Source organism: Micromonospora psammae (assembly GCF_036902725.1).
In the GTDB taxonomy this organism is placed as follows: Bacteria; Actinomycetota; Actinomycetes; order Mycobacteriales; family Micromonosporaceae; genus Micromonospora.
Genome location: NZ_JBAKHM010000002.1, coordinates 1 through 115,343 on the forward strand (window position 1 = coordinate 1; position 115,343 = coordinate 115,343).

At 72.6% G+C, this 115,343-nt stretch carries 100 protein-coding genes, 1 tRNA gene and 2 pseudogenes (1 of these 103 running past the window's edge); 54 read left to right on the forward strand and 49 right to left on the reverse strand.

Translation table 11 applies throughout. The annotated features are described in order from the left end of the window. The first annotated feature begins 352 nt into the window (after positions 1 to 352). A complete protein-coding gene (locus V6U79_RS03260) occupies positions 353 to 1,360 on the forward strand; it encodes a tetratricopeptide repeat protein (protein ID WP_334613824.1) in 1,008 nt (335 codons plus the stop codon). Then, entirely contained in the window at positions 1,357 to 2,373 is a 1,017-nt protein-coding gene (locus V6U79_RS03265) for an HAD-IIA family hydrolase (protein WP_334613402.1), read from the forward strand. The genes V6U79_RS03260 and V6U79_RS03265 overlap by 4 nt, the downstream gene beginning before the upstream one ends. 28 nt (positions 2,374 to 2,401) lie before the next feature. Here the strand turns inward: V6U79_RS03265 and V6U79_RS03270 are convergent, their stop codons facing one another. After that, complete coding sequence (locus V6U79_RS03270; RefSeq protein WP_334613404.1) at positions 2,402 to 2,737, reverse strand: SCP2 sterol-binding domain-containing protein; 336 nt, start codon at positions 2,735 to 2,737, stop codon at positions 2,402 to 2,404. A 111-nt stretch (positions 2,738 to 2,848) separates the two neighbouring features. On the opposite strand from V6U79_RS03270, the gene V6U79_RS03275 reads away from it, so the two are divergent. From V6U79_RS03275 to V6U79_RS03295, 4 genes are all read left to right on the forward strand, one after another. After that, positions 2,849 to 3,448, forward strand: a complete 600-nt coding sequence (locus V6U79_RS03275) for a phasin family protein (RefSeq protein WP_334613406.1) — start codon at positions 2,849 to 2,851, stop codon at positions 3,446 to 3,448. A gap of 354 nt (positions 3,449 to 3,802) precedes the next feature. Then, positions 3,803 to 4,744, forward strand: coding sequence for a TlyA family RNA methyltransferase (locus V6U79_RS03285; RefSeq protein WP_334613409.1), 942 nt, complete (start codon positions 3,803 to 3,805; stop codon positions 4,742 to 4,744). Beyond that, entirely contained in the window at positions 4,741 to 5,625 is an 885-nt protein-coding gene (locus tag V6U79_RS03290; protein WP_334534298.1) for an NAD kinase, read from the forward strand. The genes V6U79_RS03285 and V6U79_RS03290 overlap by 4 nt, the downstream gene beginning before the upstream one ends. A gap of 224 nt (positions 5,626 to 5,849) precedes the next feature. Beyond that, positions 5,850 to 9,581, forward strand: coding sequence for a S8 family peptidase (locus V6U79_RS03295; protein WP_334613410.1), 3,732 nt, complete (start codon positions 5,850 to 5,852; stop codon positions 9,579 to 9,581). A 45-nt stretch (positions 9,582 to 9,626) separates the two neighbouring features. On the opposite strand, the gene V6U79_RS03300 is transcribed toward V6U79_RS03295, so the two are convergent. Next, positions 9,627 to 10,628 (reverse strand): helix-turn-helix domain-containing protein, encoded by a 1,002-nt coding sequence (locus V6U79_RS03300; RefSeq protein ID WP_334534303.1) that lies wholly within the window; start codon positions 10,626 to 10,628, stop codon positions 9,627 to 9,629. Positions 10,629 to 10,709: 81 nt separating this feature from the next. Here V6U79_RS03300 and recN point away from each other — a divergent pair, with 81 nt between their 5' ends. The 17 genes from recN to der all read left to right on the forward strand — a co-directional run bounded on the left by recN (position 10,710) and on the right by der (position 32,685). After that, positions 10,710 to 12,473: a DNA repair protein RecN gene (gene recN / locus V6U79_RS03305; protein WP_334613412.1), complete on the forward strand. Its 1,764-nt coding sequence runs from the start codon at positions 10,710 to 10,712 to the stop codon at positions 12,471 to 12,473. Between the two features lie 113 nt (positions 12,474 to 12,586). Further along, complete coding sequence (gene steA / locus V6U79_RS03310) at positions 12,587 to 13,765, forward strand: putative cytokinetic ring protein SteA (protein WP_334534308.1); 1,179 nt, start codon at positions 12,587 to 12,589, stop codon at positions 13,763 to 13,765. A 28-nt stretch (positions 13,766 to 13,793) separates the two neighbouring features. Next, positions 13,794 to 14,729, forward strand: a complete 936-nt coding sequence (locus tag V6U79_RS03315; protein WP_334534309.1) for a copper transporter — start codon at positions 13,794 to 13,796, stop codon at positions 14,727 to 14,729. A 58-nt stretch (positions 14,730 to 14,787) separates the two neighbouring features. Continuing rightward, a complete protein-coding gene (locus V6U79_RS03320; protein WP_334613413.1) occupies positions 14,788 to 15,654 on the forward strand; it encodes a hypothetical protein in 867 nt (288 codons plus the stop codon). A gap of 1 nt (position 15,655) precedes the next feature. Then, positions 15,656 to 17,341: a murein biosynthesis integral membrane protein MurJ gene (gene murJ, locus V6U79_RS03325; RefSeq protein WP_334613415.1), complete on the forward strand. Its 1,686-nt coding sequence runs from the start codon at positions 15,656 to 15,658 to the stop codon at positions 17,339 to 17,341. A 118-nt stretch (positions 17,342 to 17,459) separates the two neighbouring features. After that, positions 17,460 to 18,626, forward strand: a complete 1,167-nt coding sequence (locus V6U79_RS03330) for a glycosyltransferase family 4 protein (RefSeq protein WP_334613417.1) — start codon at positions 17,460 to 17,462, stop codon at positions 18,624 to 18,626. Further along, entirely contained in the window at positions 18,626 to 21,109 is a 2,484-nt protein-coding gene (locus tag V6U79_RS03335; RefSeq protein WP_334613418.1) for a hypothetical protein, read from the forward strand. Before V6U79_RS03330 ends, V6U79_RS03335 begins: the two co-directional genes overlap by 1 nt. Before the next feature lie 150 nt (positions 21,110 to 21,259). Continuing rightward, a complete protein-coding gene (pyrG, locus tag V6U79_RS03340) occupies positions 21,260 to 23,014 on the forward strand; it encodes a CTP synthase (RefSeq protein WP_334534446.1) in 1,755 nt (584 codons plus the stop codon). After that, positions 23,011 to 23,616, forward strand: coding sequence for an NUDIX domain-containing protein (locus tag V6U79_RS03345; RefSeq protein WP_334534448.1), 606 nt, complete (start codon positions 23,011 to 23,013; stop codon positions 23,614 to 23,616). Before pyrG ends, V6U79_RS03345 begins: the two co-directional genes overlap by 4 nt. A gap of 565 nt (positions 23,617 to 24,181) precedes the next feature. Next, positions 24,182 to 25,297, forward strand: a complete 1,116-nt coding sequence (gene ald / locus V6U79_RS03350; protein WP_334534451.1) for an alanine dehydrogenase — start codon at positions 24,182 to 24,184, stop codon at positions 25,295 to 25,297. Beyond that, positions 25,294 to 26,286 carry a site-specific tyrosine recombinase XerD gene (locus tag V6U79_RS03355; RefSeq protein WP_334613825.1) on the forward strand — a complete coding sequence of 331 codons (993 nt, stop codon included), beginning with the start codon at positions 25,294 to 25,296 and terminating at the stop codon, positions 26,284 to 26,286. Before ald ends, V6U79_RS03355 begins: the two co-directional genes overlap by 4 nt. Positions 26,287 to 26,462: 176 nt before the next feature. Continuing rightward, on the forward strand, positions 26,463 to 27,386 hold the full coding sequence (locus V6U79_RS03360; protein WP_154937924.1) for a ParA family protein: 924 nt from the start codon (positions 26,463 to 26,465) through the stop codon (positions 27,384 to 27,386). 53 nt (positions 27,387 to 27,439) lie between these two features. After that, on the forward strand, positions 27,440 to 28,555 hold the full coding sequence (locus tag V6U79_RS03365) for a segregation and condensation protein A (RefSeq protein WP_334613420.1): 1,116 nt from the start codon (positions 27,440 to 27,442) through the stop codon (positions 28,553 to 28,555). Positions 28,556 to 28,817: 262 nt separating this feature from the next. After that, the gene (gene scpB, locus V6U79_RS03370) at positions 28,818 to 29,657 is read left to right on the forward strand and encodes an SMC-Scp complex subunit ScpB (RefSeq protein WP_442933745.1); all 840 of its coding nucleotides are present in this window, start codon (positions 28,818 to 28,820) and stop codon (positions 29,655 to 29,657) included. Continuing rightward, positions 29,644 to 30,414, forward strand: a complete 771-nt coding sequence (locus V6U79_RS03375; RefSeq protein WP_334530115.1) for a pseudouridine synthase — start codon at positions 29,644 to 29,646, stop codon at positions 30,412 to 30,414. Before scpB ends, V6U79_RS03375 begins: the two co-directional genes overlap by 14 nt. A 190-nt stretch (positions 30,415 to 30,604) precedes the next feature. Beyond that, the gene (gene cmk / locus V6U79_RS03380; protein ID WP_334613423.1) at positions 30,605 to 31,285 is read left to right on the forward strand and encodes a (d)CMP kinase; all 681 of its coding nucleotides are present in this window, start codon (positions 30,605 to 30,607) and stop codon (positions 31,283 to 31,285) included. Further along, on the forward strand, positions 31,282 to 32,685 hold the full coding sequence (der, locus tag V6U79_RS03385) for a ribosome biogenesis GTPase Der (protein WP_334530110.1): 1,404 nt from the start codon (positions 31,282 to 31,284) through the stop codon (positions 32,683 to 32,685). The genes cmk and der overlap by 4 nt, the downstream gene beginning before the upstream one ends. Before the next feature lie 183 nt (positions 32,686 to 32,868). On the opposite strand, the gene V6U79_RS03390 is transcribed toward der, so the two are convergent. After that, positions 32,869 to 34,506: an ABC-F family ATP-binding cassette domain-containing protein gene (locus V6U79_RS03390; RefSeq protein ID WP_334613424.1), complete on the reverse strand. Its 1,638-nt coding sequence runs from the start codon at positions 34,504 to 34,506 to the stop codon at positions 32,869 to 32,871. 302 nt (positions 34,507 to 34,808) lie between these two features. Here V6U79_RS03390 and V6U79_RS03395 point away from each other — a divergent pair, with 302 nt between their 5' ends. Beyond that, a complete protein-coding gene (locus V6U79_RS03395; RefSeq protein WP_334613425.1) occupies positions 34,809 to 35,027 on the forward strand; it encodes a hypothetical protein in 219 nt (72 codons plus the stop codon). 20 nt (positions 35,028 to 35,047) lie between these two features. Here the strand turns inward: V6U79_RS03395 and V6U79_RS03400 are convergent, their stop codons facing one another. From V6U79_RS03400 to V6U79_RS03420, 5 genes are all read right to left on the reverse strand, one after another. Then, positions 35,048 to 36,682 carry an MFS transporter gene (locus tag V6U79_RS03400; protein ID WP_334613427.1) on the reverse strand — a complete coding sequence of 545 codons (1,635 nt, stop codon included), beginning with the start codon at positions 36,680 to 36,682 and terminating at the stop codon, positions 35,048 to 35,050. Continuing rightward, positions 36,676 to 37,371, reverse strand: a complete 696-nt coding sequence (locus V6U79_RS03405) for an SDR family NAD(P)-dependent oxidoreductase (protein ID WP_334530101.1) — start codon at positions 37,369 to 37,371, stop codon at positions 36,676 to 36,678. Before V6U79_RS03405 ends, V6U79_RS03400 begins: the two co-directional genes overlap by 7 nt. Before the next feature lie 123 nt (positions 37,372 to 37,494). Next, complete coding sequence (locus V6U79_RS03410; RefSeq protein WP_334613428.1) at positions 37,495 to 37,965, reverse strand: hypothetical protein; 471 nt, start codon at positions 37,963 to 37,965, stop codon at positions 37,495 to 37,497. A 287-nt stretch (positions 37,966 to 38,252) separates the two neighbouring features. Continuing rightward, positions 38,253 to 39,272 (reverse strand): alcohol dehydrogenase catalytic domain-containing protein, encoded by a 1,020-nt coding sequence (locus V6U79_RS03415; RefSeq protein WP_334613429.1) that lies wholly within the window; start codon positions 39,270 to 39,272, stop codon positions 38,253 to 38,255. 132 nt (positions 39,273 to 39,404) lie between these two features. Continuing rightward, positions 39,405 to 39,995 (reverse strand): TetR/AcrR family transcriptional regulator, encoded by a 591-nt coding sequence (locus V6U79_RS03420; RefSeq protein WP_334530092.1) that lies wholly within the window; start codon positions 39,993 to 39,995, stop codon positions 39,405 to 39,407. A gap of 311 nt (positions 39,996 to 40,306) precedes the next feature. Here V6U79_RS03420 and V6U79_RS03425 point away from each other — a divergent pair, with 311 nt between their 5' ends. Beyond that, on the forward strand, positions 40,307 to 42,496 hold the full coding sequence (locus tag V6U79_RS03425; protein ID WP_334613430.1) for a hypothetical protein: 2,190 nt from the start codon (positions 40,307 to 40,309) through the stop codon (positions 42,494 to 42,496). 19 nt (positions 42,497 to 42,515) lie between these two features. Further along, positions 42,516 to 43,109, forward strand: a complete 594-nt coding sequence (locus V6U79_RS03430) for a hypothetical protein (RefSeq protein WP_334613431.1) — start codon at positions 42,516 to 42,518, stop codon at positions 43,107 to 43,109. A 103-nt stretch (positions 43,110 to 43,212) separates the two neighbouring features. Here the strand turns inward: V6U79_RS03430 and V6U79_RS03435 are convergent, their stop codons facing one another. Next, positions 43,213 to 43,824: a phage holin family protein gene (locus tag V6U79_RS03435; RefSeq protein WP_334613432.1), complete on the reverse strand. Its 612-nt coding sequence runs from the start codon at positions 43,822 to 43,824 to the stop codon at positions 43,213 to 43,215. 60 nt (positions 43,825 to 43,884) lie between these two features. Then, positions 43,885 to 44,430 (reverse strand): TetR family transcriptional regulator, encoded by a 546-nt coding sequence (locus V6U79_RS03440; RefSeq protein ID WP_334613434.1) that lies wholly within the window; start codon positions 44,428 to 44,430, stop codon positions 43,885 to 43,887. Positions 44,431 to 44,581: 151 nt separating this feature from the next. On the opposite strand from V6U79_RS03440, the gene V6U79_RS03445 reads away from it, so the two are divergent. Next, complete coding sequence (locus tag V6U79_RS03445; protein ID WP_334530077.1) at positions 44,582 to 45,739, forward strand: FAD-dependent oxidoreductase; 1,158 nt, start codon at positions 44,582 to 44,584, stop codon at positions 45,737 to 45,739. 272 nt (positions 45,740 to 46,011) lie between these two features. On the opposite strand, the gene V6U79_RS03450 is transcribed toward V6U79_RS03445, so the two are convergent. After that, a complete protein-coding gene (locus V6U79_RS03450) occupies positions 46,012 to 46,425 on the reverse strand; it encodes a nuclear transport factor 2 family protein (RefSeq protein WP_334613436.1) in 414 nt (137 codons plus the stop codon). Between the two features lie 700 nt (positions 46,426 to 47,125). Here V6U79_RS03450 and V6U79_RS03455 point away from each other — a divergent pair. Together V6U79_RS03455 and V6U79_RS03460 are read left to right on the forward strand one after the other, a co-directional pair. Further along, positions 47,126 to 47,830, forward strand: a complete 705-nt coding sequence (locus tag V6U79_RS03455) for an MFS transporter (RefSeq protein WP_334613437.1) — start codon at positions 47,126 to 47,128, stop codon at positions 47,828 to 47,830. After that, positions 47,827 to 48,237, forward strand: coding sequence for an MFS transporter (locus V6U79_RS03460; protein ID WP_334613438.1), 411 nt, complete (start codon positions 47,827 to 47,829; stop codon positions 48,235 to 48,237). Before V6U79_RS03455 ends, V6U79_RS03460 begins: the two co-directional genes overlap by 4 nt. Positions 48,238 to 48,318: 81 nt before the next feature. Here V6U79_RS03460 and V6U79_RS03465 read toward each other — a convergent pair whose 3' ends face one another. From V6U79_RS03465 to V6U79_RS03475, 3 genes are all read right to left on the reverse strand, one after another. Next, entirely contained in the window at positions 48,319 to 48,750 is a 432-nt protein-coding gene (locus V6U79_RS03465; protein WP_334613439.1) for a hypothetical protein, read from the reverse strand. A 109-nt stretch (positions 48,751 to 48,859) separates the two neighbouring features. Continuing rightward, entirely contained in the window at positions 48,860 to 50,044 is a 1,185-nt protein-coding gene (locus tag V6U79_RS03470) for a HEAT repeat domain-containing protein (protein ID WP_334613440.1), read from the reverse strand. Between the two features lie 76 nt (positions 50,045 to 50,120). Then, on the reverse strand, positions 50,121 to 50,972 hold the full coding sequence (locus V6U79_RS03475) for a TioE family transcriptional regulator (RefSeq protein ID WP_334613441.1): 852 nt from the start codon (positions 50,970 to 50,972) through the stop codon (positions 50,121 to 50,123). Between V6U79_RS03475 and V6U79_RS03480 the strand changes: the two genes are divergently transcribed. Then, entirely contained in the window at positions 50,971 to 52,173 is a 1,203-nt protein-coding gene (locus V6U79_RS03480) for an erythromycin esterase family protein (RefSeq protein ID WP_334613442.1), read from the forward strand. The genes V6U79_RS03475 and V6U79_RS03480 overlap by 2 nt on opposite strands. A gap of 84 nt (positions 52,174 to 52,257) precedes the next feature. Next, complete coding sequence (locus tag V6U79_RS29740) at positions 52,258 to 52,500, forward strand: hypothetical protein (protein ID WP_442933741.1); 243 nt, start codon at positions 52,258 to 52,260, stop codon at positions 52,498 to 52,500. Between the two features lie 181 nt (positions 52,501 to 52,681). Here V6U79_RS29740 and V6U79_RS03490 read toward each other — a convergent pair. From V6U79_RS03490 to V6U79_RS03505, 4 genes and pseudogenes are all read right to left on the reverse strand, one after another. Next, positions 52,682 to 53,419 (reverse strand): annotated as a pseudogene (locus tag V6U79_RS03490) (class I SAM-dependent methyltransferase); the annotation flags it as partial. Between the two features lie 229 nt (positions 53,420 to 53,648). Then, entirely contained in the window at positions 53,649 to 54,521 is an 873-nt protein-coding gene (locus V6U79_RS03495) for an oxygenase MpaB family protein (RefSeq protein ID WP_334613443.1), read from the reverse strand. Positions 54,522 to 55,000: 479 nt separating this feature from the next. Then, positions 55,001 to 56,509, reverse strand: coding sequence for a hypothetical protein (locus V6U79_RS03500; RefSeq protein ID WP_334530040.1), 1,509 nt, complete (start codon positions 56,507 to 56,509; stop codon positions 55,001 to 55,003). Positions 56,510 to 56,526: 17 nt separating this feature from the next. After that, positions 56,527 to 56,688: a peptidoglycan-binding domain-containing protein gene (locus V6U79_RS03505; RefSeq protein WP_334613445.1), complete on the reverse strand. Its 162-nt coding sequence runs from the start codon at positions 56,686 to 56,688 to the stop codon at positions 56,527 to 56,529. Between the two features lie 753 nt (positions 56,689 to 57,441). Between V6U79_RS03505 and V6U79_RS03510 the strand changes: the two genes are divergently transcribed. The 4 genes from V6U79_RS03510 to V6U79_RS03525 all read left to right on the forward strand — a co-directional run bounded on the left by V6U79_RS03510 (position 57,442) and on the right by V6U79_RS03525 (position 60,812). Further along, a complete protein-coding gene (locus V6U79_RS03510; protein ID WP_334613446.1) occupies positions 57,442 to 57,627 on the forward strand; it encodes an ATP-binding protein in 186 nt (61 codons plus the stop codon). Then, positions 57,587 to 57,952: a hypothetical protein gene (locus tag V6U79_RS03515; RefSeq protein WP_334613447.1), complete on the forward strand. Its 366-nt coding sequence runs from the start codon at positions 57,587 to 57,589 to the stop codon at positions 57,950 to 57,952. Before V6U79_RS03510 ends, V6U79_RS03515 begins: the two co-directional genes overlap by 41 nt. Positions 57,953 to 58,013: 61 nt before the next feature. Beyond that, a complete protein-coding gene (locus V6U79_RS03520) occupies positions 58,014 to 59,546 on the forward strand; it encodes an amino acid permease (protein ID WP_334530028.1) in 1,533 nt (510 codons plus the stop codon). 360 nt (positions 59,547 to 59,906) lie between these two features. Beyond that, positions 59,907 to 60,812, forward strand: a complete 906-nt coding sequence (locus tag V6U79_RS03525; RefSeq protein ID WP_334530025.1) for a hypothetical protein — start codon at positions 59,907 to 59,909, stop codon at positions 60,810 to 60,812. 533 nt (positions 60,813 to 61,345) lie between these two features. Here V6U79_RS03525 and V6U79_RS03530 read toward each other — a convergent pair. The 7 genes from V6U79_RS03530 to V6U79_RS03560 all read right to left on the reverse strand — a co-directional run bounded on the left by V6U79_RS03530 (position 61,346) and on the right by V6U79_RS03560 (position 66,540). After that, positions 61,346 to 61,531: a hypothetical protein gene (locus V6U79_RS03530; protein ID WP_334613450.1), complete on the reverse strand. Its 186-nt coding sequence runs from the start codon at positions 61,529 to 61,531 to the stop codon at positions 61,346 to 61,348. A 336-nt stretch (positions 61,532 to 61,867) separates the two neighbouring features. After that, a tRNA-Pro gene (locus V6U79_RS03535) sits at positions 61,868 to 61,941 on the reverse strand. Positions 61,942 to 62,038: 97 nt separating this feature from the next. After that, positions 62,039 to 62,791 (reverse strand): TIGR03943 family putative permease subunit, encoded by a 753-nt coding sequence (locus tag V6U79_RS03540; RefSeq protein WP_334613451.1) that lies wholly within the window; start codon positions 62,789 to 62,791, stop codon positions 62,039 to 62,041. Further along, complete coding sequence (locus V6U79_RS03545; RefSeq protein WP_334530037.1) at positions 62,788 to 63,729, reverse strand: permease; 942 nt, start codon at positions 63,727 to 63,729, stop codon at positions 62,788 to 62,790. The genes V6U79_RS03540 and V6U79_RS03545 overlap by 4 nt, the downstream gene beginning before the upstream one ends. Positions 63,730 to 64,023: 294 nt before the next feature. Then, positions 64,024 to 65,001, reverse strand: a complete 978-nt coding sequence (locus V6U79_RS03550; protein ID WP_334613452.1) for an ATP-binding protein — start codon at positions 64,999 to 65,001, stop codon at positions 64,024 to 64,026. A gap of 116 nt (positions 65,002 to 65,117) precedes the next feature. Further along, on the reverse strand, positions 65,118 to 66,158 hold the full coding sequence (locus tag V6U79_RS03555; RefSeq protein WP_334613453.1) for an LLM class flavin-dependent oxidoreductase: 1,041 nt from the start codon (positions 66,156 to 66,158) through the stop codon (positions 65,118 to 65,120). Next, positions 66,148 to 66,540, reverse strand: a complete 393-nt coding sequence (locus tag V6U79_RS03560) for an SCO5389 family protein (protein ID WP_334529999.1) — start codon at positions 66,538 to 66,540, stop codon at positions 66,148 to 66,150. The genes V6U79_RS03555 and V6U79_RS03560 overlap by 11 nt, the downstream gene beginning before the upstream one ends. Positions 66,541 to 66,765: 225 nt before the next feature. On the opposite strand from V6U79_RS03560, the gene V6U79_RS03565 reads away from it, so the two are divergent. Further along, positions 66,766 to 67,560, forward strand: coding sequence for an inositol monophosphatase family protein (locus tag V6U79_RS03565; protein WP_334613827.1), 795 nt, complete (start codon positions 66,766 to 66,768; stop codon positions 67,558 to 67,560). 8 nt (positions 67,561 to 67,568) lie between these two features. Here V6U79_RS03565 and V6U79_RS03570 read toward each other — a convergent pair whose 3' ends face one another. The 4 genes from V6U79_RS03570 to V6U79_RS03585 form a co-directional block, all read right to left on the reverse strand. Next, entirely contained in the window at positions 67,569 to 68,345 is a 777-nt protein-coding gene (locus tag V6U79_RS03570) for an alpha/beta fold hydrolase (protein ID WP_334613454.1), read from the reverse strand. Positions 68,346 to 68,628: 283 nt separating this feature from the next. Next, positions 68,629 to 68,904, reverse strand: coding sequence for a hypothetical protein (locus tag V6U79_RS03575; protein ID WP_334529992.1), 276 nt, complete (start codon positions 68,902 to 68,904; stop codon positions 68,629 to 68,631). 21 nt (positions 68,905 to 68,925) lie between these two features. Beyond that, positions 68,926 to 69,324, reverse strand: coding sequence for a DUF2267 domain-containing protein (locus tag V6U79_RS03580; protein ID WP_334529989.1), 399 nt, complete (start codon positions 69,322 to 69,324; stop codon positions 68,926 to 68,928). A gap of 128 nt (positions 69,325 to 69,452) precedes the next feature. Then, on the reverse strand, positions 69,453 to 70,370 hold the full coding sequence (locus V6U79_RS03585) for an AraC family transcriptional regulator (RefSeq protein ID WP_334613455.1): 918 nt from the start codon (positions 70,368 to 70,370) through the stop codon (positions 69,453 to 69,455). Between the two features lie 85 nt (positions 70,371 to 70,455). On the opposite strand from V6U79_RS03585, the gene V6U79_RS03590 reads away from it, so the two are divergent. Beyond that, positions 70,456 to 71,427: an SDR family NAD(P)-dependent oxidoreductase gene (locus tag V6U79_RS03590; protein WP_334613457.1), complete on the forward strand. Its 972-nt coding sequence runs from the start codon at positions 70,456 to 70,458 to the stop codon at positions 71,425 to 71,427. Between the two features lie 13 nt (positions 71,428 to 71,440). Here the strand turns inward: V6U79_RS03590 and V6U79_RS03595 are convergent, their stop codons facing one another. Then, positions 71,441 to 71,992 (reverse strand): DUF5872 domain-containing protein, encoded by a 552-nt coding sequence (locus tag V6U79_RS03595; protein WP_334613458.1) that lies wholly within the window; start codon positions 71,990 to 71,992, stop codon positions 71,441 to 71,443. A 273-nt stretch (positions 71,993 to 72,265) separates the two neighbouring features. Here V6U79_RS03595 and V6U79_RS03600 point away from each other — a divergent pair, with 273 nt between their 5' ends. From V6U79_RS03600 to V6U79_RS03610, 3 genes are read left to right on the forward strand one after another with little or no spacing between them, the layout of a single operon-like run. Further along, on the forward strand, positions 72,266 to 73,063 hold the full coding sequence (locus V6U79_RS03600; protein ID WP_334613460.1) for an ABC transporter ATP-binding protein: 798 nt from the start codon (positions 72,266 to 72,268) through the stop codon (positions 73,061 to 73,063). Then, positions 73,060 to 73,821, forward strand: a complete 762-nt coding sequence (locus V6U79_RS03605) for an ABC transporter permease (RefSeq protein WP_334613461.1) — start codon at positions 73,060 to 73,062, stop codon at positions 73,819 to 73,821. The genes V6U79_RS03600 and V6U79_RS03605 overlap by 4 nt, the downstream gene beginning before the upstream one ends. A gap of 45 nt (positions 73,822 to 73,866) precedes the next feature. Beyond that, positions 73,867 to 74,649, forward strand: coding sequence for a MerR family transcriptional regulator (locus tag V6U79_RS03610; RefSeq protein ID WP_334529973.1), 783 nt, complete (start codon positions 73,867 to 73,869; stop codon positions 74,647 to 74,649). A 179-nt stretch (positions 74,650 to 74,828) separates the two neighbouring features. On the opposite strand, the gene V6U79_RS03615 is transcribed toward V6U79_RS03610, so the two are convergent. The 3 genes from V6U79_RS03615 to V6U79_RS03625 all read right to left on the reverse strand — a co-directional run bounded on the left by V6U79_RS03615 (position 74,829) and on the right by V6U79_RS03625 (position 79,604). Continuing rightward, positions 74,829 to 75,611 carry a TOPRIM nucleotidyl transferase/hydrolase domain-containing protein gene (locus V6U79_RS03615; protein WP_334613462.1) on the reverse strand — a complete coding sequence of 261 codons (783 nt, stop codon included), beginning with the start codon at positions 75,609 to 75,611 and terminating at the stop codon, positions 74,829 to 74,831. A gap of 184 nt (positions 75,612 to 75,795) precedes the next feature. After that, positions 75,796 to 77,253 (reverse strand): cellulose binding domain-containing protein, encoded by a 1,458-nt coding sequence (locus V6U79_RS03620; RefSeq protein WP_334613464.1) that lies wholly within the window; start codon positions 77,251 to 77,253, stop codon positions 75,796 to 75,798. Further along, on the reverse strand, positions 77,253 to 79,604 hold the full coding sequence (locus V6U79_RS03625; protein ID WP_334613465.1) for a cellulose binding domain-containing protein: 2,352 nt from the start codon (positions 79,602 to 79,604) through the stop codon (positions 77,253 to 77,255). The genes V6U79_RS03620 and V6U79_RS03625 overlap by 1 nt, the downstream gene beginning before the upstream one ends. Before the next feature lie 285 nt (positions 79,605 to 79,889). On the opposite strand from V6U79_RS03625, the gene V6U79_RS03630 reads away from it, so the two are divergent. Further along, a complete protein-coding gene (locus tag V6U79_RS03630; RefSeq protein WP_334523934.1) occupies positions 79,890 to 80,720 on the forward strand; it encodes an NAD-dependent epimerase/dehydratase family protein in 831 nt (276 codons plus the stop codon). Here the strand turns inward: V6U79_RS03630 and V6U79_RS03635 are convergent. Then, complete coding sequence (locus tag V6U79_RS03635; protein ID WP_334613468.1) at positions 80,717 to 81,613, reverse strand: IclR family transcriptional regulator; 897 nt, start codon at positions 81,611 to 81,613, stop codon at positions 80,717 to 80,719. The genes V6U79_RS03630 and V6U79_RS03635 overlap by 4 nt on opposite strands. 124 nt (positions 81,614 to 81,737) lie before the next feature. On the opposite strand from V6U79_RS03635, the gene V6U79_RS03640 reads away from it, so the two are divergent. From V6U79_RS03640 to V6U79_RS03675, 8 genes are all read left to right on the forward strand, one after another. Next, entirely contained in the window at positions 81,738 to 83,072 is a 1,335-nt protein-coding gene (locus V6U79_RS03640) for a sugar ABC transporter substrate-binding protein (RefSeq protein ID WP_334613469.1), read from the forward strand. A 122-nt stretch (positions 83,073 to 83,194) separates the two neighbouring features. Next, on the forward strand, positions 83,195 to 84,082 hold the full coding sequence (locus V6U79_RS03645) for a carbohydrate ABC transporter permease (protein ID WP_334613471.1): 888 nt from the start codon (positions 83,195 to 83,197) through the stop codon (positions 84,080 to 84,082). Then, entirely contained in the window at positions 84,079 to 85,008 is a 930-nt protein-coding gene (locus V6U79_RS03650; RefSeq protein ID WP_334523947.1) for a carbohydrate ABC transporter permease, read from the forward strand. Before V6U79_RS03645 ends, V6U79_RS03650 begins: the two co-directional genes overlap by 4 nt. Positions 85,009 to 85,074: 66 nt before the next feature. Continuing rightward, a complete protein-coding gene (locus V6U79_RS03655) occupies positions 85,075 to 86,046 on the forward strand; it encodes a 5-dehydro-4-deoxyglucarate dehydratase (RefSeq protein ID WP_334523950.1) in 972 nt (323 codons plus the stop codon). Between the two features lie 34 nt (positions 86,047 to 86,080). Beyond that, entirely contained in the window at positions 86,081 to 87,349 is a 1,269-nt protein-coding gene (locus tag V6U79_RS03660; protein ID WP_334613472.1) for a glucarate dehydratase family protein, read from the forward strand. After that, the gene (locus tag V6U79_RS03665) at positions 87,343 to 88,494 is read left to right on the forward strand and encodes a hypothetical protein (RefSeq protein WP_334613473.1); all 1,152 of its coding nucleotides are present in this window, start codon (positions 87,343 to 87,345) and stop codon (positions 88,492 to 88,494) included. Before V6U79_RS03660 ends, V6U79_RS03665 begins: the two co-directional genes overlap by 7 nt. Then, positions 88,487 to 89,890, forward strand: a complete 1,404-nt coding sequence (locus V6U79_RS03670) for an aldehyde dehydrogenase family protein (protein WP_334613474.1) — start codon at positions 88,487 to 88,489, stop codon at positions 89,888 to 89,890. The genes V6U79_RS03665 and V6U79_RS03670 overlap by 8 nt, the downstream gene beginning before the upstream one ends. After that, positions 89,887 to 90,726: a sugar phosphate isomerase/epimerase family protein gene (locus V6U79_RS03675; RefSeq protein WP_334613476.1), complete on the forward strand. Its 840-nt coding sequence runs from the start codon at positions 89,887 to 89,889 to the stop codon at positions 90,724 to 90,726. Before V6U79_RS03670 ends, V6U79_RS03675 begins: the two co-directional genes overlap by 4 nt. 162 nt (positions 90,727 to 90,888) lie before the next feature. On the opposite strand, the gene V6U79_RS03680 is transcribed toward V6U79_RS03675, so the two are convergent. From V6U79_RS03680 to V6U79_RS03695, 3 genes are all read right to left on the reverse strand, one after another. Beyond that, on the reverse strand, positions 90,889 to 92,034 hold the full coding sequence (locus V6U79_RS03680) for an RNA polymerase sigma factor (RefSeq protein ID WP_334613829.1): 1,146 nt from the start codon (positions 92,032 to 92,034) through the stop codon (positions 90,889 to 90,891). Between the two features lie 8 nt (positions 92,035 to 92,042). Next, positions 92,043 to 92,450 (reverse strand): YciI family protein, encoded by a 408-nt coding sequence (locus tag V6U79_RS03685; RefSeq protein WP_334523965.1) that lies wholly within the window; start codon positions 92,448 to 92,450, stop codon positions 92,043 to 92,045. A 560-nt stretch (positions 92,451 to 93,010) separates the two neighbouring features. Next, positions 93,011 to 93,277, reverse strand: a complete 267-nt coding sequence (locus V6U79_RS03695) for a helix-turn-helix domain-containing protein (RefSeq protein ID WP_334523967.1) — start codon at positions 93,275 to 93,277, stop codon at positions 93,011 to 93,013. A gap of 75 nt (positions 93,278 to 93,352) precedes the next feature. Between V6U79_RS03695 and map the strand changes: the two genes are divergently transcribed. Then, positions 93,353 to 94,171 carry a type I methionyl aminopeptidase gene (gene map / locus V6U79_RS03700; protein ID WP_334523970.1) on the forward strand — a complete coding sequence of 273 codons (819 nt, stop codon included), beginning with the start codon at positions 93,353 to 93,355 and terminating at the stop codon, positions 94,169 to 94,171. Between the two features lie 643 nt (positions 94,172 to 94,814). Here the strand turns inward: map and V6U79_RS03705 are convergent. From V6U79_RS03705 to V6U79_RS03725, 5 genes are all read right to left on the reverse strand, one after another. Beyond that, the gene (locus V6U79_RS03705) at positions 94,815 to 94,946 is read right to left on the reverse strand and encodes a hypothetical protein (protein ID WP_334613477.1); all 132 of its coding nucleotides are present in this window, start codon (positions 94,944 to 94,946) and stop codon (positions 94,815 to 94,817) included. Between the two features lie 66 nt (positions 94,947 to 95,012). After that, complete coding sequence (locus V6U79_RS03710) at positions 95,013 to 95,303, reverse strand: hypothetical protein (protein ID WP_334613479.1); 291 nt, start codon at positions 95,301 to 95,303, stop codon at positions 95,013 to 95,015. Further along, positions 95,303 to 95,575 carry a hypothetical protein gene (locus tag V6U79_RS03715; protein WP_334523979.1) on the reverse strand — a complete coding sequence of 91 codons (273 nt, stop codon included), beginning with the start codon at positions 95,573 to 95,575 and terminating at the stop codon, positions 95,303 to 95,305. Before V6U79_RS03715 ends, V6U79_RS03710 begins: the two co-directional genes overlap by 1 nt. 850 nt (positions 95,576 to 96,425) lie before the next feature. Then, positions 96,426 to 97,004 (reverse strand): DUF6518 family protein, encoded by a 579-nt coding sequence (locus V6U79_RS03720; RefSeq protein WP_503629755.1) that lies wholly within the window; start codon positions 97,002 to 97,004, stop codon positions 96,426 to 96,428. 317 nt (positions 97,005 to 97,321) lie between these two features. Then, positions 97,322 to 98,302 (reverse strand): trypsin-like serine peptidase, encoded by a 981-nt coding sequence (locus V6U79_RS03725; RefSeq protein ID WP_334523988.1) that lies wholly within the window; start codon positions 98,300 to 98,302, stop codon positions 97,322 to 97,324. A 458-nt stretch (positions 98,303 to 98,760) separates the two neighbouring features. Between V6U79_RS03725 and V6U79_RS03730 the strand changes: the two genes are divergently transcribed. Both V6U79_RS03730 and V6U79_RS03735 read left to right on the forward strand, forming a co-directional pair. Beyond that, positions 98,761 to 99,699, forward strand: a complete 939-nt coding sequence (locus V6U79_RS03730) for a threonine/serine dehydratase (protein WP_334613481.1) — start codon at positions 98,761 to 98,763, stop codon at positions 99,697 to 99,699. A gap of 155 nt (positions 99,700 to 99,854) precedes the next feature. After that, a complete protein-coding gene (locus V6U79_RS03735) occupies positions 99,855 to 103,253 on the forward strand; it encodes a S8 family serine peptidase (protein ID WP_334613482.1) in 3,399 nt (1,132 codons plus the stop codon). Between the two features lie 56 nt (positions 103,254 to 103,309). Here the strand turns inward: V6U79_RS03735 and V6U79_RS03740 are convergent, their stop codons facing one another. The 3 genes from V6U79_RS03740 to V6U79_RS03750 all read right to left on the reverse strand — a co-directional run bounded on the left by V6U79_RS03740 (position 103,310) and on the right by V6U79_RS03750 (position 108,694). Next, positions 103,310 to 104,176 carry a M23 family metallopeptidase gene (locus tag V6U79_RS03740; protein WP_334613483.1) on the reverse strand — a complete coding sequence of 289 codons (867 nt, stop codon included), beginning with the start codon at positions 104,174 to 104,176 and terminating at the stop codon, positions 103,310 to 103,312. A 394-nt stretch (positions 104,177 to 104,570) separates the two neighbouring features. Next, on the reverse strand, positions 104,571 to 105,107 hold the full coding sequence (locus V6U79_RS03745; protein WP_334613484.1) for a hypothetical protein: 537 nt from the start codon (positions 105,105 to 105,107) through the stop codon (positions 104,571 to 104,573). A 431-nt stretch (positions 105,108 to 105,538) separates the two neighbouring features. Further along, on the reverse strand, positions 105,539 to 108,694 hold the full coding sequence (locus V6U79_RS03750; protein ID WP_334613485.1) for a M36 family metallopeptidase: 3,156 nt from the start codon (positions 108,692 to 108,694) through the stop codon (positions 105,539 to 105,541). Between the two features lie 438 nt (positions 108,695 to 109,132). Between V6U79_RS03750 and V6U79_RS03755 the strand changes: the two genes are divergently transcribed. Continuing rightward, positions 109,133 to 109,603 (forward strand): hemerythrin domain-containing protein, encoded by a 471-nt coding sequence (locus V6U79_RS03755; protein ID WP_334524012.1) that lies wholly within the window; start codon positions 109,133 to 109,135, stop codon positions 109,601 to 109,603. Between the two features lie 165 nt (positions 109,604 to 109,768). On the opposite strand, the pseudogene V6U79_RS29745 reads toward V6U79_RS03755, so the two are convergent. The 3 genes and pseudogenes from V6U79_RS29745 to V6U79_RS03775 all read right to left on the reverse strand — a co-directional run bounded on the left by V6U79_RS29745 (position 109,769) and on the right by V6U79_RS03775 (position 112,717). Then, a pseudogene (locus V6U79_RS29745) lies at positions 109,769 to 110,498 on the reverse strand (histidine phosphatase family protein). A gap of 333 nt (positions 110,499 to 110,831) precedes the next feature. Further along, positions 110,832 to 111,521 carry a peptide chain release factor H gene (gene prfH, locus V6U79_RS03770; RefSeq protein WP_334613487.1) on the reverse strand — a complete coding sequence of 230 codons (690 nt, stop codon included), beginning with the start codon at positions 111,519 to 111,521 and terminating at the stop codon, positions 110,832 to 110,834. Further along, positions 111,518 to 112,717 (reverse strand): RNA ligase RtcB family protein, encoded by a 1,200-nt coding sequence (locus V6U79_RS03775; RefSeq protein WP_334613488.1) that lies wholly within the window; start codon positions 112,715 to 112,717, stop codon positions 111,518 to 111,520. The genes prfH and V6U79_RS03775 overlap by 4 nt, the downstream gene beginning before the upstream one ends. A gap of 812 nt (positions 112,718 to 113,529) precedes the next feature. On the opposite strand from V6U79_RS03775, the gene V6U79_RS03780 reads away from it, so the two are divergent. Continuing rightward, on the forward strand, positions 113,530 to 114,276 hold the full coding sequence (locus V6U79_RS03780) for a phosphotransferase family protein (RefSeq protein WP_334613489.1): 747 nt from the start codon (positions 113,530 to 113,532) through the stop codon (positions 114,274 to 114,276). A 243-nt stretch (positions 114,277 to 114,519) separates the two neighbouring features. On the opposite strand, the gene V6U79_RS03785 is transcribed toward V6U79_RS03780, so the two are convergent. Further along, a protein-coding gene (locus V6U79_RS03785) for a serine hydrolase domain-containing protein (protein WP_334613490.1) crosses the window boundary here: on the reverse strand, positions 114,520 to 115,343 show its 3' portion. Its footprint extends 163 nt past the window's final position; the window shows 824 of its 987 coding nt (coding positions 164-987); its start codon lies off the right edge, out of view — the gene reads right to left on this strand; its stop codon occupies positions 114,520 to 114,522.

A 115,343-nucleotide genomic window follows, 5' to 3' on the forward strand; every position in this document is an offset into this window, starting at 1 on the left:
CCGTGAGGGCGGCGCTCCGCGTGAGGGCGGTTTCCGTGGGGGCGACCGCCGTGAGGGCGGCGCGCCCCGTGAGGGCGGCTTCCGTGGCGGCGACCGGCCGCACGGCGACCGCGCCGGTTACGGCGAGCGGGGTGGCTACGGCGACCGGCCGCGTCGCGACGACCGTGGCGGGTTCGACGACCGCCGCCGGGAGGGCTTCGGCCCCGACCGGGAGCGTCGCGACGAGGTCGAGGGGGGCCGTACGGCAGCGCCGGCGTTGCCGGACGAGATCTCCGCTAGCGACCTCGACACGGCCGTCCGGGCCGAGCTGCTCTCGCTGAACAAGCCGGTGGCGGAGACCGTCGCCCGGCACCTGGTCGCGACCGGTCAGCTGATCGACGAGGACCCGGCCGAGGCGCTCGCCCACGCGATGGCGGCGCGGCGGCTCGCCTCGCGGATCTCCGCGGTGCGGGAGGCGGTCGGGCTGGCCGCGTACCACGCCGGGGAGTGGCAGACGGCGATCGCCGAGCTGCGGACGTACCACCGGATGACCGGGCTGCAGAGCCACCTGGCGGTGCTCGCCGACTGTGAGCGCGCGCTGGGTCGCCCCGAGCGGGCGATCGACCTGTTCCGCGGCGCGGATCGGGAGAAGCTCGATCAGCTCGTCGCCATCGAGCTGCTGATCGTGGCCGCCGGCGCGCGGGGTGACCTCGGCCAGAAGGATGCCGCGGTCGCGATGCTCCAGGTTCCCGAGCTGACCGCCGAGTCGACCGAGCCGTGGACGGCCCGGCTGCGCTACGCGTACGCCGACTCGCTGCTCGCGGTCGGCCGGCGCGAGGAGGCCCGGGAGTGGTTCTCCCGCGCCGCCGACGTGGACACCGACGGTGAGACCGACGCGGCCGAGCGGCTGCTCGAACTCGACGGCGTGGTGATCGAGGGCGACGAGGAGGACGAGTCGGGCGAGGAGATCGCCGCCGGCCCGGGTGCCCCCGGTGCCGTGCCGGCGCGTCCGGACGCCGACCTCGTCGGTGCCGCCGGTGACCTCGACCGGGACGAGAACGACGACCTCGACGAGGACGACGACCTCGACGACGACGAGGACGAGGACGACCTCGACGACGAGGACGACCTCGACGACGAGGACGACCTCGACGACGAGGACGACCTCGACGACGAGGACGACCTCGACGACGAGGACGACCTCGACGACGAGGACGACCTCGACGACGAGGACGACCGGGACGGGGACGACGACCTCGACGGGGACGGGCCCTCCGACGAGCCGACGGCGTCCGTGCCGGAGGCCGGGAACCCGGCCGGCGAGGCGCCGACCGCGCCCGCTCGCCCGGCCGGCGCCGACGAGGAGCCGGACCAGCGATGACCGATGCCGCCGGGGATCGGCTGGTCGACGGGTACGCCCTGGTCGTGTTCGACCTGGATGGCGTGATCTACCTGATCGACCGGCCGATCCCCGGCGCGGTCGAGGCCGTCGGACGGCTGCGCGCCGACGGCCTGGCCGTGGCGTACGCGACCAACAACGCCTCCCGCCGCTCCAGCGAGGTCGCCGAACTGCTCACCGGCATGGGCGTCGTGGCGCGGCCGGAGGAGGTGCTCACCTCCGCCGCGGCCGCCGCCGAGCTGCTGCGCGACCGGTTGCCCGCCGGGGCTGCCGTGCTGGTGGTCGGGGCGGAGGCGCTGCGCGCCGAGATCCGTGCCGCCGGGCTCACCCCGGTCACCCGGGCCGACGAGTCACCCGTCGCGGTCGTGCAGGGGTACGGCCCGCAGGTCGGCTGGGTCGACCTGGCCGAGGCGTCGGTCGCCATCCGGGCCGGAGCGACCTGGGTCGCCACCAACACCGACCGGACCCTGCCCAGCGGGCGTGGCCCGCTGCCCGGCAACGGGTCCCTGGTGGCCGCGTTGCGACACGCCCTGAACCGGCCGCCGGACCTGGTGGTCGGCAAGCCCGAACCGGCGCTCTTCACCACCGCCGCCCGCCGGGCCGGCGAGGGCCGGACGCTGGTGGTCGGCGACCGGCTGGACACCGACATCGAGGGTGCCCGCCGCGCCGGGCTGGACAGCCTGCTGGTGCTGACCGGGGTCAGCGACGTGTCCGAGCTGCTGGCGGCCCCCGAGGAGCGACGGCCGACGTACGTCGCCCGGGACCTGGCCGGGCTCTTCGACCCGGCGGCCGTGATCCGGGTCCCCGGGGAGCCGGCGGTCGGCGGCTGGTCCACCGCCCCGGTGGCGGGTGGGCTGGAACTGCGCGGCGCCGGACGGCCGCTGGACGCGCTGGCCGTGCTCTGCGCCGCCGCGTGGGCGGCGGGGGAGTCGGCCGTGCGGCCGGCGTCGCCCGAGGCGGAGCGGGCCCTCGCGGCGCTCGGCCTTTCGGCCTGACCGTCCCGCCCCGGCAGGTCCCCGACGCTCAGAGCAGCTTGCGGAGCTTCAACAGGTCGAACGGATTGGCCTTGATGGAGATCCGACGGGCGGCGACCGCCTTGGTGATGTCGAGCTGACCGTGTACCAGTGCGAGCAGGTCGTCGCTTCCGGTCACCAACGCGATCTTGGCCTTGGGGTCGTCGCCGTCGGCCAGGTCGACCAGCCGGCCACCTTCGAGCCGGCCGTGGAACGCGGTCCCGAGGTCGGTGACCCGGCAGGCGAGGGTGCGGTTCAGGTCGATGCGCTCCTGCATGTCGGCGTGCCGGTCCAGTCGGGCCGCCAGCTCCCGCAACGCCTCTCGGCACTCGTCCACGCCGGCCACTTCGTCTCCTCACGCCCGCCACGCCGTTCCCCGGCACCGTACCGCAACGGGTTCCCGGGGGCGCCCGGTAGCGTGAGACCCGCACACCCCGCCCCGCGGAAGGACTCAGGCATGCAGGACGCGTGGCGCGCCTACCTCGAGCTGGCCATGGGCCTGACGGAGGCGCCCCGGAAGAAGGCCCAGGACGCCGTGCGTCGGATGGTCGGCACGGGTGGCACCGCCGCCCAGTTGCAGGCGCTCGCCGAGGAACTCGTCTCCACCGGCGCGGCGAACCGGGAGGCGCTGACCAAGCTGGTGCGCTTCGAGGTGGACCGGGCGCTCGGCGCGGTGGGGCTCGCCACCGCCGACGAGGTGGCCGAGTTGACCCGCCGGGTGCACGAGCTGGAGCGGCAGCTCCGCGAGGCCAAGGGAGGTCCGTCCACCGCGGGTCCGTCCGCGTCCGATGAACCCACCGGCGGTCCGAGCGGCGCGCCGTCCGGCGCTGCCCCGGGCGGCGCGCCCGGCGGCCCGTCCCCGGCCGGGGCGGGCGGCGCCGACGTCCCGGTGCCCGCCCCGACCAAGGCGGTGGCGAAGAAGGCGGTGGCGAAGAAGGCCGTCGCCAAGCGGGCGCCGTCCGCCCTGGCCGGCACCTCGGGCGAGGGCGCGGTCCCGCCGGCCCCGGCGGCGAAGAAGGCCGCCCCGCGGAAGCGGACCACCGGCGGCGAGCAGTGACCGCGCCCGCCCACGGCGGGATCCGCCGGTGACCGGCCCGTTCCGACCCGGCCCGCCGCCGCACGTCCGACCCGGCCCTCGCCCGGGACCGCCGTCGGAGGCCCGTTACGGGGCGACGGACAGCGCGCGTCCCGGCCCGCCGGGCGCCCGCCCGGGCCCGCCGCCGCGCCCGGGTCCGGCTGAGGACGTCGACGAGGGCCACCACCCGGCCGTCGACGCCGCCGTCCAAGCGATGATCAACGCCGAGGGGCTCCCGCCGGCCGATCAGATCGCCCAGTACGAGGCGGCCTACCAGACGCTGCGGGAGACCCTCGCCACCATCGACCAGGCCTGAACCGACCGGAGAACCACCCCATGGCACGTCGTACCCGACTCGACGCCGAACTCGTCCGTCGCGGCCTGGCCCGCTCCCGCGAGCAGGCCGCCGCGCTGGTGGAGGCCGGCCGGGTCCAGCTGCGCGGCGTGCCGGCGCGCAAGGCCGCCGCGATGGTCGACCCGGCCGATCCACTGCTGGTCACCGGGGAGGACCCCGGCTCCGAGTACGTCTCCCGGGGCGGGCACAAGCTGGCCGGCGCGCTCGCCGCGTTCGCGCCGGGCGGGCTCACCGTCGCCGGGCGGCGCTGCCTCGACGCCGGCGCCTCCACCGGCGGCTTCACCGACGTGCTGCTGCGCGCCGACGCCGCCGAGGTGGTCGCGGTGGACGTCGGCTACGGCCAGCTCGCCTGGCCGCTGCGCACCGACGAGCGCGTGCGGGTCTTCGAACGCACCAACGTCCGTACGCTGACCCCGGAGGTCATCGGCGGCGAGGTGGACCTCACCGTGGCCGACCTGTCGTTCATCTCGCTGCGCCTGGTGCTGCCGGCGCTGGCCGGCTGCACCCGGGCCGACGGCGACCTGGCGCTGATGGTCAAGCCGCAGTTCGAGGTGGGCAGGGAGCGGGTGGGCGCCGGCGGCGTGGTCCGCGACCCGGCGCTGCGCGCCGAGGCGGTGCTCGACGTGGCCGCCACCGCGGCCGGGCTCGGGCTGGGCCTGGCGGACGTGGCGGCCAGCCCCCTGCCGGGTCCGAGCGGCAACGTCGAGTTCTTCGTATGGTTACGCCGGGACGCCCCGGCGGCCGACCCCGACCGGGTCCGGGCCGTGGTGGCGGCCGGGCCCGAGGGCCCTGCCCTCGCCGGTGACCTGCCGGCGGACGTCAGCGGGGGTGGTGACAGGGTGAGCGGCAGAGGAGAGGCTGGTCCGGTGAGCCAGAGCGACGGTATGGGCCCCTGCGGCACGGACGAGCGGGTGGCCCGGTGAGCCGCACCGCGCTGCTGGTGACGCACACCGGTCGCCGGCGCAGCACCGAACACGCCCGGGCCGTCGCCGCCGACCTGATCTCCGCCGGCTTCGAGGTGCGGGTGGTGGCGGAGGAGGCCGACGACCTCGACCTGCCCGGCGTGGTTCCGGTGACCGGCCCGGAGGCCGCCGAGGGCGCCGAGATCGTCTTCGCCCTCGGCGGGGACGGCACATTCCTGCGCGCGGCCGAACTGGCTCGGCCGGCCAAGGTGCCGCTGCTCGGCATCAACCTGGGCAAGGTCGGCTTCCTGGCCGAGGCGGAGATCGGCGACCTGGACGTGGCGGTCCGCGACGTGGTGGGGCGCAACTACACGGTGGACGAACGGCTCACCCTCGACGTGACCGCCGAGTTCGACGGCGGGCCGACCATCGAGTCGTGGGCGCTCAACGAGATCAGCGTCGAGAAGGGCGAGCGGGCCCAGATGCTGGAGCTGCTCGTCGACGTCGACGGCCGGCCGCTGTCCCGGTACGGCTGCGACGGAGTGGTCTGCGCCACCCCCACCGGCTCCACCGCGTACGCGTTCTCCGGTGGCGGGCCGGTGGTCTGGCCGGAGGTGGAGGCCCTGCTGCTGGTGCCGATCAGCGCGCACGCGCTGTTCAGCCGACCGCTGGTGACCGCGCCGGACTCGACGTTCTCCATCACCGTGGACCCGTTCACCACCCTGGCGGTGCTCTCCTGCGACGGCCGCCGGGTCTTCGACCTGCCCCCGGGTGCCCGGGTGACGGTGCGCCGCGGGGCGCTGCCGGTGCGCATCGTCCGGCTGCGGGCCCGGCCGTTCACCGACCGGTTGGTGGCGAAGTTCGCGCTGCCCGTGCAGGGCTGGCGCGGCAGCCGGCGCTGACCGCCCGTCGGGCGGCGCCGCCGACGCCACCCGTCGGTTCGCCCGGCCCACGGTAGGCCGGCAACGTGCCGGACCCGCGGCGCTCCGGTCGTGGCTGCCCCGTGTCCACCTGGCGACATGTCGCCGGTGCGGCGTGGCCGCCCTAGTGACCAACGGATGATCTTCGGCGCAGACTCCGGTGGGCCGTCCTCCCCGAGGCCGGCCCCGGAGTAGAGGAGCATCGCATGCACCGGTCCCCACGCTGGCTCAGCGCCGGCGCGGTCGGCGCGTTGGTGGTCGGGCTCGCCGTACCGGCGTCCGCCGACCCGCCCGCCCGGCCCAGTGGCCCGAGTCCGGCCACGACCGCCCCGGGCGCCGCGCCCGCCCGCGTCACCCTGATCACCGGCGACCAGGTGGAGCTCGCGCCCGCCGCCTCCGGCCGGGTCGCCGCCACCGTCCACCCCGGCCCTGGCCGGGAGCGGATCACCTTCCAGACCATCCAGGCCGACGGCGGCCTGCGGGTGCTGCCCAGCGACGTCATTCCGTACGTCTCCGCCGGGGTGCTCGACTCGGACCTGTTCGACGTGCAGGAACTCGTCGCCGACGGGTACGGCGACGCCGCCCAGCGCGCGCTGCCGCTGATCGTGCGCTACCAGCAGCCGGCCGGTGGGCGGGTCCGTCCGCTCGCCGGGGCCACCGCCGCCCGCCCGTTGGAGAGCATCAACGGCGCCGCGCTGAAGGTCGGCAAGAGCGACCTCGGCGGGCTGTGGACGACGCTGCGCGGCACGCCGTCGGCGCGTACCTCCGCCGGCGCGCCGGCCCGGCTCGGCGCCGGCATCGACCGTGTCTGGCTGGACGGGCGGGTCCACGCGGACCTGGAGCACAGCGTGCCGCAGATCGGCGCCCCGGCGGCCTGGGCGGCCGGGCGCGACGGCGCGGGCGTCGAGGTCGCGGTGCTGGACACCGGCGTCGACGCGGGTCACCCCGACCTGGCGAGCCGGATCGTCGAGGCGAAGGACTTCAGCGGCACCGGGAGCGCCCAGGACGGGCACGGCCACGGTACCCATGTGGCGTCCACCATCGCCGGCAGCGGCGGCGCCTCCGACGGGCTGCGCAAGGGCGTCGCGCCGGGCGCGCGACTGCTGGTCGGCAAGGTGCTCGACGACGGGGGCAGCGGCTCCGAGTCGTGGATCATCGAGGGCATGGAGTGGGCCGCCCGCTCCGGCGCCAAGGTGATCAACATGAGCCTCGGTGGGAGCGCGACCGACGGCACCGACCCGATGAGTCAGGCGCTCAACGACCTGACCGCCGAGACCGGCGCCCTCTTCGTCGTCGCCGCGGGCAACGAGGGAGCGGCGAACACCGTCGGCTCACCGGGCGCCGCGAGCGCGGCGCTCACCGTCGGCGCGGTGGACCGCGACGACAACCTGGCGGACTTCTCCAGCCGCGGCCCGCGCATCGGTGACGGCGGCGTGAAGCCGGAGATCACCGCGCCGGGCGTCGGAATCGTCGCCGCCCGGGCCGCCGGCACCCACATGGGCACCGCGGTGGGTGAGGCGTACACCCGGGCCAACGGCACCTCCATGGCCACCCCGCACATCGCCGGCGCGGCCGCGATCCTCGCCCAGGAACACCCCGACTGGACCGCCGGCCAGCTCAAGGACGCGCTGGTCAGCACCACGAAGCCGACGCCGGGGCTGACCGTCTTCGAGCAGGGCACCGGCCGGGTCGACGTGCCGCGGGCGCTGACCCAGCGGTCGTACGGTTCGGCCGTCGCCAACTTCGGCCGGTTGGCCACCGGCGCCGCGGCCGTCGAGCGGACCGTGACGTACACCAACGGCACCGGGGCCGCGCAGACCCTGCGCCTGGCGCTGGAGCTGCGCAACCTGGACAGCGGCGCGAGCGAGTCGGACGCCTTCTCCGTGGGCACCGAGGTCACGGTCCCCGCCGGCGGCAGCGTCGCCGTTCCGCTGCGCGCCGACCCGGCGAAGCTGGACCGCGGCACGTACGGCGGCTGGCTGGTGGCGACCGGCGCGGACGGCGTCACGGTCCGCACCGCCGTCGCGCTCACCCTGAGCGGCCCGATCCACACCGTCACCCTGCGCGCGCTGGACATGGCCGGGAAGCCGGGCGGCGCGCCGGTGGTCACGCTCTTCGGTGAGCACTCCGACTCGGACCTGATCGACTACCTCCTTCCCGGCAAGGTGATCAGGACCCAGGTGGAGGAGGGCCCGTACCTGCTGCAGTCGCTCATCGAGCACGGCGCTCCGCTGGACGAGCAGCTCACCCTGGTCACCGACCCGGAGCTGATCGTCGACCGGGACCTCACCGTGGTGCTCGACCCGCGCAAGGGCACGCCCGTGCGGATCGAGACCCCGAAGCCGACCGAGCAGCGGGCGGCGCTCAACTTCTACGAGCACCGGGTCTTCGGCAACGGCCGGCAGGTCGACCACGCGGTGATGGCGTTCAGCACGGTCCAGCAGCTCAACGTCACCCCGACCCGGCCGGTGCGCTCCGGCGAGTTCGAGTTCGCCTCCCGGTGGCAGCTGGTCGCGCCGATGGTGGACGCCCGGATCACCGGGGTGTCCGGTCCGCTGGACATCAACCTGCTGGGCCAGTCGCCGGCGCCCACCGGCCGGCGGAAGTTCCCGCTGGTCTACGCCGGCACCGGGACCGCCGGTGAGCTGGCGCGCGCCCGCGGGGCGGCGGTGCTCCTCACCGCCAGCCCGGACGTCTCCGAGAACGACCAGGTGACGGCCGCTGCGGCGGCCGGCGCGGCGGCGGTGCTCGTGGTCCGGCCGGCGGACTTCAGCGCGTGGACGGTCTGGCGTCCGGCCGGGGAGCGGCTGCCCGTCCCGGCGATGGCGGTGGCTCACGACGACGGGCAGCGGATGATCGCCGCGGCCCGGACCGGCGGCGCGACGCTGGACCTGACGCTCACCGCGAACAGCCCCTACCTGTACGACGTGTTCCAGGTGTCCGCCGACCGGATCCCGGAGCGGATCGCGCACACGGTGACCGCGGAGAACACCGCCGAGGTGACCGCCCGCTACGGCGAGACCGGTGGGCTCGACTGGGCCACCGAGCAGCGGTTCGGCTGGCGTCCGTGGCAGACAGTCACCATGCTCGACGACCAGCGGATCGTGCAGACCGGCACCGTCCGGCGGGAGTACGTCAGCGCCGGTGACTCCTGGTGGCAGCACCGGGTGCTGCACAAGCTCATGTGGTCGGACTGGGGTCCGCTCCAGGCTGGACTCTTCGCGCAGGCCCGGCGGTACACCGGCGACGACCGGGACACCGAGAGCTGGTACGCCCCGGTCGTCCGGCCGGCCGTGCCGGCCACCGGCGGAGCGCCGGTGCCCACCCGCACCGGGGACATCCTGGACCTGCGGGTCGCCGAGTTCGTCGACGCCGACGGGCACCACGCCCCGGCCGGCGCCAGCGAGGAGCAGGACGACGTCGAGGCGCGGCTCAGCCGCGACGGGCAGCAGATCGCCGACCTCTCCGACGGCTGGGCCCCGGTGTCCACCACCGCGGCGGCGGCCCGCTACCGGCTGGACCTGACCACCCGGCGCGCCTCCGAGGACTGGCGCTGGGCGACCCGGACCGAGACGGCCTGGGAGTTCACCTCGGCCCGCCCGGCCGGGGACGCCGCCCAGCCGCTGCCGCTGCTCCAGGTCGACTACCGGGTTCCGGCCGACCTGCGCGGTGAGGTCGCCGGCGGTCGTCCGCACCAGCTGGAGCTGACGCTGCGCCAGCCGGCGGGCGTACCGGCGCCGACCGGCACCAGCCTGCGGGTCGAGGTGTCGTTCGACGGCGGGCAGAACTGGCGGACCGTGCCGGTGCGCGGCTCGGGCACCCGGTTCACCGCGCAGGTGCCCGCCGTGCACGGCACGGTGTCGCTGCGGGCGCACGCCCGCGACCGGGCCGGGAACACCGTCGACCAGACCGTGGTCGACGCGTACGGCCTGCGCTGACCGGGTCGGGCGGGGCGGCGCCGAGCCGCCCCGCCCGGACCCCGTTCAGATCCAGCCCCGCCGGGCGACCTGGAAGGCCAGCCCCGGCCGGGTGTCCACCCCGGCCAGGGTCATCAGATCGGCGAGGCGCCGCTGGACGGTGCGCCGGCTCACGCCGAGCTGCGAGGCGATCGATTTGTCCGGCACCCCGGCGACGAAGAGTGAGAGCAGCAACCGCTCGTCGGCGCCGGGGCCGCCGTCTACGGGCGGCAGTCCCGTCCCGGGCCGCAGCGGGGTGGCCGCGTGCCAGTGGCTGTCGAAGAGGGCCAGCAGGGCGTCGAGGAGCTGGCTGCGGCCGATCAGCGCGGCGCTCGGCGCGCCGCTGGCCCGGTCGGGCACCAGCGGGCAGATCGCGGTGGTCCGGTCGGCGATGGCCAGCCGCACCGGGAGCCGGTCGGTGACCCGGGCCTGTTCGCCGCTGCCCACCGCCTTCTCCACGTCGGAAAGGGCGCCCGGTTCGGTCAGCAGATCCCGCTCGTAGATCGCCCGGTAGCTGACCCCGCGGGCCAGCGCGGCGAACTCCTCCACGTTCTCCGGGCCGGGCATGGCCAGCGGGTTGGCCCGGCAGAACCACAGCACCTCGGTGCGGGCGTCGTCCTGCAACCGGCGCAGCCGGGCGCGCAACGCGTCGGCGCCGGTGACGATCTCGACCAGGTGGTCGGCGTCGTGGCGCCGGACGCCGGCCCGGTACTCCTCGGTCAGCTGGGCGACCCGCCGGCGGGCGGAGTCCAGCGACTGCTGTTGGCGCAGCAGTTCGTCGCCGAGGGCCACGTCCGGCGGCAGGGGCCGCAGCGGCGAGTCGGGTCCGGCGCCGGCGGGCGTGACCAGCCCCCGGTCCCGCAGCGCGTCCAGCGCCCGGCCGAGCCGGTCGGCCGGCCACGCCAGTTGCCGGGCCAGCTCCGCCGGGTGCGCGGCGCAGAGCCGCAGCAGCGCCCGGTAGACCCGCTCCTCGTCCTCGCCCAGGCCGAGTATCCGCAGCACCTGCGCTCCGACGCTCGTCCTCTCCACGACCGGTGATGGTACGGGCGGCCGCCGGGGCGCCCGCGTCGGCTGGTCAACTGTCGGGGGCCGCGTCTACTGTCGGGTGCTGTGCTGGAAGAGCTGCGCATCACCGGACTGGGCGTCATCGACGACACGACGCTGCCGTTGACCGGCGGGATGAACGTCATCACCGGCGAGACCGGTGCCGGCAAGACCATGGTGGTGACCGGTCTGGGCCTGCTCTTCGGTGGCCGCGCCGACGCCGGGCGGGTCCGCGCCGAGCCGGGCCGGGCGGTGGTCGAGGGGCGGCTGCGGCTGGCCGGTCGGGTCGCCGACACGGTGCACGCCCGGATCGTCGACGCCGGTGGGGAGCCCGACGAGGACGGCTCGCTGCTGATGAGCCGCACGGTCACGCTGGAGGGCCGCTCCCGCGCGCACCTGGGCGGCCGGAGCATGCCGGTGTCGATGCTCGGCGAGGTCGGCGAGCAGGTGGTGGCGGTGCACGGCCAGTCCGACCAGCTGCGCCTGCTCCGTCCGGCGGAGCAGCGGGCCGCGCTGGACCGGTTCGCCGGCCCGGAGCACGAGAAGCTGCTCGACGGGCTGCGCGAGGTGTACGGGCGGTGGCGGCACGTCGTCGACGACCTGGCCGACCGGCGGCGCAACGCCCGCGCGCGCAACCAGGAGGCCGACCTGCTGCGGCTGGGCCTGGACGAGATCACCCGGGTCGACCCGCAGCCCGGCGAGGACGACGAGCTCAAAGCCGAGGCGCAGCGGCTGGAGCACGCCGAGGGGCTGCGCACCGCGGCGCAGCTGGCGCACCAGTGTGTCGCCGGTGGGGTCGAGGCGACCGACGAGACGCCCGACGCGACCGCGCTGCTGGGCACCGCCCGGCGCACCCTGGAGGCGCAGGCCGGCACCGATCCGGCCCTCGGCGAGCTGGCGGCCCGGCTGGAGGAGGCGGCGACGCTGGTCGGCGACGTCTCGGCGGAGCTGTCGGCGTACCTCGCGTCCCTGGACGCCGACCCGGCCCGGTTGCAGACCATCTACGAGCGGCGGGCCGCGCTGCGCGCGCTGACCCGCAAGTACGCCGACGACGTCGACGGGGTGGTCGCCTGGGCCGAGCGGGCCCGCACCCGGCTGTCGGACCTCGACACCTCGGATGAACTCCTCGACGAGCTGGACCGGGAGGCCACCCGACTCGCCGGTGAGGTGGCCGACCTCGCCGGGCGGGTGTCGGCGTCCCGGCAGGAGGCGGCGGCCCGCTTCGCCGACCAGGTCACCGTCGAGCTGGCCGGGCTGGCCATGCCGCACGCCCGGATCGAGGTGGCGGTGCTGCCCCGCGCGGCGGGGAAGAGCGAGCCCACCCTGACCGTCAACGGCGCCGAGGTCGGCGTCGGCGCGGACGGCGCCGACGAGGTGGAGCTGCGGCTGCTCGCCCACCCCGGGGCGCCCTCCCTGCCGTTGCAGCGGGGCGCCTCCGGTGGTGAGCTGTCCCGGGTGATGCTCGCCATCGAGGTGGTCTTCGCCGGTTCCGGGGGCCCGCCCACGCTGGTCTTCGACGAGGTGGACGCCGGGGTCGGCGGCCAGGCGGCGGTGGAGATCGGTCGTCGGCTGGCCCGCCTGGCCCGCAGCCACCAGGTGCTGGTGGTCACCCACCTGCCGCAGGTGGCCGCGTTCGCCGACCGGCACCTGGTGGTGGCGAAGGACACCGGGGGAGCGGTCACCACCAGCGGGGTGCGGGTGGTGGAGGACACCGAGCGGGCCCGGGAGCTGGCGCGGATGCTGGCGGGTTTGCCGGATTCGGACCTGGGTATCGCCCATGCCGAGGAGCTCCTGGCCGTCGCGGCCAAGGAAAGGCGGCCCCGAGCATGACGATTGTGAGCGCAAGCACACCGGCCTGCGCTCTCGTGTGCTTCCCTGGGTAGGCGGCCCTGCTCAGGCATGTCGCGACAGAAAAGCCTGCCCCACATGCCAGGATGGTCACGATGCGTCTACCCACGTTGCGCCGGACCCGGAACGCCGAACCGGGCTCAGTCGTCGGCACCGCACGCCTCGATCGCCGTACCAAGCGGCTGACCGGCCGGCTCCGTCCCGGCGACATCGCGGTCATCGACCACGTCGACCTGGACCGGGTCGCCGCGGACTCGCTGGTCGCCGTCGGTGTCGCCGCGGTGCTCAACGCCAAGCCGTCGGTCTCCGGCCGGTACCCCAACCTCGGCCCCGAGGTGCTGGTGGCCGCCGGCATCCCGCTCCTGGACGACCTGGGGGAGGGGGTCTTCGAGCAGATCCGCGAGGGCGACACCGTGCGGATCGAGGGCAACACCGTCTACGTCGGCGACGAACCGGTGGCGCACGGGGAGCTCCAGGACGTCGAGACGGTCGCCAAGGCGATGGCCGACGCCCGGGAGGGCCTGTCGGTCCAGTTGGAGGCGTTCGCCGCCAACACCATGGACTACCTGCGCCAGGAGCGCGACCTGCTGCTCGACGGGGTGGGCGTACCGGACATCCAGACCCAGGTGCAGGGGCGGCACTGCCTGATCGTGGTCCGGGGCTACGACTACAAGGCCGACCTGGACGTGCTGCGCCCGTACATCCGGGAGTTCAAGCCGGTGCTGATCGGCGTGGACGGCGGGGCGGACGCGCTGGTCGAGGCGGGCTACACCCCCGACATGATCATCGGGGACATGGACTCGGTCACCGACGACGTGCTGCGCTGCGGCGCCGAGGTGATCGTGCACGCGTACCCGGACGGACGGGCGCCGGGCCTGGCCCGGGTGAACGGGCTGGGCGTGCCGGCGATCACCTTCCCGGCCGCCGCCACCAGCGAGGACCTCGCCATGCTGCTGGCCGACGAGAAGGGCGCCTCGCTGCTGGTCGCCGTCGGCACGCACGCCACCCTGGTGGAGTTCCTCGACAAGGGTCGCGGCGGGATGGCGTCGACCTTCCTCACCCGGCTCAAGGTCGGCGGCAAGCTGGTCGACGCCAAGGGGGTGAGCCGGCTCTACCGGCAGAGCATCTCCGGCTCGTCGCTGCTGCTGCTGGTCCTCTCGGCGATCGCCGCGATGGCCTCCGCGGTGGCGGTCTCCACCGTCGGCAAGGCGTATTTGGGCGTGGTCTCGGAGTGGTGGGACAATTTCGTGTTCCAGCTCGGCCAGCTCTTCTGACTCCCCGACCGATCAAGAGGCAGTAAGCGTGATCAACTTCCGGTACCACGTGGTGTCCCTGACCGCGGTCTTCCTGGCGTTGGCGATCGGCCTGGTGGTCGGCACGGCAGCCCTGAACGGCCCGGTGGCCGACTCCCTCAAGGAGAACGTCAACGCGCTGCGCAAGGACAACCAGCAGATGCGCCAGTCGGTCAACAGCCTCCAGAAGGAGTTGGAGCTGGAGGAGGACTTCGCCGCCGAGATGGCGCAGGTCGTCCTGCCGGGCAAGCTCACCGGCAAGCGGGTGCTGGTCCTGAGCATGCCCACCGGCCGGGACCAGACCGAGGGCGTGCTGGAGATGCTCAAGCTCGCCGGGGCCGACGTCACCGGCCGGGTCGACCTGCAGGACAAGTACGTGGACCCGGACAACAACACCAACCTGCTGGAGCTGGCGGTCACCGCCGCCCGCCCCACCGCGCCCGCCTCCGCGCTGCCCGGCAACGGCAACGGGGTGGAGACCTCCAGCGCGCTGCTGGCCAGCGTCCTGCTCGACCCCGCCCAGGGCGCCACGACCGTCACCGAGGCCGACCGCCGGGCGGTGCTGGCGGCCTACTCCAACGCCGGGTACCTCACCGCCGAGAACAAGGTCACCGGGCCCGCCGAGGCCGTGGTGGTGGTCAACGGGCAGCCGTACGTCGACAAGGACTCCGCCACCAAGGACGAGTCGGTGGTCAAGGTCGCCGAGCAGTTCGACCGGACCGGCGCGATCGTGGTCGCCGGCAACGGCGCGGCCGGCGGCAACCTGGTCGCCGTGGTGCGGGCCGACCCGGTGCTCGCCCAGACCATCTCCACCGTCGACAACGCCAACACCGTACAGGGCCAGCTGGTCACCAGCCTGGCGCTGGTGCAGCAGCTCACCGAGAAGAAGGCCGGGCAGTACGGCGTCGCCGACAACGCCTCCCTGTTGCCTAGACTGCCCCAGTGAGCGAACCACGTACCCGGCTGACCGGAGTCCACCCGAGCGTCCCGTGCGGCGGTGCCGCGTGAGGGTCCTGGGGCGGCTGCTGGTCGCCGTCGCCGGAGCCGCCACCGCCCGCTACGCGCTGCGGGAGATCTCCATCGCGCCGCCCGCGCCGACGCTGGAACGGACCAACTTCCGCGGCCGGACCGTCACCCTGGCGGCCGGCCCGGCGCTCACCGTCGGCGCCGTCACGGCGGCCGCGCTCGGCGCGCCCAGCGCCCCGGCCGGCGGCGCCGCCCTGCTCGCCGGGGCCGGCGCGGGCGCGGTCGGGCTCTACGACGACGTGGTCGGCGCGCGTCCGGAGCAGAAGGCGGCCAAGGGCTTCACCGGCCACCTCGCGGCGCTGCGCGAGGGGCGGGTCACCGCCGGCCTGGTCAAGATCGTCGGGGTGGGCGCCGTCGGCCTCGGCGCGGCCGCGCTGCTCGCCGCCGACCCCAAGGTCGCCGCGCACCCCCGCCGGCAGCGCCAGGGCGTGCTCGGGCGCGGCGTCGACGTGCTGCTCGGCGCCGGGGTGATCGCCGGCACCGCCAACCTGCTCAACCTGCTCGACCTGCGTCCCGGCCGGGCCCTGAAGTCGGGCCTGCTGCTCGGCGCCCCGCTGACCCGCGGCCCGCACGGCGGCATCGCCGCAGGCGCCCTCGGCGCGGCCTCCGGACTGCTGGAGGCCGACCTGGACGAGCGGGTGATGGTCGGCGACAGCGGCGCCAACGCGCTCGGCGCCCTGCTCGGTGTGACCCTCGCCGCGCGCAGCGGGCCGCTCGGACGGGCGGGGATCCTCGCCGTGCTGGCCGGGCTCACCGCCGCCAGCGAGAAGGTCAGCTTCACCCAGGTGATCCAGCGCACCCCGGGACTGCGTGAGCTCGACGCGCTGGGCCGGCGAACCGACTGACGTGACCAGACCGGCACCCCTCGCCGGCGCCGGCCGGGTGGCCGGAGCGGCCGCCCTCATCGCCGTGCTCACCGTCGTCGCCCGGCTCGCCGGCTTCGGCCGGACCGCCGTCTTTACCTGGGTCGTGCAGCAGAGCGACCTCGGCGGCATGTACGTGATCGCCAACACCGTCCCGAACATCATCTTCGAGGTCGTCGCCGGCGGCGCCCTGGCCAGCCTCGTCGTACCGCTGCTGGCCGGACCGGTCGCGGCCGGCGACCGGGCGGCGGTGGCCGCCACCACCGGGGCGCTGTTGACCTGGACGGTGACCCTGCTGGTGCCGCTGGCGGTGCTGGTCGCGCTGCTCGCCGACCCGATCGTCGCGGTGATCAGCGAGGCCCGCTCCCCGGCGGAACTGGCCGCGGGCGCCCGGATGCTGCGCGTCTTCGCACCCCAGCTGCCGCTCTACGGCATCGGCATCGTGCTGACCGGGGTGCTCCAGGCGCACCGCCGCTTCGCCTGGCCGGTGATCGCGCCGCTGCTGTCCAGCCTCACCGTGATCGTGGTCTACCTGGTCTTCGGCGCCACCCAGGGCCGGGGCGCCGCGGTCGGCGAGGTGAGCCGGGCCGGCGAGCTGATCCTCTCCGGCGGCACCACCCTCGGCGTGGTGGCGCTGTCGCTGTCCCTGCTCGTCCCGCTGCGCCGGCTCGGCCTGCCGCTGCGCCCCGGGTACGCCTTCACCGCCGACGTCCGGGCCCGGGTCGGCGGGCTGGCGCTGGCGGGCGCGGTCACCGTCACCGCCCAGCAGGCCGCGCTGGTGGTGATCCTCAACCGGGTCTCCGGCGGTCCGACCGGCTCGCCGCAGGTCTACAACCTGGCCCAGACGATGTACCTGCTGCCGTGGGCGGTGCTCGCGGTGCCCCTCGCGGTCGCGGCGTACCCGACGCTGACCGCCGCCGCCACCCTCGGCGACGAGGACGGCTACCGGGCGACCCTCGCCTCGACGGTGCGGGGCGTGCTGCTGTTCAGCTTCCTCGGCGCGGCGGCCCTGGTCGGCACCGCCGAACCGGTGGCCCGGTTCTTCTTCGGCGACGCGGCGGTGGCGCCCACCGCCGCGGCGATCGCCGGCTTCGCTCCCGGCCTGGTCGGCTACGGACTCTTCGCGGTGCTGTCCCGGGCGCTCTACGCCCGCGGCGCCACCCGGGCCGCCACCGCCGCCATCACCACCGGCTGGCTGGTGGTGCCGCTGGCCGCCCTGGCGCTGGCGGCGCTGCTGCCTACCGCGGACCGGGTCCTCGCGGTCGCCCTGGCCAACTCGGTCGGGATGCTGGTGCTCGGCGCGCTGCTGGTCGTCGCCGTGCTCCGGGCCGCCGGCCGGCCCGCCCTGGCCGGCGTGGGCCGCGCGACGGCCGCCGGGCTGCTCGCCGCCGCGCTGGCCGCGCCGGCCGGTGTGGCCGCCGCGCGTGTCGTCGGGGCGGCCGGGGACGGCACCCCGACGACATCGCAGGCACTCGTTCAGGGCATGCTGTCCGGGGCCGTGGTCGGCGTCGTGTTCCTCGTCGTGGCCGGGCTGGCGGACCGGCCGGACGTCCAGCCGCTGCTCGCCGGGGTGCTGCGCCGGCTCCGGCGGCGGCGCCCGCCGGCGCGCGACCTCCAGGACGGTATCCCGCCGGAACGGGGTGACGGAAAGGAGACGGTGCACCGGTGAGCGCGAGGAGTGAGCCGGGTTTGCGAGCCCCGCAGTCGCGAACGAAGTCGGCACCGGTGAGCGCGAGGAGTGAGCCGAGTCCGCGGGCCCGGTGGCCGCGAACGGGAGGTGGGCACCGATGACCGAGCCGACGCCAGCGTCCCGCCGGCAGGGCACCGTGGTCCTGCTGCTCGCCTCCAGCACCGGCGGGGTGGGCCAACACGTCCGGTCCGTGGTCCGGGGGCTGACCGGGGCCGGCGTCCCGGTGCTGGTCTGCGGACCGTCGGCCACCGAGGACCAGTTCGACTTCACCGGCGTCGGCGCCCGCTTCGCCCCGGTGGAGATCCCGGCCAGCCCCACCCCGGCCGACGGCCGGGCGGTCGCCGCCCTGCGTCGGGCGCTCGCCGCCGAACCGGCCCGGGTGGTGCACGCGCACGGGCTGCGCGCCGGCCTGGTCGCCGCGCTGGCCCGCCCGTCCGCGCCGCTGGTGGTGACCTGGCACAACGCCGTGCTCGCCGGTGGCCTGCGGGGGCAGCTGTCCCGGTTGGCCGAGCGGATCGTCGCCCGCTCCGCGCGGGTCGCGCTGGGCGCCTCCGCCGACCTGGTCGAACGCGCCGTCGCGCTGGGCGCCGCGGACGCCCGGCTCGCCCCGGTCGCCGCGCCGGCCCTGCCCGCCCCGCGCCGCCGCCGGGCCGCGGTCCGCGCCGAGTTCGGCGTGGTGGCCGACCAACCGCTGATCCTCTCCGTCGGCCGGCTGCACCCGCAGAAGCGGTACGACGTGCTCGTCGACGCCGCGGCCCGCTGGCGTACCCGGACCCCGCCGCCGGTCGTCGTCATCGCCGGCAGCGGCCCCGCGTACCTGCAACTGGCGGCCCGGATCTCCACCGCGCGGGCGCCGGTGACCCTGCTCGGGCACCGCACCGACGTGGCGGACCTGCTCGCCGGCGCCGACCTGGCCGCGGTCACCAGCGACTGGGAGGCCCGCCAGCTCTTCGCCCAGGAGGCGCTGCGTGCCGGCGTACCGCTGGTCGCGACCGCGGTGGGTGGGCTGCCGGAGCTGGTCGGCGACGCCGCCGTGCTGGTGCCCGCCGGCGACGTCGACGCGGTCGACGCGGCGGTCCGGTCGCTGCTGGACGACGAGAGCCTCCGCACCGACCTGGCCCGGCGCGGCGCCGCCCGGGCCGCCACCTGGCCCACCGAGGAGGACACCGTCGCCGCGCTGCTGTCGCTCTACGCCGAGCTGGGCCCCGACGTCGCGGGGCCGGCGAGCCCCGGCGCGGACGCCCCGTCGACGGGACGCCGGTGATGCTGCGCAGACTCACCCCGGTCCTGCTCACCCTGCTCGTGGTGGTGCTCGGCGTCACCGCGCTGGCGGCCCGGCCGGACCCCGGCGCGGCGCGGCGCACCGCCGACTTCGTGGTGCTCGCCGGGGTGGCGGGGCTGCGCTGGGACGACGTCGACCCGCGTACCACGCCGACCCTGTGGCGGATGGCGGAGCAGGGCTCGATGGGATCGCTGTCGACCCGCTCCGCGCACCGCCCCACCTGCCCCACCGACGGCTGGCTCACCCTCGGCGCCGGCAGCTACGCCGCCTGGAACGGCAGCCGTCGGGCCGACGGCTGCCCCGCCGCCCCGGTGACCGTCGAACAGCCGGACCGGATCGGCGCGAACCTGCCGGCCCAGGAGAGCGTGGTCCGCTACAACTCCGAGCGGCTGCCCTGGGGCACCGTGCCCGGCTCGCTGTCTGAGTCGGTGCGCTGCTCGGTGGCGGTCGGACCGGGGGCGGCCGTGGCCGCCGCCCGCCCCTTCGGCCGGGTCGACCGGTACGCCCCGCGCCTGCCCGCCGACCCTGCCCCGCTGCTCGGCTCCTGCGTGCTCAGCATCGTCGACCTGGGCGCCGTGGCCGCGGACGATCCGGCCACCCGCCGGGCCGAGGCCCGCGCCGCCGATGCCCAGCTGGCCCGGGTGCTCGCCGCCCGGCCGCCCCGCTCCCTCGTCATGGTCGCCGGGGTCTCCGACACCGGCACGCCGTCCCGGCTGCACGTGGCCGTCGCCGACGGCCCCGGCTGGGAGCGCGGCTGGCTCACCTCGGCCAGCACCGGCCGGGCGGGCTACCTGCAACTGGTGGACCTGGCCCCGACCGCGCTCGCCGCGCTGGGCCGGCCGATCCCGGAGCGGCTCTTCCTCGGCCGCGCGGCGGTCCGCGTCGACGGCCGCCCCGACGACCTGGCGACCGCGATCAGCCAACCGGCCGACGCCGACCGGGAGGCGGGCGCGCAACGCACCGTCGCCGGCTGGTTCTTCGCCCTGCTCGCCGTGGCGCAGGTCGCACTGGCCGTGACGGTGCTGCCGCTGCTGCGCCGGGCCCGCCGGCTCGCCGGCCCGCACAGTCCGCCGCCGGTGTCCCGGCGGGTGGTGGCGGCCGTGGAACTGCTGCTGGTCGCCGCCGCGCTGGCCGTGCCCGCCGCCCTGCTCGCCGACCTGGTGCCCTGGTGGCGCGGCGACCGCGCCGGCCTGTGGTTCGGCCTGGCCACCGTGGCCCTGATCGCCGCCGGCACCGCCCTGGTCCGGTTCGCTCCCGGCCACGAGCGCACCCTCGGCCCGCTCGGCGCGGTCGCCGGGTTGGCGACCCTGGTGGTCGGCGCGGACGTGCTCAGCGGGTCGCGGTTGCAGCTCAACGGCGTGGTCGGCTACTCGGCGTTGGAGGGTGGCCGCTTCTCCGGGCTGGGCACGGTGGGCCTCGGCGTCTTCCTCGCCGGGTCGCTGCTCAGCGCCGGCTGGCTGGCCCAGCGGGTACGCCGGGGCTGGCGGCCCATGGTGACCGTCGCCGTCGGCGGGGCCGCCGTGGTGGTCGTGGGCAGCCCGTACCTCGGGTCGGATCCGATCGGCGCGGTCGCGCTGACCGCCGGCGTGGCCGTCGCCGCCGCGATCAGCACCGGCGGCTGGCTCACCGTGAGCCGGCTGGTCTGGTCGGCCATGGCGGGATTCGCGGTGACCATCGGCTTCGCCGTGGTGGACGTGCGCCGGCCGGCCGAGGAACGCGCCGCCCTGGGCCGGTTCCTCGCCGCGCTGGCCGACGGCACCGGCGGGCTGACGGTGCACCGGGTCAGCACGGCCAACTTCCAGACCCTGGTCAACAGCCCGCTCACCGTGCTCGCCGTGGTCGGGGCCCTGCTGGTCTGGTTCGCGCTGCTCCAGCCGTGGGGCGGGCTGATGCGGCTGTTCGGCATCTACCCGGCGATCCGGGCGGCGCTGGCCGGCACCGCCGTGGCGGCGGTCTTCGGCGGCCTGCTGGGCGGTTCGGCGCTGGACGTGGCCGGGGCCGCCGCCGCGCTGGTGGTGCCCATGGCGGCGCTGGCCTCGCTGCGGGTGCTCGACCATTCCACCGACCGCACCCAGCCCGGTGTCGGACGGCAGCGCGGGGACGGGCCGGGGGGCCCGCCGGTCGGCGACGCCCCGGACCCCGGCCCGGACGGGGGCGTCGCCGACAGCGGCGACCTGATCGCCGAACCCGGCGCGCCGGCCGGCCGCGACGACGGCTCCGGACGTACCCGGGGCGGGGCCGGGACCGGCCGCGGGCCCGGCGCCGTGGACGCGGCCGACCCCGGACGGCCCGACGTGGCCGACCGCGACCGACCCGGTCCGGACCGCTCCGCCGGCGACGGGGAGCCGGACGGGCGTGCTGACGGCGCGGCTCGGCCGGCGGGGGGCGGGCCGAACGTCACCGTGCCGTCGGCGCGTACCCCGGGCGACGCCGCCGCGACATCGACCGAGGTGGCGGCCCCGTGACCGGTTCCGCGCCCGGCGCCCGCCCAGGTCGGGTGCGACGCCGGGTCCGGGCCGGAGAGGTGTTACCGTGGAATCCCGTGGATCGCGTGATCACTTCGGTGGTCGGCACGGCGGTTCGCACGACCGCTACGGACGACACGGGAGCAGGCCTTGGCCCCTTCAGCACGGACGACCCGGCACATCTTCGTCACCGGGGGCGTCGCCTCCTCGCTCGGTAAGGGCCTCACCGCCTCCAGCCTCGGCAACCTGCTGACCGCGCGCGGACTGCGCGTGGTGATGCAGAAGCTCGACCCCTACCTCAACGTCGACCCCGGGACGATGAACCCGTTCCAGCACGGTGAGGTCTTCGTCACCGAGGACGGCGCGGAGACCGACCTCGACGTCGGGCACTACGAGCGGTTCCTGGACCGGGCGCTCTCCGGCAAGGCGAACGTCACCACCGGCCAGATCTACTCGGACGTGATCGCCAAGGAGCGGCGCGGCGAGTACCTGGGCGACACCGTCCAGGTGATCCCGCACATCACCAACGAGATCAAGGCGCGGATCCTCGGCATGGCCGACCCGGACGCCGACGGTCAGGTGCCGGACGTGGTGATCACCGAGGTCGGTGGCACCGTCGGCGACATCGAGTCGCTGCCGTTCCTGGAGGCGATCCGCCAGGTTCGCCACGACCTGGGTCGGGACAACTGCTTCTACCTGCACGTCTCGCTGGTGCCGTACCTGGCGCCGTCGGGCGAGCTGAAGACCAAGCCGACCCAGCACTCGGTGGCGCAGCTGCGCAGCATCGGCATCCAGCCCGACGCGCTGGTGCTGCGCTGCGACCGGGACATCCCGGACAAGGTCAAGGAGAAGCTCTCCCTCTACTGCGACGTGGACTCCGAGGCGGTCGTCGCCGCCCCGGACGCGCCGAGCATCTACGACATCCCGAAGGTGCTGCACCGCGAGGGTCTCGACGCGTACGTGGTGCGCCGCCTTCGGCTCTCCTTCCGCGACGTCGACTGGGTCGGCTGGGACGACCTGCTCGACCGGGTGCACCAGCCGCGGCACACGGTCACCGTCGCCCTGGTCGGTAAGTACGTCGACCTGCCCGACGCGTACCTGTCGGTCAGCGAGGCGATCCGGGCCGCCGGCTTCGGCCACCGGGCCCGGGTGCAGCTGCGCTGGGTGCCCAGCGACGACTGCGTCACCCCGGCCGGCGCGGCGGCCGCCCTGGCCGGCGTGGACGGCATCGTCATCCCGGGTGGCTTCGGCGTGCGCGGCATCGAGGGCAAGATCGGCACCGCCCGGTACGCCCGCGAGAACGGCGTCCCGCTGCTCGGCCTCTGCCTCGGCCTGCAGTGCATGACCATCGAGGTGGCGCGCCACCTGGCCGGCCTCGACGGGGCGAACTCGCTGGAGTTCGACGAGGAGGCCAAGCACCCGGTCATCGCCACCATGGCCGACCAGGAGGACATCGTCGCCGGCCGGGGCGACCTGGGCGGCACCATGCGGCTCGGGGCGTACCCGGCGACGCTGGCCGAGGGCTCGCTCGTCGCCGAGGCGTACGGCAGCACCGAGGTCAGCGAGCGGCACCGGCACCGGTACGAGGTGAACAACGCCTACCGGGACCAGCTCACCAAGGCCGGCCTGCACATCTCCGGTACCTCCCCGGACGGCCGGCTGGTCGAGTTCATCGAGCTGGACCGCGAGCTGCACCCGTTCTTCGTCGCCACCCAGGCGCACCCGGAGCTGAAGAGCCGCCCGACCCGCCCGCACCCGCTCTTCGCCGCGTTCGTGAAGGCCGCGGTGGCGTACTCGGAGGCCGGCCAGCTGCCGGTCGACCTGGACGGCGGGGCGGAGACGCCGGCGGCGAAGAAGGCCGCGCGCAACGGCGGTGCCGCGGCGAAGGCGGCGTCCGCCTCGTGAGCGCCGTCGAGCACCGCTACGAGCTGACCCACCGGCAGGAGCGCTTCGCCGGGCGGATCTTCTCCGTGGTCACCGACGAGGTGACCATGCCCGGCGGTGGCACCGCGAAGCGGGACTACGTCCGGCACGTCGGCGCGGTCGCCGTGGTGGCGCTCGACGACGCCGGCCAGGTGGTGCTGGTCCGCCAGTACCGCCAGCCGGTCGGGCGGCACCTGTGGGAGCTGCCCGCCGGGCTGATGGACGTCGACGGCGAGGAGTTGCCCGTGGCCGCCGCCCGGGAGCTGGCCGAGGAGGCCGACCTGATCGCCGGCACCCTGGACCTGCTGGTCGACGTGCACACCTCGCCCGGTTTCTCCGACGAGGTGGTCCGGGTCTTCCTCGCCCGCGACCTGCGCGAGGTGCCCGCCGAACAGCGGCACGAGCGTCGCGAGGAGGAGGCGGACATCCAGATCGTCCGGCTCGACCTGGACGAGGCGGTCGGCATGGTGCTGGCCGGGGAGATCACCAACGGGCCCTGCGTGGCCGGTCTGCTGGCCGCCGCCCGGGCCCGGGACGCCGGCTGGTCGGTGCTGCGCCGCCCCGACGCCCCACTGCCCCGCTGACCCGGGACACACCCGGAAAGGGCCGCGCGGTCTCGCCGCGTGGCCCTTTCCTCTCCCCGGCCTCGGCCGCCTCGCCCCACGCCTTGTGGCCCGGCGTCGGCTCGGCCCGCGCTTCACGGCGGGTCGCTCACCTGAGCCCGCGGTTTGCGGCGTGTCGGGGTGTCCCGGTGTCGGGAGGCCGCGACACGCCGCAATCGGGGCCGATCAACTCGCGGCGCGGGACTCGTGAGGGAGCGGCGCCGCCCGGTCGACGACGCGCGGCGGCGGGCCGGAGAGGCCGGCACCGAGCGCGGCGGCGGGGACACCCGGCGTGTCGGCTGCGGCTTCCGCGCGGCGATGCCCGTCGTGCGGTGCGACGATGAGGGCGAACGTCGCGCGGACGGCGCGGACCGGGCGCCTGACACATCGTCAGGCGCATCGGGCACCGGATGTCACTGTGCTGGGCCCCACCGGGTGCTCCCACGCCTAGACTGCCGCCGGCGGGACCGGTGGACCGCGCCGGCAAAGGGGCCGGCGCGCACCGCGCAGTCGGGGGAAGGCAGCCCCGAAGAGAGGTGTCTGCATCGTGAAGGTCGGAATCCCACGCGAGGTCAAGAACCACGAGTACCGCGTGGCGATCACGCCGGCGGGTGTCAACGAGTTCACCCGCAACGGGCACGAGGTCTTCGTCGAGTCCGGCGCCGGCGTCGGGTCGAGCATCACCGACGACGAGTTCGCCGCCGCGGGCGCCAAGATCCTCACCACCGCCGACGAGGTGTGGGAGACCGCGGACCTGGTGCTCAAGGTCAAGGAGCCCATCGCCGAGGAGTACCACCGGATGCGCGAGGGGCAGGTGCTCTTCACCTACCTGCACCTGGCCGCCTCGAGGGAGTGCACCGACGCGCTCATCGACCGCAAGGTCACCGGCATCGCGTACGAGACCGTCGAGCTGCCGGACCGGTCGCTGCCGCTGCTGGCCCCGATGTCCGAGGTCGCCGGTCGGCTCGCCCCGCAGGTGGGCGCCTTCTACATGATGCGCACCGGCGGCGGTCGGGGCGTGCTGCCCGGCGGCGTCTCCGGCGTGTACGCGGCGAAGACCGTGGTCATCGGCGCCGGTGTCTCCGGCCTGAACGCCGCCGCGATCGCGCTGGGCCTGCAGTCCGAGGTGCTGCTGCTGGACAAGAACGTGGCCCGGCTGCGCCAGGCCGACGCCATCTACCGGGGCCACCTGCAGACCGTGGCCTCCAACGCGTACGAGATCGAGCGGGCCGTGCTCGACGCGGACCTGGTCATCGGCGCGGTCCTCGTCCCGGGCGCGAAGGCGCCGAAGCTCATCTCCAACGAGCTGGTCTCCCGGATGAAGCCGGGCAGCGTGCTGGTCGACATCGCCATCGACCAGGGTGGCTGCTTCGAGGACTCGCGTCCCACCACGCACGCCGACCCGGTCTACAAGGTGCACGAGTCGATCTTTTACTGCGTGGCGAACATGCCCGGCGCGGTGCCGAACACCAGCACCTACGCGCTGACCAACGTCACCCTGCCGTACGCCCTGGAGCTGGCCAACCAGGGCTGGCGCGAGGCGCTGCGCCGCGACCCGGCCCTGGCGCTGGGCCTGAACACCCACGCCGGCCAGGTCACCTACGGCCCGGTCGCCGAGGCGCACGGCATGCCGACCCTGCCGCTGGCCGAGGTGCTGGCCTGACCGCTGCACCGGACACCGCCGGCGCGGGCACGCAGCCCGCGCCGGCGCTGCGCCGTGCCGTCCGCGGCTACCTCGACCACCTCACCGTCGAGCGGGGGCTGTCGGCGAACACCCTCTCGTCGTACCGGCGGGATCTGGAGCGGTACCTGACGACCCTGGCCGACGCCGGCGTCACCGACCTCGGGTCGGTCGGCGCCGGCGTCGTCGAGTCGCACCTGGCCCGGCTGCGCGCCGGCGACGACGACCACCCACCGCTGGCCGCGTCCTCCGCCGCCCGCGCCGCCTCCGCGGTGCGCGGGCTGCACCGTTTCGCGCTGCGCGAGGGGTTGGCCGGCGCCGACCCCAGCCGCGACGTCCGCCCGCCCACGCCGCCGCGCCGGCTGCCCCGGGCGCTGCCCGTCGACGACGTGGTCCGGCTGCTGGAGACCGCCGGCCCGGTGACCGCCGCCGGTGACGGCGCGGCCCTCGCCCTGCGCGATCGGGCGCTGCTGGAATTCCTGTACGGCACCGGCGCGCGGATCTCCGAGGCGGTCGGCGCCGCCGTGGACGACGTGGACGTCGACGAGGGCACCGCCGTGCTGCGCGGCAAGGGCGGCCGGACCCGACTCGTCCCGATCGGCGGGTACGCCGTCGAGGCGCTGCGCGCCTGGCTGGTCCGGGCCCGGCCCGGGCTGGTCGCCGCGGGTCGTGGCACCCCGGCGGTGTTCGTCAACGCCCGGGGCGGGACGCTGACCCGGCAGGGCGCCTGGACCATTCTGCGGCGCGCCGCCGAGCGGGCCGGGCTGCCGGTGACCGGGCCGGGCGCGGTCTCTCCGCACACCCTGCGCCACTCGTACGCGACCCACCTGCTCGACGGCGGCGCCGACGTGCGGGTGGTGCAGGAGCTGCTCGGCCACGCCTCGGTGACCACCACCCAGGTGTACACGTTGGTCACCGTGGAGCGGCTGCGCGAGGTGTACGCGACCGCGCACCCGCGCGCCCTGGGCTGACCCGGCGCCGCCACCGGCCGACACGCCGGACCGGTACCGAACGCGCTGCTGGTCGGTGGCGTAGAGTCGGTTTCGGCGCGGACCTCCTGGGGCGACATCCGGGGTGCGCAGCGGCGCCGCGAAGGACGTCGGAAGGCTCCGACGCCGGGTGGTCGTCGGGAGGGGGCAACGAGGACATGGCTGGCAACGGTGATCGTGCCGACGCCTGGACGTCGGAGCTCCGCGAGCAGCAGGCGTCGCTCGGCGCGGATCTGGGTCCGGCGGACCCGGCCGCGTACACGATGCGCAAGCCGATCCCGGAGCCGATGCCCACCGACCGGCACGGCCCGGCGCGGATCATCGCGATGGCCAACCAGAAGGGTGGCGTCGGCAAGACGACCACCACCATCAACCTGGGCGCCGCGCTCGCCGAGTACGGTCGCAAGGTGCTGCTGGTGGACTTCGACCCGCAGGGCGCGCTCTCGGTCGGGCTGGGGGTCAACCCGCACAACCTCGACCTGTCGGTCTACAACCTGCTCATGCAGGACGACGTCACCGCCGAGGACGTCCTGATCAAGACCGACGTGGCCGGGCTGCACCTGCTGCCGGCCAACATCGACCTCTCCGCGGCCGAGATCCAGCTGGTCAACGAGGTCGCCCGGGAGATGGCGCTGGCCCGGGTGCTGCGGACCGTCCGCAAGGAGTACGACTACATCCTGATCGACTGCCAGCCCTCGCTGGGCCTGCTGGCGATCAACGCGTTGACCGTGGCGCACGGCGTGCTCATCCCGCTGGAGTGCGAGTTCTTCAGCCTGCGCGGGGTGGCGCTGCTGCTGGACACCATCGACAAGGTGCGTGAGCGGCTCAACTTCGACCTGGAGCTCGAGGGCATCCTCGCCACCATGTACGACAGCCGCACCACCCACTGCCGGCAGGTGCTCCAGCGGGTGGTCGAGGCGTTCGGCGACAAGGTCTACCAGACGGTCATCACCAAGACGGTGAAGTTCCCCGAGTCCACCGTGGCCGGAGCGCCGATCACCACCCTCGACCCGGCGTCGTCGGGCGCGCGCAACTACCGTCAGCTGGCCCGTGAGGTGATCGCCGCCCAGGCGGACCGGTAGGCCACGGTGCACCTTCGCGCCGGCCGGCCGGGGCCGTGGACTACGGTCTTCCGGTGACCGCGCCGCCCCTCGACCCGCCGACGACCCCGGAGCAGCCGCCCGTGGTGGCCGCCGAGGCCGACGCCGGGCCGGCGACGGACGCCGCCGGTGTGCCGCAGGCGGAGCAGAGCGCCGGGTTCACCGTCCGGCTGGCGAACTTCACCGGCCCGTTCGACCTGCTGCTGCAGCTCATCGGCAAGCACAAGCTGGACGTCACCGAGGTGGCGCTGCACCGGGTCACCGACGAGTTCATCGCCTACATCCGGGCCATGGGCGATCAGTGGGACCTGGACGAGGCGAGCGAGTTCCTGCTGATCGCCGCCACCCTGCTGGACCTGAAGGCGGCCCGGTTGCTGCCCGCCGCCGAGGTGGAGAACGAGGAGGACCTCGCCCTGCTGGAGGCGCGGGACCTGCTCTTCGCGCGGTTGTTGCAGTACAAGGCGTACAAGGAGGCGGCGGCGCACATCGCCGAGCTGGAGTCGGTGGGCGGGCGGCGCTACCCGCGGGCGGTCACCCTGGAGCCCCGGTACGCCGAGGCGCTGCCCGACCTGGTGCTCGGCATCGGCCCGGAGCGGCTGCTGAAGCTGGCGGTCAGGGCGATGACGCCGAGACCGGTGCCGGAGGTCTCCATCGCCCACGTGCACATGGTGCGGGTCAGCGTGCGGGAGCACGCGGCGATCCTCACCGAGCGGCTGCGCCGCGCCGGCACCGCCACCTTCTCGCTGCTCTGCGCCGACTGCGAGATCACCCTGGAGGTGGTGGCGCGGTTCCTGGCGCTGCTGGAGCTGTACCGGGAGGGGCTGGTCGCGTTCGTGCAGGAGCAGGCCCTGGAGGAGCTGACGGTGCGTTGGACCGGCCCGGCCGAGGGCGGCACCGAGCTGCACATCGACGAGTACGCCGGCGCCCCCGCCGAGCCGGCCGACGCCGGTGCGGCGGACGCGGGCCCGGCGGACGCCGGCGCGCGGGACACCGGTCCGGCTGAGGTCGATCCGGGCGATGCCGGTCGGGCCGACGTCGGGCAGCACCGGGCCTCGCCGGACGGGCCCGGGGAGCTGGCACTGCCGGGGACGGTGACCGGTCCGCCGGGCAGCGCGCAGGACGCCGAGAACGAGGAGCAGCGGGATGAGTGACGAGGAGCGCCGGGACTCCCTGGCCGACCAGGCCGCCGCGTGGATCCCCCCGTGGCAGCGCCCCACCCCGCCGAAGAACCCCACCCCCGACCCCGCCGAGCGGGCTGAGCCCGAGATCTTGGACAGTTACCGTTCGTCCGGAACGGAAGCTGTCCAAGATCTCGCCGCCGACACCGCCGCAGCGGCGCCGACCACCGGGCTACCTGTCGATGCCGAGCCCTCCGACGGCCAACCGGCCGAACCGGCCGCCGCCGACGCGGGCGTGACCGCTCCCGAGCCGGCCGAGCCGCCCGCCGCCGAACCGGGCGTGACCGCTGCCGAGCCGGCCGCCGCCGGCCCGGACAGCGCAGCGCGGCCTGGCGCCGAACCGGCCGAGCCGACCGACGCCGACGCGGCTTCGCACAGCGCCGCGCTGCCCGGCGCCGACCTCGACGGCGCCGACCTCGACGGCGCCGAGCCGGCCGGGGCCCTGCCGACCGAGCGCGCCGCGGCCGGCGTACCGGGGAAGCGGGGACGGCGGCGGGTGGCGCCCGCGCCGGAGCCGGCGCCGGTGCTCGACGACGCCGAGCTGCGCGGCGCGCTGGAGGCGATCCTGCTGGTGGTGGACGAGCCGGTGAGCGAGCTCACCCTGGCCCAGGTGCTGGAGCAGCCGGCCGAGCGGATCGGCCCGGCGCTGGACCGGATCGCCGCCGGCTACACCGCCGCCGGGCACGGTTTCGAGCTGCGTCGGGCCGCAGGTGGCTGGCGTCTCTACACCCGTCCGGAGTATGCGACCTACGTCGAGCGGTTCGTGCTGGACGGGCAGTCGGTACGGTTGACCCAGGCCGCGCTGGAGACCCTCGCCGTGATCGCCTACAAGCAGCCGGTGACCCGTTCGCGGATCTCGGCCATCCGGGGTGTCAACTGCGACGGGGTGATCCGTACCCTGGTCTCGCGCGGGCTGGTGGAGGAGTGCGGCACCGAGGCCGACAGCGGAGCCTTCCTCTACCGGACCACCACCCTGTTCCTGGAAAAGCTGGGGCTGAACTCGGTGGCCGACCTGCCGCCGCTCGCCCCGTTCCTCCCCGACGACGTAGAAGAGCTTGCCGATGCGACGCGATGACCGTGCCCCGAAGCCCGACGCCCCCGTGTACGAGGGGGCCGAGCGCCTGCAGAAGGTGCTCGCCGCCGCGGGTGTGGGCTCCCGGCGTGCCTGCGAGGACCTGATCTTCCGGCGCCGGGTGACCGTGAACGGCCGGGTCGCGCAGCTCGGTGACAAGGCCGACCCGTCCCGCGACGTGATCCACGTCGACGGGGAGCGGCTCCAGGCCGACACCCGGCTGGTCTACCTGGCGATGAACAAGCCGCGCGGGGTGGTCTCCACCATGGCGGACGAGAAGGGCCGCACCGCCCTGGCCGACTTCATCGGCAACCGGGTGGAGCAGCGCGTCTACCACGTGGGGCGGCTCGACGCCGACAGCGAGGGCCTGCTGCTGCTCACCAACGACGGCACCCTGGCCCACAAGCTGATGCACCCGTCGTACGAGGTGCTGAAGACCTACCTGTGCGAGGTGGCCGGGCCGATCCCGCGCAACCTGGGCAAGCGGCTGATGGCCGGGGTGGAGCTGGAGGACGGGCCAGTGCGGGTCGACTCCTTCAAGCTGGTGGACAGCCTGGGCAAGACCGCCCAGGTGGAGCTCTCCCTGCACGAGGGGCGCAAGCACATCGTCCGGCGCCTGCTGGCCGAGGTGGGGCACCCGGTGGCGCGCCTCGTGCGTACCGCGATCGGCCCGATCCGGCTGGGTGACCTGCGCGCCGGGCGGATCCGCCGGCTGACCAACGCGGAGGTCGCCGCCCTGTTCAAGGCCGTGGGGGACTGACCCGCCTCGTTCGGGGTACCGGTGCCGGTAGGCTTCCTCGCGGCCGGTGCGCCGGCGGGTGGCGGGGGTCGCCCCCGACGCCGTCGCGCGGCTGCCCGCGTGGCGCGGGCATGATTGACGATGATGGACAACCGCTCAACGGCGCCGGAGACACCGGCGACCCGCGAGGTACGGGCTGAGGAGGACAACGGTGGGGGAAAACGTACGGGCCGGGCGCTGCGTGGTCGCTGTGGACGGGCCGTCCGGTTCGGGTAAGTCCACCGTCTCGCGGCGGCTCGCCGTCAGCATCGGTGCCCGCTACCTCGACACGGGGGCCATGTACCGGGCGATCACCTGGGCCGTGCTGCGCTCCGGGGTCGACCTGACCGACGCCGAGTCGGTGGCCAAGGTCGCCCGCGAGGTCGACCTGCGCATCGGCACCGACCCCCAGGGGTACGGGGTGACCGCCGACGGCGTGACCGTCGACCGGGAGATCCGCGGCCCCGAGGTGACCGGCGCGGTCTCCGCCGTGGCCGCCGTGCCGGCGGTGCGCGAACTGCTCGTCGCCCGGCAGCGTCAGATGATCACCAACGCCGGCCGGATCGTGGTCGAGGGCCGCGACATCGGCTCGGTGGTGGCGCCGGACGCCGACCTGAAGGTCTACCTGACCGCCTCCGAGGCTGCGCGGGCCCTGCGGCGCAGCACCGAGGACGCGGCCGACGTCGCGGCGACCGCCGCCGACCTGGCCCGGCGGGACAAGTTCGACTCGACCCGCAAGGTCAACCCGTTGCAGCAGGCCGCCGACGCGGTCGAGCTGGACACCACCGAGCTGGGCATCGACGAGGTCGTCGCCCGGCTGCGCGAGATGCTCACCGAGCGGGGGGTGGCATGACCGACGACGCTGGTTGGGTGGAGCTGCGTGAGCCGGACATCGACGTCGAGGAGCCGTCCGGTCCGCAGCCCGTGGTGGCCGTGGTCGGCCGGCCGAACGTGGGCAAGTCGACCCTGGTCAACCGGATCATCGGCCGTCGCCAGGCGGTCGTCGAGGACATCCCGGGGGTGACCCGCGACCGGGTCCCCTACGACGCGCAGTGGACCGGCCGCTCGTTCACGGTGGTGGACACCGGCGGGTGGGAGCCGGACGCGAAGGACCGGGCCGCGGCGATCGCCGCCCAGGCCGAGATCGCCGTCGCCACGGCCGATGTGGTGATCTTCGTGGTCGACGCGATGGTCGGTTCGACGGATGTGGACGAGGCCGCGGTGAAGATGCTGCGGCGCAGCGCCAAGCCGGTCATCCTGGTGGCGAACAAGACCGACAACACCGCCATCGAGATGGAGGCGACCTCGCTCTGGTCGCTCGGCCTCGGTGAGCCGTACCCGGTCTCGGCGCTGCACGGGCGGGGCTCCGGTGAGCTGCTCGACGCCATCCTGGAGGCCCTGCCCGAGGCGCCGAAGATCGTCGAGAACCGGCCGCGCGGCCCGCGCCGGGTGGCCCTGGTCGGCCGCCCCAACGTCGGCAAGTCCAGCCTGCTCAACCGCTTCTCCGGTGAGGAGCGGGCCGTGGTCGACTCGGTCGCCGGTACCACGGTCGACCCGGTGGACAGCCTGGTTCAGATCGGCGGCGAGACCTGGCAGCTGGTGGACACCGCCGGTCTGCGCAAGCGGGTCGGCAAGGCCAGCGGCACCGAGTACTACGCCAGCCTGCGGACCGCCTCGGCGATCGAGGCGGCCGAGGTCGCCGTGGTGCTGCTCGACGCCAGCGAGCCGATCAGCGAGCAGGACCAGCGGATCCTGACCATGGTCACCGAGGCCGGCCGGGCGTTGGTCATCGCCTTCAACAAGTGGGACCTGGTCGACGACGACCGCCGGTACTACCTGGACAAGGAGATCGAGCGGGAGCTGCGCCGCATCCCCTGGGCGATCCGGCTGAACCTGTCGGCGCAGACCGGCCGGGCGGTGGACAAGCTCGCTCCGGCGCTGCGCAAGGCCCTGGCCAGCTGGGAGACCCGGGTGCCGACGGCGCAGCTGAACCAGTGGCTGACCGCGCTGGTGCAGGCGACCCCGCACCCGGTGCGCGGCGGCCGGGCGCCGAAGATCCTCTTCGCCACTCAGGCCGGTGTGGCCCCGCCGCGCTTCGTGCTCTTCACCACGGCTCCGCTGGACGCCGGCTACCAGCGCTTCGTCGAGCGCAAGCTCCGGGAGGAGTTCGGCTTCGAGGGCAGCCCGGTGGAGATCTCCGTACGCCCGCGCAAGAAGCTGGGCCCCGGCGGCCGCGGCAAGGCGCACGGCTGATCCTGGTACGTCCCGACGCCGGGTGGTCCTCGTGACCACCCGGCGTCGCTGTTCCTCGCCCGCCATCACCCCATCCTCCTAGGATGCTCCAGGGGGAGTGGGGTGCCCGATCGAGTTGCGGTGCCGCTGGGCCAACAGGTCGTCCGCCCCCCCGGCGTCCACGGCGACCGGGCGGACGGCCGTTCACTCGGCGTCCGGCGCCGCCGTCTCCCGCAGCCGGCCCTCGTGCAGCCGCAGCCACCGCCGCACCCCGATCTCCGCCAGGAACCGCTCGTCGTGGCTGACCACCACGAACGCGCCCTGGTACGCGCCGAGCGCCCCCTCCAGCTGCGCCACGCTGACCAGGTCGAGGTTGTTGGTCGGCTCGTCCAGCAGGAGCAGTTGCGGCGCCGGTTCGGCGCAGAGCACGCAGGCCAGGGTGGCGCGCAGCCGCTCGCCGCCGGAGAGCACCCCGACGGGGAGGTGCGCCCGGGGACCGCGGAACAGGAAGCGGGCGAGCAGGTTCATCCGTTCGGCCTCCGGCATCGCGGGCGCGTACGCTGCCAGGTTCTCGGCCACCGTCCGGTCGAGGTCCAGCAGGTCCAGCCGTTGGGACAGGTAGGCCACCCGCCCCTCGGCCCGCCGGGTCGAGCCGTCCTCCGCCGCCAGGTCGCCGTTGATCAGGCGCAGCAGGGTGGACTTGCCGGCGCCGTTGGGTCCGGTCAGCGCGATCCGCTCGGGTCCACGGATCACCAGGTCGACGCCGCCGTCGGCGAACACGGCCCGGTCACCGTGGCGGACCTGCATCCGCGCACCGTCGAAGACGGTGCGGCCGGTCGGGACGGCGGTCCCGGGCAGGTCCAGCACGATCCGCTGTTCCTCGCGCAGGGCCCGGCCCGCCTCGTCGAGCCGGGCCTTTGCCTGGCTGACCCGCGCGGCGTGCGTCTCGTTCGACTTCCCGGCCGACTCCTGGGCGTCCCGTTTCATGGTTCCGGCGAAGATCCTCGGCAGGCCGGCGTTGCCGAGGTTGCGGCTGGCGTTGCTGGCCCGCCGGGCGGCCCGCTCCCGGGCCTGCTGCATCTCCCGCTTCTCGCGTTTGACCTCCTGTTCGGCGCTGCGGACGTGTCGCTCGGCGGCCTCCTGCGCGGCGCGTGCCGACTTCTCGTACGCGCTGAAGTTCCCACCGTGGAAGCGGATTTCGCCCCGTTCGAGTTCGGCGATGCGGTCCATCCGGTCGAGCAGGGCCCGGTCGTGGCTGACCAGCAACAGGCAGCCGGTCCAGCTCTCGATCGCCTCGTGGAGCGAGCGCCGGGCGTCGAGGTCGAGGTTGTTGGTCGGTTCGTCGAGCAGCAGGACGTCGGGCCGTCTCAGCAGCTGCGCCGCCAGTCCCAGGACGACGATCTGACCGCCGCTGAGGGTGTGCAGGTGGCGGGTGAGGGAGACCGCCCCGAGGCCCAGCCGGTCGAGCTGGGCGCGGCTGCGCTCTTCGACGTCCCAGTCGTTGCCGACGGTGGCGAAGTGCTCCTCGCTGGCGTCACCCGACTCGATGGCGTGCAGCGCCGCGATCACCGGGGCGACGCCCAGAACCTCGGCCACGGTCAGGTCGCCGGCGAGGGGCAGGCTCTGCGGGAGATAGCCGAGCACCCCGTCGACGGTGACCGCGCCGGCGGTGGGCCGCAGCTCGCCGGCGATCAGCCTGAGCAGGGTGGTCTTACCGGCGCCGTTCGGCGCGACGAGTCCCGTGCGGCCCTCGCCGACGGTGAAGGAGAGCTCCTCGAAGACGGGTGTGTCGTCCGGCCAGGAGAAGGAGAGGCGCGAGCAGATGACGAAGGCGTCGGACATGTGAAGTCCTCGGGTCTGACACGGGTCAGGCTACGGCCGCCCGTGGGAACAGGGGCAGGTGGAACGACGGCATGGCCACGGCGGCTGCGCTTTCGCGCGCCGAGCCAGTGGCCGGACACGTCCGGTATCACCCGGAGATGTCGTCGTCACCTGCCACGTCTGGTCTCCTCTGTCGCTCCCGATCGATCGGCGACCATTTTACAGCGGTCGCTCGCTGGAGCGCAGCAGCCTGCCTGTTGCTCGACGTGGCCGGCGGTTGACTTACGGTGAATTTCCACCGACCCGGCGGGTACCCGTTGCCCATGGGCAGTCATCAGCACAACAAACACGACAGCGGTGGCGAGTCGGCCCGGGGCCGGCGACACCCGGGCAGCGGCGCGCCGGGCCGGCAGGGCTCGGAGGTCGAACGCTCACCGAAGCGCCGGCACCTACGGACGGCGACCGGCGCCTCCGGTAGCGAACGCGACCACGGCCGGTCGAAGGTGACCCAGGAGGGCCGGGTCCACCGGCAGGGCACCTGACCCGGGCGGGTGGGGCGGGTTCAGGGCTCCTGCCGGTCGTCGGTCATCGCCTGGCCGGCGGCGGCGGGCAGCAGGTGACGCACCTCCGGCTCGCCGTCGGCGAGCTCCCGGGCCCGCTCCTCCGCCTCCTGGTCGGCCCCCGTCAGCCGGCCCCCGTGCTGGCGCAGGTGCTCGTCCCAGGACGGCACCAGGTACACCTCGACGAGTCGCTCCCGGGATTCGCCCTCCCGGAACAGTCCCCAGCGCATCGCGCCGGTCCGCTGCCGGGAGCCGCGAACCACGTCCATCGCCTTCAGGAACTCCCGCTCGTGCTCGGGGCGCACGGTGTAGGCCACCGTCACCAGCACCGGGCCGACCCGGGGGTCCGGTTCGTGCGCCAGTTGCAGGCGGGGCCAGTAGGTCGCCGGGTCTCCGGCCACTCCCCGCAGGTCCGGCAGCCGCCAGATCTGACTGGTCACCGAGCCGACCAGCATCAGCACACCCGCCGCGACGAAGGCGGTGACCAGCCCGGCCATGTCGGCCACGACGCCCCAGATGAACGCCCCCAGCGCCTGCCCGCCGGCGAAGACCACCTGGTACACGGCGAGGCCACGGGCGCGTACCCAGCCGGGCAGGAACAGCTGCAGCTCGGCGCTGACGTTGACCAGCACCGTCACCCAGGCCAGCCCGGCAGGCAGCAGGACGAGCAGCACCAGCGGGATCGCCCGGATCGTCCCGACCACCAGCAGCGTCCCGCCGAACAGGAGGCCGGCAGCCAGCAGGATCTGGTTCGGCGACAGCCAGGTCTGCACCCGGGGCAGCAGCACGCCACCGAGGACCGCGCCGACCCCGAGGGCGGCCAGGAGCAGGCCGTACCCGGTGGAGTCCAGGCCCAGCCGTCGGTCGGCGACCAGCGGCAGCAGCGCCCAGAGCGCGCTGCCGGGCACCAGGAAGACCAGCGCGCGCCGCAGCAGCCGCCGGACGATGGGGGAGTGGCGCACGTACCGGCCACCGGCGCGCAGTGCCGCGGTGAACCGTTCCGGCACCTCCACGGCCCGGGCGTTCTCCGGCCGCCACCGGTACAGCGCCAGCGCGAAGACGCCGAAGGCCACGGCGTTGAGCGCGAAGACCGGGGCGATCCCGGTCCGGGCGATCAGCACCCCGGCCAGGGCCGGCCCGATGGCCCGCGCCGCGTTGAAGCTGATCGAGCCGAGCGCGGCGGCGGACCGGAGCTGGTCCCGCGGCACCAGCTCCGGGACCAGCGCCGCCCAGGCCGGCAGCGTCAGCGCCTGCCCCACCCCGAAGGCGAAGGTGAGGGTGAGCAGCAGCGCCGGTGGCATCCGGCCGGCGGCGGTCAGCAGGGTCAGCGCCGCGGCCACCACGAGCAGGAACAGTTGGACCGAGATGAGCAGGTGCCGGCGGTCGAAGGAGTCGGCCAGCGTGCCGGCCGGCAGGGCCAGCAGCAGCACCGGCAGCAGGCTGGCGGTCTGGACCAGCGCCACCAGCGTCGAGGCGTTCGGCGCGTCGATCAGCAGCCACTGCGCGCCGACCGTCTGCATCCAGGTGCCGACGTTGGCGGCGAACAGGGCCAGCCAGAGGTTGCGGTACACCGCTGTCCGCAGCGGTACCCACGCCGAGACGGGCCGCTCGGCGGTGGTGCCTTCGGCCCTTACCACCGCCCGTCCGCGCGCAGCACGCGCTCGCCGGAGACGTAGAGGTCGTCGGGGGCCAGCAGCAGCAGCCGTACGACCTCCGTGGCGACCTGGTCGGGCAGTGCGTAGATCTCGTCGAGGAACTCGTCGCCGACGCGCTCCTGCAACCGGGTCGGCATCGGCCCGGGGTGCAGCTGCATCACCTTGACCCGGTTGCTGTGCTGCGCCTCGGCCAGCGACTCGACCAGGCTGCTGCCGTAGCTCTTGGTGGCGCGGTAGACGGGAATGCCGGGGCGGGCCTTCGTCACGGCCATCGCGCCGACGTACACCACGTTGCCGTAGCCCTGCCGGTGCAGGTGGTGCAGCGCCTCCTTGAGCACGTAGGTGGTGCCGAGCGCGTTGACCTCCACGGCCCGCCGGATCCGCTCCGGGCTGAGGTCGGCGAGGTCGCCACCGGCCCACACCGAGGCGGAGTCGACCACCCCCTCGATCGTCCCGTACCGGTCGACCACCCCGGCGAAGGCGTCCCGGACCTGGTCGTAGGCGGAGATGTCGCAGGTGGCGCCGTCGCAGCGCAGCTCGGTCATCGTCGCGGTGACCTCGTCGGCGACGTTGCCGAGGACGACGACCCGGTGTGCGTCCACGAGCCGACGGGCCACCGCGGACCCCAGGCCGCTGGTGCCGCCGACCACCACGAACGTTCCGGCGTCCATGTTCCTCCAGCCGCGAGCGGGTCACGCAACGGCGCGGTCTTCCCCCTCTGCCGGGCTCCACACCCGGCTGGACCCGCCGGGTGTGGAGCCCCGGCGGGTCGGTGCCGGTGACGGGCTTCCCCCTCAGGCGAAGGTGATGTCCCGCAGCTCGATCGAGACGATGACGGTGTCCTTGACGGGGTTGCGCTGCTCGTCGGTCAGGTAGACCAGGCGGCGGGTGGGGACCAGGATGCCGTCGACCCGCTGCGGGTCGAAGCTGTAGTTGGCGGCGACGGGGGCGCCGGGGCCGAAGACCTCCGGCACGTAGTCGTGCCGCCGGATGTGCCCCTCGTCGTCGGCGTAGTAGGTCTGCTCCCGGCTGTGCGTGGCCACGTTGTCGGGGAACACCACGCGCAGCGGCCGCCACACCTCACCGTCCTCGTGGTGGGGTGCCAGCTCCTCCAGCTGGAACCCCGGCCCGGCGAGCAGGAACGGCTCGGTCAGGTAGTTCGACATCGCGTACCCGTTGAAGTAGGCCAGGTGCAGCCGGTCCCACGGGGTGCCGATCTCGTGGCCGCCGAAGGCGTCCCGCGGGTGGGACCGCTCCTCGACCACGTCTCCCGTCTCGCTCTCGATCGCGACCCGGTCGGGGGTGAAGGTGCTGCGCAGCTCCGGGGCGCCGAACGGGGAGGTGCTGCTGGACTGGCGGTGCAGCTCGGCGCACCACGTCGTTCAGCACGCCCTCCTGGCCCTTGAGCCCCCAGAGGGCGCCGCCGCCGAGCACCCGGGCGGTGACGGAGGTCAGCTCGTTCCACCGACCCATGCCGCCGTGCGCCGCGATCGCCCGGTCCAACAGTTCGCTCATCTCGTCGCTCCTGCTCGTGGTCGGGAAGGGGCCGTGCTCACGCGAGCGTGTCGAGCACGACGCGGAACCGCGCCCGGCCGGAGAGCATGCGGGCGTACGCCTTGGGCGCCTCGGCCAGGGGAACCACCTCGTTCATCGACCGCACCCCTCGTCGTGCGCTGAACCGCAGGTTGTCCTCGTTCTCGATGGCGCTTCCGGTGAGGCTTCCGCTGATCGTCCGGGTTCCGAAGATCAGGTCTGCCGGCTGTACGGAGATCGGGTCGAAGCCGGCACCGACGACGACCAGCCGGCCGCGGGTGGCGAGCCCCGGCACCAGGGCGGACATCGACGCGCCGCTCGCCGCCGTGGCGATGATCGCCGCCGCTCCGCCGAGCTTGCGCAGGGCGGCGCCGGGGTCCTCGGCGGTGCTGTCGAGGTAGTGCTCGGCGCCCAGTTCGGCCGCGAACTGCGCCTTGTCGGTGCCGCGGGCGATGGCGACGACCCGGTAGCCCAGCTCACGGGCGTACTGGATGCCGAGGTGTCCGAGGCCACCGATGCCCTGGACGGCCACCAGGTCACCGGGTCGGGCGTCGAGCCCCAGCAGCGCCTTGTACATGGTCAGTCCGGCGCAGAGCAGGGGCGCGGCGTCCGTTGCCGCCATGCCGTCGGGGATGCGCACGAGCCCGCTGGCCCTGGCGTAGGCGACCTCGGCGTACCCACCGTCCACCGTAGTGCCGGTGAGCGGCTGGGCGGAGCAGTTCACCAGGTCGCCGCGGCGGCAGGAGTCGCACTCGCCGCAGTTGCCGTTGAGGAAGCCGACGCCCACCCGGTCGCCGACCTGCCAGGCGGTCACGCCGACGCCGACCGCGTCGATCACGCCCACGATCTCGTGCCCGGGGACGATCGGGGTCGAGGGGTCGTTGCGGAGCAGCCCGTTCGCGGCGAGGTGGTCGGTGTGGCAGACGCCGCACGCCGCCACCCGCAGGCGTACGTGGCCGGGGGCCGGATCGGTCAGTTCCCGCTCGACCAGGGCGAAGTTCTCGGTTCCGGTGACCTCGAAGGCACGGTAGGTGGACATGGGTGTTCCTCTCGGTGGAAGGGGTGATCGCCGCCCGGCGGGACCGCATCGGGCGTATGACTGGTCGTCTTGGAATCGGCACGCGGCAGGGCTCGCCCGCCACCGGTCGGTGGCGGGCGGCCGTGCCGAAGATCAGGTGAGCAGGCGCGCCGTGGTGACGGCGAGGAAATCCCGGACGGGCTGGGGACTGCCGGCGGCCTTGGCCCGCGCCACCGCGCCCTCGAAGCCGCTGATGATGTAGCCCGCGAGGGTCTCCGCCGGCTCGCCCGGAGAGAGCTCTCCGGCCGCCCGCGCCTGCTCGATGGCCTCGGCCAGCATGCTCACCCAGCGGGTGAAGCGCTCGTCCACCGCCGCGCGGAGGGCGTCGCTGTGCGCCGGGACCTCGGCCGCGAAGTTTCCGAGCAGGCAGCCGCGGTCTCCCGTGGTCTCGGAGAGTTCGGCGAGGTGCCGCAGGTGGGCGGTGATCCGCTCCAGCGGCGTGCCGCCGTGCCGCTCGTCGAGCAGTTCCACCCGCATCGCCGCCGAGTACCGGGCCACCGAGTCGAGCGCGAGGGCTTCCTTGCTGGCGAAGTGGTTGTAGAAGGTGCCCTTCGGTGCGCCCGCCACGGAGACGATGTCCTGGACGCTCGTGCCGTTGTAGCCGCGCGAGTGGAAGAGGTCCAGCGCCGCCTCGGACAGTCGCTGCCGGGTGCCGGCGGAAGCCGACGATCGGGGTCGCCCCATGGTTGTGCCCTCCCCGCCGCGCTGGTCCTGACACCGCCCGGTCGGGCGACGTGCCACAACACTATGACCGGTCGTCTCGAAATGCCAACCCTGTGACCGCCATCGCACCGATCCCACGGTCGACCTCCGCCCCGGCCGGCGGTGATCGCGTGGTTGACCCCGGCGCGGGTGGGTAGTCACCCCGGCCAGCCGGGTGCCGGGCGGACAGTCGGCCGCCACCCGCCACGAACTGCTGGCCGCGCCGCGGGGGTCACGGGCCTATGCCGGATGTGTCACCGCCCTCCGGGGACCAGACACCGTCGGACGACGTCGTGGAGCTGCGCGTCCACGGCGTCTCGGGCGCCGGGGCGGACCTGGTGCTCGACCGTCCGCACGTCTACCAGGTGGCCGGCGACCGCAGCGGCGGGTTCTACCGCCCCCGCCCCGACTACCCGGACACCGCCGGCCCGGGTGGGGTGGTGCTGGAGGCGTACCGGTGGAGCGACCTGCCCTCGGGCACCGCCACCCGGACGTTGTCCCTGGTGTTCCTGCTGCCGTTCATGCTCAGCAACGTGGCGATCTGGATGCGGCCGGCGGGGCGGGGATCCGGCTACGGCGTCAAGGTGCTGTGCCGGCTCCTCGCGCTGAACCTCACCCTGACGTACGTGCTCTCCGCCGCCGGCGTCGCCCTCGACCTGATCGCCTGGAAGTGCATGGCCTCGCCGCAGTGCCTGGCGGGCCGCGCCTGGCTGTCCTGGCTGGGCGGCCGCCCGGTCGGACTGCGGCTGGCGGTGCTCAGCGCGCTGCCGATCGCCGCCGTCGGCCTGGTCTGGCTGCTCGGCGCTCGCCCCGGCCGCTCGTACGACGCCTTTCAGGTGACCGGCGGTGGGCTCGAGGTAGACCGGCTGGCCGCGGTGGGCCAGTGGGACGCCATGCCGATGGTGGGCCGGTTACGGGCGATCCACATCGCCGCCGCCTTCGCGGTGCTGGACCTCACCCTCCTCGCCGCGCTGGCCGCCGCCGGCCCGTCCCCGGCGGCGATCGGGCTGGGCGCGGTCGCCGCCGTGGTGCTCACGGCCTGCGCGGCGCTGCTCTGCGCTCCCACCCTGCTGGAGCGGCCGAGCGCCGCCCAGGTCACGGACCGGGTGACCTCGGCGTTGCGCGCCACCGCCTGCGGGCTGACGGTGGTGACCCTCGTCCTCGTCGCGACCGCGGGGATCCGGTGGCCGAACTCGGGCGGCCTGCCCGGATACGGCCGGCTCATCGGTTGGGTCCTGGTCAGCCAGATGGTGCTGCTGTTCGTGCTGGCCATGCTGGGGCTCTGGCGGCGCACCGTCCGGGACCCCAGGCCGGCGCTGCTGCGTGGCCTGGGCGCGCCGGTCCTCGCCGCTGTCGCGGTGGGCCTGGCGGGCGCGCTCTCCGCCGAACTGATCTACCGCACGGCGTACTTCCTCAACCGGCGGGCGATCACCGGTCGCCCCGGCGACCTGGCCGCCCCGCCGCTGGCGTACAAGTGGGCGATCTTCACCTTCTTCTCCACGACGATCGCGGCGGTGCTGGTCGGTGGTGTGATGGTCCTGTTCTCCCGGCGTGGCCGGCGGCGGGCCGCGGCGGCGATCGTCGCCGCCGACTTCCCGGACGCCCCGGCCCGCGCGGCCGCCCGGCTGGAGCGCGTGAAGAAGACCGTCGCCCGGGCGCGGTTCACCGAACGGCTCGGCCCGTTGGCCATCGCGTACGCCTCGCTGACCGCGTTGGGTCTGGGGGCGAGCGTGCTGGGGCTGTTCGGCCTGCAGCCCAGCCCGCTGGCCGAGCGCTTCCTCGGCGTGCCGAGCGGGTTCGTGAACTTCGTGATCGTCGTGGGCAGCTACCTCATCGCCGTCGTCGTCGTCGCCCTGGTGGTGGGCGGCCTCTTCGCCTACCGGACCGCCGAGTTCCGCCGGTACGTCGGGGTGCTGTGGGACCTGGGGACGTTCTGGCCCCGGGCGGCCCACCCGTTCGCGCCGCCCTGCTACGCCGAGCGGGCCGTCCCGGAGTTGGCGAAGCGGATCTCCTACCTGGCCGGCCGGCACCGCGGCGTCCTGCTCACCGGGCACAGTCACGGCTCGGTGCTGCTGGCCGCGACCGTGCTGCAACTGCCGCCCGAGGTGCGCCGGCGGGTCGCGCTGCTGACCTACGGCTCCCCGCTGGACCGGCTGTACGCCCGGCTCTTCCCCGCCTACCTCGGTCGGGACGTGCTGCACCAGGTGGGTGAACAGATCGACTGGCGCTGGCTGAACCTGTGGCGGGAGACCGACCCCATCGGCGGCTGGATCTTCGCCCCGCACCGGCCGGGCGACCCGCCGCCGGCCGGCCCGAGCGGCACCGTCGACCGTCGCCTCCGCGACCCCGAGGACGTCGTGGTGCCCGCCAGCGACAGCGTCCCGCCACCGATCCGGGGACACTGGCCCTGCGAGTCGGAGCCACGGTTCGCCGCCGCGGTGTGCGAACTGGCCGACCGCCTGCGGGAGCGGAACCGAGGCTGACGGCGGTAGGGTCCGGGCGGTGGAGATCGCTGACATGGAGGCGACGGGCCGGCGCGACCGGGTCACCAGGTGCCTCGCGGTCGCCGCGGTGAACCGGGTGTCCTCCGTCGTGCCGATCTTCTTCGGACGCCTGGCCGGCCTGTCGAACACCGACCGGGCCGACGGGACCCAGGGGGTCCACCTGGTCTGGCGTGAACTCGGTGGACAGCCCAGAGCGGACGCCCTGCGGCGGCAGGTGCGGTCGACGCTTCCGCAGCTGCGTGGCGTGGCAGCCCGATCCGGGATGCGAGGTGCCGCGGCGGTGGTGTCGGCGCTCGACGCGATCTCCGTGCTGATCGAGGAGCCCGTGGACGCCCCGGACCACCTGCGTCGGTCTCTGGCGGCGTCGCTGGGTGTCGCGCTCGACTTCGATCTGCTCGCGGTCCCCGCACCCGCCGGGCGGTCGAGTTGGCTGGCGCACGAGTTGCACGGGCAGGCCGAGCTGTGCGAGCTGCTGCCGCCGTCGGCCCGGGACGTGCCGTCGGCGCTGGTGTCCGAGCTGCGGATGAGATCCGGCGAAGAGGCGATGAACTACCGCAACGCGATGAAATCCGTACTCGCCGCCGGTCGATGACCTCCGCTGCCCGACGGGTGGGCGGTCCGGGCACCTGCCCGCCGAGGACGCGGTGACCGGCTGACCTGCCCGCATCGACGCGGTCCGGGCCGGCAACGGTCTGTCAACCGTCCTGTCGGCCGGAGCCCCATCGGTCCAGCTCCTCGCGGACGGCGGCGGCGCCGGCCGGCACCACATGACTCGCGGTGGTGGCGACGACGTCCTGCATCTCGTCGGCGAACCAGGCTGACCCACCGCCGGCCGCCCGGAGCTGGTTCAGGCCGGCGCGTCCCAGCACGACGGCGGCCGCGAGGTAGCCGCCGGTAAGTCCGGCGGTGGCCAGCCGGCGAGGCAGGAAGGCCTCCAGCAGGCGCAGCGCGGTCGCTGAGGCAGCCCCGACTCCGAGCACGAGACACCCGCCGGCCGTGGCGAGCAGCGCCACGCCGACTCCCGTCGGACGAGCGACCCTCATCAGTTGGGTCCGCGCCTCCCGAATCTCCGTACGCACCACCGCAGCCACGTCCGCGGCCAGGCGCTCGGTGGGACCGACCGCCCCTGTGGACCGTTCCGCCGCCTCACCCATGGGTCCCCCTCGTCCGTATGCGGGCAGCCGCTTACCCGCCGGGATCACCGCTATACCTGCGCGAGGCTGCGGGTAGGTGATCTCCTCCCGATCGTGCGGCGGCGCGGCCGTTGGCCGGTGCCGGGCGGCGACCGCACTGCGTTCGCAGCGCATGCGGATCGCGGTGGACCCGGATGGCGGCGGGTGGCCGTGGCTGCCTGGCGGGGACTCGGATCAGGGGGCGACGGCCGGGAAGTCGTTGGTCAACGCGGCCAGTGCGCGGCGAATGCGCGGGTGCGCCATCGGACTGGTTCCATCGGTGAGTGCGACGTGGTGCAGCACGCTGGCGACCGTCAAGGCCAGCGCTTCGGTGTCGGCGTCTTCGGGGACCCGCCCGAGGTGTCGCTCGGCAGCCAGATACCCGGCGACTGCGCTTTCCAGCGTCCGCAGTCCGGCAGTCCCGTTGCCCAGGACCGCCTCGACGTCTGCTGCCAGCTCGGGTCGGCACGCCATCAGCCGGGTCGTCGCCGACAGCGTGCCCAGTGGTGTCGCCAGGACGGCTTCGCTGAGATTTCCGGCGACCGTGCCGGTGCCGGCGCGTGCCGGCAGGCCAGCCACCGTGCTCGCGAGCTGGAAGCTGCGGTCGACCGCGTACCCGACAAGGAAGTCGTCGAAGGTCGCGAAGTGTGCGAAGAGCAGCCCGGTGGCGACACCGGCCTCAGCCGTCACGGCTCGGCTGGTGAGCCGGCTGGGTCCGGTGGCCGCGATCACGCGCTCCACGGCGGCGAAGAGCTGCTGCCGAGGTTCGGGGATGGCAACTCCGCGTGGCATGCACAGATCCTATGCGGCTGCTCAAGTCTGCTGTTGCGCGACTATGAGCAAACGCTCATAGTGTTTGAGCAGATGCTCATACCGCCCTTGGGGAGTGCGAATGAAACGAGCTGTGATCGTCGGCGCCGGCATCGCTGGTTTGGCCACCGCCCTTCGCCTTGGACGGGACGGGTGGCACACGCTCGTGGTGGAGCGGGCCTCGGCCCGGCGAAGCAGCGGCTATCTGGTGAACCTGCTCGGATCGGGTTACGACGCCGCCGAGCGGCTCGCCCTCCTGCCGGTGTTGTCCGACCGCGCGTTGGGCGTGTTCACCACGGTGCTGGTCCGGGCGGACGGTCGGCCGAAGTTCACCGTGCCGTCCGCCATCGCCGAGGCCGCGCTCGGCGCCCGCAGCATGTCGGTGTTCCGGGGGGATCTGGAGGCTGCACTGTACGAAGCGGTAGGTGATCGCACCGAGTTCCGCTTCGGCACCACGGTCTCGTCCGTCGACCAGGACGCCGACCGGGTCAGGGTGGTGCTCAGCGACGGCACCACCGAGGAAGCCGATCTGCTGGTCGGCGCCGACGGGGTGCACTCGGCGACGCGGACGGCGGTGTTCGGTCCTGATCTCCGGGTGGACCTGCCGTACATCGTCGCGGCGGTCCCGCTCGGCGATCTCGCGGCGGTCCTGCCCGAGTCATCCGCCACGACTTTCATCGGTCCGGGGCGCACAGCAGCGATTCTCAACCTGGGTCCGCAACGGTCCTCGGCGTTCTTCACGTACCGGTGCGAAGATCCGCGCTCCGAGTTGAGACGCGGTCCGGTGGATGCGCTCGGCGCAGCGTTCCAAGATCTCGCCGCCGGCGTGCCGGAGGCGCTCCGCCACCTGGAGAAGGACCCGACCAGCGCCTACTTCGACAGAGTCAGCCAGGTGGTCATGCCACGATGGAGCACCGGTCGCATCGTGCTCCTAGGAGATGCCGCCTGGTGCGTCACGGTCTTCGCCGGGCACGGTGCTGCTCTGGCGCTCGCGGGCGCCGACCAGCTCGGCGCCGCCCTTCAGCGGCACGATCACGACATCCCGGCGGCTCTGGCCGATTGGGAAGCCGGCCTGCGGCCAGAGGCGGTCAAGCGGCAGGCACTCGCGCGCCGGGGAATGTACCAGTACGCGCCGCCGAGCCGTTTCCACGTGTGGATGAACGACATCACCATCCGGGCCATCACCCTCCCGGGCGTCCGTGGCCTCCTCCGGCGCAGCATCGAACGGCAGAACCGTTGAAGCGTCCCGCGTCGCCAACCCACCGCACCAGCGGCGGCCCAGCAGGTAGGCGGTCAGCTCCCCGATCGCCGTGAGCACGGCGACGGGTTGCGACAGCCACGGCGTGCCGGACGACGGCCGGGTTCGCGGTGCGAACCCGGCCGTCCAGTCGAGCGGCGTTCCGGCGGCGGGAGCCCCATGCCGGGGCGCGGGGCACACGCCGCGGCGACGGACTTCTCCGATCTGCGCACGCCGCTGTTCCAGCGGAATCGTCATGGTGTCGAGGCCGTCCGTCAGGCGGGGATGTCGGCGACGCCGTTGGGGAACATGGCTCGGGCGGCACGGACCTGGTCGAGCGACTCACGGAGCAGCTTGATCTTGCCGTTCTCGGCGACCAGGCGGCCCATGTACAGCTGGCTGAAGGGGCGTCCCGTCGCGGTGGTCCGTTCCACCGACCACTCGCCGAAGACCTGGTCCGGGGTCTCGATGAGGATCTTCACCTCGTCGAAGCCGAAGGTCGGCACCGTCTGCAGCAGGCCGACCAGCAGCTGCCGAACTCCCTCGCGCCCCTCGAAGCGCCAGCCCCCGCCGAGCGACTCCAGATAGGGCAGCTCGATCGCGCCGTCCTCGGCGAACAACTCCGCTGCCGCGTCCGGGTCCGAAACGTTCCCCGTGTACGCCAACAGCAGCTCACGCGCGTTCATCATGTCGATGTCCTTCTCTTGATGGGCGGCAGTTCCCGCACCGGCCGTCAGTGGCCCCTGGCCGGTGCCCTCGGCGGACTGCCCGAGTGACGGCTTTGCGCCAGGGCAGGTCGGAGCGGTCCTTAATCTGTACCGACTGGTACGTAATCCGATGCTAGCGGGTCCGCGGGTGACCGACAAACCGGGGATCAGGGGTGCGGCCCGAGTGCTGGTGGACGCCGGGCCCACCACTGGCCGGCAACGACATCCGTGCCCCGGGCCTGGCGCTCCCCGCCGCTACCGGCCGGTACAGAATTTGGGATCCACCTCGGGCCCCGCTACGCTGAACTCCTGTACCAATCGGTACTGAATTAGGCGAGGGGGCCGGACGGTCACCTCGCCGCCACATGTCCGCTCCCTGCTGGCCCGCGACGCCAGCAAGGCCGCACCCCGCCGCCAACGGCGGTCAGGACCACGGCGGCCGGTTCGACACCGAGCAGGTTCGACCCGGTCACCGCCGGTGCCACGCCGTGCCGGGGCAGCCCTGCCATGCCGAAGTGACGCGGAGTCGAGTTCGCGGGCCGCACGCGGCCGCGAACCGGCTCGGACGCGATCCCGACCCTCCCGAGAGAGACCAGAGATGAGACCAGCCGGCCCGGCCGCACCAGCCCCTTCGAGTACGCCCCGAGCGACGTCCACGACGCCGAGCGGCGGCTGGCCGGCGGTGACCTCCGTCGCGGTGCTCTGTTTCCTGCTCGTCCTGTCGGAGTTCCTGCCGATCGGCCTGCTTCCCCAGATCAGTGCGGGTGTCGGCATCTCCACCGGCACCGCCGGACTGATGATCGTCACGCCGGGCCTGATCGCCGCGGTCACCGCTCCGCTCGTCACCATCGCCGCGGGGCGGCGGGACCGGCGGCACGTCCTGATCATTCTGAGCGGCCTCCTGGCCGCCTCCAACGCGCTGGTCGCCGTCGCGCCCAACCTGGAAGTCCTGCTGTTCGCCCGCATCCTGCTCGGTGTGGCAGTGGGCGGCTTCTGGGCGCTCGGCATCGGGATCGCGGTCCGCCTGGTGCCCGCCGACACCGTCGACCGGGCGTCCTCGGTGATCACGGCTGGCATCTCGGCCGCCACCGTGATCAGCCTGCCGCTGGGCGCGCTGATCGGGCACCTCGTCGGCTGGCGGGTCGGATTCCTCGGTGCGGCCCTCGCCGCCCTGCTCGCACTGGTCTCGCTCGTGGCGCTGCTGCCCGCCCTCCCACCCAGCGCCAGCGTGGGCATGGCGGCCCTGACCGCGGCTGCCCGCCGTTCCGGCGTCCGCCGGGTCGCGCTCGCCACCGTGCTGGTCTTCCTCGGCCACTTCGCCAGCTACACCTACATCACCCCCTTTCTTCAGGAGACGCGCACTTCGGATACCCGGCGATCACCGTGACGCTGCTCGGGTACGGCCTCGGCGGGCTGGTCGGCAACTTCGTCGCCGGCGCGGCCCTCGGCCGGGGCGTACGACGGTCGTTCGTCGCCGCGACCGTCCCGCTGGCGTTCGCTGTCGCCCTGCTCGCCCCCCTGGCCGGCGTCGCGCCGCTCGTCAGCGCGCTGGTCGTCCTCTGGGGCCTGGCCTTCGGCGCGGTGCCGCTCATCCTGCAGACCTGGATGGCGCGGGCCGCCACCGACGGGCCCGAGGGCGGGATGGCGATCCTGGTCAGCGCCTCGCAGATCAGCATCGCCGCAGGCTCCCTCGCCGGCGGCGTGCTGGTCGACGGCGTCGGAACCGGAGCCACCTTCGCCGCCGCGACCGTGCTGATCCTGTGCAGCGCCGTCGTACCGCTGCGCACCCGGTAGCTGCGGCACCGGGTCTGGGCGATCTCGCCGAGACGACTCCCCAGACAACTGCCGCTGTCCAGGGCTGTTGTTGTCACCTGGTCATTCGTTCCGCTCCGGACCGACCGGGGTGGTGGTGGCGGGCCGGAGCTGGTGCAGGCGACGAGATCCGTCGGGCGGCTCGAGTGGGAACCGCCCGGCAGTGATCCGCCTGTCGATGGCGACGACACTGGCCGAGGAGCAGAGCACGTAACCGGGTGTCGAGCCGGACGAGACCGCGAGGTGGAGCAGCCGGTCCTGATGGCGTGCCGGCACCTGCGCAAAGGAGATCATCGCCGCGCGCTGTGCCGGCCCGGCGTGGTCCAGGACCAGCGGCCGGTACGAGGAGCGGAGCTGAACGGCCAGAACGCCGCGGAAGTACACCGCCACGTCTTCCTCGTCGTCCCTGCCCGCCCAGGAACGGATGACCAGGCGCGAGTGGCCCACGTGGTAGGCGAACGGCCGGAAGTACCCGTCAAGCACTATCGGCAGCACGCCTGCCAGGGTACGGCGGGCGGCCGGCCCCGTCGGCGATGTGTCGTAGTGGGCTCGACCAGCGGCTACCGCGATCCAGCCGGGGGCCGCCGACCGGTGGTTGGCTGGCTCAGCGGACGGTGGGGTCGGTCAGTCGGGCCAGTTCGGTGGCGGCGAGCCGACGCAGGGTCTGGTCGGGGTCGTGGGTGTACCGGTGCAGGATGCCCGCGGCAGTGTCGGGCCCGAGGTGTCGCGCCACCACGGCGACTCGTTGACGGACGGTCGGGTCCGGATCGTCAGCCAGCTCGACCAGGAGCTGCTCCCAGTGCCCTGGCCTGCCACCGGCGCCGGCGATCCCGCTGACGGTGGCCGCTCGTACCGTCGCCTCGTCGTCTGCCGCCAGCACCGTGAGCCGCGGCGTCACGCGCGGATCCGAGTCCGCCGCCTTCGGGAGCGCCTTGGCGGCCTGCACTCGCAGCTGAGGGTCATCGTCGACGGCCAGCGCGATCAGCGCGTCGACCGCCGCCGGTCCACCGACGGAGCCGAGGGCTTCTCCGGCGTTGGCACGGACCTGTCGTTCGGGGTCGTGGAGCAGCCGCAGCAGGGCCGGGGTCGCCTCGGCGTGGCCGAGCCGCCCCAGCGCGTAGGCGACCATGGACCGTACCCGGGGCGCCGGGTCGGCGGACAGGGCGACGAGCGACGCGACCGCGTCAGCCCGGCCGGTGTGGCCGAGCCGGCTGACCGCCGCCACCCGCACCTTCTCGTCGAAGTCACGCAGCGCCTGGACAAGCACACCAAATGCCTGGTCGTCGCCGGCTGGGTCAGGAATCGCGCCGATCGCCCTGGACCTGACCTCCGGGTCGACGTCAGCCGCGGCTGCGGCCAGCAGCTCGACATCCCCTGCCTCGACCACGCACCCCAGCGCCCACAGCCCCACCCGGCGCAGCTCGGGCCGATCACCCGTGGCGCACTCCAGCACCGCGCGCCGGCCAGCCGCCCGGTCGGCGTGCAGCAGCTCGATGATCTCAGCTTGCAGGCTGTCCTGGTCATCGCCGAGATCGCGGGCCGCGGCGCGCAGCAGCACCGGAAGCGCCGCCACACCCTGGACTCCGGCCAGGACGCTGGCGATCAGGTCGCGACCGTAGAAGTTCTCCTCGTCGAGGAACACCTCGAGGGCCTCGTGCAGCCGGGGTACCAAGCTGCTGTCACCACACGCCGCGAGCGCGCTCAGGGTTGGCGCGATGTCGTCGTAGTCGTCCTCGAGCTCCACGGCGTGGCGGACCACGGCCGCCAACGCCGCGCGACTGTCGATCATCCGGGCACGATGCCACAGGACGGGCGGCGGTGGAACCGCCGCACCGGTCATCTCGCCTGGTCGTTGGCGAGGACGATCAGGGGGAGTGGCCGGGTGGCTGAATCGGGTCCGTGGTTGGCGGTGCGGTGGCGTGGTCGCTCGGTCTGTCTCGGGGCGGGGTCGGTAGGCCGTCGAGGTAGGCGTCCAGCGCGGCGGCGCCGGTGAGCATGGCGCGGCTTCGCGCCGAGAGGCGGGCATGCCAGTCGCGCAGCGTCGATTCCAGCGGTGCGACACCTCCGGCGGAACGGACCTGGGCGATCAGCGGGGCGACCTGTTCGAGCCGATAGCCGCCCCGTCTGAGCTGGTGGGCCAGCAGAGCGTCGCGTACGTCGGCGGCGCTGTAGACCCGGTAGCCCGTCTGCGGGTCGCGGCGCGGCTGGACCAGGCCAGCGCGTTCCCATTTGCGCAGGGTGGCCGGGCGGATGCCGAGCCTTCTGGCCAGGGCGCCGACGAACATCGCCCCGCGTTCCGGCGGTACGGGTTCGAGGTCGCGGAGCGCGGCTTCGACGGCCTGGAGGGTGCGGCGGTCGTCGAGCAGCTGGGCGTGACTTTCGTCGATGAGTCGGAGCGCGTCCGCGGTGGCGTCCCGGTTGATCGCCTGCATGATCGCCGTGGCCGTCTGGTGGCCGTGTCCGGGCACGAGAGCGAGGAACGCGCGCAGGGCTTGCGCGTGCCGCGGGGTGTAGGTGCGGTAGCCATGTGCGGTGCGTTCAGCGGCCGGCAGGATCCCGGCCGCCTCGTAGTTGCGGATCGCCTGCGTGGAAAGACCGTACGCTCGCGCCAGGTCAACCGGCCTGAGTTGTCCGCCGGTTTGAAGGTTTCGCCGCACTGCCCTGCCGATTCCGACGAGAAGTTTCCACCGTTGGTTCAACGATACCGTTGAGGGCATGACTGCTGGTATCACAGGCGCCACCCATGTCGTCGACGCTGCTGCCGTCATGGGGTTGCTCCCGGGCAGGCCGCGGCTGCTCGCCCTGGGCGAGCCCACCCATGGCGAGGACGTGCTGCTCGAGCTGCGAAACGATCTCTTCCGGCAACTCGTCGAGCAGGAGGGCTACCGGACGATCGCCATCGAGAGTGACTGCATGATGGGCCTGGTCGTGGACGAACACGTCACCTCGGGCACCGGCGTCCTCGACGAGGTCATGGAGCGCGGCTTCAGCCACGGGTGGGGCGCCTTCGCGGGCAACCGCGAGCTGGTGCGCTGGATGCGCGCGTACAACGACGGCCGGCCGGCGTCGGAGCAGGTCCGCTTCGCCGGTTTCGACGGCCCGCTGGAGATCACCGGGGCGGCGAGCCCTCGGCAGGCCATCACCGCACTCCACGCCTACCTCACCGCCTGGGTCGACGCCGACCTGCTTCCCTGCACCGCGGAAACGCTCGACCGCCTGCTCGGCGCCGACGACCGGTGGACCAATCCCGCCGCGATGAGGGACCCGTCGCAGTCCGTGGGGCAGACGCCCGCGGCCAACCAGCTGCGGCTGCTCGCCGACGACCTGGTGGCGCTGCTCGACGCGCAGACGCCACACCTGCTCGCGGCGTCCTCGCCGGACGACTGGGACCGGGCACGCCTGTACGGACGTACCGCCACCGGGCTGCTGCGGTACCACTTCTGGATGGCCGACACGTCACCGAACCGCATCGCGCGGCTCTGCGCGCTGCGGGATTCGATGATGGCCGCCAACCTGCTCGCCCTCGCCGAGCGGGGCCCGACGCTGGTGAACGCCCACAACAGCCATCTGCAGCGGGACAAGAGCAGTATGCGGATGGGCGGCCTGCCGTTGGAATGGTGGAGCGCCGGCGCGATCGTGAGCGCCCACCTGGGCCAGGGATACGCCTTCCTGGCCACGGCCCTCGGCACGATCCGCCACCACGGTGTGGACGCCCCGCCCCCGGACACCGTCGAGGGGCTGCTGTACGCGCTCGAACAGCAGCGTTGCCTGGTCGACGCCCGCCGGCTGGCCGCAGCGCTCGCCGACGCTGCGCCCGCCCCCCGCGTCTCCCCCTGGTACGGCTACTCCCCGCTGGACCCGGCGCACCTGGTTGGGAACGACGGGATCGTCTTCGTCAGGGACGCCTGGCCCAGCTAGGCCAGGCCAGCATCGAGCCTCCGGTCGGCCCGGCTTCGCGGCTGCCTGCTCAGTCAGGACGGCAGGAGGCCCGCGGTCATCGCGGTGGTCACCGGCGAAGTGCCGGACCGTCTCGCCCACGGTCAACTCGCCGAGGTCGGTGGCCTCCTGGAGCACGATGCCGATGCCGGATCGCCAGTCCCGGGCGGCCCGGCCGAACCGGCCGACCCGCGCCGGGTCCACCCCGAGCACGGACACCTCGCCGCCATCTTCGGCAAGCTCGGCCTCCTGCACGACCGGGAGACACACCGGCGAGTCCTCGCCGTCATCGCCTACCTTCAATCGTGAACCCGGGAGAGTAGCGCATCGAAAAGCGCTTGACGGCGTACGCTAGATGACCGCCTTGCGTGGACATTGCTGAACACGTGACGACGGCGGCGGGGTTCGAAGCTAACCCCTTGGCCGATGCGAGTGATGCCTGGACCGCCCATGGCTTCGGGCAGCGAAGTCTTACCCGGATGTGGCGGGTTCAGGCGATGAGCAGGCAAAGGCCAAGGTCTGCTGCCTCGAGATCGACGAGGTCGCGGTTGCGATCCGCCCACCGACCTGAGGCGAGGTCATCGCGGAGGCTGTGCACCGCCCTCTGCTCGGCGTCCGGCCCGACTCTGGCCCAGACCGATATCCCGCGGCGGACGTTCTCGTCCAGGTATGCCTCGGGCCGGCGCCAGTAGGCTTCGAAGAAGCCGTCAACGCAGTCCCACGGGATGGGCACCGGCTCCACGCGGGCTCCGATCGCGCTGGCCAGCTCGGTCAGCGAAGGCCGGCCGACGAGGAGGTCCGCGAATTCCGGAAGGTAGTCGCGAGTGAGCCAGAAGCGACGAAGCCATCCGGTGTCAGTGTTGTCGTACGTGAACACCACCACGCGGCGGGCAACGCGCCGCATCTCGCGCAGGCCCGCGATCGGGTCCTGCCAGTGATGGATGGTGGCAAAAGCCATCGCTGCGTCGAAGGACTGGTCCTCGAACGGAAGGTTCTCCGCGGCGGCAGCCACGCACGGCGCTGCGCCTGCGGGGCGCTGCGCACGCATGAGCGCCGACGGTTCCACCGCGGTGACGTCACGGTCGGCGGGCTCGTAGGAGCCGGTGCCAGCCCCGACATTCAGTACCGTCCGCGCATCACCGAGCGCAGCCCAGACCCTTGCGGCGATCCGCGGCTCGGTGCGCCGCGTCACGGTGTAAGTGGCTCCGATGGTGTCGTACAACTGCGCGTTGGACATGTCGCCGCCTCCCTGGCTGTCGCCAGCCCCACGCCGCGCACGGGGCTTGGCGTCACTGCCCTGGAAAGTAGGTCACCACTTCACCACATCGGTCGGCCGTCGATCCGGCAGCGGCTGTCCGCGGGTCACTCTGGCGACACCGCTACCAAGCCACCGTGGAACGCGGCCACTTCGACGCCGCGACACCGCCACCAGCCGATCGACCACAAGTGCCCGCGTGCTACTCGGACACCCGGTTGGGGACGCGGTCGTGCTGCGGACCGAGCTGGCTGATTTCGTACCCGTCGGGGTAGCTCTTGGTTTTGATCCCGTCGGCGAACAAGGCAGTGGTCCGTGGCGTTCCGAACCACCGCTGAAGCCGCGAGCGCATCTTCAACGTCAGGTGCAGGCCTGCCCGGACGGGCCAGGCGGGCGTACGGACTCGCGTCGCGCGCCGGAGCGGCGCGTCGTACATGGCGCTGACCAGCGCGTTGCCCAGCGGGGCGAGGGGCTTGGGGATGCGGGTGAGCATCAGCATGCGGCTGGCCCGTTCGATGGCGGCCGCGTCATCGTTGGGCTGCAGGTGGGTGTCATCGTAGGCGTCGAACCAGGTCTCGAACTCCGCATAGGAGCCGGGGATGTCCGTGATGCCCATCCGCCGGCCCAGCTCCCGATAGAAGAGGTAGGTGGCCTGTCGCTCGTGGCAGCAGGGTCGGCGCCAGCCGTACTGCTGCAGCCACCGGGTCGGGATCACCACCAGGCAGCCGAGGACGTAGAGGTAGTCGTCGTTGCGGATGTCGTACGGGCGGTGGATCTGGTTGACGCGCCGCAGCGCGTCCCGGCCGCGTGGCTGGTCGAACCCGTTGAGCACCATCTCGTACATCAGCAGGCCGGTGTCGTCGAGGCGCTTCTGGGTGCGTTCGGTCAGCTCACCGGTGGCGGTGTGCACCGCGGCGATGGCGGGGATGGAGAAGGATCGGTTGAAGGCGAGGTTCAGCCCGAGTTTCATGTCCCAGGGGAACTCGTAGCGCAGCATGGTCTGGTAGATGGCCAGGTAGTCGCGCTCGGGGTCCAGGGCGCGGGTACGGGTCAGGTTGGCGTAGCGGTCTCTCATCGTTGCGCATCTCCAACCCTGGGTCCGGGGAGTCCTGGCGTCTGTGAGCCGGGCCGCGACGAGCGTCCGGGTCGCCACGGTTGACCGGGCATAGGCGTCCGTGACCCGCATCAGCCAGGCGATCTCGCCAGCGTAGCCACCGTCCGGGCGGTGCAGCTCGTCCGCCGGCTGGGGACCGCAGCGACCACACCGGCATGGTGTCCATCGTGTGACCTGAGGGCGAGGCTCCAGGTAAGACATGAATCGGCCAAGATCCGATGCCCCGACCGGGAGCCTTGTCGTGCTGCCTCATCCCGTCACGATTGCGCTGTGCCGTCGAACCCTGAGCCACCTCCCCGCCTCGCCGCCGACGCGGACGACCTTCGCTATCGCCATGGCCCGAGTCCGCAAGCTGGCGTACGCGATGCCACGGCACGCTGATCCAGATCGACCGTGTCACCAACGTCCATGGGCAGAACCCTGAGCGGAGCTGACCGGGCTCAGTCCCGTACCCAGGTGAAGGTGACCCGGGCGCCGGCGGGTAGGCGGTCCAGGTCGTTCAGCTCCAGCACGCCGGTGACCGCGCCGAACAGCTTGGCCTTGCGCAGCCGGAGCTGCCCCTCGGGAAGTTGGTAGCGGTAGAGGCGGTTGGCGCCGGTACGTTTGCTGTCCTGCACCGCAATGGTCCAGTTCCCGTCCTTCGCGTGCAGGCCCAGCTCCTTGCGCCAGGTCAGGCCGGTGCCCAGGTTCAGCACGAACTCCACCTGGTCCGCCGGCTTCACCCCGGCCTCGATCCGGTAGTCGACCGCGTCGTGGTCGCGGGTGATGAGCTGCCCCGCCGACCGCTCGGACCAGGCCGGCAGGCGGGAGGCGGGCAGCGGGTCACCCTTCGGCAGGGCGGCCAGGGAGCCGCCCGGCACCACCCCGACCCGGTCCCAGCGCAGCCCGAGCGCGGTGAACGTGACGGGGTCCGGCACGTGCCGCAGCACCCCGTCGACCACGAGGTAGACCGGATCCCGGTGCTCCTCGCGCAGCAGGGTGCCGTCGACCGGCAGCGGGCGCAGCGCCCGCAGCGAGTCACGCGGCAGCACCCGGACGTCGGACCAGCTGAACCCGAGGCGGACCAGGGTGTCGGGGTCGGGGATGTGGAAGCCGTGTCCGCCGTAGGTGACGTACACCTCCGCGCGGTCGATCTCTCGAAGCAGGACGCGGTCCCCGGGTGCGTCGGCGACGTACGACGTCGACCGGTCCGGCAGCTCCACCACCTCGTTCCAGTGCAACCCCAGCCGGTCGAACTCCTGCGGGCTGGTCACCCAGAACTTCGCCCCGCCGTGCACCAGATAGATCCGGGGGTCGGAGCGGTCGCTGAGCAACTTTCCCCCGGCGAGGTACCAGGGCAGCCGCGGCGCGTACCGTTCCACGAAGAAGCCGCGCCACTGGTCGCCGTTGCTCTGTCGCACCACCCGGTCGGCCGGGTCGTACGCGGTCTTGAACTCAAGCACGTCCTCCCGGCGGGAGTACCGGTTGTCCCAGATGAAGATCCGCGTCCGCTCACCCTCCTCGTAGCCGTACGCCACCACCTGGTGGTCGTTGCCGAAGCCACCCGGGTCGCGGGCCTGGCACAGGCCCAGCGGCTGCGGTAGCCCCTGGTCGAGGAGCTGCTTGAGCTTGGGGAACTGCTCCTCGCGAGTCATCCGGGCCACGCCGATCCCGTTCAGAGTGGTCGGGTGGTCCGGCGTCCCCATGAACCGGAAGTACATCGACCAGTTGTCGACGATGCTGGTGATCAGCCGGTCGTAGATGTAGTCGGCGACCGGGTTGCCGTCCGGCGGTAGGGCACTGGCGGCGGGCACTGGCAGTCGCTGGTGCCAGTGGTCCAGTGCGGCGAACGCCATTCCGCCGCACCGGCCCTTGGTCTCGGTGATTGGCAGGCCGGCGATTTTGATGTGGTTGGTGAAGCCGTTGCGGAAGGCGAAGCCGTCCCGGGACGGCCGGAAGGACACCCGCATGAGAACTCTCCCGTACCTCAGTAGGTGACCCGGACGCCCATCTGCGCCCAGGTGAGCCGGCCGACGACGCCGTCGTCGGTGAGGTCGCGCGTCCGCTGGTACCAGCGGACGCCGGTCTCGGTGAACTCGTCGAAGTCGGTGCCGGGCGGGCCGCAGCGGCCTGCGCCGACGAAGGCCACGTCCGCCAGCGGTCCGCGTCCTCCCGCCCTCGGGCGGTACGCGCGGAACTTCTGTGTCCACTGTTGAAAGCGCAGGTCGCGGCGGCAAGGGATGAGTCGGCTATCGGCGTTGCGACCACCCGGGTGGCGGCCGGGTGCCGCCGATCGACATGCCGGCACGTCGATTGGCGGATTCACCCGGGTGGATCGTGGACCTCGGACGGAACATCGGTCGGCGGTCCGCCCGGCTCGGGCGGTCAGCCCACCGGTTCGGACAGGCGGGTCGGCCCAACATGTCGGTCATCGCGGCGGGGACTGCCGCCGTCAGATCTGCCTGTGACAGGCCGGCGCTGCTGCTCAGCTTCTGCTTCGCCTACCAGGCCGTTACGCGGATCGGGGGACGTCGAGATCGGCTCACCGCTGCGGTACTCGGCGAGAGTTGCCGACGGATCGCGCAGGTGACGCGCTCTTGCTGGTGGGCGAGCTGGCGCTACCGCCGAGACCGGGCAGACGACACAGGTAGATGCCGCAGGCATCACCCAACATCAGGCCGTCCGGTTTCTGGAATCGTTCACGACGGGTGATCTTCGGCGCTGTCAAAGTCCCACCCGGCGCTTGACCTGAAGTACGGTATGGGGCCGATGCCCCACGGCGTCCTCGTGAGAACATCCGCCTCGTCGGCACGAGGTCGCAGCGTGGTGCGCGAGCAGCTCAAGGGGCGCGCGTTGGTTAGACGGGGACAACTTGGACGCCGGTCACCTTCCAGCGCTTTCCGTGCCGCGGTTCGTCGGGCGGGACCGGGAGGTCGCCGCGCTCGGCGGGGCGCTCGGACAACCGCCTGCCGTGGTCCTGATCGACGGTGAGGCGGGCATCGGCAAGACCCGGCTGTTGCGGGAGTTCCTGGCGTCCCCGGCCGGGCGTGGGCGTCGCCCTGGTGGGGGCCTGCCCGCCGCTGCGTGAGCCGTACACGCTCGGCGTCGTGGTGGATGGGGTGCGCGAGGGTGTCGGCAGCGTGTCCGGACTGCGGCTCAGCGACCTGGGCGGCGCGCTACGGATCGTCGGCGACGGCGCACCGCCCCTCATCGTCGGCCTGCTCACCTACGCCGGCTCCGGCTCCGCCCGGATGCCGGACGACATCCTCGGCCCCCGGCTGATCATGGTCGACCCTCCCGGCGCGCCGCAGCTCACTGAGCGTCGTTCGCGCCGGGCGACGGGTCCGCTCTCGCCGCCCGGTCCGCGCAAAAAAGGCACGCCCGGCACGACGCGGCAGGTTTGTTCGTCCTGATTCCGGTCAGTCCGTGAGCCGAGGGCAACATCGGGACGGCGAGACGGTGAGGTGACTGGTCGTGAGCCTCTTGCGCAGGAAGTCGGTCGAGCAGTCGATCCGCGACACGGAGCAGCCGGAGCACCGGCTACGCAAGGACCTGTCCGGCCTGGATCTCACCGTGTTCGGCATCGGGGTCATCATCGGTACGGGTATCTTCGTGCTGACCGGGGTGGCCGCGAACCAGACTGCCGGGCCGGCGGTCGCGCTGTCCTTCGTCGTGGCCGGTGTCGCGTGCGCGCTGGCGGCGCTGTGCTACGCGGAGTTCGCGTCCACCGTGCCGGTCGCCGGCAGCGCCTACACCTATTCGTACGCGACGCTCGGCGAGCTGATCGCGTGGATCATCGGCTGGGACCTCATCCTGGAGTTCGTCCTCGCCGCTGCGGTGGTGGCCGTGGGCTGGTCGCAGTACCTCGCGCTGCTCCTGGAGACGCTGGGGCTGACGCTGCCGCCCGCCGTCACGGGGGGCGAGGGCGGCGTGTTCAACCTTCCCGCCGCGTTGATCGTGTTGATCCTCACCGCGGTCCTGGTCGCCGGCATCAAGATCTCGTCACGGCTGAACGCCGTGGTGGTCACGATCAAGGTGGCGGTGGTCCTCTTCGTGATCGTCGCCGGACTGTTCTTCGTCAAGGCCGACAACTACACGCCGTTCGTCCCGCCGGCCGAGCCGGCGGCGGGCGGTACAGGCGCCGATGCGACCCTGCTGGAGGCCGTCTTCGGGCAGGCCCCCGCCAACTTCGGGATCAGCGGCATCTTCGCCGCGGGTGCGCTGGTGTTCTTCGCGTTCATCGGCTTCGACATCGTGGCCACCGCGGCCGAGGAGACCCGGGTGCCGCATCGCGACGTGCCGCGCGGGATCCTCGGTTCGCTGGCGATCTGCACCACGCTCTACGTCGCCGTCTCACTGGTGGTGGTGGGAATGCAGAACTACGCCGAGCTGGACACGGAGGCACCGCTGGCTGCGGCGTTCCAGGCTGTCGGGCAGCCGTTCATCGCCAACCTGATCACCGTCGGCGCTCTCGCCGGGCTGACCACGGTGGTCATGATCCTCATGCTGGGGCAGAGCCGGGTCGCGTTCGCCATGAGTCGTGACGGGCTGCTGCCGCGCTGGTTGGGGCGGGTGCATCCGCGGTTCGGCACCCCGCACCGCATTACCATCGTCGTGGGCGTGGTGGTGGCCGTGCTCGCCGGGTTCATCCCGCTGGCGGAACTCGCGGAGTTGGTCAACATCGGTACCCTGTTCGCGTTCGTCCTCGTCGCGGCGGCGGTCCTCCTGTTGCGCCGTACCCGGCCGGACCTGCCTCGCGGTTTCCGCGTTCCCTGGGGGCCGGTGATTCCGGTGCTCGCCATGGTCGCCTGCGCCGTGCTGATGCTGTTCCTCACCGTCGAGACCTGGCTGCGGTTCTTCGCCTGGATGGCGCTGGGGTTCCTCGTCTACTTCCTCTACGGCCGTCGTCGCAGTCGCCTCGCCCACGACGGGCAGGACCGCCCGCCGATGCCTGACCAGCCGGACCTGGACACCGGTTTCGGCTCCGCCTCGCCTCCGCCGCAATGACCGCCTGATCGTCCCCGCCGAGGACCGCCGGCGCGTGCGCCACCGGGCCACTGCGACCGGGGGATGCCCGCCGGCCCGGCCAACAATGGTGGATATCTCCGCTTCTCGGCGCGACCCATTCCGGGAGACGACAAGGGAGTACATCGGCACCGGGTTCGGTCCCGGGATACCTGGCGCGGGGGGCCGCCGGGATCTTCCGTCGTCGGTCGATTACGCGACGTAGTCAGCTTGCGGATAACGCCGCGACACGCCACTACCTACCGTCAACCCGTCATCACCAACGGGCCCGGTGCCGGCAGCGGTTCCTGCGAACCGGACAGCCCACGGGCGCCGTCTCCGGGGCCTCAGACGGGAGAACACATGCGTGATCAGAAGGAAGCCCGGCGGTTCGGCGCGCGAGCGTCCGTAGTCGTGCTCGGCCTCGCCGTGACCGCCGCGGTGGTCGCGCCGGCGAGCCCGGCCTCCGCCGCGGTCCCCGGCCTGGTGCGGATCTCCGCCACCAGCGCCCTCAACTCCAACGACTTCCGCACCGTCACCGCGACCTGCCCGGTCGGCAAGGTGCTCACCGGCACCGGGTACCAGCTGAACGGGGCGGCCGGGGAGGCGGTCGTCGACGACCTGCGCCCCAACGGCGGCCCGGGCACGGCGCCGACGGCCGTCACCGTGGGCGCGTTCGAGGCGGACGCCTTCGCCGGCGACTGGTCGGTGAGCGCGTTCGCGATCTGCGCCAACCCGGTGCCCGGCCTGGTCCGCGTCGCGGCGGTGAGCACCAACAGTTCGAACGACTTCCGCACCGTCACCGCGGCCTGCCCGGCCGGCAAGGTGCTGACCGGTACGGGCTTCGAGCTGACCGGGGCGACCGGTGAGGCCGTCGTGGACGACCTCCGGCCCAACGGCGGCTCCGCCACGGCGCCGACCTCCGTCAACGTCGGTGCCTTCGAGGCGGACGCCACCACCCTGAACTGGGACGTCACCGCGTACGCCATCTGCGCCAACCCGTTGCCCGGCCTGGTCCGCGTTTCGGCGGTGAGCGCCAACAGCTCGGCCGACGTCCGCAGCGTCACCACGACCTGCCCGGGGGGCAAAGTGCTGACCGGCGCGGGCTTCGAGGTGAACGGGGCGACCGGTGAGGTCGTCGTGGACGACTTCCGCCCCAGCGGCGGTGCCGCCCCCGCCCCGACATTCGTCACCGCGGGCGGGTTCGAGGAGGACGCGTTCGCCGGCAACTGGGACGACACGTCGTACGCCATCTGCGCCACCCCGTAACAGCCACCGCGCTCGGTGCGGCCGTCCGGTTCCGCCGGACGGCCGCACCGGTGCGTGCTGGTCAGGGGCCGCGCCCAACACCGGGGTTACCAGTACCGACCAGCCGCTTCAATTCAAACCGACCACCCCTTGACCCCCAGGCAACCAACACCGCTTGCTGACCGGGTCGCCAGGGTGATCTAGCTGCGGACTCCTTTCCGCTGGCGTCCGTAGACGTCCAGCACGGCTCGTTCCCGTCGTCACCCAGATAGTCACTCAGCCGTTGCTGGGACTGGAGATCCCTCGTTTCGCGAAGGACGCTGCGACCTCGTCGAAGACCCTGACGGCAAGCTCCGGCTGCGCGACGGCATCTGACAGTGGCAGCTCCAGCTGGGGGTCGTACCCGGGTAGGCCCGTGACTGCCTGGACGGCTTCGCCGAGTTGATAGATCGCCGTGACGACCGCCCGAGCATCTCCGCCTCGGTACCAGTAGGGCACCGTGATCGCAGCCTCTTCTGGGTAGTAGCTGACCTGGATGCCAGTCGGCTCGTGGGTCAGCTCGTAGTTGCGGGCCCCTCGAAGACGGAAACCTCGCCGAGCACCTGCCGTGCCGCCGCCACCAGTCGTGCCCAAGCCTCGCCGCTTGGACGCTCGTCGCTGTCGGCCTCCTCTGCCGCCTCCAACGCGTCATCCCAGGACAGGTCGTCGCTTCGGGGCACGAAGATCAGGTCATAGCTCATGGCGATGGACCGTACATTCCTCCGGCCTCGTCCGAGAGAGGGCCCGGACCGTCAGCTTGGAAGGTGTCTTCCGTAGACCCGGCCGACGGGTTGCTCACCCGCTGAGCAGCCATGCGACTGGTCGCGAAAGACGAAGCGGTGAACTCACGTCCTGCCAGGGGGCTGCAGTTGGCTGGAGTTGACCGCTGCATCGGGCACACGTCGGCACGATGGCAGTTCATCGCTCAGCGAGTAGGCCATGGACCGGATCTCCGACGCTGAGGCGTAGTCACTCAGTTAGTCACCCAGGTACGACAAAGGGGCCGTCTCGCTTTACGAGATGGCCCCTCACCTGCGTCGGGACGGCCGGATTCGAACCGACGACCCCTTGACCCCCAGTCAAGTGCGCTACCAAGCTGCGCCACGTCCCGATGCCCCCGCGCGTTTTCCCCGCGACAGCCGGTACAGCTTAGCGCAGGATCTTCGCGCCGCGCGCGCAGGCCCCTGCCGCGTCGTGCGGCGCGCGACTCACTCGTACGGCTGTCGGGGTTCGGCGACCCGGCGCCAGTTCTCCACCTCCAGGTATGGGATCTCGAGGTCGTTGATCGGGTCGCGTCCGACCCGATCGGTGTAGCGGCCGGTCACCTCGATCCAGCTGTCGTCGGGCAGTTGGGCGGGGACGTTGCCGCTCATGCCGATCTTGATCGGGCGGCCGTCGGCGGCGCAGCAGGAGAGCCGCATCCGGGCCAGGATGGGCTTCCCGTCGGGCCCGGCGACGGTGAAGCCGGTGACCCGGACCCGACGGTCGCCGATCGAGCGACCCTTGTCGAACACCGCGCGGGCGGCGTAGTCGTACACCGTGAGGTCGGCGGGGTCGCCGTCGGGCATCGGCGGGTACTCGGAGACCTGCTCCGAGGTCAGCGCGGTGCCGGCCTGCCCGGCCGCGTACGAGCCGAGCGCGGGCGGCGCGACCAGCAGGAGCCCGAGCACCGGCAGGATCAGCAGCCAGGCCACCTGGAGCCCGTGGTGCCCGTGCCCGTCGTGGTCGTCTTCGGCGAGCGTGGCGCCCTCGGGGGCGGCCCGGTCGGCGGTGCCGCGCGGCGCGGGGCGCAGGTCGTACCAGAGGGTCATCACGGCGGTGAGGATCAGGACCAGGCTGGCGGCGATCAGGAAGGGGCGCAGCCCCTCCTTGACGTAGCGCAGGTGGAGGTCGGTGAGGCTGGCGCGCAGTACGGCGCCGCCGAGGAGGATCAGGACGCACGCCTGGGCCTGGCGGTTCACAGCAGCACCGTCCCGGTGACGGCGGCGACGCCGACGGCGACGCAGAACGTGGTGGGCGCGAACCGGGCGGCGAACCGGCGGCCGAAGATGCCCGTCTGCATGGAGATCAGCTTGAGGTCGACCATCGGCCCGACGACCAGGAACGCCAGCCGTGCGGTGAGCGAGAACTGGGACAGCGAGGCGGCGACGAAGGCGTCCGCCTCGGAGCAGATGGAGAGCAGCACGGCGAGGACGGCCAGTGCCAGCACCGAGAGCACGGGCTGGTCGGCCAGGGTCTGCAACCAGCGTTCCGGGACGAGCACGTTGATGCTGGCTGCGGCCATCGCGCCGACGACGAGGAACCCGCCGGCGTGCACCACGTCGTGCTGGACGGCGCCCCAGAAGGCGCGGGCGCGGGAGGAGTGGTCGAGGTCGGGGCGGCGGGGCAGCCGGATCCAGTCGGCGCGGCCGAGGCGCAGCCAGAGCCAGCCCATGACCATGGCGACGACGAGGCTGGCGACCGCCCGGCCGACCACCATCTCCGGGTTGGCGGGGAAGGCCACCGCGGTGGCGGTCAGCACGATCGGGTTGATGGCCGGGGCGGCGAGCAGGAAGGCCAGCGCGGCGGCCGGGGTGACCCCGCGACGGATGAGGGAGCCGGCGATCGGCACCGACCCGCACTCGCAGCCGGGCAGGACCACTCCGGCGGCGCTGGCCACCGGCACGGCCAGCGCCGGGTGGCGCGGCAGCGCCCGGGCCCAGAACGACCGGGGTACGAAGACCGCGATCAGCGCCGAGAGCAGCACCCCGAAGACCAGGAACGGCACCGCCTGCACCAGCACCGAGACGAAGACCGTCGTCCAGGTCGCCAGGGAGGGCGCGGAGAGCAGCCCGGCGAGCGGCTCGCGGAGCACGATGAGCAGGACCAGCAGCGCCGCGAGCACCTCGACGGAGCCGATCCGGTCGCCGGCCCGGCGGCGGGGCGCCGGTCCGGGGGAGGGGGCCGTCGGATCGTCGGTCTGCTGGCCGCCGGCCGCTGCCGGGCCGGGGTCGGTGGCGGTGGTGCGGTCGGGTACGACCACGTCATCTCCCTCTCTCGCCGTCGACGACGGTGGTCCGGGCGAGGCGCGTGGCGAACCCGGAACCTCGGCCGCCTGCTCGGCGGCGGGGGTGCCGTGCGGGGCGACAGTGTATCGAGCGGTGTGGTTGCCGATCAGGGCGCGGGGGCCGTCGGGGCGGGCCTTCCGCCCCGGTCAGGCGGTGGCGGGCGCCGGCTCGCCGAGCGTCGCCGGGCCGAGCTGGAAGTCCGGGTCGATCTGGGTGGTCAGGTCGGTGCCGGCGCGTTCGTTCGCCCAGGCGGCGGCGTTGCGTCGGTGGAACTCGTGGGCGTGCCGGGTGAACGCCGCCCAGTCCTGCGTGGTGTCGTCCACCGCCCGGGTCAGCTGCTGGAGCACGGCCCGGTTGGCCGGCTCCAGCTCGTCGAGCGGGCCCGTCGTCCCACGTTCGGCCCGGCGTATGTATCGGGACCTGCTCATCCAGGTGAGCAGGTCCTCGCCGACGTGTTCGCGGAGGAACTCCACGTCGGTGGCGTCCTCGACCTTGTTGCCGACCACGGAGAGCGCGACGTCGTAGTCGCGGGCGTAGCCGGCGTACTGGCGGTAGACGCCGACGCTGCGCACGGTGGGCTCGCAGACCAGGAAGGTGCGGTCGAAGCGGGTGAACAGGCCGGAGGCGAAGGAGTCGGCGCCCGCGGTCATGTCCACCACCGCGTACTCGCCGGGTCCGTCGACCAGGTGGTTGAGCAGCAGTTCCACCGCGCCCACCTTCGAGTGGTAGCAGGCGACGCCCAGGTCCTCGGTGGTGAACGCCCCGGTGACCGCCAACCGTACCCCGCCGACCTGCCGGACGCAGGCGGCGTAGACCGGGTTCTCCTCGTCGATCCGCAGTAGCCGGGAGCCCCGCCCGGGTGGCGTGGTCTTGACCATCTCGGCGGCCGAGCCGATCCGGGGGTTGTCGCCCCGCAGGTACTCCTTGATGTCGGGGAGGTGCTCGCCGAGCGGCGGCAGGTCGGCCGCGACGTGGGCGGGGGCGCCGAGGGCGACGGCGAGGTGCTGGTTGATGTCGGCGTCCACGGCCAGCACCGGCGCGCCGGTGTGGACCAGGTGACGGGCGAAGAGGGCGGCGAGGGTGGTCTTGCCGCTGCCGCCCTTGCCGACGAAGGCGATCTTCATGGGAGCTGCTCCACCCTCGCGTTTTCGATAACCGTTTTCATGAGCGATAGAGTAGTGGACCGTCGCGGCGCGGGGGCGGGAACTCGCCCTGTGTGTCCGATTCCCGGGCGACCGGCCTACGCCGGTTCGAGCACGTCGGCCGCGAACCGCTGGATGTTGGCGAGGGTCGGCTCGCGCCCGCCCGCGCCCTCGACCATCAGCAGCAGGTGGCGTACCCCCGGCAGCCGCGCCGCCGCCGCCGCGAGGACCGCCCGGCACCGGGCCGGCGACCCGACCGGGTGCATGCCGATCAGGTCGGCGACGTAGCGGTCGTGGTCCCGCCCGGCGCTCGGGGCGCCGTCGATGCGCACGTACTCCCGTATCCCGGCCAGCAGGCCCGGCAGACCGGACCGGACGGCCCGCTGCGCCGCGCCGTCGGTGTCGGCGACGTACGCCAGGTGCGCGCTGGCGTGCGCGGCGCTCTCCGGGTCGTGGCCGTGCCGGGCCGCGACGCGGGCGTAGCGGTCGAGCAGCTCGGCCTTCTCCGGCAGGTCGGCGTGCATCCCGAGCAGCAGCGGCAGGCCGTGCCGGGCGGCCAGCTCGACGGTCGGCGCGGAGGTCGCGGCGACCCAGACCGGGATCCGGCGTGCCGGTCGCGGCACCACCGGCACGGGGCGGAACGGGAACCGCTCGTTGCCGGCCACCGTCGCCGCACCCGAGAGCCACCGGGTCAGCAGCTCCACGCCGTCGGGGAAGCCGTTGTCGTGCCGGTCCAGGCCGGTGCCGAAGACCTCCAGGTCGACCCACGGGCCGCCGCGGCCGACACCCAGATGGAAACGCCCGCCGGAGAGCTCGTCGAGCAGCGCCGCCTCCTCGGCGAGGGCGACCGGGTGCCGGGTGGACAGTACGCAGGCGGCGGTGCCGACGGTGATCCGTCGCGTCGCGCCGAGCAGGTGCGCGGCGAAGGCGACCGCGGACGGGCACACCCCGTAGGAGATGAAGTGGTGCTCGGCCATCCACACCCCGGCGTAACCGGCGGCCTCCGCCGCCGTGCCGTAGCGGTGGGCGTCGGCGAGCGCCTCGGCGTGGCTGGCACCGGGCTGCCGCCCGGCGAGCAGGAACAGGTGCGCCTGGACGCTCTGTCCCGCCCGCCGGGCCGCGGGGCGTTCAGCAGTCACGCAGCTCGGGGGACTGGTTGAGCAGCTGTCCCCGGGTGGAGATGAACCGGCGGTAGCGGTCCGAGTCGACCGCCGACGGCCGGAAGGCGGCGACCCGGTGACAGTTCTGGAAGGCCAGCTTCACGCCGAAGTGCCGCTCCAGGCTGCCCCGGATGGCGTCGCTGGCCAGCGCCCGGAGCAGCTGGCCGCGTTCGGCCTCGCTCGGCGGCGGCGTGCTGTCGTCGGCGAAGGTGCCCTCCGACGCCTCCAGGTCGGCGACGACGCGGCTGACGGTCTGCCAGGCGTAGGGCAGGGAGTCGCGGACGCAGGCGACGAACTCGGCGTCGTCCACCGGGCCGGCTTCGGCGGCGTCCAGGAGGGCGGGCGGAACGGTGAGAGACATGCTGCTCCTCAAGATAACGACAACGGTTGTCATTAGCGTGACACCTTGAGCAGATCACGTCACCGACGGTGACGTCAAGGGTTTCCGTGGGGTTGTCCCCGGTCGGCGCGCCGGCCTCAGCGTCGACTGGGGACCGCCGTCGCGGCCGGCCCCGGCAGCGGGAGCCCGCTCCTCGCCGCCGTCCTCGGCTTGGGATCGGCCTTCCCGGATATCCTGCTCGGCGTGATGAACTCGTACGCGAGCCTTGACGATGCCGGGGTTGCGATAGCCGCAGCACGTTCTGGCGCGGACGTGGTGCGCACCAGGTACGGCCACCGGCTCACCCGCATCGACAAGGGCGGTGGAGACTTCGCCACCGCGGCCGATGTGGAGGCTGAGGACGCGATACTCGGGGTCATCCGTGCTGCTCGGCCCGATGATGCGATGCTCGGCGAGGAAGGCGGGCAGCGGGGCCCGGCCGACGCGGTGCGGCAGTGGTTGGTGGATCCCCTGTGCGGCACGCTGAACTACGCCGTCGGCAACATGTTGGTGGCCGTCAACGTGGCGCTGCGCGACGGGGCGGCGGCGGTGGCCGACCCGTTCAGCGGCGAGGTCTTCTTCACCGACGGCAGGACCGCCTGGGCCCGGCGCGACGGGGTCGATGAGCAACTGGCGCCCACGCCCGTGACCCGGATGGTGGACGTCAACCTGGATCCGCCGTTTCCCGGCGCGCCCGGATTCCGGGCCGTGGACCTGCTGGCCCACCCCGGGTTCGTCGAGCGCTTCCGACCGCGAGTGGTGTCCACGACGCTGGCGTTGGCCTGGGTCGCGGCTGGCAAACGCGCCGCGTACGTGACCGATGGCGGTGACCTGTCGGGCAGTGTGCATTTCGCCGCCGGCATCGCCCTGTGCCGGGCCGCCGGCTGCGTGGTCACCGGAATCGACGGCGCCCCGATCGGGCCGGCTGGCCGCGGGCTCGTGGTGGCCGCCGACGCCGAGACCCACGGGCTGCTGATGTCGATGATCCGCAGCCGAAACTAGGCGTGTGGTCAGCCGGGCCGGGCCCGGCCGGTCAGACCGGTGGCGGTCACCCGGGCGAACTCCTCCGGGTTGTCGAGCATGACGTTGTGCCCGGCGGCCCGGACCGTCACCACCCGTACCCCGGCGGCGGTGAGGCCGTCCGGGTCCCGGACCGGGGAGCCCTGCTCGCCCTGGACGTACGTGCGGGGGATCGGTAGGCGCACCAGCATGTGCCGCATGGTGGGTCGGGTCGCCGCGACCAGGTGCACCGCGCTGCGGTGCAGGCCGACCGGGTCGGCGAGGCGCATGGTGGCGGCCCACAGCGGTCCGACCCGGTCGAGGGTCTCCGCGAAGCCGCCGGCCAGGAATTCGGCCTCGGTGTACGCGTTGATGCCGCTGCCGCCGACCTTCGGCGCCGGGCTCGGCTCCAGGTTGGCCTCCACCAGCACCAGCCGGCCGACGAGGTCCGGCCGGCGGTGGGCGAGGACGATCGCCACCGCGCCGCCCATGCTGTGGGCCACCACGTCCGCCGCTCGGACCCAGGCGGAGTCCAGCGCCGTGGCGAGGGTGGCGGCGTGCTCCTCCAGCGTGTAACCGAAGTCCGGCGGTCGATCACTGAGCCCGTGGCCGAGCAGGTCGACGAAGAGCGACCGGTGCCCGGCCAACGCCGGGTGGGTGGCGACCGGGAGGAAGTACGGCGCGGACATCGCCCCCAGACCGTGCAGGTACACCCGGGCCGGCTCGCCGCCGGACAGCTCCATCCACCGCATCCGGGCCCCGCCCGGACCCACCGTCGCCTCACGCATCCGCCGGCCGGCACCTCCGCGCCGAGGTACCTCGGCCTCGGGAACAAGAGCAACGGTCTACCCGGCGACCATCGCCTCGAACCCGCCGGCGTGACGGTGGCGGTGCTGGGCCGTACGCCGAATGGGTCGCACGGCAACCATCAATGGTTCACGCCAAGACGGCAACTGCCAGTACGCCGGCAGCGGCGGCGAGGCAGCCCACCGCGATGGGCACGGTCAGCGGGTTGACCCAGCGCGGCACGGTGCCCGCCACGTCGCCGGCGTACTCGGGCTCCGGCTTCGATCAGTCCCGGCGGTCCTCGTCCGGCGTCGGGATCTCCTGGTTCTGCTCCACCGCGTCCGCCGAGCTGACGTCGTCGCGCACGGCGTCCGCCATGCCGGCCCGGTCGCTCGGGGACACCAGGACACCCTGCTCCGCCAGGTCCGCCTCAGCTGCCTCCGGCCCCGCGCCCGACACCGCCCCGGTCGGGCCCACCTCGACCTCCTCCTGCTGTTGTTCCTGGGCGTCCGCCTCGGACGCCCGGCCCAACAGGTCAGCCTCGTCCCGGTACACAGCCATCTCTGTCTCCTCGGTCGACCGTCAGGCCTGTCGTCGGACGAACGGCGCGGTCTGGTCGGCGACGTCGCCGTACTCGGCCGGTAGCTGGGTGACCACCTGCGCATAGCCGGTGGGGCCCAGGGCGTCCCGAAGGACGTCGAAAACCGCCGTCACGCCGTCCCTCGCCCGGTCCGCGTCGAGGTCCGCGCGGCCGCTGACCCGGTCGACGAAGACCTCGAGCCCGAATCGTTCCCCGGTCTCGCTACCGCCGAAGGCGTACGCCCGCAGCCCCTCGGGAAGCTGGTCGGCCAGATCGCGCGCCTCGCCACCGTCGATCCGTTCCGCCAGGGTGGAAAGCGTGGCCCGTGTGACGGCGGTGGCCTGCTCCGACGACATGCCCGAACGCGTCGCCACCAGACCGAGGAACTCGTTGTCGTCCACCGTGCGGCCTTCCTCTCGCCGTTGGGCCAGGCGATTTCCCACGCTCCACGTCCGCAAACGAGGCGCCCGTGTCGACGCGGATGCCGGGCCGGCTGCGGTCGGGGACACCGGGCCGCACCGAGGAAGGCTCAGCGGACCCTGGCGAACTCATCGCGGTAGGCGCCCGGCGAGCGACCGGTGCTTCGTTTGAACGCGACGCTGAGCGCGCTCTCCGAGCTGTAGCCGACCGCGCGGGCGATCGTGGCGACTGTCTCGTCGCCCCGCCGGAGCCGGTCGGCGGCGAGCTCGATCCGCCATTCGGTGAGGTACTCCAGGGGGCCCTTGCCCACCGCCTCCTTGAACCGCGACGCCAGCGTCGACCGGGAGACGGCGACGACCTGGGCCAGCTTCGCCACCGTCCACGGGTGGGCCGGCCGGGCGTGCATCTCCCGCAGGGCGGCGGCGACCGTCGGGTCGGCGAGGCCGGCGAGCCAGCCGGTGTCGGGCCCGGGGTCGCGGGCGAGGTGCAGCCGCAGTATCCGGACGAGCATGACGATGGCGAGGCGCTCTGCGATGAGGGTGGCCCCCAGCAGCCTGCTCCGCAGCTCGGCGTCGAGCTCGCCGAGGGTCCATCGGACGGCGCCGGCCTCCGGCGTCCCGGCCGGAACGTGGATCACCGGTGGCAGGCCGTCCAGCAGCAGGGCGCGGGCCCGCTCGGTGAAGGTGAACGTGGCACCGATGAGGAAGACCTCGTCGCCGTCGCCGGCGCGAGCCACGCCGTCGCCGGCCGCCGCGAAGAGCGGGTGCGCCGGCTCGGCCGGCAGGTCCGGGTCGCTGGCCAGGGTGTACGCCACGGGGCGGGTCAGCAGGAAGCAGTCACCCTCGGCGAGGTGGACCGGATCGGACACGCCGTCCACCTCCAGCCAGCAGGAACCGAGCCGGACGGCGTTGAACTTGGCCCCGGCCGGTGGCGGGAACCGGACCGCCCAGCGGCCACCCGCGGCCAGCCCCGCCGACACCCGACTCGTCGCGTCGAGCAGGGCCAGCACATCCTCCAGCGGGTCCACCCGCGACCTCCTCTGGACGCGCCCGAAAGAGCGGCGGACGCGGAACCATGGGCGGCCCCGCGGGGCCGTTCGTAGCGTTGCCATCATGACAGCCACCGCACGCCTGACCACTCCGTTCGCCGCCCACGCGACGGCCGCCGAGATCCTCGACGGCGTCGACCTCACCGGGCGCCGGATGATCGTCACCGGCGGCGCCTCCGGCATCGGCGTGGAGACCGTAACCGCCCTGGCCGGCGCCGGCGCGGCCGTCACCGTCGCCACCCGCGATCCGGGCCGGGCCGCCGCGCTGGTCGAGGAGTTCTCCGGGCCCGGCCCGGGCAGCGTCCGGGCGGCCGCCCTCGACCTGGCCGACCTGTCGTCGGTCGACGCCTTCGTCGCGGCCTGGGAGGGGCCGCTGCACGCGCTGGTCGCCAACGCCGGTGTCATGGCCGTCCCGACCCGGCAGCTCACCGCCGAGGGCTGGGAGATGCAGCTCGCCACCAACTACCTCGGCCACTTCGCGCTCGCCCGCGGCCTGCGCGACAGTCTCCGCGCCGGCACCGGACGGGTGGTGGTCGTCAGCTCCGGGGCGCAGTTGCGCCGGGCCGTCGACTTCGACGACCCGCACTTCGAGCGCCAGCCGTACGAGCCCTGGGCGGCGTACTTCCAGTCCAAGACCGCCGACGTCCTGCTGGTGGTCGGCATCGCCCGCCACTGGGCCGCGGACGGGATCACCGCCAACGCGGCCAACCCCGGCTACATCATGACCAACCTCCAGCGGCACCTCGACGACGACACGTTGCGCTCGGTCGGGGTGACGATCGACGAGGCGGGCAACCCGACGGTGCCGGACTACTTCAAGACGCCCGCCCAGGGCGCGGCGACCTCGGTGCTGCTGGCGGCGTCGCCGCTGCTCGAGGGCGTCACCGGCCGCTACTTCGAGGACAACCAGGAGGCGGTGGTCGTCCCGGGCGGGCCGGAGCCGATGACCGGGGTGGCCGAGCACGCCGTCGACCCGGCGGCCGCCGACCGGCTCTGGGCGTACGCCGAAGAGGTCCTGACCTCCCGCCAGCGGTAGCTTGCTTCCACCGTCAGCGCCGGTGCAGCTCCGACTCCAGCCTCTGGAGGAGCGTCTTGCGGGCCTTGTCGCCGCGCTCGCGGCGCAGTGCCGCCTTGAGCTGGTTGGTGTCCAGGTCGCGGACGAGCTTCACCGCCTGGGCGACCGGCATCTCCGACAGCTGCTCCGCCGTCGTCACGTCCCGCCGGGCCCGCTTGGCGGGCCCGGTGTTGGACACGAACTGGCGGCCGGTGCGGGACGTCTGTCGCTTCTTGCGGTCAGTGGCGCGCCGCTCCTCCTCGGAAAGCTCCTCCCAGGCCTGCTTGGGCAGGTACCGGCTCGTCTCGCCGTTCCGACGTGCCCGGGCGGAGCCCTCCTTGGTCTGCCACTCCTCGGCTCCCCACCGTTGCAGGGACTTCTGCCGCTCGTCCTTCGGCCCGACGTAGCCACCGCCGCGCCGTTGGTACTCCTTGGTGAGCAGCTGCGACTTGCGCGCCGACCACTGCCCCGGCTTGCCGCCCTTGTCGGAGGCCTGAATCTCCTTCTTGACCTGCTCACGGAGTTCCGGCTTCGTGTACCGCGCCATGAGCTGGCAATACCCGGCACGAGGCGGAGTGAACACCCCGACGCCTCGCCTCGCAGGAGGCCGAACAGCAGGACGGCCGCCCGGGTGAATTCGCCGCGGCGCATCTTCAGGAAGTAGCGCTCGCCGTCGGACGTGTCCACCCGGTACGCCCATGCGTGCCCGTCGAGCCCGACCGGCATGAACACGAGCCCGCGACCTCCGATCGAGGGGACGAACTGACGCTGCCGTCGAGACTTGACCTTGACGCTGCGTCAACCCTCCATGCTGACTGTCATGAGCATCCCGTCAACGACCGGTCGGGTCGACCGGCCCGTGATACACGTGCACGGCCTGGAGAAGTCGTTCAAGCATCTGAAGGTGCTGCGCGGCGTGGACATCGAAGTGGCGCGGGGCAGCATCTTCGCCCTGCTCGGCTCGAACGGGGCGGGCAAGACCACGGTGGTGAGGATCCTGTCCACGCTGCTCAAGGCCGACGCAGGGACTGCCCGGGTCAACGGCTTCGACGTCGCGACGCAGGCCGCCGACGTACGCGAGTCCATCAGTCTCACCGGGCAGTTCGCGGCGGTCGACGGGATCCTCAGCGGTCGGGAGAACCTCGTCCTGGTCGCCAGGCTGAGGCACCTCAAGGATCCGGGCGCGATCGCGGATGACCTCCTGGGGCGCTTCTCGCTGACCGAGGCGGGCACCCGGAGGGTGGCGACCTACTCCGGTGGCATGCGCCGCCGCCTGGACATCGCGATGAGTCTCATCGGGAACCCGCCGGTCATCTTCCTCGACGAGCCGACGACCGGGCTGGACCCGGAGGCGCGCATCGAGGTGTGGCAGGCCGTCAAGGAGCTCGCCGAGGGCGGCACGACCGTGCTGCTCACGACCCAGTACCTCGACGAGGCGGAGCAGCTCGCCGATCGGATCGCGATCCTTCACGAGGGCCGGATCATCGTGAACGGCACCCTCAACGAACTCAAGCAGCTCCTCCCAGCCGCCGAGGTCGAGTACGTCGAGAAGCAGCCGACCCTCGAGGACGTCTTCCTCACCCTCGTCGGCGCCGGAACGGACAAGGAACAACGATGAACAAGCACTTCCTCGGCGACACCGCCGTTCTCCTGGGACGTTCGCTGCGGCACATCGCCCGCAGCCCGGACACCATCATCACGACCGCGATCATGCCGATCGCCTTCATGCTGCTGTTCGTCTACGTCTTCGGCGGCGCGATCGAGACCGGGTCCGACTCGTACGTGAACTACCTGCTGCCCGGCATCCTGCTCATCACGATCGCCTCGGGCATCTCCTACACCGCCTACCGGCTCTTCCTGGACATGCAGGGCGGCATCTTCGAACGGTTCCAGTCCATGCCGATCGCACGATCCTCCGTGCTGTGGGCGCACGTCCTGACCTCGCTCGTCGCCAACCTGATCTCGCTCGTGGTCGTCATCGGCGTCGCCCTCCTCATGGGCTTCCGCACGGGGGCGGGCGTGCTGGGGTGGCTCGCGGTCGCCGGCATTCTGGTCCTGTTCACCCTGGCGCTGACCTGGATCGCAGTGATCCCCGGCCTCACCGCGAAGTCCGTGGACGGCGCGAGCGCGTTCTCCTACCCGGTCATCTTCCTACCGTTCATCAGCTCGGCCTTCGTGCCCACCGAGTCCATGCCCGGCCCGGTGCGCGCCTTCGCCGAGCACCAGCCGGTGACCTCCATCGTCAACGCGATCCGAGACCTGTTCACCCGGCAGCCGGTCGGCACCGACATCTGGACCGCCCTCGCCTGGTGCGTTGGCATCCTCGTCGTCGCCTACATCTTCGCCAACATCTCCTACCGTCGAAGGATCGCCTGAGCCGGCGTCGACGGGTCCGGCTGAGGTGAGGGCAGGATCTACAGCATGCTGACGATCGGTCAACTGGCGGCGTACGCCGGCGTCACGGTGCGGGCGGTGCGGCACTATCACCAGATCGGACTCCTACCCGAGCCGGAACGGGACGCGTCGGGTTACCGGCGGTATGGCGCGACGGCAGTCGTGTCACTCATCAAGATCCGCACTCTCGCCAACGCTGGCGTGCCGCTGTCCCAGATCGATCAGATGCTCGAAGCCGACGCATCGACCTTTGCCGAAGCAATCCAGAGGATCGACGGGCACCTGCGCGACGAGATCGAACGGCTCGAGACCAGCCGCAAGCAGATCGCGCAACTCGCTGCCGGGGACCGTCTGACGCTCCCACCGGAGGTGGTCTCCTATCTCGATCGGCTTCGGGAGATCGGGGCGTCAGAGCGGATGGTGGAGGGTGAGCGGGACGGATGGATCCTGGTTGCGGCTCGCTGGCCCGATCGCATCCGCGAGTTCATGCCCGGGAAGCTCGCGCAGCTCGATGACCCGGAAGTCGTCCGGCTCTATCGGTTGCTGTCGGACATCTTCGAGAGTGACGCAGGCGACGACGACCCGCGTCTGGTGGAAGCCGCCGACATCTTGGCCTGCCTGGCCGAGCAGGCATTCACCTCCGGCGAGATCTACCTCGGCGACGAGGGTTACGACGATCTACCGCATGACCTACTGGATGCGCTTGCCGTCGAGTCCGACCCGCGGGTGGAGCGGCTGCTGGACCTGATGCGCGAGCGTGGCTGGGCCGGTTGGAACCGGCTGGAGCGGCTGGCGGAGCCGCCTGACTGACCCATCGGGCGTCGTTTCACACCTGGGATGACTACTCACGCAGGAGGCTCAAGTGCCCACACACTGGGGCTTCCGGCGGGAGCTGTGGCGCGTCATCGTGACGGCGACCAACCGGATGGCGATGGCGATGCGGGTCCGGCACCTTTCGAGCCGACGGTCGAGGCTCGACCTTCGGTGGGTCAGACGGTGGCGAGTAGCGCGTCGAGTGGCCGCGGCAGGGTGTCCCGGCCGACTGCCGCCTCGACGAGTAGGCGTGCGTAGCGCAGGTTGCGGCGCGAACTGCTCCGCAGGAACCGCCACAGCTGCGCTTCGGGCTGCTGGCCGCGCCAGGCGGGCTGGCTCTGGAACGAGCGGAACGATCGGAGGTCACCCTGCGAATCGAAGAGCGCTTCGACCCGTGCCGCGCCCAGGGCGCGGATCAGCTCATCCTCCAGATCGTTGACGCAGACGTAGAACCCGAGGCGCTCCATGTCGGTGCGCGTCCGGGGTGCGCCGACGTGGTTCATGTCCAGCCCGCGCCGGAATACCTCCTCCTCACGCAGGTCGCACAGACCGGCAAGTCGTACCCGGGCGCCCAGTGGGCCCAACCTCGTGAGGAAGCGGCCGATCGCGTGCGCGCCGCCGATCGGCACGATCACCACCCGCTCGGCCTCGAGATCGCGGCCGCGGCCCACTGCGGCGGTTTCCAGTGCGATCTGGTCGCTGATGCCCTCGACGAGCACCACGGCTACGGCGGACCCGACCTTCGCCAGGGCGCAGGCCGTAGCCCGGATCGAGGCGGCGTTGCCACCCAGTCGGCCATCGAGCGCTCCGCCGGCAAGCTCACGGCACTCGATGACCCCCGTGGTGGTTCCCCCGTCCGGCTGTGATGGCAGAGAACCCCCGCGCACACCGGCCAGCGCCTGGTCGCCATCTGGGTCGGGTGGGTCAGTGGGCATTTCGGCCCGTCGGGTCGTGGCCATGGCCGCAATCATCGGTGAAACGCCTCTCGGCTGACCAGGGATTTGACCGGCCGACCTACGTCACAGCTGGCGGAGCAGCTGCCTCGTGGTTACCGCGTCCGAAGGTCGACGTTCGCTCCGTGCCCTCGTGCGAGCCCAACCGGTTCGTGGCTCCGTCGCCGGTTGGGCTCGCACTGGGCTCGGGTTACGGGGTGGTGGGGATGTTGGTCAGCCCGTTCACCGCGTTGGTGACGGTGTTGGAGGAGTACACGACGTTCGGGTTCGAGGAGCATTTCGACGTCGAGGTGACGTAGATGGCGTACCGGCCGACGCCGCCGAGGTCCGACGTGTTGTTGCGCCAGATGTTGCCGCAGCCGTAGCCGTCGATCAGGTTGTGCGTCTCGTAGCCGTTGGCGAACGTTCCGGGCGACCGGAAGGTGCCGGTGTTGCCTTCGATGAGGTAGCCGTTGCCCTTGGCGTCGACCCACGAATCGGCGGAGTTGGATCCCGAGATGCCCTGGCCGTTGAACCGGTTGCCCCGGATCACGCCGCCCACGGTGCCCTCCTTGACGTCCACGTGCTCGGCGGCGACGTTGGGGCCGATGGTGTTGTTCAGCACCTGCACCCGGTCCGAGCGGTCCATCCCGCCGGAGTTGCCGTGGCAGCCGAAGTTCGAGTTCGAGGACCCGATGTAGACCGCCTCACCGTAACCGGCCTGCACCAGGCCGGTGTCCGTGATCGTGGAGTTGCGGATGATCCCGTCCGCCGAGGAACGGCGGAAATGGATCGCTTCCTCGTCGGTGTGGTGCACGTACAACCCGTCGATGGTGACGTGGTGGGAGTTGTCGAGCACGATGCCCTTCTTCGACTCGGCCACGGTGAAGCCGGTCAGGTTCCAGTACGGCGCGTTGGACAACCAGAGGCCGTAGCCGGAGTCCCAGCCGGCGGTCGGTGCCGGGCAGGACGGGGCGGTGCCGGAAGGGCCGTCGTTGACGAGGACCGCGGTCCTGGGGCCGGTCAGCGTGATCCTGGCAGAGGCGGTGCCGGCCCGCTGGGTGAGGAAAGCCCCCCGGTAGGTGCCGGACGCGAGCCGGATGGTCTGGCCGGGCTGGGCGGCGGCCAGGGCGGTCTGCAGCTGGGCCGCGGTGGCGACGTCCACGACCGAACCGCTGGGCGGTGGTGTCGTCGGAGGCGGTGTCGTGGGCGGCGGGGTGGTGGGAGGTGCGGTGGTGGGCGGCGGGGTCGTCGGGGCCGTGCCGTCGCAGGGCCTTCCGTTGATGGTGCAGTTGAGGGGGGTGCCGGTGCCGGAGACGTTGAAGCCGAAGTCTTCGGTGGCACCGGGTGCGATGTCGCCGTTGTGGCTGGCGTTGGTGAATCGGTAGTGCTGTCCGCTCTGGGTGCGTACGGAGCTCCACGAGTTGGTGATCGTGGTGCCGCTGGGTAGGTCGAACTCGACGGTCCAGCTGGTGCTCGCGGCGTCGCCACGGTTGGTGATGAGGTAGTCCGCGCCGTAGCCGCCGTTCCAGGTGGAGGTCTTGACGAAGCGGGCGGTCAGGTCGGGCGCGGCGGCGTTCGCCGCGGGCGCGAACACCAGGGCCGCAGCGCCGAGGGCGGCGACGAAGCCGGCCACGGCAACCGCTCTGCCGGTACGTGGGTGTGGCATCAGCAGGGCCTTCCGTTGATGGTGCAGTTGAGGGGGGTGCCGGTGCCGGAGACGTTGAAGCCGAAGTCTTCGGTGGCACCGGGTGCGATGTCGCCGTTGTGGCTGGCGTTGGTGAATCGGTAGTGCTGTCCGCTCTGGGTGCGTACGGAGCTCCACGAGTTGGTGATCGTGGTGCCGGCGGGCAGGTCGAACTCGACGACCCAGCTGGTGGTCGCGGTGCTGCCGGTGTTGGTGATGACGTAGTCCGCGCCGTAGCCGCCGTTCCAGGTGGAGGTCTTGACGAAGCGGGCGGTCAGCCCGCTCGACGGGGGCGCCGTGGTGGGTGGCGGCGTCGTCGGGGACGGCGTCGTGGTCGGCGGTGGCGTCGTCGGCGGTGCGGTGGTGGGCGGCGGGGTGGCGCCGCCGACCCGGGTCAGGAACAGCGACGGCCCGGTGTCGGTGCGGGTGGCGTCGACGCCGTGCCCACCGGTGTAGTCGCGCTGTTCGTTCTGGGCCCAGTCGGCGATCGGCGTACCGCCGATGTCGAGGTGGCGGAAGCCCGTGCCGTTCCAGCCGAACTGGTAGATCCGGGTGCGGTCCGGGTAGTAGGCGGTGTAGGGCGCGGTGTTCGAGCCGAGCTGCTTGGTCATCGTGTTGTTGAAGAAGACGTTGCGGGGCCCGGTGGAGCCGGACCACTTCACCGCCTTCTTGCCGGCGCCCCACCAGATCGGGAACCAGTTCGAGGTGTCCGGTCCGCCGCCGCCCTCTTCGCCGCAGTTGGCCGTGCAGTTGGCGGAGCGGTGGGCGTACGGGACGGTCACCGTGTTGAGCTCGAAGAGGTTGTGGCGTTCCCAGCCGCCGTGCAGGTTGAGGTCGGAGTCGAAGTCGTTGCCGATGACCACGTTGCCCGACGCGGACCACTGGAACGTGAAGTGGCGCAGGTTGCGGGAGACGTTGCCGGCGTAGAGGGAGTCCCAGACCCGGGAGCCGCGGAAGTAGCCGTTGCCGCCCTTGCCCTTGTTCCACGCGCCGTCGAGGTGGTTGTCGACGATCTGCAGGTTCTTGGCCTCCTCGGTGACGATCGGGTGGGAGCCGGTCATCTCGGCGCGGATGCCGCGTACCCACGAGTTGGCCGCCCACTTGAAGACGATGCCGTGCATCTGCGCGGCCGGGTCGAGGTTGCCGTAGTTGTGCTTCGCGGCCGCTGGGGCGAGCCCGGGTATCTCCTGGGTGAGGGAGAGGGACTCGATGCCGACGCCGAGGACCGGGTCGACCAGCGGCGCCGCCTTGGACTGGTAGACCGTGCCGTCGATCGGCGCCGACCCGTCGGAGGTGGAGTTCACCGGTACGTCGTACTCCAGCGGCTTGTCCAGGGTGATCGTGCGGTTGGCGGAGTCGGCTGCGGCGATCGTGAAGATCTGCTGCCGCATGTGGAGGTTGAGCAGCGGATGCTGGGTGGGCAGCGCCTGCTGCTGGGCGTAGAAGTTGACCGAGTTCGCGGCCCGGATGTTGACCAGCGCGCCGGCGGTCAGGTGGGTCATGGAGGCGTTGCTGGCCAGGTGTACGACGGTGTCGCCGGCCCGCGCGGCGTACGCGGTGTCACCGGTCTTGCCGCGCAGCGCGACACCGGCCTTCCAGTGCACGTTCACCGTGCCTTCGAAGATGTCCTTACGGTTGGCCGGGGCGGCGGCGTGATCGCTGGCGTAACTGGTGTGCACGCCTCGGGACTGCACCCGGAACAGGCCGCGGCCCGGCCAGAGCCAGCCGCCCTTGCCCTGCCCGAAGGCCATCGCGTCCTCGTCCCAGTCCGATCCGTCGGGGGTGAGGGTGTCGTAGCGGGTGTTGGCGTCCGGCCGGTAGGCGATCCGGGTGCCGGTGGTGGGGTCGGCGCCGGCGCCGCGGATCACCAGGTAGTCGGCGTCGACGTGCAGTTCCCGACTGACGTTGAGTACGCCGGCGGGCAGGTTGATCAGGCTGAGCCGGGTGTAGCTCGCACTGCCGGAGCAGGTCGACCGGACCGCGTCGATCGCCGACTGGAGGCCGGCGGAGTCGTCCACCCCGTCGCCGGGGCGTACCCCGAAGCTGCCGGCCAGTTCGGCCGGGGTCACCTGGCAGGCGGCGTCGGGGTTGATCTGACTGCTGCCCGGCAGGGCGGCACCGCCGCGGTAGCCGGCGCGGCGCCAGTCGTAGAGGCCGGTCAGGGGAGCGCGGCGGTTGCCGGTGGAGAGATCCAGGGTGAGCGCCGCGTCGGCCGACGCGGCGGTCACCTGCGGGGACTGCTGGTCGGCCGCGGCGAGCGCGACCGGCATGGTGGCGAGGACCACGGCCGTGCCCACGAGGGGCACGAGCCGGGGTAGGAGGGAAGGGGGCACCACGACCTCCGGGTGATTGTCGCCGTCGGAGAAGCGGCGGGGGGCGGGTGAAGGGTGGGTGGCATCGCCAGATATCGACGAAGGTTGCTAGCCAGTTAACTGAACGGCGGCCAACGGGTCAATGGTTGTCCTGTCGGTAACATAACTTCCACATATGTGGACGCAGCTGCCTGTTCTTCCACGTATGTGGACGGCGTGCGCTGTGGAAGACGGAGTCCTTGTATCAGGACGGCGGGGGTTATGCTGTGGCACCCGTTCCGCAACAGACCAACGGAGGGCAGTGGCATGGCGGAGGAACGCATCCTGATCACCGGAGGGGCCGGAAAGGTGGCGACCCTGCTCCGGCCCCGGCTGGCTCGCCCCGGCCGTACGCTTCGGCTGCTGGACGTCAGGCAACCAGAACCGACCACGGAACCTGCCGACGGTAGGGAAGAGGTGGTGGTCGCCTCGGTTGACGATCTCGACGCGATGGTGGAGGCCTGCCGCGACGTCGACGCGATCGTCCACCTCGGGGGGCAGAGCCGCGAGGCCGGCGTCGAGGAGGTGCTCCGGCTCAACGCGTACGGCACGTACTGCGTGCTGGAGGCGGCCCGGCGCACCGGCGTACGCCGGGTGGTGCTCGCGTCGTCGAACCACGCGGCCGGCTTCCACCGCCGGCACGGGGCGCCGGCGGGGGGTCTGCCGGCGGACGTGCCCGGGCGCCCCGACACGCTGTACGGGTGGAGCAAGGTGGCGGCCGAGGCGGCCGGGCAGCTCTACGCCGACCGTTTCGGCATGGATGTGATCTGCCTGCGCATCGGTCTGTGGTTCCCCAGGCCGCCGGGGCTGCGCGGCCTGGCCCTGTGGCTGTCCCCCGACGACGGGGCGCGCCTGGTGGAGGCGTGCCTGACCGCCGACTCACCCGGCTACCGGATCGTCTGGGGGGTCAGCCGCAACACCCGCCGCTGGTGGTCGCTGGCCGAGGGCGAGGCGATCGGCTACCACCCGAAGGACGACGCCGAGCAGTACGCCGACGAACTCGTCGCCGCCCACGGGGAGCCCGACTTCGACGCCGACCCGGTGCTCGACCGGGCCGGCGGCCAGTGGTGCGACGTGCCTCTCGGCGAGCGCTACTAGCGGATTCCCTCCCGGCGAAGGGTGGCGGCGAGTCGCTGGGTGTGGGTCACCACCGCCTTGACCACCCGGTCCAGCTCCTCGCCGTCGGCCAACTGAGCGGGCATCGAGCAGGAGATGGCGTCCGTGGCCGGAATCCGGTAGCCGACCGGCGCGGCCACGCACGCCACCTCCTCGGTGCCCTGCTCCCGTTCGAACGCCCAGCCCCGCTGCCGTACCGCGTCCAGTTCGGCGTACAGCGCCGCCCGGTCGGTCATGGTGTGCGGGGTGGCCTTCTCCAGGTCGGCCGGCAGGATCTGCTCCACCTCGTCGGTGGTGAGCTCGGCGAGCAGCGCCTGGCCGAGGGCGGTCAGGTGGGCCGGCAGGCGCCGCCCGACCCGGGAGACGACGCGGACGGCGTCGCGTGACTCCCGGCTCGCCAGGTAGAGCACGTGCGCGTCATCGCGTCGGGCGTAGTGGATCGTGTACCCGACCTCGGCGCGCAGATCCTCCAGCGTCTCGTGCGCGTACGGCAGGGCGCGGTCACGGTCGAGGTAGGCGGTGCCGGAGAGCAACGCGTGCGGCCCGACCCCGAACGCCATCCCGGCCTCATCGGTCTCCACCCACTTCAGTTCCCGCAGCGTGCGCACCAACGCGTGCAGGCTGGAGCGCGGGTAGCCCATCCGCTCCTGCAGCTCGGAGAGCGTCAGGCGGGTGGGCGACGCGGCCAGCGTCTCCAGGATCCGCACGGTGCGCTCGGCGGACTTGACGGGTGAGGACTCGGCCGGCGCGCCGGCGGGGCCGTGCGCGGCCGCGCGTCCGTTCCTCTCGCCGCCGGCGCGCCGGCCGGCGCCGTCGGAGCGGTCAGCGCGGTCAGCGCTTTCAGGTCGTTCGATGCGCGAGCGAGTGCGGGGCATGGCTCCACCCTGATGGTTATTTGTTTCGGGCCTGTTGACCGCCATGGTACCGGAAGCTAACTTGTTGATGCCCAAGTGACACACATCAAGAACGCGTCCATATATGTAGACAGGAGGCAGTCTCGTGGCTGACCGTCGAGGCGCGACCAAGCTTGTGGCTCTGTTCGCCGTCGCCGTCACCGCCCTGGGGGTGAGCGCCTGCGGAGGTGACGCCGGTGACGCGGCGCAGGACGCCAAGGCGCCGTTGCAGATCTGGGTCCGCAAGCCCCCGGGAGCGACCGAACAGACCGCCAAGGCGCTGGCCGCCAAGTTCACCGAGTCCAGCGGCATCCCGACCACCGTCACCGCCCTCTTCGAGGACTTCGAGACGAAGCTGCAGCAGGCCGCCGCGCAGAAGCAGCTTCCCGACATCGTCATCAACGACACCGGCCAGCTCGGCACCCTGGTCAAGCAGGGCCTGGTCCGCGAGGTCGAGCGCGCCGACATCGCCGGCGAGCAGGATCTGACCCCGGTGGCCTGGGACGCCGCCAAGGCGGCGGACGGCAAGCACTACGCGGTGCCGTTCTCCGCCCAGTCGTTCGCCCTGTTCATCCGCAAGGACTGGCGGGAGAAGGTCGGGCTGCCAGCTCCCCGGAGCTGGTCCGACCTGGACACGCTCGCCACCGCCTTCACCAGCCGGGACCCGGACGGCAACGGCAAGGCCGACACGTACGGGTACGCCGTACCCGCCTCGACGAAGCGCGGCTACACCGCGTGGTACTTCTCCAGCTTCCTGTGGGCCGGCGGTGGAGACTTCCTCAGCGGTAAGCCGGGCGCCTTCACCCCGGCGATCGCCAGCCCCGAGTCGGTCGCGGCGGTCGACTGGTTCAAGGCCCAGTTCTGCACCGCCAAGACCGTCGCGCCGGGCGCGGTCACCATGGAGACCACCCAGGCGCACCCGGTGTTCGAGACCGGCAAGGCCGGCATCTACCTCACCGGGCCCTACAACATGGCCCGCTTCGACAAGAACCTCGGCAAGGACAAGTACGAGGTGGTCCCCGCGCCGCCCGGTCCGAGCGGCAAGGCTGCCTCGCTCGCCGAGGGCGAGAACGTCTACCTGATGGCCGGTTCCGACAACCGGGCCGGACAGGAGAAGTTCGCCGAGTTCGCGGTCTCCGTGGAAGGGCAGACCCTCGGGATGGCCGGCGACACCGCCGGCAACTTCGTCCGCCTGCCGGTGAACGCGACGGTCAAGCTCGCCGAGGTCCGTTCCGACGCCCGGTGGCAGACCTTCGACGAGATCTACCGGACGGTCGGGCGGTACGTCCCGGCGGTGCCGGAGTGGACGCCGTTCCAGCAGAAGGCGGCGGAGACGATCAACGCGATCGTCGCCAACTGCGGCACCGACACCAAGGGCGAACTCGAGAAGCTCGCCGCGACGTTCGCCACCGAGCTGACCAAGCAGGGAGTGAAGGCGTGAGTGGGACCCGGGCGGCGCCGACCCGGCAGGGTGCGCCGGTGCCCGCCGCGACGGGCCGCCCGGGCCGCCCGCCAGCTACACCGGTCCGCCCGGGTCCGCCTGGTGGGCGCCGCGGGCTCTCGATGCCGATGTTCGGCTCGGTCCAGCGGTACCTGGTGCCCTGGCTCTTCCTCGCCCCCGCGCTGATCATCTTCGCGGCCTTCAAGTTCGTGCCGATGGCCCGGGCCGTCGAGATGAGCTTCCACGAGGTACGCCCCTACCTCGGGGACCAGTGGGTCGGTCTGGACAACTACCGGCAGGTGTTCACCGACGACGCCTTCCTCACCGCGATCTGGCACACGGTCGTGCTCGCCGTCGGCCAGACCGGCGGTTCGATCGTGCTCGGGCTGGCGCTGGCGCTGGTGCTGGAGGGCAGCGCCCGGCACCTGTGGTTCGTGCGGACCGCGGTCTTCCTGCCCACGGTCGCGGCGATGGCCGTGGTCGCCGAGGTCTGGCGCATCCTCTACTACCCCGCCCCGGACGGCATGGTCAACGGGTTGCTCGGCTGGGTCGGGCTGGGCCCGTCACAGTTCCTCAACGGCGAGGACACGTCGCTCTGGTCGGTGATGGCGGTCGGCATCTGGCGAGGCGCGCCGTACGACATGATGATCTTCCTCGCCGGCCTGGCCGGCGTCGACCGCGCCCTGTACGAGGCCGCAGCCGCCGATGGCGCCGGACCGTTGCGGCGGCTGTGGCACGTCGCCTTCCCGGCGCTGCGACCCGTCTTCGCGATCCTGGCCACCCTCGCCGCCATCCGCGGGTTGCGGGTGTTCACCGAGATCTTCCTGCTGACCAACGGCGGACCCAACGGCTCCACGGAGGTCCTGATGACCCTCATCTACAAACTCGGCCTGGAACGCAACGAACTCGGCGTGGCCGCCGCCGGATCGATGGTGCTGCTCGGGGCGACCGTCGTGCTCACCCTCGCCGTCCAGGCAGCGCGGCGCCGCGACCGCGGGGCAGCCCGGTGACCGCCGGCACCGCCGCCCGCCGGGCCGGTACGCCACCTCGCCCCGGTACCAGAGCGCAGCGGGCACAGCGGCTCGACACGGCACTCGGGTTCGCCGCGCTGCCCGGACCGATCGCGCGGATCGTACGCCTCCTGCTCTACGCCGTCCTCGTCTGCGTCTTCGCCGGCCCGCTGGTCGCCCTGCTGGTCAGCGCGTTCACCCCGGTGCCCGACCCGAGCCGACTGACGCTGCTGCCGACCCGCCTCACCCTGGACAACTTCACCGCCGCGATCCGTCGTGACGTCCTGCTCTACCTGCTCAACTCGTTCATCGTGGTCGGGGTCGGGTTGCTGCTGCAGATCATGGTCAGCATCTCGGCGGCGTACGCTCTGGCCCGCAAACGCTTCCCCGGCATGCGGCTGGTCTTCCTGCTGATCCTCGCCACGATGATGCTGCCCGAGGAGATCCTGGCCATCCCGCTCTCCCTGGTGCTCGCCGACGTGCCGGTGATCCACGTCAACCTCGTCGGCAGCCTGGTCGGGATGATCGTGCCCGTCGCCGCCTGGGGCTTCTCCATCCTGGTCATGACCGAGTTCATGCGGGAGATCCCCGTCGAACTGGAGGAGGCCGCCCGCATCGACGGCGCCGGCGACCTGCGGATCTTCTGGTCGGTGGTCCTGCCGCTGTGCCGACCGGCGCTCGGCGTCATCGGCATCTTCGGCTTCACCATGATCTGGGACCAGTACATGCTGCCGCTGCTGGTCGCCCAGGACGCCAGCCAGTTCACCCTGCCGCTGGCGCTGCGCACCCTGCGCAACGACGAAGAGGTCGGGGTCGGCGTACTGCTCGCCGCGTCGCTGCTCGCCCTGCTGCCCTCGGTCCTCGTGTTCCTCGCCATGCAGCGGCAGTTCATGCGTGGCCTCACCTCCGGAGCGGTCAAGGGCTGACCCCGACCGCCGCCCCGCCCGACCGCCACCCGTGTACCCATCGAGACCGCACAGACAAGGAATCCCATGCGCCTGCACGGCCTGCTCTCCTTCCCGCTGACCCCGTTCACCTCCGACGACACCGTCGACCTCGCCGTGTTCGCCGAGCACGTCGCACAGCAGATCGCCGCCGGCCCGTCGGCGCTCTTCGTGGCCTGCGGCACCGGAGAGTTCACCGCCCTGGACCGCGACGAGTACCGCGAGGTGGTCAGCACGGCGGTGCGGGTGGCCGGGGGCCGCCTGCCGATCTTCGCCGGCACCGGCGGCGGACCGCAGTGCGCCCGGGAATTCGCCCGGATCGCCGCCGACTGCGGCGCGGACGGGCTGCTGCTGCTGCCGCCGTACCTGGTCACCTCCACGCCCGCCGGCCTGGTGCGCCACGTCGGGTACGTCGCCGGCGGCACCCCGTTGCCGATCATGGTTTACCAGCGGGCCAACGCCGTACTCGACCCGGCCGCCGCCGTGGCGCTGCTCGACATCCCCACCGTGACCGGGATCAAGGACGGCCGTGGTGACGTCGACGCCATGCTCCGGCTGGTCACCGCGGTACGGACCAGCGGCCATCCGCGCGCCGCCGAATTCGGTTTCCTCAACGGGCTGCCCACCGCCGAGTTGTCCGTTCAGGCGTACCGGGCGATCGGGGTGGAGAGCTACTCCTCGGCGGTGCTGTGCTTCGCGCCCGACATCGCCACCGCCTTTCACCGGGCGGTGCGCACGGGCGACGACGAGACGGTGACCAGCCTGCTGGCCGAGTTCTACCTACCGCTGGTGGCGCTGCGCGACGAGGTACCCGGCTACGCCGTCGCGCTGGTCAAGGCCGGTGCCCGCCTCACCGGGCTGCCGGTGGGCCCGGTCCGCCCACCGCTGGTCGACCCCAGCCCCGCCCACGTCGAGCAGTTGGCGGGAATCCTCGACCGCGGACGTGCCGCACTCGCCCGGCTGAACCCGACCGGTGTCGCCGAGGTCGCTCACGCCGCGCCGGGGCCGGTGGCGGCATGAGCGGACCGCCCACCGACGACTTGAGGAGGTCGCCGTGCCCGACCCGTTGACCGTCACCGGCGTCACGGTCACCCCCGTGGCCTTCCCGGACCCGCCCCTGCTCAACTCGGCCGGCGTGCATCAACCGTGGGCGCTGCGCGCGATCGTCGAGGTCCGCGGCACCGACGGGCTGATCGGCCTCGGCGAGACCTACGGTGACGCGCCGCACCTCGCCCTGCTGCACCGGGTCGCGGCCGGGCTGACCGGCCTGGACGTGTTCGACATCGCCGCGCTGACCCGGCACGTCGAGGCCGCGGTGGGGGCCGCCGACGCCCCCGACCGGCACGGCCTCACCGGCGGCTCCAGCACCGCCAAGACCGTGGCCCGGGTGCTGTCCCCGTTCGAGGTGGCCTTCCTCGACCTCCAGGCGCGGGCGATCGGCCGGCCGGTGTACGCGCTCCTCGGCGGCAAGGCCCGCGACGAGGTGCCGTTCGCCGCGTACCTGTTCTACAAGTGGGCGGCCCATCCCGGAGCGGAGCCGGACGAGTGGAACGAGGCCGTCGACCCGGACGGCATCGTGGCCCAGGCCCGGAAGATGATCGACAGGTACGGCTTCCGGTCGATCAAGCTGAAGGGCGGGGTGCTGCCGCCGGAGGAGGAGATCGCGGCGATCCAGGCGCTGCGGGCCGCGTTCCCGGAGCATCCACTACGGCTGGACCCCAACTGCGCGTGGACCGTCGACACCTCGCTGCGGGTCGCCGAGCAGACCGCCGGCCTGCTGGAGTACCTGGAGGACCCCACGCCGGGTATTCCCGGGATGGCGCGGGTCGCCGCCCGGGCGCCCATGCCGCTGGCCACCAACATGTGCGTGGTGAGCTTCGCCGACCTGCCGCAGGCGGTGGCCGAGGGTGCGGTGGGAGTGGTCCTCGCCGACCACCACTACTGGGGTGGCCTCGCCGCGTCCGCCCGCCTCGCCAGCATCTGCGAGACCTGGGGCATCGGCCTGTCGATGCACTCCAACAGCCACCTCGGCATCAGCCTGGCCGCGATGACGCACCTCGCCGCGGCCACCCCGCACCTGGCGTACGCGGTCGACACGCACAGCCCCTGGCAGTGCGGCGTGGACGTGGTCGAAGCCCCGCTGTCCATCGTCGACGGCACCGTGACGGTGCCGGACACCCCCGGCCTGGGGGTGACCCTGGACCGCGACGCCCTCGCCCGGATGCACGAGGACTACCAGCGGTGCGGTATCCGCGAACGGGACGACACCGCCTACCTGCGGCAGTTCCAGCCCGACTACGAGAAGCGGAGGCCCCGGTGGTGACCGTCACCGGACACGCCTACCCCTGGGACGTCATCGGCGACCCGTCGTTCCCCGACCGGGTACGCGAACTCGGCCTCACCGGCGTGACCCTGGCCGCCAGCTACCACTCCACCCGGGCGGCGACCCCGTTGCACCCCCGGCACCAGCTCGTGGACGCCCGCTGGGCCGCCCTGTACCGCCCGGTCCGCGACAGCGTCTGGGCCCCCCACCGCCTGCGTCCCGGGGCCGCAGAGTGGATGACCGAGGCGGACCCGTTCGGCGTCGCGGCCGACGCGTTGCGCCGTGCCGGGGTACCGGTCACCGCCTGGATCGTGCTCACCCACAGCACCCGGTTGGGCAGCGCCCATCCGGACCTCGCCGTCACCAACTGCTTCGGCGAGCGCTACCCGTACGCGCTGTGCCCGGCCAACCCGCAGGTGCGCGACTACGCGGCGACGCTCACCGCCGAGGCGGTGCGTGACGTACCGGTCGACGCGGTGTCCCTCGAGGCGTGCGGCCAACTCGGCCTCGCGCACCTCGGGCATCACGAGAAGACCGACGACGCCTGGACGGCGAACGCCGCGCGGCTGCTGTCGATCTGCTGCTGCCAGGGGTGTCAGTCGGCCTGGCGGGAGCGAGGGCTCGACCCGGGCGAGGTGGTCGACCGGCTGCGGGCGGACGTGCACGCCGAAGCCGCCCGTGCCCCCGACCCGTCGCCCACACCGCTCACCGACCCGATGGCGGGCCCCCTGCTCGCCACCCGTCACGCGGCCACCGACGCGCTGCGGACGCAGGTGCTCGCCGCACTGCGGGAGGTGCTGCCGGACGCGCCGGTGACCCTGCACGCCAACCCCGACCCGTGGGCCACCGGGCCCTCACCCGGGCTCACCCCGACCGCCGCGGCCGACGTCGACGCGCTGCTCGTACCGGCCTGGCCCACCGGGCCGGCCAGCGCCGAGATCGTGACCCGGGCCGCCCGGACCGGTCGGCCGGTCGACGCGTACGTCACCGTGCTCCCGCCGGCTGCCCCGGACGCGCTCGCCGACCACGTACGGCGGCTACGCGGCGCCGGGGCGACCCGGTTCAGCCTCTATCACCTGGGCCTCGCGCCGGCATGGCGCCAGCGGCTCTTCGTCGAGATCGTCAAGGCGGTACACGATGACTGACCCCCGGACCGTCCACGAGTACACGACCCGCGCGGCCGACGCCGCCCGCGTCCTCGCCACCTGGACCGGCGCCCAGCGCCGCGACCTGCTGCACCGGTGCGCGGACGCGCTCGCCGCGGCCGAGGACAGGATCGTCGCGGTCGCCGGTGCGGAGACCGGACTGCCCCCGGCGCGCCTCGCCGGTGAGCTCGCGCGCACCACCGGCCAGCTCCGGCTGCTCGGCGACTTCGTGGCCGCGGGCCGGCACCGGGAGGCTCTCGCCTCGCCGGGTGCCGCGCCGGGTGGAGCCGACGTGTTCACGGTGCCGGTTCCGGTGGGGCCGGTGGCCGTCTTCGCGGCCTCCAACTTCCCGCTCGCCTTCGGGGTGCCTGGCGGGGACACCGCGTCCGCGCTCGCCGCCGGCTGCCCGGTGGTCGTCAAGGCGCACCCGGCCCAACCGGAGACCTCACGGCTGCTCGCCGAGCTGCTTGCCAAACCGCTCGACGCCGCGCCATCGGGCACCTTCGCCCTGGTCGAGGGTGGACCCGAGGTATCTCTGGCGCTGGTCACCAGTCCGCCGATCCGGGCGGTCGGGTTCACCGGTTCGCTGAGCGGGGGGCGGGCGTTGATGGACGCAGCGGCGGGGCGTCCCGACCCCGTTCCCGTCTACGCCGAGATGGGCTCACTCAACCCGGTGCTCGTGCTGCCCACCGCGGCCCGCGACGAGACCTGGGCGGCGACGCTGGCGACGGCGGTCACCGCTTCGGCCGGGCAACTCTGCACCAAACCCGGCCTGGTCCTGCTCCCGGCCGACCCGGCCGGCACGGCCCTGGCCGCTGCGCTCGCCGCTGCGGTGGCCACGGCGCCGTCGCACCCGATGCTCACCGCGGAGATGGCCGCCGCCCACGCCGGGTGGCGGGAGCGGGCCGGCGCCCTGCCCGGCGCGCAGCTCACCAGCGCCCCGCCGCCCCCCGCCGCGGGCCCGGACGAGGCGCAGGTGCCGCGCCCGTTCGTCGTCCAGGTCGACCCCGACCAGCTCGGTGGGGAACTGCTGGAGGAGCACTTCGGGCCGGCGGTCGTCGTCTGCACCGCGCCCGTCGAGACGTACCCCGGGATCGTCGCGCGGCTGGCGGGCAGTCTGACCGCGACGCTCATCGTCGACCACACCGACCCGGCCGACAACGACCTGGCCGTCGCCCTGCTGCCGGCGCTCGCCGAACGGGCCGGGCGGATCGTGGTCAACGGGGTGCCGACCGGAGTGGCGGTGTGCGACGCGATGCACCACGGGGGTCCCTGGCCGGCGACCTCGGCGCCCTGGTCGACCAGCGTCGGCACCGCCGCCGTGCGTCGGTTCCTGCGTCCGGTGGCGCTGCAGGGCGTACCGGCCGACCTCGCCGCCGCGGTGTTCCCGGGATGAGTCTCCGCCCCGGTCTGGTCTCGGTGACCTTCCGGCAACTCGTCCCCGCCGAGGTGGTGGCGCTGGCTCGCGCGGCCGGGCTCGCCGGGATCGAGTGGGGTGGAGACGTCCACGTGCCACCCGGAGACGACGACGTGGCCCGGCGGGTCGCCGACCTCACCACCGGTGCGGGGCTGGCCGTCTCCGGGTACGGGTCGTACTACCGGCTGGGCCACTCGGCAGCCGAGGGGCTGGCGCCCGAGACGGTGGTGCGCACGGCCCGCCTGCTCGGCGCGCCCGTGATCCGGATCTGGGCCGGGCGCCGGCCCAGCACCGAGGCGGACGCCCACTACCGCGCCAGCGTCGTCGAGGACGCCCGCCGCGTCGCCGACCTGGCCGGCGCGGCGGGTCTCACCGTCGCCTTCGAGTACCACCGCAATACGCTCACCGACACCCGCGGCTCCACGGCGTGGCTACTGGAAACCCTGGCCGGCCTACCGGTCCGCACGCTGTGGCAGCCGCAGCCCGAGCGGGACCGCGCGGAGAACCTGGCCGATCTGCACGCCGTCCTGCCGTACCTGGCCGACCTGCACGTGTTCGCCTGGACCCCGCAGCGCCAGCGGCTGCCGCTGCACAGCCACCACGCCGACTGGGCGGCGTACCTCACCGCGGCGAGGAGCGCACCAGGACAACGGTTCGCCTCGCTGGAGTTCGTCATCGACGACGATCCCGGCCTGCTGCCTACCGAGGCGGACACCCTGCACCGACTGCTCGGGACCGACCCGCCGGCCCCCCGACACCCACACCACGCCGCGCCGCGTCCACGTCCATCAGGAACCCAGCCACGAACAAGGTGAAGGCCGCCCGTCCCTGGCGGCGCCGAACAGGTCGCTTCTGTTCATGCGAACCAGGCCACTGCCCGCCCGTTGCCACCGGTCCGGGCCAGCGGCACGTCGTCGAGCGCGAGCACGTCGTGCAGCGTCTGGTCAGGTGCGGGTGGCATGCCTTCGTGGGAAGCGTCAGCGACAACGGCGGGCGTTGAGCCGGGCGGCCTGGCGCGTCAGGTGGTCGCGCTCGGCGAGGTTGGGTGCCTTCTGGGCCGCCTCGGCGTAGAGCCGTGCCGCCGTCGCCAGGTCGCCGTCGCGTTCGTGGAGGTACGCCGCCACCGCGGTGTGGCGGGGCAGTGATTCGTCCAGCGCCTTGAGCGCCGCCAGGCCGGCGCGCGGTCCGTCGGCCTCGCCGACGGCCACCGCGCGGTTGAGCCGGACGACCGGGCTGTCGGTCAGGCGCGTGAGCTCGTCGTACCACTCGACGATCTGCACCCAGTCGGTCTCCTCGGCGGTGGGCGCGTCCGCGTGCAGTGCCGCGATGGCGGCCTGGGCCTGGAACTCGCCCAACCGGTCGCGGGCGAGGGCGGCCTGCAGGATCTGCACGCCTTCGGCGATCGACTCGGTGTCCCACCGGCCGCGGTCCTGCTCGGTGAGCGGCACCAGGCGCCCGTCGGGCGCGGTCCGCGCGGCGCGGCGGGCGTGGTGGAGCAGCATGAGGGCGAGCAGCCCGGCCACCTCGGGGTGGTCGATCGCGGCGGCGAGTTGCCGGGTGAGCCGGATGGCCTCGGCGGCGAGGTCGAGGTCGCCGGAATAGCCCTCGTTGAAGACCAGGTACAGGACGCGCAGCACGGTGGCGACGTCGCCGGGCTGGTCGAACCGTACGCCGGAGACGGTGCGTTTGGCCCGGCTGATGCGCTGCGCCATGGTCGCCTCGGGCACCAGGTAGGCGTGGGCGATCTGGCGGGTGGTCAGCCCGCCGACGGCGCGTAGCGTGAGCGCGACCGCGGACGACGGGGTCAGCGACGGGTGGGCGCACAGGAAGTAGAGCTGGAGCGTGTCGTCCACCGCGGGCGCGGGCCCGGGCGCCGGCTCCTCGTCGAGGAGGTCCTCACGCCGGCGGCGCGCGGCGTCCGCCCGGGTCGCGTCGAGGAACCGGCGCCAGGCCACGGTGACCAGCCAGCCCTTCGGCTCCCGCGGCGGGTCGGCTGGCCAGACGCGGACCGCCTCGACCAGCGCGTCCTGCACGGCGTCCTCGGCCGCCGCGAAGTCGGCTCCGCGGCGGACGAGGATCCCGAGCACGCTCGGCGTGAGGCTCCGGAGCAGGGCCTCGTCCATCTGAGAGATCACTCCGTGATGGTGGGCGGCGCGGTCAGGAACGGGCGCACCTCGAGCCACTCGTGGATCGGCTTCCCGCCCGCCCCAGGGGCGGCCGACAGCTCCCCGGCCAGCTCGATGGCGCGCTCGTAGCTGTCGACGTCGATCACCATCCAGCCGGCGATGAGGTCCTTGGTCTCGGCGAACGGGCCGTCGGTGACCGGCGGACGACCCTCGCCGTCGTACCGGACGAACGTCCCTTCGGGGGCGAGCGCCTGACCGTCGACGAACTCGCCGGTCCCCTCGAGCCGGGCCGCGAAGTCGTGCATGTACTGCACGTGCGCCGAGATCTCCTCCGGCGTCCACCGGTCCATGGGCACGTCGTTGACCGCAGCCGGGGCGCCGCGGTAGTGCTTGAGCAGCAGGTACTTGGCCATGGTGGTTCTCCTCGATGCTGGTGCGACCTGTGTCGGTTGCGTTCCTCCCGGGGACGGAGCCAGCCACAGGTTCTCGACATCGCCGTCCGAACATTTTGGATTTCTCTTTTGTGGATCAAGCTGGGGAGCCCTCTCGCGGTCTCCGAGGCTACGGCGCATTCATACCGTCGGTGTGCAACGGCGGTACTCCGGCCCCGCCAGAAACCCTGCCGCAGGCCACCGACGAGCCCGCAGGTCGTCACTGGCTGCTGATTCGCCGCAACCGCACCACCGGTGAGCCGGCGTTCCACCGCTGGTGGCCAACCGAACCATGCACCACACGGTCGCCGTCGCCGGGCGTCGTCGGAGCAGCGAAGAGTCGCTCCGCGCCATGAAGACCGGCCTCGGTCTCGACCAGCACCGCCGCTGGAAAGCCTGGCACCGGTGGACCACCCTGGTCATCGCCTGGTCCCTCTGCCGAGGTAGGCATCAAGCGGCCGCCGCGACCAGCCATGACACCCGGCAGGCCCGCACGGAACCCTGAAATGGATCTCCTGCTGGAGTACTGGGGCGGCTGGTCTCTAGGACGCCTGGCGGACGCGCATGTCGGCCAGCCAGACGTCGGCCAGGTCGCTGAGGGGGACGTCGAGGGCCTGGCTCAGGCAGACCACAGTGCCGAACGCCGGTGCGGGAAGGCGGCCCGCCTCGATCTTGCGCAGCGTCTCGGGGGAGATGCCGGCTGCCAGGGCCACCTCGACGAGGCTGCGGCCGGCCCGCGCGGCCCGGAGCGCGGCTCCGAGGCGCTGGCCCGCTGCGATCTGTTCGGCGGTGAGTGGTTGGCGAACCATGCCGGCAGGATATCCCACGGAGCCTCTCCGACCTGGCGTGGTATAAAAATACCGCATACGGAGAGGGAGGCTGTCGTGATCGAGCTCAAGTCCGCCGAGGAGATCGGCCGAATGGCGGTGACCGGCCAGTTCGTCGGCGAGCTGCTCGCCGAGCTGAGCGGTGTCGCCGCAGTCGGCGTCAACCTGATGGACCTCGAACACCACGCCCGCCGCCGGATCGCCGAACGCGGTGCCGAGTCCTGCTACTGGGACTATGCCCCTTCATTCGGCCGCGGCCCGTTCCGCAACGTGCTGTGCCTGTCGGTCAACGACGCGGTGCTGCACGGCCTGCCGCACGACTATGTCTTGCGGGACGGTGACCTGCTCAGCATCGACATGGCGGCCGCCATCGACGGCTGGGTCGCCGACGCCGCGCTCTCGGTCGTCGTCGGCGACCCCGACCCGGCCGACCTGAAGCTGATCGAGGCCACCGAGGTCGCACTGGAGGCCGGCATCACCGCCGCTCAGCCCGGCGGCCGCCTCGGCGACATCTCCGCCGCGATCGGCGAGGTCGCCCGCTCCTACGGCTACGGCGTCAACGCCGAGTTCGGCGGCCACGGCATCGGCCGCACCATGCACGAGGCCCCGCACGTGGCCAACAACGGCCGCGCCCGCCGCGGCATGAAACTCGAACCCGGCCTCACCATCGCCATCGAGCCCTGGTTCTGCCGCTCCACCGACAAAATCAAGTTCGACAACGACGGCTGGACGATCCGCTCCGCCGACGGCTCCCGCACCGCCCACTCCGAACACACCGTCGCCATCACGGCCTCCGGCCCCCAGGTCCTGACCCGCCGCCCCACTTACGGCGCCACCTCGGCCGACCCCGCCAGAAAACCCGCCACAGCCTCCTGACCCACTGCCCGTCTTGAGGCGTGACCCAGGGCGTTCCGGGGATGGGGCCTGCCGCAGCTTCCTGGGCAGCCACGTTCAACGACCTTGGCCCTGGGCACTACGACAACCGTGCGGGCACCCAACGCGCCATCCGGAACCACATCCGCGGCCTGAACGCCTCGGCTACCAGGTCACCCTCCGACCCGCCGCATAACCACGCCAGCAACCCCTATCCCGGCTCCGCTGCGCTACGCCGGGACGCTGCGGCGTACGGTCACCGTCATTTTCGGATCAGCGAGAAGGCGTGTCTCGATCGTGTCGATCAACTCGCCGAACAGCTCAGACCGTCACTCAACGTCCACTCTGTCGGCGGCAGCCACCGCCGCATCTCGGGTCCACACGACCTTCCGAGGCTCGGCGGCGGCCACGAACAAAACCGCACCGCCACAGCAGTTCACAACGAATCTCCCGCTGGAAGTACCAGCACAAGAAGTCGCTGTAGCGATGGGAAGGAGGCCTCCAACGGCCGGAATTGGGCCGGAGCGGGGCATATCGCAGGCGCCGGTCGGTCCGCGACGATCGGGGGACTCTGACTCCCGCCTGACGAGGCCCCGGCACCTCCTCGTCCGGGGCTTCGTTGTGGCTGTGGCACCAGAGGCCCGGTTCAGGCGGGGAATGACACCTGCCCCGTCGGGTACGCGACCATCGCCACGGTTGATCCGACGTGCTCGAGAAGGGAGCCCGCGATGAAGGGCACAATCGTGACGGGGTTGAAGAAGAGGGTGCGGTCGATCATGGTGCGCCGCCGTGCCAGGAATGAGCTGATCACCCAGCCGACCAAGGCGAGAAGGCCCGGCAGGCGCTACCAGTGAGAGCGTGGCGCGGTCAGCGGTAAGCAGCAGCGCAGGTCAGAAGGGGAGATCTGGCCGCCGGCGAGGCCGGCGTACAGGCCGGGCAGCCCGGTGAGGACGTTACAGCCGTGGTCGACGGCGGCGAGCAGCGTGTTGGCCGCGTCGAGCCGGCCCACGGTGTCGTAGACGACTGCGAGGGCCCGCCAGCTGACCGGGTCGACGGGTGAGCACCGGGCGGCAGGGCGGTTGACGAGCGGGTTGAGCCGATCGGTGTCGGCGCTCGATGCCTCGGCGAGGCACATCACCGGCAGCCCGAAGTGACAGTCCTCCTCGCGATCACCTCGCGACGTCGATGCTCGTTCGGGTGAAGGCGATGATCGCAGACGTGTCGAGGATGACCCGGATCGGGCGGTCGTTCAAGCGGAGCGCGGGGGATGCCGGTCTGGGCGCGCAGCTCGGCGTCCAGCTCCGGGGTCCACCGGTCGCGGGCCTCGTCGAGCTTGCGCCGGGCGCGGGCCTTGCCCTCCTCGTCGACGACGATGCCCGCGGCGGCGAGGGCCTCGACCGGCAGCAAATGACCGCCCCTGAGGCGCCAGATGCCGGTACCACCCCCGCATGTGACGTTAGGTGCGGCAGGTACGCCTGGGTGGCCTTCCCGACGGTGAGGATGGCGGTGTCGCGGGCCCAGCGCGCAGTAGGCCGAGCGTGGGCCACGACTGTCAGCCAGCGGCCCGTGGAGGTGCCACCGGCGACGGCGATCGCGTTGTACCAGGTGGGGCAGGAGTCCCGGCGGGCGCCTACGCGACCGAGGATCCGCAGCGTGATGATGGGCGCGTTGACGCCTACCGGTTGGTGAGCGAGCCGGCTTGGCGGCGATTGAACCGCTCCCGCGACTGCTCTGGCGCGAAGAGCATGCCGACGAACACTGCTTCCGCCGCTGGACGGACTCGGTGTGTGCGCGGCCGTGCTGAGCCTGGTGGCGGCGATGGTGGTGATCCGGGCGCGCGGGCGCACGGACTCCGACGCCGGCCCGGCTCGGGAACCCTTTCACCGAGATGGAGCCGACGCGGTGAGACCGGCGGCCGTCCTGTTCGACTTCTCGGCAACCCTTCTCAGGTACGGCGGCCGCAGAACGGCCGGTCGCGGTCGCGCCGCCCCCGGCCGCCAGGGCGGAGCGCAGCTGCGCGGGCTCGCACACGTCGGCCCGCACCACCCGCAGGAGGGGTTGCGCCGGGCCGGGCAGGTGACCGGCGCCCGCCTGGGCGACCAGGAACCGGCCGGTGCCTCCGGTGGCGCCGAACACCGTCAGCCGCACAGTTCGGCGGTCGGTGCGCCGACGAGGACGTCATCGCCGATGTGCTTCAGGAGACGATGCGTCGGCGTCGTGTGTCCGCCCGGCGCCCCCGGCTGCGGTGGGATCGGGGTCATCGGAAGCCGGCGGCCAGGAAAGCTCCGAAACCGGCCAGGGCCAAGGGGACGGCCGTGGCCATGGCCAGCAGCCGTTGGCGGTTCGTTCGGCTGGCCAGCACGACGACCAGGACGCCGAGCACGGCCCTGGTCGCGGCCAGCACCGGCGGTTCGGCACCGTAGTCCGGGTGCCCGGTCAGACGAACCAGGAGCATCGCCTCGGCGAACAGCACCGCACCCGGCAGCGCCACCCCGACGACCGGCCGCCATCCGTGCTCACGTGCCCAGGTGCCGGCGGTGCCGAAGACCAATCCGGCCAGGATGCCGAAGCACATCCACACGATTGACGTCGGGGCCCACAGCACCGACAGATCGTCGCCCTGGATGAGGGCCGCGGCGAGGTAGTAGCTGGGTACCGCGATGACCAGCGCGCCGACGGCGCCGACGGTCGACCACAACCAGCCCGACCGGACCCAGTACGCGAAGACAAAGGCGGCGAGTGCCCAGATCGCACTGGAGTTGCCCAGGTCGCCGAGCGGATACGGCACATACTTGATCCACACGAAGTCGATGGACCCCAGCAGAAGGCCGGCCAACGGTGCGGTTCGAGCGACTCGCTCAGGGCGGGATTGCATGAGGCGGCAGCATACTGCGTATGCATGACGCGGTGCTGCGCCGGGTCGGCGGCGGGTGCGGCAGACGGCCGCGCCGGTTGCGGTCCTCGGCGTCGAAGTAGTCGCCCCTGCGGGTGTTCCGCGGGGGGCGGACGCGTTCCGCAACGACCGGCCGGCGAATCCGATCAGCTGGACGCCGGCGCGCGAGGCGGCATCGACGACGTTCTGGTGGCGTTTTTCGGGAAATGGGAGAACGGGAAGCCCCGGCCATCGGCCGGGGCTTCCACCAGATAGATGGATTACGCCGGGGAGAGGCCTTCCGCGAAGTCGTAGAGGCTCTTGATGTCGTTGTCGAAGTATGGGCCGTCGAATTGTCCGTTGCCCGGGTTGTCACCGTGGCTCACGACGCTGTTGATGTATCCGAGGCCGTTCTGGTCGTTGTATTCCTGGAGCCACGGTCCGCCGCTGGAGCCGTAGGTCATGTTGCACCACATCCGGATCTGCTGGCCGCCGGCGTGCCAGGTGCCGCTCTGGCAGTACTGCTGGCTCTCCCCGCCGCCGAGGTTGGACGGGTAGCCCAGCGCGGTGACCAGGGGGACGTTGTAGCCCCAGTTCCAGCGCAGGCCGTTGCCGCCGACGGTGTCGACCACCTTCAGGCCGTAGCTACCGCCGTTGTGCATGATGGCGATGCCCATGTCCTCGTCATGGCTGCTGTTGTTGATCCAGGCGGTGCGGGCCGTGAGCTGGTAGGCCACGAACGTGCCGAACGGCCGGACCCCGCTGCGGTACCGCGGGACGAACTGCCAGTTGCCGTACCACTGCCCGCCGCGCCCCTGATGCACGCAGTGACCTGCGGTGACAACCAGTCGCCGCTTGCCGCTCGCCGTGGTGCTGGCCGAGCAGGAGGCGGTACCGCCGTTGGGCGTGGTGAAGTAGACCTTGCCGACGGTCTGCGACTCGGTGAGCAGGATGCTGACGTCATCACCGCTGGCGATGCGCGGTGCCACGGGCGCGACCGTGCCCGCCGGTCCGTCGGGCTTCCGGGCGCGGTTCGGCGACTCGGGCGGGCCGACGCGCTTCACGTCCAGGTCGACGGCCTTCGCCATGCGCTCGGGCGTCCAGAACGCGGCGACCTCCTTGGCGACGGCCGCGTTGGTGATCGCGCGGCCGTCATGGGTGCGGGCGACGGTGGTCGTGTTGCCGTTCCGATCGCTCGTCGACGGCTTCGCCTCGGCGGCCGGCGCGCCGGTCACGATCAGCGTGAGCGTCAGGCTGGCCATTGCGGACCATTGCAGGGCGGATTTCAAGAGGCTCTCCCTTGCTGCGGTGCTCCATTCGGACTACCGCATCGTATTGAGGAGCCACGATTGATCGGGATACCAATGCGATGACGGATCGCCGACATCGATCCGCCCCCCGATGGAAATGATGAACAGGGAGTCGGTTCACCGACAACGTCTTGATTCTCATGAATGCGCAAACTTCTGTCGGATGGCTGGTCGGCCGCAACTGCGACGGCGATGATGTGGCACGCGCGCCGGAGGCCGTGGCCGCCCGGGTGGGGCCGAACCTCGCCGTGGCGTGCGACACGGATCGGTCCGCCGAGGTGCCGCGCCTGGTAGAAATGCTCACCGCGCAGCACCCGCACCGGCGCCCCGAGGTGCCCGGGCGTGGTGGGGCGGACGCAGGCTCGACTGCCGCGTGCCCGACTGACGGCTGCCCTCCGGGAGGACCCTCGATGATCACTCGTGTCGACGTGGAGGTCGCCGCGCGGCGTACCGCCGGGCGCACCCGGCGCACGCCCGTGGTCACCGCCGGGCCCGACCTCGTGCCTCCGGAGACCGTCTTCAAGCTGGAGTTCCTCCAGCACACCGGTTCGTTCAAGGCGCGCGGCGCGTTCAACCGGATCCTGGCCGCCGCGGAACAGGGCCAGCTCGATCCGTCCGTCGGCGTCGTCGTGGCCTCCGGCGGCAACGCCGGTCTCGCGAACGCCTACGCCGCGGCGCAGCTCGGCGTCCCCGCGACGGTGTTCGTGCCGCAGGGCGCTCCGCCGGTCAAGGTCGACAGGCTGCGGGCGTACGGCGCGACGGTGGTGGCGCGGGGCAACGAGTACGCCGAGGCGTACCAGGCCGCCGTCGCGCACGCCTCGACGACGGGCGCGGTGTACTGCCACGCCTACGACCAGCCGGAGATCGCCGCCGGCGCGGGCACCCTCGGTCTGGAGCTGCGGGACCAGGTCGGCGGCGGGCTCGACACGGTCCTGGTGGCCGTCGGCGGGGGCGGCCTGATGGCGGGAGTCGCGGCGGCGCTGGAGGGCGAGGCCCGGGTGGTGGCGGTCGAACCGGCATCCGTTCCGACGCTGCACGCGGCGCTGTCGGCCGGCGCTCCGGTCGACGTCGGCGTCTCCGGTGTCGCCGCCGACTCCCTCGGCGCCCGCCGAGTGGGTGACATCGCCTTCGACGTGGCGGTGCGGACCGGCGTCCGGTCCGTCCTCGTGTCCGAGGAGGAGATCGTCGCCGCGCGGCACCGGCTCTGGCAGGACTGGCGCGTCGTCGTCGAACACGGGGCCGCCGTCGCTCTCGCCGCGCTGACCTCCGGGGCCTACGTGCCCGAACCGGGTGAACGGTTGGCCGTCGTGCTGTGCGGGGCGAACACCGGTCTGCACGATCTGCCGTAGGGACGCGCCGCGAGGCTCCATGCCGTCCTCGGTGACCTGGTTCTCAAGTCGGGTCGGGGCCATACGAGCCGGAATGTGTCGACGCCGAATGCAACCGGTGGATGAGGGCCGTGCGTCATCAGTAGAGAGCCCTCGGAATGGCGAAGGAGCCGCCGGTGACCAGGCAGAGATTTCGTGGCCTCCGATCGCTCGCCACGGTGGGCATCCTGTTCACCGCGCTCGCCGCGCACGCCGTGGGATCGAGTGAGGACAGCTTCGCCGCCGGCGGTTCGCCGCTCCTGCCAGCTGGGCAGACGTACGAGGTGACGCTGCTGACCGGCGATGTCGTCACCGTGCACACGCGCGCGTCCGGCTGTCCGATGGTCAGCGTGCGGCCGGCCGACCCGAGCGGCGTACTGCATCGTAGTTGCGGCGCGGACGGCCGGGTGCGAGTGGTGCCCGGCCGGGTGGCGCCGTTGCTCGGCGAGGTGCTCGACGAGTCACTGTTCGATGTCACCACGCTGATCAGCCAGGGGTACGACGACGCACGGACCGCCGAACTGCCGCTCATCGTGCGGCCCGCAGGCAGTCCGGCCGGCGCCACGCTCACCGGCGACCTGCGCGGTAAGCGGGCGCTGCCGAGCATCGGCGCGGTGGCCGGCCGGCAGCCGAAGGCCAAGGGGAAGAGCTTCACCAGGTCGCTGTCCGCGGGCGGCGCGGGCGCCGCGAAGGTCTGGCTGGATCATCGGGTACGGGCCACCGCCGCACCTGTGGAGAGCGAGCGGCTCGACGCCAACCTCCGGCAGGTGGCCGCGCCACAGGCGTGGGCGGCCGGGTACACCGGGCGGGGCGTCCGGGTCGCCGTGCTGGACACCGGTATCGACCCCACCCACCCGGATGTGCGTCGCCGGCTGGCCGAGCGCCGCGACTTCACGGTCGACAACGGTGACGGTGTCGACCGGCACGGGCACGGCACCCACGTGGCGGCCACCCTGGCCGGCTCGGGCGTCGCGTCGCGCGGCCAGCGCCGCGGCGTCGCCCCCGACGCGACGCTGCTGGCCTGCAAGGTCCTCGACGACCAGGGCTTCGGGTCCGACTCGCAGGTCATCGCCGGCATGGAGTGGGCGGCGCCCCGCGCGGACGTGGTGAACCTGAGTCTGGGCGGGTTCGAGCCCAGCGACGGCACGGACCCGCTGTCGCGGGCTCTTGACGCGTTGACCGAGGAACACGGCACGCTGTTCGTGGTCGCCGCCGGCAACGACGGACCCACCGACCGGGGTGTCACCGCGCCGGCGGCCGCCGCCAGCGCGCTGACGGTGGGGGCGGTCAACGACGATGACGAACTGGCCGACTTCTCCAGTCGCGGCCCGCTCGTCAACACGTTCGCGGCGAAGCCGGAGATCGTCGCGCCGGGGGTCGATGTCGTCGGCGCCCGCGCGGCGGGCACCTCGCTCGGCCAGGTAATCGACGCCTACTACACCGCCGCCTCCGGGACCTCGATGGCCGCTCCGCACGTCGCCGGCGCCGCCGCCCTGCTGGCCCAGCGGCAGCCGGGCTGGACCGCCCGGCAGCTCAAGGCCGGCCTGGTCGGCGCCGCGGATCCCCTCGCCGGCGCCGATCCGTACACGGTGGGCGCCGGACGGTTGCACGCGGCGCGACCGCTCGCCGGCCTGGTCGCCGACGCGGGCCTGGTCAACCTCGGCATCTTCGCCCACCCGCAGTCCGGCCGGGCCGAGACGAAACTGGCCTGGACCAACACGGGGACCCGGACGGCCGATGTGCGCCTGTCCGTGACCGCCGCCGACCGGCACGGCACCCCCGCCCCGTCCGGCGCGGTCACGCTCTCCGACGCGGCGCTCTCCCTCGATCCGGGCGGCACCGCCGCGGTGGTCCTGCGTGTCGACCGAGCCCGTTTCGCCGGCGCGCCCGGCCTGTGGGCGGCTGTGGTCACCGCCCGCACCGGCACCACCATCGTCCGCACACCGGTGGCGTTCCACGTCGAGCCGCGCAGCCACGACCTCACGCTCTCGCTGACCCCACTGCCGGGCACCGCGCCCGAGGTCAGCGTCTTCGCCTCCGGTCAGATCGTCAACCTGGACGACCCGGCCGCGTACGCGGTCCGCTTCTCGTTGAGCCGTGACGGGACGCTCCGGGTACGGGTGCCCGCCGGCCGCTACAGCGTCACCGGCGCGATCTTCGACGACGACTTCGAGACGGGCGTCAGCCGGATGGTGCTGGCCGGCGACGCCGATGTGCCCGTGACCGCGGACACCGAGGTGATCCTGGACGGTGCACAGGCCAGGCCGGTCACGATGACCGTCGACGGGGTGCCGACCGAAGCGGTCGCCGTCGGCGTCTCCTATGAGCAGCAGGCACGGCGCGGCCCGGGCTGGTCCGGCTTCGCGTACGCCTGGGGCGAGAGCGCCCGCCGGTGGAGCACGTACGCCACCCCGATGGCGCAGCCGCAGGTCGGCGAGTTCCGGGCGTACACCATGGCGGGGCTGCAGGCCCCCGGCGCGGGGCCGAGCCCGTACCTCTATGACGTGATCGTGCCGCACGAGCACGGCCTCCCGGCGGACCTGGCGCACCGGGTCACCGCCGCTGAACAGGCCACCATGGCCCGGATCGACCAGCGGTTCCACCGGCTCGACCGGCCCGACACGGTGACCAACCACAAGCGGTACGGGATCGCGCCCTCCGGACAGCTGATCGCCGAGACCGGCACGCTCGACCTGACCGGCGATCGAGTCGACCACGTCTCGTCCGGGTATTCCTGGATCGACGAGGCGTTCTACGACGGTGTCGTCACCCAGGAGGCGCCGCGGCGCTACACGCCGGGAAGCCGCCAGGAGAAGGTCTGGGTCCGCCAGCCGCTGCGACCCGACTGGTTCGACGACCCGGCGCCCAGCTACAGCGCCTGCGCCCCGGCGCCGGTCACCCGTACCGCGGGGAACCTGCACGTCCAACTGGTCGACCTGGCCGACGCGCACCAGCGGTTCGACTGCCTCGGCGATTTCGACGGCTGGCGGTGGGACACCAGCCGGCGGCTCACCCTGTACCGCGGCGACGCAAAGATCGGGGAGTATCCGGAGTCCTTCGGTGACTTCCCCGTCCCGGCCACGGCGGGCACCTACCGGCTCACCTATGAGCTGGACGCCAGCGCGGTGCTGCCCGTCTCCACCAGAGTGAGCACGGCCTGGACCTTCCGCTCGACCGGCCCCTCGGGCACCGGCCGCCTTCCGGTGCCGCTGCTGTCGGTCGACTACGCACTCCCGCTGACTGCGGCGAACCGTCCGGACGGCGAAATGGCGGCGTTCACCGTCCACCAGGCGCGCGGCACCGACCGGCAGGAGATCACCTCGTTCGCTCTGTGGACCTCGACGGACGATGGCGCCACCTGGAAGCCGGCGCAGGTGCGGCGCGATGGGACCGGCCGGTACACCGCACCGGTGCCGCAGCCGTCCGCCGGTGAGGCCGTCTCGCTGCGCGTCGCGGTCCGAGCCAGCGGCGGCAGTGGGTTCGAGCAGACCATCATCCGCGCCTACCTGGCCGGACAGGGCTCGGCAACCAGCTGATCATCGGCCATGAGCTGCGCGATCGTGTGGTTCGGCACCGGCCCGCCGGACTCCGGTCAGATCCACGGCAGCGGGTCGACCGGGCGGCCACCGAGCCGCACCTCGAAGTGCAGGTGGGGGCCGGTGGAGGCGCCGGTGGATCCGACCCGCCCGATCAGCTGTCCGGTCCTGACCTGCTGGCCGGGCGACACAAGGAGTCTGGACTGGTGGCCGTAGCAGGTGGAGAGCCGCTGCCCGTCTGCCCTGCCGTGGTCGATACAGGTGTAGTTGCCGTAGCCGCCGTACCAGCCGGCCCGGGTGACGCGTCCGCCTGCGGCTGCGAGGATCGGGGCGCCGGTGGGCGCGGCGAGGTCCACACCTGCGTGCAGTTGCCAACGGTGGTAGTACGGGTCGAAACGGGTGCCGAACCTGCTGGTGAGCCGGCCCGACAGCGGAGAGCTGAGCGGGCCTCCACGGTATGCGGCGGGCTTGCGGGACGGGCGGGCGGCGGCGGTCGTGAGGCGTGCGCGGCGGTTGATCTCCTGCCGGAGTCTCGTCTCCTCCTGCTGGCGGTGGGTGAGTTCGCCCTGGCCCGAGCTGATGGCGGCGGACAAGGCGGCGGCGCGGCCGGTGGCGGTGTCGACCACGTTCACCGAATCGGCTGCGGCGAGGGCCGCGGCTGAGTCCGGATCGGAGGTCGGGGCCGCGCCGGTGGTCAGGGCGGTCAGCAGTTGCAGCACGGGATCCGGTTCGCGCTGCACCCTGGTCAGGTCGGCGCGGGTGCGGGCGAGGATGTTGTGCAGATACTGGATCCGGTGCTGGACATCGGTGAGCGCGGCGACCTGACGCGCCTGTGGCGTGACGGCGGGGTCCGTCGGCGGTTGGGGATACAGGTCGGCGCCGGGGTCGGCGTCGATGATGGCCGCGGCTGATCCCGGGCTCACGATCGGACTGCCGCTGTCGGGGCGGGTCGGCCCGACCTGCGGTGGTGTGCCGTTGGCCGGTGGCGTTTCCTTGGGCGGTGTCGGCCGTCCGGTCGGGGGAGCAGTCGTCGGGGCCGTTGGGGGCTTGACGGTCGGCGGCTTCAGCGGGGGCGGCGTGACCGATGGCGGCTTCACCGGGGGCAGCGACAATGACACCGACGGGGTGGGCAGGGGTGGCAGGGGCAGTGGTCCCCGGGCCACGCTCTGCGCGGCGGCAGCATCGACGCCGGCGTCCAGGCACAGGGACGTCAGCATCAGTGTCGCTGTCGCGGCCACGGCCGCGAACCTCGCGTTCCTACATCCTCGTCGCGTCATGCCGGACTCCTGCCGCCTACTTTGCCGCCGATCCCGCTTGCTATATCGGTTTCCGGTGCCCGGTCGTAACAGCCGGCGGGTGGGACACTGGTTGGGCGCGACGACGCCGCAGCCGCCGACGCGCCAGCAGCGTGCCTGCCGCGATCGCGCCTGCCACGACAGCGACCGGGACGACAGACACCCCCGTCCACCGACTGGGCGACTGCGCCCTCGGCGCGGCAGCATACGACTCCTGCTGCCGCTGATCGTCCGGCGTCGCCGGCGATCCTGGCAGCAGATAGGCGTTGCTGGTGACCCCGGTCGCACCGGGCCGCGCCGAGGTGACGCTGACCCGGTTGCGGACCAGCGTGCCGGCCGGCGTACCCGAGCGGACTGTGCCGGTGATCGTGATTCGGGGGGCGGGCGAGCCGGCGCCCAGGCGCAGATCACCCAGGTCGCAGACCACGCTACGGGCGGACACGGCGCAGCGCCCCGGTTCGGCGCGGGCGGTGACGCCGTCCAGGTCGACCGTGGTGGTGAAGGTGACCCGCGCGGCGGTGACGGCGCCCGGACCGGCGATCGTGACGGTGTGGGTCACTCGCTGCCCGGGCAGCGCGGCGAACGGTGTCGAGGTCAGCGTGGGAGCGGCGTCTACCGCAGGGGATGGGGCAGGCGCCAGGACAGCGCCGGTCGCGACGGCCATGACACCCACCGACGTGGCAATGGATTCCCACACGTTCACGCTGTAGGCCCCCCGATCGGGACAAGGTGAGAAGGTCGCCGCATGCTGGTCGCCTCGACCGCCGAACTCGCCGGCTCCGGCGGCGCTGGCACGCTGCTGCGAACCAGGCAGGACGAAGATCTGGTGCTGCTCGGAACAAACACGACGGTCACGAGCGATCGCGACGACATGCGCATCCTCATCTCACGTGGTCACCTACCTGACCCGCCGGGTGCCCGGTGGTGGCTGCCGCGGCAGCCACCACCGGGAGGCGGCAGGGACAGCCTGTCGGGCTCGGGGTCCCTATGTCATCTCGTGTCGGTCGCGGTGACGGTGAACGGGACCGCGGCACCGAGCCACAGTTGGCTCAGGATGTAGCGGGCCCCACTCGGGATGGTGCCGGCTTCGTCGGCGGCGGCGGACGCCGCCGATCCGATCAAGGCGCACGAGTCGTCGTAGAAGTACAGGTCGAAGTCGTACGGGGCGGAGCCCGCACCGCGTACCTGGACCTCGTGGGCGCCGTCGCCGAAACTGTCCGGCAGCTTCGTGACCCAGCCGTCCGCGCCCTGCGCCGGCGCCCCCGGCACCGCGCAGGTCGTCTTGAATGCGGTGGCGGTCACGCCGGTGGCGTCGTCGGCCGTGCCGGTGGACGGATTGCCCGCGACGATCACCCCGCTGTCGGTCACCGGCGCGTCCGGCGCAGACGGCGGCAGCGGCTCCACCCCGGTCGCGGTCTGCGAGAAGACCTGCAGTTCTGCGACCTGCACCTCCGTCTTGGTCTCGCCGAGCGCGGTGTCGGTCCAGAACCGCACGTACTGGGCCTGCACCGGCTTCGGCAGGGTGAACTGTCGGTAGTGCAGATCGGGTGCGGTGGGGCGGGGCGTCTGGTAGCTGAACGCATCCGCCCGGGTCAGCACGGTCTGCCAGTTGGCCCCGTCGGTGGATGTCTGCAGGGTGAACCCCCGCAAGCCCTCGAATCGGGCGGTGGCGAACGCGCTGACCTGCAACGATGAGATCTGCGCCGGGGCGGCCAGCTTGATCACGGCGTTGCCGGTGCCCGCCGCGGCCTTCCAGCTGCTCGCCTCAGTGTCGTCGATCAGCCGTCCGGCGCCGCTGGCGGTCGCCCCGGCGACGGTTGCGCCATTGGCCGCGGACGCCAGATTGGGCGCGAGCGTGAACCGCAGCGCTGAGGTCTTGCCGGCCGTGACCTTCACGCCAGGGAAGGTGCGCGAGCCGAACCCCTCCGCGGTGACGGTCACCGGGTACGAGCCGGCGGTCACGGGTGCGGAGAACCCGCCGTCCGCGGACGAAATGCGCAGCGGCGTGACCCGCGCCTCGAACACGCCGAGGCTGATGCGGGCGCCGGGGATCGGCTTGCCGGTGGCGGCGTTGACGACGGTGCCGGTCAGGGTGCCGTTGCGGGCCGGGTTCAGATGCTCGTACGACGGGGTGGGATCGGTGTCCTCGCCGCCGTCGGTGGCGGCGTGCAGGCCCAGACCCCGCTTGGCGAAGGCGCCGTAGACCGTGTCCACGAACGCCGCGTAGTCGGACCTGCCGTGGTAGCGGTTGTCCAGGGCGGTTCGGATCGCGTCGCGCATGTCGATGAAGGACGGATCAGACGGAGACAGCGGCATCGCGTCGGTGACCAGTCGTGCGGCCATCTCGCCGCCCACCGCCTCGCCGTAGCGGGCGACGAGGGCCTTGCGCATGTCCCACAGGATCGTCGTCCAGATCTCCCCGTCGGAGTGGACTTCGGCGCCGCCCAGGTCGTAGCCGATGTCGCCGAACCCGGTGGGGTTCTGGTCGTAGTTCCAGTTGCGGATGCCGCGGTGGGCGTTGCCGGTGGCGTGCTGGCCCACTACCGCGGTGGTGGCGAGCTTGTTGCCGTAGAGATAGTTCAGCGCGTACCAGTCGCCCCAACCCTCGCCCATCGATCCGGACTGGTGGGTGTTGAGGGCGTTGTCCTCGGCGCTGACGTAGCGGTTGGACAGCCCGTGGGCGTACTCGTGCTCGATGACGGACGCGTCGAAGTTGCCGTCCGCGTACGGCCCCTCGAACGTGTCGTTGATCGGCTCCCACAGGAACATGCCGCTCCATGGCGGAATGCCGTCGGGCAGGGTGAGCATGTAGGCGTTGTCCCGGCCGGTATAGGTGGGTGCCCCACCGCTGACCGCCCCGGCGTGCACCAGCCCGAGGATGGGATCCCCGCCCTGGCCACCGTTCCCGCCGTTGTTGGTCTGGAAGTTGCCCCCGGACTCGGTGAAGCCCAGCGCGCGGAACTCGTCGTGGATGCGGTTGTGGTGCCAGAACAGGTTGGTCGCCGCCGCGTCGAGATCCTGTGCGTAGCTCGGCGGCACGGTCTGCCCGCCGGTGCGTGTCCAGTTGGCCTGGTAGGCGTAGTTGAACTGGGCGGTCGGGCTCACCGGGCGCGGACCCTGGTCGGCGGGCACCAGGAAGTTGGAGTAGTTGGCGTACGTGTTCGCGTTGTTGCCGAACGTTGTCGGCCCCTCGAGCCCCGCCACACCGGTCGGGTCCACATAGCCCGACGGCGACTGCGCTGTCGGTCCGAACGACCTGACAACCGGAGTTCCGCCCGCCGCGGCCCCGGGGTGGTTCTCGTAGACGGTGCCCTCGGCATCGTGCGCCACCAGCGACGCCTGGTACAGCGTCTCACCGGTCGCCCCGTCGACGACCAGGTCCCACGCTTGGTCCAGCGCCTTCACGAACAGCACCCGGTAGGCCGGGCGAGCGCCGTCCCGGGTCGGAAACGCGCCCTTCTGGACGTAGGAGTCACCGGCGAAGGGACCCCTGGCGAAGACCTGGAACCCGGCGCGCTCCCCGGTCAGCTCCGCCGGGTAGCCGATGCCGGCGGCGAGCCGGCCCACCACGCCCTGCAACGCCTGCGCCGCGGACAGCGTGTGCGCGGCGACCGGCCGCCCGCCGCGGGCGGAGGTACCGGCGTAGGAGAGCACCCTCCCGTCCTTGGCGACCGTCACCCCAAGGCGGCCACCGCGCACCGCCCGCAGGCCGGCGTACGTCTGCGCGAAGTTGACCACGTGGGTGCCGGTGCCGACGAGTTCGTGGTCCCGTACGACGGTCAGCGCCGCCACGTCCGCCGCCGTCAGGCCGAACGCCTCCCGGTTGGCGTCGATGAACGATCGGGCCACCGCCACCGGCTCCCCGGTGCGCGGACGGGTGAGCCACCCGCCGTCCTTGCGAATCGTCCTAGGGGTCCCGAAGCGTGCGTCCCAGCTGATCCGCGTGCCCGCACCCGCGGCCGCGACCAACTTCTGCACCGCGGCGAGCTGCGCGTCCGTCGGTCGCACGGCTTCCGAGGTACGACGCACGTCCAGCCGGTCGGTGGTCGGTGACCCGACGTCGACGACAGCCGACGCCACCGAGGGATTCAAGGTCAGCAGGAGGGCGATCGCCGCCCCGACGGCGAGGGGTGAACGGATACGCATGGAAGCTCCTCACGTGCCTGCGTCGTGACGGTAGAAGCCCGTCACTATGGACATCGCCGCCACCAGCTCAAACGCAACGTGATCCACACGCCTGATGTTGCTTCGCCGAGGTAGCCAACTGGCGCATGGCTGCACGGCCGAGGCGAGCGGTTCATCCCCTCCCTGAGGGCGTTCGTGAGCCGGTGACCGTCGTAGTTGCGCGATGGTTGACGATGGGTGACTGCAGGTCAGGAGCCTTAGCCGAAAATGCCGCGCGGGCGCAGGCCGAGGGTGCGGTGAGGGCGGGCCCAGACCGTCCATCCTCGACCAGAGCCTCGGGACGCTTCATGGTAGGCTGCGCCGCAGCGTCGCGTGTCGGTGGCAGACTGTGTCAGGCATGGAGGCGCCGGACCGAAGGGATCACGACGATGATGACCGTCGTCCCTTCGCCCTCCACCTGTGAGTGAGGGCGAGAAGACCAGGCTCGTAGCCTGGAGCAAAGAGCTACGCGGCGTCCACGACAGGCTGCGGCAGGCACTGACCGTGACCCGGCAGGCTCTGGCCGACGGCGAGCCGGCGCAGCCAGCAACCAGAGATCTGCTGCTGTTTTGTCACGGGTTCTGCGCCGCGCTGACCGACCATCACGTTGGCGAAGACCGTGACCTGTTCCCTGCGATCGCCGAGCAGCACCCCGAGCTGCGCGAGACGCTCCACTACCTGCGGCAGGACCACTCGATGATCGCGCATCTGCTGGGTGGGCTGCAGGCCGCCGTGGCCAATGCCAGTCCGCCGGAGGAGCTGGGCCGGCACCTGGAGGGCATTGCGGCGATCATGGAGTCACACTTCAGGTATGAGGAACGCCAACTGCTGACAGTGTTGGAGACGCTCGCGCTGGACGCCGACCCCGATGCCGTGCTGGGACCCCTGTGACTGGACCGACGCACTCGCTCGGATCCACCAGCGGCCCGAGCACGGGCAGCAGGTTGTCCGTTTTCGGTGAGCATCTGCGGCCCGGCGTGCAGGGTGAAGCCTTGCACCACAGGCGGGCGACCGGGTCGGTCTGCGGTGCCGGGCTGCAGCGGCCTGGACGCGTCGTCACTTCTCGATGAAGGCGTCATTGCCCGTCCCTGATGAGAGGTGAGGGGTGGTGGCGAATTCGGTCAGGGTGAGGGTGCCGCTTGTGCCGTCGTACCGGGTGATCGACGTGTTCGCCACGGGCGTCGTCGCGACGATGGCGGCGATTTCGTCGAACCCCAGGTCCTCGATGAGGTGGCGCATCACCACGACCACGGCGTCGTGGGCCACGACCAGGACCCGCCGGCCGGCGTGCCGGGAGTTCAGCTCCGCCAACACGGCCGCCAGGCGGCGCGCGATGTCGCCGAACGACTCACCACCGGGGGGGCCGGTAGGAGAACTCTCCGTCGGCCGCGAGCCGGGCCGCCTCGGCGGGAAACCGTTGGGCGATCATGGCCGGGGTCAGCAGCTCCAGGTCGCCCATGAGCCGGTCGCACAGGCGATCGTCGACAGCGGCGGTGGGGCACGGCACGCCGAGCTGCGCCGCCGTTTCCGCCGCCCGGGACCAGGTCTGGCGGGCGCGGACGTAGGGGGAGCAGATGACGACGTCGGGCCGGGAACGCATTGGCAGGGCGGCGAGCCAGTGACCGAGGCGGGTGGCCTGCTCCCGTCCCAGCGGCGACAGCTCGATGTCGGCGTCTCGCCCGGTCAGACCGTGGTCGGCCAGCCCACGGGCGTGCGCGTCGGCGAAGGCCACGTTCGCCAGGCTCTGCCCGTGTCGGATGAGGGTCAGCTCAGCGACGGTGTCCATGTCTCCATCGTCCGTGCGAGGGCAAGGCGAGGTTGGTTCGCCAATGAGGCACTGTCGGCCTTCGGGGAGCTCAGCGAGGACTTCCCGGTCGAGTCGAAGAGCTGCCAGATCCGGGCCGTGCCGCTCGCGACGGGTAGGCATCCCAGCACGAGGCCGGGCCAGTCGCACTCGGCCACTACGTCCCCCGGTGCGGTACGCGACGCCGAGCAGGGTCCACACGGCCAAGATCACGACCAGGACCGGAATCTGATGCCTGGCCTGATGCTTACGCAGCGCATGGCGCAACATGCCACGGAGAAGCCGGTCCGGGCAATGGCTGTCGGGTGTCCTCTCCTAGCGCGGCGAGCGCGGCCGGGTGGACTGCTGCCGTCGCTGGCGCGTCCGTTCCTGCGGGGCCAGGTCCTGTCCCGACGGCTCCGGACGTTCGATGCGGGTGGGGTTGCCACGTTCGAGCTGATCGTGGATGCGCCAGCGGGCGGTGGTGACGGCGTGCCCTGCCGCCTCGTCGCCGTGTTCGATGCGCCGTCGCAGGAGCTGCATCGCGGTGCGGCGGTTGAGGCTGAGTTGCCGCTCGGTGTCGACCACGACGACTATCCCCGAGGGGCGGTGGGTCGCCCGCACCGCCGTGCTGGCCTTGTTTCGGTGTTGACCGCCGGGGCCGCCGGTGCGGCAGGCGACGATGTCGACATCCGCTTCCGTGAACGTCGTGCGCGTGATGCCGACCTGGCACGGTTCGGCGATGACATACCAGTTCTTTCGACCCGTGTTGGCCCGGTACGGGCTGGGGGCATGCCAGCACAGAGTTCCCCTCCACGAGGCAGCGAACGCCCCGGCGCCGGCTCCGGAGATCTGGACCAGGACCGATCGGTAGGTGCCGGGCCGGTCACCGGGAACGGTCTGGACCCGATGGGTCTCCAGATTCTGCCGTGTGGCGTCGGCTTCCAGGCGGCGCAGCAGCCGGGCCAGCGCCCAGGCACACTCCTGCGGGCCACGCCCGGCCGACAGGAGCAGGTGGACACTCACCGCCGGCCTCGCTCGCGGCGGCGGTTCCGGCGGTCCCGAACGGGGGTGGACCCCAGGTCGGGCGTCTTGTACGTGACCAGGGGGACCGTGGTGGCCACGGGCGTGGCCAGATCGTGGTCGACGAGGTCGGCGATCACCTGCTCGATGCGCTTGTAGGCCGTCGGCGCCTCCTCGAAGAGCAGCTGGCGGTCGCCGCAGACCACCAGCGACCCCACCGGCGTGCGGCGCAGCTCTTCGACCGTGTGCTTGGCCCGGCCCCGGCGCAGGGCGTCCGCGCGCGACATCTTGCGGCCCGCGCCGTGGGCCACCGAATGGTTGGCATCGGGGCCGGCGTGGGCGGCCACCAGGTAGGAATGGGTGCCTCGCGTACCGGCGATGAGCACGTCGCGGCCGTCACCCGGCGCCGCCCCCTTGCGGTGCAGGTAGACCCCGTCGCGGATCTCGACCAGGTTGTGGCACTGGTCGACGATCGGCTCGGTGGGATCGGTCCCCAACGCATGGGCGACCCGGGCGGCCATCAGCCGCCGGTTGAGTGATCCCCAGCGGACGGCGTCGTCATGCATCGCCAGATAGTCGGCGGGATTCGGGGCCGGACCCGCGCCGTGGACCGCGGTGTGCGCCCGCAGGATCCGCTCGCCGAGCCCCCGGGACCCGCTGTGGACAATGAGAACGAGGTCGCCGGTGGCGAGGCCGAGACGGCTCGCGTGGCCCGGCTCGAAGACGGTCTCGATCCGCGCCAGCTCGACGAAGTGATTACCCCGGCCGACCGTCCCGAGGCCCTCGACGTGACCGGCGGGAATATCGCCCTCCACAACGGCCCAGGCCGGGTCGTCGGCATCCTGCTCAGGACGCAGCGCGCGGTCGAGGTCGGGGAACTGGGCGGCAAGTTTCTCGGGCACGGCGCGCTTGAGCTTGATGGGGAACACAGCGATGCCGCAACCGATGTCGGAGCCCACCAGGAACGGGTACAACACGGTCGACGCCATGGCGGCGCCGATCGGGGCGCCCTTGCCAGGGTGCAGGTCCGGCATGGCGGCGACGTGGATCATGCCGTCGAGTGCGGCGACCTGGTGGCACTGCGCGTGGGCATCGGACTCGATCCAGCTTGTGGGGGAAGCGAACACGGTGACGGTGGCCGAACCCGTGGCCGGGGTGGACCGAGGCAGGAACTCCTGCCGGAGGTGTCGCGGAGACACAGACGCACTCTTCTCTGAACGAGGATATGGACGGACGGCATGACGGCGCGGGTCGACGCCGTGGAGCCTCGGAGCAATGGGTGCTGTCCGTCAGAACGTCATGACCACCACCTTCCCTGAGTGCACCGCGGGCAGCAAGCCGTTTTCGGTGGTACGGGCCCGTATGCCTGTGTGCTGCGCCGTCCACCGATGTGCTCGCGCTGCGGACACGTGGAGATCAGGGCGTTGCATGCACTCTTCTAGCCGCTGGTCGCGCACGAGCGAGAGGCTGGTGGCGACGACTGTTGGCTCAGGCGCAGCCAGGCGGGGCAATGCGACGGTGTCAGATCTCTCTGAGCCGCTCGGCTACCGGCTCATCACCGGATCGCCGCTGGTGCGCGCTCGGGTGTTCGCCTTCCTGGACGAGGAGCGCGGCCACCCGGTCCTGCGCGTGCGCGGCAAGGTGCAAGGTCGTACTCGTCCCACCGCCACCCGCGGTGGCCCGAGCCATCGACGGGCCGTCGACGATTCGGGCGCGCCGAGGCATGGGCCAAGGGTGTGCGACGTGCAACCGGACGGCTTGAGCACAGCCGGGTCATGCCGACAGCGCGCGCTCGACATCGTCGGGACGACAGTGTCGGTCGCGTCGAGGTCACCGACCGCGACGACATGCCGCTTGGACTTCACGATGCAGGTGCCGAGGCCCGGCGGACCGAGGCAGTGCTCGACCCGTCAGCGGTCGGTGGCGCGGATGAGCGCCGGGCAGCGGGACGCGGCCAGCCGCGTAGTCGCACGCGACTGAGCCGGTGACGGCGGTGGTCATCCCCGCGATAATGGCCGACGTGGAGAAGGTCGAGGTCGTCGTCGCCCATCACGAGCGCGCGACCTTGCGGGTCGGTGACGTGTTCCTGAAGATCGACGCTGATCAGACGCGCACCGACGTCGAGGTCGAGGCGATGGCTATGGCGCCGATCCCGACCCCGGAGGTCCTGTGGCGGAAGCCGCCCGTACTCGCGCTCGCCGCCCTCCCAGGGACGGCACTCGGCCGCCTCGGCGAGCCGTCGACCGCGTCGTCGGCGGCGTGGGCCGCGGCGGGTGCCGCCGCACGGATGCTGCACGACGCGCCGCTGCCGCCATGGCCCGGTCGGAGCCTGGACGAGATCGCATCGCAGCTCGACGGCGAATGCGAGTGGCTGGTCACGAATGGCGTCCTCCCCGCCGACCTGGTCACGCGCAACCGCCGAGTCGCCGAGGCTGCGCTCCGGCTGTGGACACCGGTGTTCACACACGGCGACCTGCAGATCAGCCACGTGTTCGTCGACGTGGACGAGATCACCGGCGTGGTCGACTGGTCCGAGGCGGGCCAGGGCGACGCCCTGTACGACCTCGCCAGCCTGACGCTCGGACACGAGGAGCACCTTGGCGACGTCGTCGCCGGCTACGGCACCCACGTCGACCTCGACGTGATCCGCGCGTGGTGGTCGCTGCGAAGCCTGCTAGCGGTCCGCTGGCTGGTCGAGCACGGCTTCGACCCGTCCTCGCCAGGCTGCGAGGTCGACGTGCTGAGATCCCCGATGTGAGGCTGCACGAGGTCGGTGGCCGCGGAGGTGGCGGGCTTTCGCCCGCGCTGATCTGCCGGTGGTCGTGCGCCGGCGGTGCAGCGGCGAGGCAAGCACATCCGAGCGTGACGACAACCGGATGTCGATCGGGTGCCGTGGCGCGGACGCTTCCGGCGAACGCGGAACGGTCCCACCACACGCGCCAGGGGGTGCCGGGTCCAGAGTTTGCTCCGGCGCGGGGCTGACCGGCGGGCGCGGCGTCGGTCAGGCCAATGCGGGGAGGATGACCCGCTCCAGCACCGTGAGCGGGGCCCGCCACTGGTCGGGGTCGTCGTAGTTGCCTGCGGTGATGGCAACCGCGAGGTCCAGGTCGGGCAGGACGAACAGGCGCTGGCCGCCGTTCCCGATCCCCGCCACGAGCCGATGGCCCGCGATGGATTCGAGGTACCACTGGTAGCCGTACTGGGCGCCCCAGCCGGTCCGGAGGCGTGGCTGCAGCATCGTACGGATCCAGCCGGCGGGAACGATCCGCTGACCGTTCCAGGCTCCCTCGCGAAGCACCAGTTCGCCGAGCCTGGCCAGGTCGCAAGGTGCGAGTCGCAGCCCGGAGGCGGCGGAGGCCACCCCGTCCTCGCCGGTCATCCAATCGAAACGGTCGATGCCCAGCGGCCCGAACAGCACCGCCTGCCCGTACTGCGGCAGCGTCTGCCCGGTGCCATCAGCGATCAGACGGCCGAGTAGGGCCGTGGCACCGCCGCAGTAGGCCCATCGGGTGCCGGGCGGCTCGAGGATCGGGCGCTCCAGAATGTACCGGTACCGATCCGGGGCCAACTCCATCGCGATCTCGGCGTTGGCCGGGCTGTTGTACGGAAGATCTTCGCGCCATTCCACCCCCAACGACATCGTCAGGGCGTGCTCGACGGCGAGCCGGGCACGCTCGGGGTCAGCCGCCAGATCGGGATACTGCGGGAACCGCTGCAGCAGCGGCTCCGCCGGCGCCGGGACCAGCCCGTCGCCGAGCGCGATGCCGTACAACAGCGCGGTCACACTCTTGGTGACCGATCGGATGTCGTGCAGAGTCTCGGGCC

Excerpts from the sequence above, each read along its gene's own strand:
- V6U79_RS03265 (WP_334613402.1), top strand. The coding sequence starts at position 1,357 with ATGACCGATGCCGCCGGGGATCGGCTGGTCGACGGGTACGCCCTGGTC.
- V6U79_RS03275 (WP_334613406.1), top strand. The coding sequence starts at position 2,849 with ATGCAGGACGCGTGGCGCGCCTACCTCGAGCTGGCCATGGGCCTGACG.
- V6U79_RS03285 (WP_334613409.1), top strand. The coding sequence starts at position 3,803 with ATGGCACGTCGTACCCGACTCGACGCCGAACTCGTCCGTCGCGGCCTG.
- V6U79_RS03295 (WP_334613410.1), top strand. The coding sequence starts at position 5,850 with ATGCACCGGTCCCCACGCTGGCTCAGCGCCGGCGCGGTCGGCGCGTTG.
- steA (WP_334534308.1), top strand. The coding sequence starts at position 12,587 with ATGCGTCTACCCACGTTGCGCCGGACCCGGAACGCCGAACCGGGCTCA.
- V6U79_RS03330 (WP_334613417.1), top strand. The coding sequence starts at position 17,460 with ATGACCGAGCCGACGCCAGCGTCCCGCCGGCAGGGCACCGTGGTCCTG.
- V6U79_RS03335 (WP_334613418.1), top strand. The coding sequence starts at position 18,626 with ATGCTGCGCAGACTCACCCCGGTCCTGCTCACCCTGCTCGTGGTGGTG.
- V6U79_RS03360 (WP_154937924.1), top strand. The coding sequence starts at position 26,463 with ATGGCTGGCAACGGTGATCGTGCCGACGCCTGGACGTCGGAGCTCCGC.
- V6U79_RS03375 (WP_334530115.1), top strand. The coding sequence starts at position 29,644 with ATGCGACGCGATGACCGTGCCCCGAAGCCCGACGCCCCCGTGTACGAG.
- der (WP_334530110.1), top strand. The coding sequence starts at position 31,282 with ATGACCGACGACGCTGGTTGGGTGGAGCTGCGTGAGCCGGACATCGAC.
- V6U79_RS03390 (WP_334613424.1), bottom strand. The coding sequence starts at position 34,506 with ATGTCCGACGCCTTCGTCATCTGCTCGCGCCTCTCCTTCTCCTGGCCG.
- V6U79_RS03395 (WP_334613425.1), top strand. The coding sequence starts at position 34,809 with ATGGGCAGTCATCAGCACAACAAACACGACAGCGGTGGCGAGTCGGCC.
- V6U79_RS03405 (WP_334530101.1), bottom strand. The coding sequence starts at position 37,371 with ATGGACGCCGGAACGTTCGTGGTGGTCGGCGGCACCAGCGGCCTGGGG.
- V6U79_RS03415 (WP_334613429.1), bottom strand. The coding sequence starts at position 39,272 with ATGTCCACCTACCGTGCCTTCGAGGTCACCGGAACCGAGAACTTCGCC.
- V6U79_RS03420 (WP_334530092.1), bottom strand. The coding sequence starts at position 39,995 with ATGGGGCGACCCCGATCGTCGGCTTCCGCCGGCACCCGGCAGCGACTG.
- V6U79_RS03435 (WP_334613432.1), bottom strand. The coding sequence starts at position 43,824 with ATGCGCTGCGAACGCAGTGCGGTCGCCGCCCGGCACCGGCCAACGGCC.
- V6U79_RS03445 (WP_334530077.1), top strand. The coding sequence starts at position 44,582 with ATGAAACGAGCTGTGATCGTCGGCGCCGGCATCGCTGGTTTGGCCACC.
- V6U79_RS03450 (WP_334613436.1), bottom strand. The coding sequence starts at position 46,425 with ATGATGAACGCGCGTGAGCTGCTGTTGGCGTACACGGGGAACGTTTCG.
- V6U79_RS03470 (WP_334613440.1), bottom strand. The coding sequence starts at position 50,044 with ATGATCGACAGTCGCGCGGCGTTGGCGGCCGTGGTCCGCCACGCCGTG.
- V6U79_RS03480 (WP_334613442.1), top strand. The coding sequence starts at position 50,971 with ATGACTGCTGGTATCACAGGCGCCACCCATGTCGTCGACGCTGCTGCC.
- V6U79_RS03475 (WP_334613441.1), bottom strand. The coding sequence starts at position 50,972 with ATGCCCTCAACGGTATCGTTGAACCAACGGTGGAAACTTCTCGTCGGA.
- V6U79_RS03495 (WP_334613443.1), bottom strand. The coding sequence starts at position 54,521 with ATGAGAGACCGCTACGCCAACCTGACCCGTACCCGCGCCCTGGACCCC.
- V6U79_RS03500 (WP_334530040.1), bottom strand. The coding sequence starts at position 56,509 with ATGCGGGTGTCCTTCCGGCCGTCCCGGGACGGCTTCGCCTTCCGCAAC.
- V6U79_RS03525 (WP_334530025.1), top strand. The coding sequence starts at position 59,907 with ATGCGTGATCAGAAGGAAGCCCGGCGGTTCGGCGCGCGAGCGTCCGTA.
- V6U79_RS03530 (WP_334613450.1), bottom strand. The coding sequence starts at position 61,531 with ATGAGCTATGACCTGATCTTCGTGCCCCGAAGCGACGACCTGTCCTGG.
- V6U79_RS03550 (WP_334613452.1), bottom strand. The coding sequence starts at position 65,001 with ATGAAGATCGCCTTCGTCGGCAAGGGCGGCAGCGGCAAGACCACCCTC.
- V6U79_RS03560 (WP_334529999.1), bottom strand. The coding sequence starts at position 66,540 with ATGTCTCTCACCGTTCCGCCCGCCCTCCTGGACGCCGCCGAAGCCGGC.
- V6U79_RS03565 (WP_334613827.1), top strand. The coding sequence starts at position 66,766 with ATGAACTCGTACGCGAGCCTTGACGATGCCGGGGTTGCGATAGCCGCA.
- V6U79_RS03570 (WP_334613454.1), bottom strand. The coding sequence starts at position 68,345 with ATGCGTGAGGCGACGGTGGGTCCGGGCGGGGCCCGGATGCGGTGGATG.
- V6U79_RS03575 (WP_334529992.1), bottom strand. The coding sequence starts at position 68,904 with ATGGCTGTGTACCGGGACGAGGCTGACCTGTTGGGCCGGGCGTCCGAG.
- V6U79_RS03590 (WP_334613457.1), top strand. The coding sequence starts at position 70,456 with ATGACAGCCACCGCACGCCTGACCACTCCGTTCGCCGCCCACGCGACG.
- V6U79_RS03595 (WP_334613458.1), bottom strand. The coding sequence starts at position 71,992 with ATGGCGCGGTACACGAAGCCGGAACTCCGTGAGCAGGTCAAGAAGGAG.
- V6U79_RS03600 (WP_334613460.1), top strand. The coding sequence starts at position 72,266 with ATGAGCATCCCGTCAACGACCGGTCGGGTCGACCGGCCCGTGATACAC.
- V6U79_RS03605 (WP_334613461.1), top strand. The coding sequence starts at position 73,060 with ATGAACAAGCACTTCCTCGGCGACACCGCCGTTCTCCTGGGACGTTCG.
- V6U79_RS03610 (WP_334529973.1), top strand. The coding sequence starts at position 73,867 with ATGCTGACGATCGGTCAACTGGCGGCGTACGCCGGCGTCACGGTGCGG.
- V6U79_RS03615 (WP_334613462.1), bottom strand. The coding sequence starts at position 75,611 with ATGGCCACGACCCGACGGGCCGAAATGCCCACTGACCCACCCGACCCA.
- V6U79_RS03620 (WP_334613464.1), bottom strand. The coding sequence starts at position 77,253 with ATGCCACACCCACGTACCGGCAGAGCGGTTGCCGTGGCCGGCTTCGTC.
- V6U79_RS03630 (WP_334523934.1), top strand. The coding sequence starts at position 79,890 with ATGGCGGAGGAACGCATCCTGATCACCGGAGGGGCCGGAAAGGTGGCG.
- V6U79_RS03635 (WP_334613468.1), bottom strand. The coding sequence starts at position 81,613 with ATGCCCCGCACTCGCTCGCGCATCGAACGACCTGAAAGCGCTGACCGC.
- V6U79_RS03645 (WP_334613471.1), top strand. The coding sequence starts at position 83,195 with ATGCCGATGTTCGGCTCGGTCCAGCGGTACCTGGTGCCCTGGCTCTTC.
- V6U79_RS03655 (WP_334523950.1), top strand. The coding sequence starts at position 85,075 with ATGCGCCTGCACGGCCTGCTCTCCTTCCCGCTGACCCCGTTCACCTCC.
- V6U79_RS03670 (WP_334613474.1), top strand. The coding sequence starts at position 88,487 with ATGACTGACCCCCGGACCGTCCACGAGTACACGACCCGCGCGGCCGAC.
- V6U79_RS03675 (WP_334613476.1), top strand. The coding sequence starts at position 89,887 with ATGAGTCTCCGCCCCGGTCTGGTCTCGGTGACCTTCCGGCAACTCGTC.
- V6U79_RS03680 (WP_334613829.1), bottom strand. The coding sequence starts at position 92,034 with ATGGACGAGGCCCTGCTCCGGAGCCTCACGCCGAGCGTGCTCGGGATC.
- V6U79_RS03685 (WP_334523965.1), bottom strand. The coding sequence starts at position 92,450 with ATGGCCAAGTACCTGCTGCTCAAGCACTACCGCGGCGCCCCGGCTGCG.
- V6U79_RS03695 (WP_334523967.1), bottom strand. The coding sequence starts at position 93,277 with ATGGTTCGCCAACCACTCACCGCCGAACAGATCGCAGCGGGCCAGCGC.
- V6U79_RS03705 (WP_334613477.1), bottom strand. The coding sequence starts at position 94,946 with ATGATCGACCGCACCCTCTTCTTCAACCCCGTCACGATTGTGCCCTTC.
- V6U79_RS03710 (WP_334613479.1), bottom strand. The coding sequence starts at position 95,303 with ATGTGCCTCGCCGAGGCATCGAGCGCCGACACCGATCGGCTCAACCCG.
- V6U79_RS03725 (WP_334523988.1), bottom strand. The coding sequence starts at position 98,302 with ATGGCCAGCCTGACGCTCACGCTGATCGTGACCGGCGCGCCGGCCGCC.
- V6U79_RS03730 (WP_334613481.1), top strand. The coding sequence starts at position 98,761 with ATGATCACTCGTGTCGACGTGGAGGTCGCCGCGCGGCGTACCGCCGGG.
- V6U79_RS03750 (WP_334613485.1), bottom strand. The coding sequence starts at position 108,694 with ATGCGTATCCGTTCACCCCTCGCCGTCGGGGCGGCGATCGCCCTCCTG.
- V6U79_RS03780 (WP_334613489.1), top strand. The coding sequence starts at position 113,530 with ATGGCCGACGTGGAGAAGGTCGAGGTCGTCGTCGCCCATCACGAGCGC.